104 protein-coding genes and 3 tRNA genes (2 of these 107 cut by a window edge) are annotated in these 113,424 nt (G+C 64.8%); 55 read left to right on the forward strand and 52 right to left on the reverse strand.

The genetic code is table 11. The features are described from left to right. The 4 genes in view from IB232_RS15700 to yacG are tightly spaced (at most 3 nt apart) and all read left to right on the forward strand, a layout consistent with a single transcriptional unit that may run on beyond the window. Positions 1-547, forward strand: the 3' portion of a protein-coding gene (locus IB232_RS15700) for a type II secretion system F family protein (RefSeq protein ID WP_192399547.1). It extends 677 nt beyond the left edge of the window; only the last 547 of its 1,224 coding nucleotides appear in the window; the start codon falls outside the window, past its left edge; its stop codon occupies positions 545-547. Between the two features lie 3 nt (positions 548-550). Continuing rightward, entirely contained in the window at positions 551-1,420 is an 870-nt protein-coding gene (locus IB232_RS15705; RefSeq protein WP_192399548.1) for a prepilin peptidase, read from the forward strand. Then, positions 1,417-2,028, forward strand: coding sequence for a dephospho-CoA kinase (gene coaE, locus IB232_RS15710; protein WP_192399549.1), 612 nt, complete (start codon positions 1,417-1,419; stop codon positions 2,026-2,028). Before IB232_RS15705 ends, coaE begins: the two co-directional genes overlap by 4 nt. Further along, the gene (gene yacG / locus IB232_RS15715; protein ID WP_137970913.1) at positions 2,025-2,219 is read left to right on the forward strand and encodes a DNA gyrase inhibitor YacG; all 195 of its coding nucleotides are present in this window, start codon (positions 2,025-2,027) and stop codon (positions 2,217-2,219) included. The genes coaE and yacG overlap by 4 nt, the downstream gene beginning before the upstream one ends. A gap of 15 nt (positions 2,220-2,234) precedes the next feature. Here yacG and IB232_RS15720 read toward each other — a convergent pair whose 3' ends face one another. The 3 genes from IB232_RS15720 to IB232_RS15730 all read right to left on the reverse strand — a co-directional run bounded on the left by IB232_RS15720 (position 2,235) and on the right by IB232_RS15730 (position 3,659). Beyond that, positions 2,235-2,450: a hypothetical protein gene (locus tag IB232_RS15720; protein ID WP_192399550.1), complete on the reverse strand. Its 216-nt coding sequence runs from the start codon at positions 2,448-2,450 to the stop codon at positions 2,235-2,237. Between the two features lie 94 nt (positions 2,451-2,544). Then, positions 2,545-3,240 carry an energy-coupling factor ABC transporter permease gene (locus IB232_RS15725; RefSeq protein WP_192399551.1) on the reverse strand — a complete coding sequence of 232 codons (696 nt, stop codon included), beginning with the start codon at positions 3,238-3,240 and terminating at the stop codon, positions 2,545-2,547. After that, positions 3,237-3,659 (reverse strand): GNAT family N-acetyltransferase, encoded by a 423-nt coding sequence (locus IB232_RS15730; protein ID WP_192399552.1) that lies wholly within the window; start codon positions 3,657-3,659, stop codon positions 3,237-3,239. The genes IB232_RS15725 and IB232_RS15730 overlap by 4 nt, the downstream gene beginning before the upstream one ends. Before the next feature lie 72 nt (positions 3,660-3,731). Between IB232_RS15730 and IB232_RS15735 the strand changes: the two genes are divergently transcribed. Genes IB232_RS15735 through IB232_RS15750 form a run of 4 tightly spaced genes read left to right on the forward strand, consistent with a single transcriptional unit; the run spans position 3,732 to position 6,411 of the window. Next, positions 3,732-4,358 (forward strand): DUF1780 domain-containing protein, encoded by a 627-nt coding sequence (locus IB232_RS15735; protein WP_192399553.1) that lies wholly within the window; start codon positions 3,732-3,734, stop codon positions 4,356-4,358. Beyond that, entirely contained in the window at positions 4,355-4,837 is a 483-nt protein-coding gene (locus tag IB232_RS15740; RefSeq protein ID WP_192399554.1) for an MOSC domain-containing protein, read from the forward strand. Before IB232_RS15735 ends, IB232_RS15740 begins: the two co-directional genes overlap by 4 nt. Before the next feature lie 41 nt (positions 4,838-4,878). Beyond that, positions 4,879-5,052 carry a DUF3094 domain-containing protein gene (locus tag IB232_RS15745; protein WP_192399555.1) on the forward strand — a complete coding sequence of 58 codons (174 nt, stop codon included), beginning with the start codon at positions 4,879-4,881 and terminating at the stop codon, positions 5,050-5,052. A gap of 60 nt (positions 5,053-5,112) precedes the next feature. Next, entirely contained in the window at positions 5,113-6,411 is a 1,299-nt protein-coding gene (locus IB232_RS15750; RefSeq protein ID WP_192399556.1) for an NAD(P)/FAD-dependent oxidoreductase, read from the forward strand. A 91-nt stretch (positions 6,412-6,502) separates the two neighbouring features. On the opposite strand, the gene IB232_RS15755 is transcribed toward IB232_RS15750, so the two are convergent. From IB232_RS15755 to IB232_RS15765, 3 genes are all read right to left on the reverse strand, one after another. After that, a tRNA-Lys gene (locus IB232_RS15755) sits at positions 6,503-6,578 on the reverse strand. Positions 6,579-6,583: 5 nt separating this feature from the next. Then, a tRNA-Pro gene (locus IB232_RS15760) sits at positions 6,584-6,660 on the reverse strand. Positions 6,661-6,669: 9 nt separating this feature from the next. After that, a tRNA-Asn gene (locus tag IB232_RS15765) sits at positions 6,670-6,745 on the reverse strand. A 210-nt stretch (positions 6,746-6,955) separates the two neighbouring features. Between IB232_RS15765 and IB232_RS15770 the strand changes: the two genes are divergently transcribed. Then, on the forward strand, positions 6,956-9,325 hold the full coding sequence (locus tag IB232_RS15770; protein WP_192399557.1) for a DUF1631 domain-containing protein: 2,370 nt from the start codon (positions 6,956-6,958) through the stop codon (positions 9,323-9,325). Beyond that, positions 9,326-9,664: a PilZ domain-containing protein gene (locus IB232_RS15775; protein WP_192399558.1), complete on the forward strand. Its 339-nt coding sequence runs from the start codon at positions 9,326-9,328 to the stop codon at positions 9,662-9,664. A 45-nt stretch (positions 9,665-9,709) separates the two neighbouring features. Here the strand turns inward: IB232_RS15775 and clpB are convergent, their stop codons facing one another. The 3 genes from clpB to rluD all read right to left on the reverse strand — a co-directional run bounded on the left by clpB (position 9,710) and on the right by rluD (position 14,085). Next, on the reverse strand, positions 9,710-12,274 hold the full coding sequence (gene clpB, locus IB232_RS15780) for an ATP-dependent chaperone ClpB (RefSeq protein ID WP_192399559.1): 2,565 nt from the start codon (positions 12,272-12,274) through the stop codon (positions 9,710-9,712). Between the two features lie 121 nt (positions 12,275-12,395). Continuing rightward, positions 12,396-13,130 (reverse strand): peptidoglycan editing factor PgeF, encoded by a 735-nt coding sequence (gene pgeF / locus IB232_RS15785; RefSeq protein WP_192399560.1) that lies wholly within the window; start codon positions 13,128-13,130, stop codon positions 12,396-12,398. Next, on the reverse strand, positions 13,114-14,085 hold the full coding sequence (gene rluD, locus IB232_RS15790) for a 23S rRNA pseudouridine(1911/1915/1917) synthase RluD (protein ID WP_192399561.1): 972 nt from the start codon (positions 14,083-14,085) through the stop codon (positions 13,114-13,116). The genes pgeF and rluD overlap by 17 nt, the downstream gene beginning before the upstream one ends. A 147-nt stretch (positions 14,086-14,232) precedes the next feature. Between rluD and IB232_RS15795 the strand changes: the two genes are divergently transcribed. The 4 genes from IB232_RS15795 to IB232_RS15810 all read left to right on the forward strand — a co-directional run bounded on the left by IB232_RS15795 (position 14,233) and on the right by IB232_RS15810 (position 18,563). Next, positions 14,233-15,258, forward strand: coding sequence for an outer membrane protein assembly factor BamD (locus IB232_RS15795; RefSeq protein ID WP_192399562.1), 1,026 nt, complete (start codon positions 14,233-14,235; stop codon positions 15,256-15,258). A gap of 145 nt (positions 15,259-15,403) precedes the next feature. Further along, complete coding sequence (locus IB232_RS15800) at positions 15,404-15,631, forward strand: PP0621 family protein (protein ID WP_192399563.1); 228 nt, start codon at positions 15,404-15,406, stop codon at positions 15,629-15,631. Continuing rightward, on the forward strand, positions 15,628-17,220 hold the full coding sequence (locus IB232_RS15805; RefSeq protein ID WP_192399564.1) for a sensor histidine kinase: 1,593 nt from the start codon (positions 15,628-15,630) through the stop codon (positions 17,218-17,220). Before IB232_RS15800 ends, IB232_RS15805 begins: the two co-directional genes overlap by 4 nt. A gap of 2 nt (positions 17,221-17,222) precedes the next feature. Beyond that, a complete protein-coding gene (locus IB232_RS15810) occupies positions 17,223-18,563 on the forward strand; it encodes a sigma-54-dependent transcriptional regulator (protein ID WP_192399565.1) in 1,341 nt (446 codons plus the stop codon). A 41-nt stretch (positions 18,564-18,604) separates the two neighbouring features. On the opposite strand, the gene thiO is transcribed toward IB232_RS15810, so the two are convergent. After that, complete coding sequence (gene thiO, locus IB232_RS15815) at positions 18,605-19,717, reverse strand: glycine oxidase ThiO (protein WP_318652275.1); 1,113 nt, start codon at positions 19,715-19,717, stop codon at positions 18,605-18,607. 61 nt (positions 19,718-19,778) lie between these two features. Here thiO and IB232_RS15820 point away from each other — a divergent pair, with 61 nt between their 5' ends. The 7 genes from IB232_RS15820 to IB232_RS23565 all read left to right on the forward strand — a co-directional run bounded on the left by IB232_RS15820 (position 19,779) and on the right by IB232_RS23565 (position 27,459). Beyond that, positions 19,779-20,294, forward strand: coding sequence for a GspH/FimT family pseudopilin (locus IB232_RS15820; RefSeq protein WP_192399567.1), 516 nt, complete (start codon positions 19,779-19,781; stop codon positions 20,292-20,294). A gap of 74 nt (positions 20,295-20,368) precedes the next feature. Then, a complete protein-coding gene (locus IB232_RS15825; protein WP_192399568.1) occupies positions 20,369-20,836 on the forward strand; it encodes a GspH/FimT family pseudopilin in 468 nt (155 codons plus the stop codon). A gap of 8 nt (positions 20,837-20,844) precedes the next feature. Next, entirely contained in the window at positions 20,845-21,336 is a 492-nt protein-coding gene (gene pilV / locus IB232_RS15830) for a type IV pilus modification protein PilV (protein ID WP_192399569.1), read from the forward strand. After that, on the forward strand, positions 21,333-21,920 hold the full coding sequence (locus IB232_RS15835; protein WP_192399570.1) for a PilW family protein: 588 nt from the start codon (positions 21,333-21,335) through the stop codon (positions 21,918-21,920). Before pilV ends, IB232_RS15835 begins: the two co-directional genes overlap by 4 nt. Continuing rightward, entirely contained in the window at positions 21,920-22,384 is a 465-nt protein-coding gene (locus tag IB232_RS15840) for a PilX N-terminal domain-containing pilus assembly protein (protein ID WP_192399571.1), read from the forward strand. Before IB232_RS15835 ends, IB232_RS15840 begins: the two co-directional genes overlap by 1 nt. A gap of 51 nt (positions 22,385-22,435) precedes the next feature. After that, a complete protein-coding gene (locus tag IB232_RS15845; RefSeq protein ID WP_192399572.1) occupies positions 22,436-27,070 on the forward strand; it encodes a pilus assembly protein in 4,635 nt (1,544 codons plus the stop codon). Between the two features lie 11 nt (positions 27,071-27,081). Next, entirely contained in the window at positions 27,082-27,459 is a 378-nt protein-coding gene (locus IB232_RS23565) for a type IV pilin protein (protein WP_192399573.1), read from the forward strand. Between the two features lie 50 nt (positions 27,460-27,509). Here IB232_RS23565 and ispH read toward each other — a convergent pair whose 3' ends face one another. From ispH to murJ, 6 genes are all read right to left on the reverse strand, one after another. Continuing rightward, entirely contained in the window at positions 27,510-28,454 is a 945-nt protein-coding gene (gene ispH, locus IB232_RS15855) for a 4-hydroxy-3-methylbut-2-enyl diphosphate reductase (protein WP_192399574.1), read from the reverse strand. Between the two features lie 62 nt (positions 28,455-28,516). Further along, positions 28,517-28,954 (reverse strand): FKBP-type peptidyl-prolyl cis-trans isomerase, encoded by a 438-nt coding sequence (gene fkpB, locus IB232_RS15860; protein WP_192399575.1) that lies wholly within the window; start codon positions 28,952-28,954, stop codon positions 28,517-28,519. Beyond that, entirely contained in the window at positions 28,947-29,456 is a 510-nt protein-coding gene (gene lspA, locus IB232_RS15865) for a signal peptidase II (protein WP_192399576.1), read from the reverse strand. Before lspA ends, fkpB begins: the two co-directional genes overlap by 8 nt. Further along, positions 29,449-32,280 (reverse strand): isoleucine--tRNA ligase, encoded by a 2,832-nt coding sequence (ileS, locus tag IB232_RS15870; protein ID WP_192399577.1) that lies wholly within the window; start codon positions 32,278-32,280, stop codon positions 29,449-29,451. Before ileS ends, lspA begins: the two co-directional genes overlap by 8 nt. A gap of 14 nt (positions 32,281-32,294) precedes the next feature. Further along, complete coding sequence (gene ribF / locus IB232_RS15875; RefSeq protein WP_192399578.1) at positions 32,295-33,233, reverse strand: bifunctional riboflavin kinase/FAD synthetase; 939 nt, start codon at positions 33,231-33,233, stop codon at positions 32,295-32,297. Between the two features lie 82 nt (positions 33,234-33,315). Then, positions 33,316-34,860 carry a murein biosynthesis integral membrane protein MurJ gene (gene murJ / locus IB232_RS15880; protein WP_192399579.1) on the reverse strand — a complete coding sequence of 515 codons (1,545 nt, stop codon included), beginning with the start codon at positions 34,858-34,860 and terminating at the stop codon, positions 33,316-33,318. A gap of 183 nt (positions 34,861-35,043) precedes the next feature. Here murJ and rpsT point away from each other — a divergent pair, with 183 nt between their 5' ends. Further along, positions 35,044-35,316: a 30S ribosomal protein S20 gene (gene rpsT, locus IB232_RS15885; RefSeq protein ID WP_068829169.1), complete on the forward strand. Its 273-nt coding sequence runs from the start codon at positions 35,044-35,046 to the stop codon at positions 35,314-35,316. Between the two features lie 98 nt (positions 35,317-35,414). Here the strand turns inward: rpsT and IB232_RS15890 are convergent, their stop codons facing one another. The 5 genes from IB232_RS15890 to rplU form a co-directional block, all read right to left on the reverse strand. Continuing rightward, positions 35,415-35,876 (reverse strand): CreA family protein, encoded by a 462-nt coding sequence (locus IB232_RS15890; RefSeq protein ID WP_192399580.1) that lies wholly within the window; start codon positions 35,874-35,876, stop codon positions 35,415-35,417. 12 nt (positions 35,877-35,888) lie between these two features. After that, entirely contained in the window at positions 35,889-37,007 is a 1,119-nt protein-coding gene (gene proB, locus IB232_RS15895) for a glutamate 5-kinase (protein WP_192399581.1), read from the reverse strand. A gap of 66 nt (positions 37,008-37,073) precedes the next feature. After that, entirely contained in the window at positions 37,074-38,297 is a 1,224-nt protein-coding gene (gene cgtA, locus IB232_RS15900) for an Obg family GTPase CgtA (protein ID WP_192399582.1), read from the reverse strand. 107 nt (positions 38,298-38,404) lie between these two features. Then, positions 38,405-38,662, reverse strand: coding sequence for a 50S ribosomal protein L27 (gene rpmA, locus IB232_RS15905; protein WP_043308927.1), 258 nt, complete (start codon positions 38,660-38,662; stop codon positions 38,405-38,407). A gap of 23 nt (positions 38,663-38,685) precedes the next feature. Beyond that, positions 38,686-38,997, reverse strand: coding sequence for a 50S ribosomal protein L21 (gene rplU / locus IB232_RS15910; protein WP_192318580.1), 312 nt, complete (start codon positions 38,995-38,997; stop codon positions 38,686-38,688). Between the two features lie 305 nt (positions 38,998-39,302). Between rplU and IB232_RS15915 the strand changes: the two genes are divergently transcribed. Further along, complete coding sequence (locus IB232_RS15915) at positions 39,303-40,271, forward strand: polyprenyl synthetase family protein (RefSeq protein ID WP_192399583.1); 969 nt, start codon at positions 39,303-39,305, stop codon at positions 40,269-40,271. Positions 40,272-40,406: 135 nt separating this feature from the next. Beyond that, positions 40,407-40,649, forward strand: a complete 243-nt coding sequence (locus IB232_RS15920) for a hypothetical protein (RefSeq protein ID WP_137970880.1) — start codon at positions 40,407-40,409, stop codon at positions 40,647-40,649. A gap of 140 nt (positions 40,650-40,789) precedes the next feature. Here IB232_RS15920 and IB232_RS15925 read toward each other — a convergent pair whose 3' ends face one another. The 6 genes from IB232_RS15925 to rtcR form a co-directional block, all read right to left on the reverse strand. Then, on the reverse strand, positions 40,790-41,407 hold the full coding sequence (locus IB232_RS15925) for an FKBP-type peptidyl-prolyl cis-trans isomerase (RefSeq protein ID WP_192399584.1): 618 nt from the start codon (positions 41,405-41,407) through the stop codon (positions 40,790-40,792). Positions 41,408-41,519: 112 nt separating this feature from the next. Beyond that, positions 41,520-42,014 (reverse strand): TIGR00645 family protein, encoded by a 495-nt coding sequence (locus IB232_RS15930; RefSeq protein WP_192399585.1) that lies wholly within the window; start codon positions 42,012-42,014, stop codon positions 41,520-41,522. Between the two features lie 192 nt (positions 42,015-42,206). Further along, entirely contained in the window at positions 42,207-42,548 is a 342-nt protein-coding gene (locus IB232_RS15935) for a hypothetical protein (protein ID WP_137970877.1), read from the reverse strand. Between the two features lie 189 nt (positions 42,549-42,737). Continuing rightward, entirely contained in the window at positions 42,738-45,188 is a 2,451-nt protein-coding gene (locus tag IB232_RS15940; RefSeq protein WP_192399586.1) for a Lon protease family protein, read from the reverse strand. A gap of 79 nt (positions 45,189-45,267) precedes the next feature. Next, complete coding sequence (locus tag IB232_RS15945; RefSeq protein ID WP_192399587.1) at positions 45,268-45,594, reverse strand: TraR/DksA family transcriptional regulator; 327 nt, start codon at positions 45,592-45,594, stop codon at positions 45,268-45,270. 64 nt (positions 45,595-45,658) lie between these two features. Then, a complete protein-coding gene (gene rtcR, locus IB232_RS15950) occupies positions 45,659-47,266 on the reverse strand; it encodes an RNA repair transcriptional activator RtcR (RefSeq protein WP_192399588.1) in 1,608 nt (535 codons plus the stop codon). 229 nt (positions 47,267-47,495) lie between these two features. Here rtcR and IB232_RS15955 point away from each other — a divergent pair, with 229 nt between their 5' ends. The 6 genes from IB232_RS15955 (at position 47,496) to IB232_RS15980 (ending at position 54,817) form a co-directional block, all read left to right on the forward strand. Further along, positions 47,496-49,046: a vWA domain-containing protein gene (locus tag IB232_RS15955; RefSeq protein ID WP_192399589.1), complete on the forward strand. Its 1,551-nt coding sequence runs from the start codon at positions 47,496-47,498 to the stop codon at positions 49,044-49,046. A 681-nt stretch (positions 49,047-49,727) separates the two neighbouring features. Then, positions 49,728-50,954: an RtcB family protein gene (locus tag IB232_RS15960; protein WP_192399590.1), complete on the forward strand. Its 1,227-nt coding sequence runs from the start codon at positions 49,728-49,730 to the stop codon at positions 50,952-50,954. Positions 50,955-50,958: 4 nt separating this feature from the next. After that, positions 50,959-52,311 (forward strand): PBS lyase, encoded by a 1,353-nt coding sequence (locus tag IB232_RS15965; protein WP_192399591.1) that lies wholly within the window; start codon positions 50,959-50,961, stop codon positions 52,309-52,311. Positions 52,312-52,346: 35 nt separating this feature from the next. Then, positions 52,347-53,234, forward strand: coding sequence for a hypothetical protein (locus IB232_RS15970; RefSeq protein ID WP_192399592.1), 888 nt, complete (start codon positions 52,347-52,349; stop codon positions 53,232-53,234). Next, positions 53,231-54,253, forward strand: coding sequence for an RNA 3'-terminal phosphate cyclase (gene rtcA, locus IB232_RS15975; RefSeq protein WP_192399593.1), 1,023 nt, complete (start codon positions 53,231-53,233; stop codon positions 54,251-54,253). Before IB232_RS15970 ends, rtcA begins: the two co-directional genes overlap by 4 nt. A gap of 252 nt (positions 54,254-54,505) precedes the next feature. Continuing rightward, positions 54,506-54,817, forward strand: coding sequence for a hypothetical protein (locus IB232_RS15980; protein WP_192399594.1), 312 nt, complete (start codon positions 54,506-54,508; stop codon positions 54,815-54,817). A 55-nt stretch (positions 54,818-54,872) separates the two neighbouring features. Here IB232_RS15980 and ettA read toward each other — a convergent pair whose 3' ends face one another. Next, complete coding sequence (gene ettA, locus IB232_RS15985) at positions 54,873-56,540, reverse strand: energy-dependent translational throttle protein EttA (RefSeq protein WP_192399595.1); 1,668 nt, start codon at positions 56,538-56,540, stop codon at positions 54,873-54,875. 370 nt (positions 56,541-56,910) lie between these two features. On the opposite strand from ettA, the gene IB232_RS15990 reads away from it, so the two are divergent. From IB232_RS15990 to IB232_RS16000, 3 genes are all read left to right on the forward strand, one after another. Continuing rightward, positions 56,911-60,987 carry an EAL domain-containing protein gene (locus tag IB232_RS15990; RefSeq protein WP_225592362.1) on the forward strand — a complete coding sequence of 1,359 codons (4,077 nt, stop codon included), beginning with the start codon at positions 56,911-56,913 and terminating at the stop codon, positions 60,985-60,987. A 182-nt stretch (positions 60,988-61,169) separates the two neighbouring features. After that, positions 61,170-62,420, forward strand: coding sequence for a serine hydroxymethyltransferase (gene glyA, locus IB232_RS15995; protein WP_192399596.1), 1,251 nt, complete (start codon positions 61,170-61,172; stop codon positions 62,418-62,420). A 254-nt stretch (positions 62,421-62,674) separates the two neighbouring features. After that, on the forward strand, positions 62,675-67,516 hold the full coding sequence (locus tag IB232_RS16000) for a M10 family metallopeptidase C-terminal domain-containing protein (protein ID WP_192399597.1): 4,842 nt from the start codon (positions 62,675-62,677) through the stop codon (positions 67,514-67,516). Between the two features lie 121 nt (positions 67,517-67,637). Here IB232_RS16000 and yjiA read toward each other — a convergent pair whose 3' ends face one another. The 3 genes from yjiA to IB232_RS16015 form a co-directional block, all read right to left on the reverse strand. Next, the gene (gene yjiA, locus IB232_RS16005; protein ID WP_192399598.1) at positions 67,638-68,612 is read right to left on the reverse strand and encodes a GTPase; all 975 of its coding nucleotides are present in this window, start codon (positions 68,610-68,612) and stop codon (positions 67,638-67,640) included. A 63-nt stretch (positions 68,613-68,675) separates the two neighbouring features. After that, a complete protein-coding gene (locus tag IB232_RS16010) occupies positions 68,676-68,879 on the reverse strand; it encodes a YbdD/YjiX family protein (protein WP_043308942.1) in 204 nt (67 codons plus the stop codon). 1 nt (position 68,880) lies between these two features. Beyond that, complete coding sequence (locus IB232_RS16015) at positions 68,881-70,947, reverse strand: carbon starvation CstA family protein (RefSeq protein WP_192399599.1); 2,067 nt, start codon at positions 70,945-70,947, stop codon at positions 68,881-68,883. A 153-nt stretch (positions 70,948-71,100) separates the two neighbouring features. Between IB232_RS16015 and IB232_RS16020 the strand changes: the two genes are divergently transcribed. From IB232_RS16020 to IB232_RS16030, 3 genes are read left to right on the forward strand one after another with little or no spacing between them, the layout of a single operon-like run. Then, positions 71,101-72,285: a DUF3142 domain-containing protein gene (locus IB232_RS16020; protein ID WP_192399600.1), complete on the forward strand. Its 1,185-nt coding sequence runs from the start codon at positions 71,101-71,103 to the stop codon at positions 72,283-72,285. Continuing rightward, positions 72,272-74,470: a hypothetical protein gene (locus tag IB232_RS16025; RefSeq protein WP_192399601.1), complete on the forward strand. Its 2,199-nt coding sequence runs from the start codon at positions 72,272-72,274 to the stop codon at positions 74,468-74,470. Before IB232_RS16020 ends, IB232_RS16025 begins: the two co-directional genes overlap by 14 nt. After that, complete coding sequence (locus tag IB232_RS16030; RefSeq protein WP_192399602.1) at positions 74,463-74,837, forward strand: PilZ domain-containing protein; 375 nt, start codon at positions 74,463-74,465, stop codon at positions 74,835-74,837. Before IB232_RS16025 ends, IB232_RS16030 begins: the two co-directional genes overlap by 8 nt. A 45-nt stretch (positions 74,838-74,882) precedes the next feature. On the opposite strand, the gene IB232_RS16035 is transcribed toward IB232_RS16030, so the two are convergent. Together IB232_RS16035 and radA are read right to left on the reverse strand one after the other, a co-directional pair. Then, positions 74,883-75,038, reverse strand: coding sequence for a hypothetical protein (locus IB232_RS16035; RefSeq protein ID WP_192399603.1), 156 nt, complete (start codon positions 75,036-75,038; stop codon positions 74,883-74,885). Between the two features lie 111 nt (positions 75,039-75,149). Continuing rightward, a complete protein-coding gene (gene radA / locus IB232_RS16040; RefSeq protein WP_192399604.1) occupies positions 75,150-76,517 on the reverse strand; it encodes a DNA repair protein RadA in 1,368 nt (455 codons plus the stop codon). Positions 76,518-76,579: 62 nt separating this feature from the next. Here radA and IB232_RS16045 point away from each other — a divergent pair, with 62 nt between their 5' ends. Continuing rightward, positions 76,580-76,999 carry a GNAT family N-acetyltransferase gene (locus IB232_RS16045; protein ID WP_192399605.1) on the forward strand — a complete coding sequence of 140 codons (420 nt, stop codon included), beginning with the start codon at positions 76,580-76,582 and terminating at the stop codon, positions 76,997-76,999. 1 nt (position 77,000) lies between these two features. Continuing rightward, positions 77,001-77,492, forward strand: a complete 492-nt coding sequence (locus tag IB232_RS16050) for a GNAT family N-acetyltransferase (RefSeq protein WP_192399606.1) — start codon at positions 77,001-77,003, stop codon at positions 77,490-77,492. A gap of 6 nt (positions 77,493-77,498) precedes the next feature. On the opposite strand, the gene IB232_RS16055 is transcribed toward IB232_RS16050, so the two are convergent. Next, positions 77,499-77,777 carry a YdcH family protein gene (locus IB232_RS16055; protein WP_192399607.1) on the reverse strand — a complete coding sequence of 93 codons (279 nt, stop codon included), beginning with the start codon at positions 77,775-77,777 and terminating at the stop codon, positions 77,499-77,501. Positions 77,778-77,934: 157 nt separating this feature from the next. On the opposite strand from IB232_RS16055, the gene IB232_RS16060 reads away from it, so the two are divergent. The 3 genes from IB232_RS16060 to mscL all read left to right on the forward strand — a co-directional run bounded on the left by IB232_RS16060 (position 77,935) and on the right by mscL (position 79,471). Further along, a complete protein-coding gene (locus IB232_RS16060; RefSeq protein ID WP_192399608.1) occupies positions 77,935-78,189 on the forward strand; it encodes a YdcH family protein in 255 nt (84 codons plus the stop codon). An 83-nt stretch (positions 78,190-78,272) separates the two neighbouring features. Continuing rightward, positions 78,273-79,019, forward strand: coding sequence for an EAL domain-containing protein (locus IB232_RS16065; RefSeq protein WP_192399609.1), 747 nt, complete (start codon positions 78,273-78,275; stop codon positions 79,017-79,019). A 41-nt stretch (positions 79,020-79,060) separates the two neighbouring features. Then, the gene (mscL, locus tag IB232_RS16070; RefSeq protein WP_192399610.1) at positions 79,061-79,471 is read left to right on the forward strand and encodes a large-conductance mechanosensitive channel protein MscL; all 411 of its coding nucleotides are present in this window, start codon (positions 79,061-79,063) and stop codon (positions 79,469-79,471) included. A 46-nt stretch (positions 79,472-79,517) separates the two neighbouring features. On the opposite strand, the gene IB232_RS16075 is transcribed toward mscL, so the two are convergent. The 3 genes from IB232_RS16075 to IB232_RS16085 form a co-directional block, all read right to left on the reverse strand. Further along, complete coding sequence (locus IB232_RS16075; RefSeq protein WP_192399611.1) at positions 79,518-81,077, reverse strand: TerC family protein; 1,560 nt, start codon at positions 81,075-81,077, stop codon at positions 79,518-79,520. Between the two features lie 248 nt (positions 81,078-81,325). Further along, complete coding sequence (locus tag IB232_RS16080; RefSeq protein WP_192399612.1) at positions 81,326-82,102, reverse strand: ferredoxin--NADP reductase; 777 nt, start codon at positions 82,100-82,102, stop codon at positions 81,326-81,328. Positions 82,103-82,189: 87 nt separating this feature from the next. Beyond that, positions 82,190-83,179: a DctP family TRAP transporter solute-binding subunit gene (locus IB232_RS16085; RefSeq protein WP_192399613.1), complete on the reverse strand. Its 990-nt coding sequence runs from the start codon at positions 83,177-83,179 to the stop codon at positions 82,190-82,192. A 293-nt stretch (positions 83,180-83,472) separates the two neighbouring features. On the opposite strand from IB232_RS16085, the gene IB232_RS16090 reads away from it, so the two are divergent. The 4 genes from IB232_RS16090 (at position 83,473) to IB232_RS16105 (ending at position 87,311) form a co-directional block, all read left to right on the forward strand. After that, the gene (locus tag IB232_RS16090; RefSeq protein ID WP_192399614.1) at positions 83,473-84,597 is read left to right on the forward strand and encodes a methyltransferase; all 1,125 of its coding nucleotides are present in this window, start codon (positions 83,473-83,475) and stop codon (positions 84,595-84,597) included. A 141-nt stretch (positions 84,598-84,738) separates the two neighbouring features. Beyond that, the gene (locus IB232_RS16095) at positions 84,739-86,187 is read left to right on the forward strand and encodes a cytochrome ubiquinol oxidase subunit I (RefSeq protein WP_192399615.1); all 1,449 of its coding nucleotides are present in this window, start codon (positions 84,739-84,741) and stop codon (positions 86,185-86,187) included. Then, positions 86,184-87,188, forward strand: coding sequence for a cytochrome d ubiquinol oxidase subunit II (gene cydB, locus IB232_RS16100; protein WP_192399616.1), 1,005 nt, complete (start codon positions 86,184-86,186; stop codon positions 87,186-87,188). Before IB232_RS16095 ends, cydB begins: the two co-directional genes overlap by 4 nt. Continuing rightward, positions 87,189-87,311, forward strand: a complete 123-nt coding sequence (locus IB232_RS16105; protein WP_192399617.1) for a DUF2474 domain-containing protein — start codon at positions 87,189-87,191, stop codon at positions 87,309-87,311. A 208-nt stretch (positions 87,312-87,519) separates the two neighbouring features. Here IB232_RS16105 and IB232_RS16110 read toward each other — a convergent pair whose 3' ends face one another. Next, the gene (locus IB232_RS16110) at positions 87,520-87,855 is read right to left on the reverse strand and encodes a DUF3703 domain-containing protein (RefSeq protein ID WP_192399618.1); all 336 of its coding nucleotides are present in this window, start codon (positions 87,853-87,855) and stop codon (positions 87,520-87,522) included. Next, entirely contained in the window at positions 87,845-88,477 is a 633-nt protein-coding gene (locus IB232_RS16115) for a cation transporter (RefSeq protein WP_192399619.1), read from the reverse strand. The genes IB232_RS16110 and IB232_RS16115 overlap by 11 nt, the downstream gene beginning before the upstream one ends. A 61-nt stretch (positions 88,478-88,538) precedes the next feature. On the opposite strand from IB232_RS16115, the gene IB232_RS16120 reads away from it, so the two are divergent. Continuing rightward, complete coding sequence (locus IB232_RS16120) at positions 88,539-88,964, forward strand: MerR family DNA-binding protein (RefSeq protein ID WP_192399620.1); 426 nt, start codon at positions 88,539-88,541, stop codon at positions 88,962-88,964. Positions 88,965-89,025: 61 nt separating this feature from the next. Here IB232_RS16120 and IB232_RS16125 read toward each other — a convergent pair whose 3' ends face one another. The 3 genes from IB232_RS16125 to IB232_RS16135 form a co-directional block, all read right to left on the reverse strand. Beyond that, a complete protein-coding gene (locus IB232_RS16125) occupies positions 89,026-90,309 on the reverse strand; it encodes a choice-of-anchor Q domain-containing protein (RefSeq protein ID WP_192399621.1) in 1,284 nt (427 codons plus the stop codon). 428 nt (positions 90,310-90,737) lie between these two features. Beyond that, a complete protein-coding gene (locus IB232_RS16130) occupies positions 90,738-91,205 on the reverse strand; it encodes a SecDF P1 head subdomain-containing protein (protein ID WP_192399622.1) in 468 nt (155 codons plus the stop codon). A gap of 32 nt (positions 91,206-91,237) precedes the next feature. Then, the gene (locus tag IB232_RS16135; protein WP_192399623.1) at positions 91,238-91,804 is read right to left on the reverse strand and encodes a DJ-1 family glyoxalase III; all 567 of its coding nucleotides are present in this window, start codon (positions 91,802-91,804) and stop codon (positions 91,238-91,240) included. 194 nt (positions 91,805-91,998) lie between these two features. Between IB232_RS16135 and IB232_RS16140 the strand changes: the two genes are divergently transcribed. Continuing rightward, positions 91,999-93,297, forward strand: a complete 1,299-nt coding sequence (locus IB232_RS16140; RefSeq protein WP_192399624.1) for an NCS2 family permease — start codon at positions 91,999-92,001, stop codon at positions 93,295-93,297. Further along, a complete protein-coding gene (trmA, locus tag IB232_RS16145; protein ID WP_192399625.1) occupies positions 93,294-94,379 on the forward strand; it encodes a tRNA (uridine(54)-C5)-methyltransferase TrmA in 1,086 nt (361 codons plus the stop codon). Before IB232_RS16140 ends, trmA begins: the two co-directional genes overlap by 4 nt. Positions 94,380-94,520: 141 nt before the next feature. Here trmA and IB232_RS16150 read toward each other — a convergent pair whose 3' ends face one another. Genes IB232_RS16150 through IB232_RS16160 form a run of 3 tightly spaced genes read right to left on the reverse strand, consistent with a single transcriptional unit; the run spans position 94,521 to position 100,255 of the window. Beyond that, positions 94,521-95,966: an AdeC/AdeK/OprM family multidrug efflux complex outer membrane factor gene (locus IB232_RS16150; RefSeq protein WP_192399626.1), complete on the reverse strand. Its 1,446-nt coding sequence runs from the start codon at positions 95,964-95,966 to the stop codon at positions 94,521-94,523. Continuing rightward, on the reverse strand, positions 95,963-99,100 hold the full coding sequence (locus IB232_RS16155) for an efflux RND transporter permease subunit (RefSeq protein WP_192399627.1): 3,138 nt from the start codon (positions 99,098-99,100) through the stop codon (positions 95,963-95,965). The genes IB232_RS16150 and IB232_RS16155 overlap by 4 nt, the downstream gene beginning before the upstream one ends. Before the next feature lie 12 nt (positions 99,101-99,112). Beyond that, positions 99,113-100,255 (reverse strand): efflux RND transporter periplasmic adaptor subunit, encoded by a 1,143-nt coding sequence (locus tag IB232_RS16160; RefSeq protein ID WP_192399628.1) that lies wholly within the window; start codon positions 100,253-100,255, stop codon positions 99,113-99,115. Positions 100,256-100,417: 162 nt separating this feature from the next. On the opposite strand from IB232_RS16160, the gene IB232_RS16165 reads away from it, so the two are divergent. After that, complete coding sequence (locus IB232_RS16165; protein ID WP_192399629.1) at positions 100,418-101,053, forward strand: TetR family transcriptional regulator; 636 nt, start codon at positions 100,418-100,420, stop codon at positions 101,051-101,053. Here the strand turns inward: IB232_RS16165 and IB232_RS16170 are convergent. Further along, entirely contained in the window at positions 101,039-101,428 is a 390-nt protein-coding gene (locus IB232_RS16170) for a DUF4345 domain-containing protein (protein WP_192399630.1), read from the reverse strand. The two genes, IB232_RS16165 and IB232_RS16170, sit on opposite strands and share 15 nt — an antisense overlap. Positions 101,429-101,556: 128 nt before the next feature. Between IB232_RS16170 and IB232_RS16175 the strand changes: the two genes are divergently transcribed. Beyond that, positions 101,557-101,988, forward strand: coding sequence for a DUF411 domain-containing protein (locus tag IB232_RS16175; protein ID WP_192399631.1), 432 nt, complete (start codon positions 101,557-101,559; stop codon positions 101,986-101,988). A gap of 68 nt (positions 101,989-102,056) precedes the next feature. Then, positions 102,057-102,929, forward strand: coding sequence for a neutral zinc metallopeptidase (locus IB232_RS16180; protein ID WP_192399632.1), 873 nt, complete (start codon positions 102,057-102,059; stop codon positions 102,927-102,929). On the opposite strand, the gene IB232_RS16185 is transcribed toward IB232_RS16180, so the two are convergent. Continuing rightward, positions 102,926-103,939, reverse strand: coding sequence for an AraC family transcriptional regulator (locus tag IB232_RS16185; RefSeq protein WP_192399633.1), 1,014 nt, complete (start codon positions 103,937-103,939; stop codon positions 102,926-102,928). The genes IB232_RS16180 and IB232_RS16185 overlap by 4 nt on opposite strands. Before the next feature lie 151 nt (positions 103,940-104,090). Here IB232_RS16185 and IB232_RS16190 point away from each other — a divergent pair, with 151 nt between their 5' ends. Then, a complete protein-coding gene (locus IB232_RS16190) occupies positions 104,091-105,920 on the forward strand; it encodes a long-chain-acyl-CoA synthetase (RefSeq protein ID WP_192399634.1) in 1,830 nt (609 codons plus the stop codon). Here the strand turns inward: IB232_RS16190 and IB232_RS16195 are convergent. The 4 genes from IB232_RS16195 to IB232_RS16210 are packed head-to-tail and all read right to left on the reverse strand — an operon-like array spanning position 105,914 to position 109,524. Further along, positions 105,914-106,504, reverse strand: coding sequence for an HAD family hydrolase (locus IB232_RS16195; RefSeq protein WP_192399635.1), 591 nt, complete (start codon positions 106,502-106,504; stop codon positions 105,914-105,916). The genes IB232_RS16190 and IB232_RS16195 overlap by 7 nt on opposite strands. Then, entirely contained in the window at positions 106,501-107,370 is an 870-nt protein-coding gene (gene tesB, locus IB232_RS16200; RefSeq protein ID WP_192399636.1) for an acyl-CoA thioesterase II, read from the reverse strand. The genes IB232_RS16195 and tesB overlap by 4 nt, the downstream gene beginning before the upstream one ends. After that, a complete protein-coding gene (locus tag IB232_RS16205; protein WP_192399637.1) occupies positions 107,367-108,980 on the reverse strand; it encodes a SagB/ThcOx family dehydrogenase in 1,614 nt (537 codons plus the stop codon). Before IB232_RS16205 ends, tesB begins: the two co-directional genes overlap by 4 nt. Further along, the gene (locus IB232_RS16210) at positions 108,970-109,524 is read right to left on the reverse strand and encodes a GNAT family N-acetyltransferase (protein WP_192399638.1); all 555 of its coding nucleotides are present in this window, start codon (positions 109,522-109,524) and stop codon (positions 108,970-108,972) included. The genes IB232_RS16205 and IB232_RS16210 overlap by 11 nt, the downstream gene beginning before the upstream one ends. 47 nt (positions 109,525-109,571) lie before the next feature. Here IB232_RS16210 and IB232_RS16215 point away from each other — a divergent pair, with 47 nt between their 5' ends. Together IB232_RS16215 and IB232_RS16220 are read left to right on the forward strand one after the other, a co-directional pair. Further along, a complete protein-coding gene (locus IB232_RS16215; protein ID WP_225592343.1) occupies positions 109,572-110,486 on the forward strand; it encodes a histone deacetylase in 915 nt (304 codons plus the stop codon). 53 nt (positions 110,487-110,539) lie between these two features. Then, entirely contained in the window at positions 110,540-110,992 is a 453-nt protein-coding gene (locus IB232_RS16220) for a TM2 domain-containing protein (RefSeq protein ID WP_192399639.1), read from the forward strand. 90 nt (positions 110,993-111,082) lie between these two features. On the opposite strand, the gene IB232_RS16225 is transcribed toward IB232_RS16220, so the two are convergent. Beyond that, positions 111,083-112,216, reverse strand: a complete 1,134-nt coding sequence (locus IB232_RS16225; RefSeq protein WP_192399640.1) for an aminotransferase class V-fold PLP-dependent enzyme — start codon at positions 112,214-112,216, stop codon at positions 111,083-111,085. Between the two features lie 119 nt (positions 112,217-112,335). Here IB232_RS16225 and IB232_RS16230 point away from each other — a divergent pair, with 119 nt between their 5' ends. Then, on the forward strand, positions 112,336-113,424 hold the 5' portion of the coding sequence (locus tag IB232_RS16230; RefSeq protein ID WP_192399641.1) for a TIGR03862 family flavoprotein. The gene runs 150 nt beyond the window's last position; the window shows 1,089 of its 1,239 coding nt (coding positions 1-1,089); its start codon is at positions 112,336-112,338; the stop codon falls past the right edge of the window.

A 113,424-nucleotide genomic window follows, 5' to 3' on the forward strand; every position in this document is an offset into this window, starting at 1 on the left:
CCTGCTCTTGGCCGGACTTGTCGGCGCGACATTCGCACTGAAAACTATCTACCAACGCTCGGAGAAGTTCCGCAACTGGCTGGATCGACTCACTCTGAAGCTCCCTATTGTCGGCAAAATCATCTACATGTCCTCTGTCGCACGCTACTCCAGGACCCTGGCCACGACCTTCGCCGCAGGCGTCCCTTTGGTCGATGCCTTGGATTCAGTAGCCGGCGCGACAGGCAACATCGTCTTCAAATCAGCAGTCGATAAAATCAAACAAGATGTATCCACCGGCATGCAGCTCAACTTCTCAATGCGTGGCACTGGCGTTTTTCCATCGTTAGCATTACAGATGACTGCAATTGGCGAAGAGTCTGGGGCGCTGGATGAAATGCTGGATAAGGTCGCAACATATTATGAGGACGAAGTAGACAATATGGTTGATGGCCTAACCGCACTTATGGAGCCCATGATCATGGCGGTCCTCGGCGTGCTGGTCGGCGGCTTGGTTATCGCCATGTACCTGCCAATCTTCCAACTAGGCCAAGTAGTAGGCGGCTAATCCATGCAGTTTGACTTTATGGCCGGCAACTTGCCGGCTTTTGTTTTGCTAGCAATCCTGCTTGGCCTATTAATCGGCAGTTTCCTCAATGTAGTGATCTACCGCCTGCCAGTCATAATGCAGCGCGACTGGCGTCAGCAGGCGCGGGAGATTCTTGAGCTTCCCGAGGAGCCCAAGCAGGACACTTTCAACCTGATCCTGCCGAACTCCTGCTGCCCCAACTGCGGTCGTCAAATTCGCCCTTGGGAGAACATCCCGGTGGTGAGCTATTTGTTCCTTAGCGGTAAGTGTGCAGGGTGTAAGGCGCCGATCAGCATGCGCTACCCGTTGATCGAACTGGCTTGCGGCATGCTGTCAGGCTATGTGGCGTTCCACTACGGCTTCGGCTGGCAGGCGGCCGGGGTATTGGTGCTGACCTGGGGCCTGCTGGCGATGAGCATGATCGACTGCGATCACCAGCTGCTGCCAGATGCCTTGGTGCTGCCGCTGCTGTGGCTGGGCCTGATCGCTAACCACTTCGGCGTTATTACCAACTTGGAGGATGCCCTGTGGGGCGCGATCGTCGGCTATCTCAGCCTGTGGTCGGTGTATTGGCTGTTCAAGCTGCTGACCGGCAAGGAAGGCATGGGTTATGGCGATTTCAAGCTGTTGGCCATGCTCGGCGCCTGGGGTGGCTGGCAGATTCTGCCGCTGACTATCCTGCTCTCCTCGCTGGTCGGTGCCGTGCTCGGGGTAATCATGCTGCGTCTGCGCAACCAGGAAACCAGCACGCCCATCCCCTTCGGCCCCTATCTGGCCATTGCCGGCTGGATCGCATTGCTCTGGGGTGATCAAATAACCGGGACCTATCTGCACTTCGCCGGTTTTAGATGAGCAAACCCTGGATTCTCGGCCTTACGGGCGGCATCGGTAGCGGCAAGAGCGCCGTCGCCCAGCACTTCATCGATCTCGGCGTCCACTTGGTGGACGCCGATCACGCCGCCCGCTGGGTAGTCGAGCCGGGGCGCCCTGCCCTGGCGACGATTATCGAGCGCTTTGGCGCGCAGGTACTGCAGGCCGACGGCACGCTGGATCGCGCAGCCCTGCGCCATCTGGTGTTCCAGGACGAGCAACAGCGCCGTTGGCTGGAAGGCTTGCTGCACCCGCTGATATTCCAGGAGATCAACCAGCACCTGGCCCGCGCCGAATCGCCTTACGCCATTCTGGTGTCGCCACTGCTGGTGGAGTCCGGCCAGCACCGCATGACCCAGCGCGTGCTGGTGGTCGACGCACCTGAGCACCTGCAGCTGCAACGCAGCATGCTGCGCGACAGCAGCTCCGAAGAGCAGATCCGCGCCATCCTCAAAGCGCAGACCAGCCGCGAGGAACGCCTGCGTCACGCTGACGACGTGCTGATCAACGACCGCGACCTGGCCTGGCTGCAGAGCGAGGTCGAACGCCTACACCATTTCTACCTGACCCTGCGCGGAGGCCAACCATGAGCACCACAGTGGAATGCCCGACCTGCGGAGCACCCGTGGAATGGGGGCCGCAGAGCCCCAATCGACCCTTCTGTAGCGAGCGCTGCAAGCTGATCGACCTCGGTGCCTGGGCGTCCGAGAGCCATGCCATTCCTGGTGACTCCCTGGAGGACTCGCCCTTCTCCGACGACCTACCACCGCGCGAGCACTGATCACGCCGCCGCCCATCACGGCCGCATAAAGGCGTAGTCGCGCTCCGGATCCAGATTGTCGGCGAGAAACTGCAGCTCCTGCGCCAGATCGGCCACCTCACGCTCCAGGCGATTCAGCTCCACCGCCTCGCTGAGCAGCGCCCGCAGACTCAGCAACGGGTCGAAGCCATGCCTCTGCGCCTGCTGCAGGCTGCTCTCCAGCTCCCGCCGCGCCCATGCGTGCACACCCATGATCCCGCCCTCCCGCGCCATTTCTCCCAGCATGTCGGCAGGGCAAGCCGCGAGCTTTGATCCAGATCAGCTGCGCTGGCGAGATAAACCGCGCTTATGGACGACGATCCGTATCGTCACCCTTCCACGGCGCCGCCAGGTAACGGGTGCGATTGAAGGTCTCCAGCCAGTCCGGATAGAACACCACCAGTCCGGTGACCAGCATGCCGTTGATGAAGGCCTCGGGGAACATCACCAGCCACAGGTAGCCGATGAAGTCTTCCAGCCAGGGCGGCATGACGTACAGGCCGTCATGCCAGAGCAGCCCCAACCCGCCCAGCAGACAGACCAGCGCTGTCAGCGCGGCGGGAAAGAAGCCGCAGCAGAAGATGTAGACGAACAGATTGCGCGGCTGACGCCGTTCCACTAGCACGGCAAAGGTTTCGGCGATGGCCACAGGCATGGCCACCAGCAGCAGGCCATTGACGCCCAAAGCCGCCCAGTCCAGGCGCCCCAGCGCCAGCAGGCCCAACTGCGCGGCAAAGCCACAGAGCAACGCCAGCGGCCAATCCAGCAGCAGGGTTACGGCGGTCATGCCAATGAAGTGAAAGGACAGCCCCGAGGCGAAGTCGCGACGCACCAGCCACAACAGAAACAGCGCCAGCATCGTGCCGAACAGCAGGTGTTGGCGGCGCTGGTCGCTGAACAGCTCAACCCAGGGCACGCGCCATAGCGCCCACAACAGCACCAGGGCATAGCTCAGCCAGCCCAGCCACAGACTGGCCGGCAGCAGCAGTTCGGCGGCGATCATGACGCGCCCCTGGTCGAGAACACCTGGATATCCGTGCGCGCACTCCAGCCTTGCTGCGCCCGCCAGAAATCCAGAGCCTCGGGCGCATCGCGCAGCACGAAGACGTGGGACTTGCCCACGCCGAGCGCTGCCAGCCTGGCCAGCGCCTCGTCCAGCAGCCCCCTGGCCAGGCCGCGACCACGCCAGGGAGCATCGACCACCAGGTGCTGCAGATAGCCGCGGCGACCGTCGTGGCCCACCAGCAGACAGGCGATGGGCGTGCCGTCGACCTCGATCAGCAGGCTCAGCTCGGGATTGCGCGCCAGATAGCGACAGAACGGCTCATAGGCATCCTCAGTGCGGATACATATGCCCGGCGTGCGCCGCCACAGCGCGAGCAATGCGGCGTGGTCGGCGGGAAGGATGGCGCGTATCTGCATGGCGGTTTCCGTGGCTGCTCGGTGCAGTCTACCGCGCCCGAACGCGACTGGCTTTTACGCTATTCTGCGGCCATGGACGACTCCGACTACCTGCGCCTGCTCACACGCCAGGCGGAACAGGCCAACGAATTTCTCTCCAATGCACGCAAATGGGAGCGCGAGCGCTGGGTCTGCCAGCGCCTGCTGACTGCGCTCAACCTGCGCCACCGGCAGGACGAGTTCGCAACCGGCCAGGAGCCGCCGGACGTGCTGTTCCGCGGCGCCAACTTCGAGGTGTTCTTCGTGCTTGATCGTGACCGCCGCCTCAATGACGAGTGGCGCGAGGAGCTGCAGCGTCGCCGCAGCGCCTTATCCCTCAGCCAGCTGCTGCGTCGCGAGGCGCGTCCACGGCGTATTCCAGCCAGCGAACTGCAAGCCCGCCTGGCGCCGACCCTGCGCAAGAAGGCGCACAACTATGGCGAGCGCGGTCTCGAACCGGGCGAGCTGGACCTGCTCGCCTACGTCAGCCTCAAGCGCGAGGTGCTGGACCTCAACAGCCCCTTCCCCCCACCCAGCGAATACCTGCGTCAGGGCTGGCGCTCGCTGTCGCTGGTCGGCCCCAACTACGCCCGGGTGCTGTTCGCCCACCGCGACGCGCCGGACTTCCTGCGCCACAACCTGGGCCGCACCGTGCTGTTCGACGTCGGTATCAGCCTGTGAGTGAGCTCCTGGAGCTGCTCGCCACCGTGCCCCAGTGCGGCCGCGTGCGCTGGCTCGGCGTACGCCCGCAGGCGCGCGGCGTGATGCTCGAACCGGAGGCCGTCGAGGCCAGGCGCGAAGCCGGCCTGACCGGCGATCACGCCCGCCCCGGGCCGCGCAATACGCGCCAGGTAACGCTGATCCAATGGGAACACCTGGCGGTGGTCGGCGCACTACTGAATCGCGAGATCACTCCGGCCGATCTGCGCCGCAACATCGCCGTCGCCGGCATCAACCTTTTCAGCCTCAAGGGCCGGCGCTTCCGCATCGGCCAGGCACTGCTGGAGACCACTGGCTGGTGCCAACCCTGCGCGCGCCTGGAGCAGCGCCTCGGTCCGGGCACCTTCCAGGCCATGCGCGGGCATGGTGGGATCACCGCGCGGGTGATCGAAGGCGGCATCATCCGCCTGGACGATCAAGTGCGCGTTGAGCCGGCATGAGGGACGTGCCTAGAATGGGCGCATTCTTCGAGAGGATCGCCATGAGCAGCCGTCTCAGCCCGGAAGACCAGAAACGCGTCGAGCAGTATCTCAGCGCTCCGCAGCATCAGGTGGAGCGCCAGCCGTTCCGCCCCTGGCGCCTTCTGTTGATCGTCATCGCCCTGACGATCGGCCTCGGCCTCCTCTCCCGCCTACTTGTCGGACTGGCGCTATGAGCCGCATCGCGCTCGCCCAGTCGGGCCTACCGCTTTCCTTAAGCCTTGTGAGATATCCCCATGACTCATCGTATCGTGATCGTCGGCGGCGGCGCCGGCGGCCTGGAGCTTGCTACCCGCCTGGGTAGAACCCTGGGCAAACGCAAACAGGCCAGCATCGTGCTGGTCGACGCCAACCTCACCCATATCTGGAAACCGCTGCTGCACGAGGTGGCCGCCGGCTCGCTGAACTCCTCGGAAGACGAGCTGAACTACGTGGCCCAGGGCAAATGGAACCACTTCGAGTTCCAACTCGGGCGCATGAGCGGTCTGGATCGTGCGCGAAAGACCATCAAGCTGGCTGCCACCCTGGACGAGGACGGTGGCGAGCTGCTAGCCGAACGCGAACTGGCTTACGACAGCCTGGTGATCGCCGTTGGCAGCACCACCAATGACTTCGGCACGCCCGGCGCCGCCGAGCACTGCATCTTCCTCGACACCCGCGAGCAGGCCGAGCGCTTCCACCGGCAGATGCTCAGCCACTACCTGCGCGCCCACGCCGGCAAGAGCGACGACGGTCGCATCAGCGTGGCCATCGTCGGCGCCGGCGCCACTGGGGTGGAGCTGGCCGCCGAACTGCACCACGCTGCCCATGAACTGGCCGCCTACGGCCTGGATCGCATCCAGCCACAGAACATGCGCATCACCCTGATCGAGGCGGGCCCGCGCGTACTGCCGGCGCTGCCGGAGCGCATCAGCGGCCCGGTACACAAGACCCTGGAGAAACTCGGCGTCACAGTGCTGACCGGCACCGCGGTGAGCCAGGTGACCGCCGAGGCGCTGCTTACCGCCCAGGGCATGGAGGTTCCTGCCAGCCTCAAGGTGTGGGCCGCCGGCATCCGCGCGCCGGCCTTCCTCAAGGATCTGGACGGCCTGGAGAGCAACCGCATCAACCAGCTGCTGGTGCGCCCGACCCTGCAGACCACCCTGGACGACAGCATCTTCGCCTTCGGCGACTGCGCCGCCTGCCCGCTCGGCGACGGCAGCGAACGCACCATCCCGCCGCGCGCCCAGGCCGCGCACCAGCAGGCCTCGCTGCTGGCCAAGGCACTCAAGCTGCGCCTGGACGGCCAGGCCCTGCCGGAATTCCGCTACCGCGATTACGGTTCGCTGATTTCGCTGTCGCGCTTCTCAGCGGTGGGCAACCTTATGGGCAATCTGATGGGCAGCGTCAAGCTGGAGGGCTGGCTGGCGCGGATGTTCTACGTGTCGCTGTACCGCATGCACCAGATGGCGCTGTATGGCGTGCTGCGCACCGCTCTGCTGATGCTCGGCGACCGCATCGGCCGCAGCACCGAGCCACGCCTGAAACTGCACTAAGCACATGAGGAGCGGCTCGCCGCCCCTTCTCACATCGCCAGCTTTCTTACAGGCAACAAAAAGCCCGCGCTAGGCGGGCTTCTTGTTTAAATGGTGGGTCGTGTAGGATTCGAACCTACGACCAATTGGTTAAAAGCCAACTGCTCTACCGACTGAGCTAACGACCCAAAAATGGTCGGGGTAGGGGGATTCGAACTCCCGACATCTTGCTCCCAAAGCAAGCGCGCTACCGGACTGCGCTATACCCCGATAGGAAGTTGGCTCCGCGACCTGGACTCGAACCAGGGACCCAATGATTAACAGTCATTTGCTCTACCGACTGAGCTATCGCGGAACTACGGTCTTCCCACCTCTTCCACTGGACCGGCCAGGCCGATTCCCGTATCAGAGGCGCGCCATTTTACGGCCCAGAATGCTTATGTCAACCCTGACAACGAGTTATTTCATCCGCACCGCCACCGGCGATAAAAGGCTACTCTATTGCTAGAAACATGTTTGAGATCACAGCGATAGCCTCGACCCGGCTATCGCCCCAGGACGCCGCATGAGCTCGCAGGACCTCCCACCACCCCAGATTCCCGGCGTAGCCAGCCGCGCCATCCAGCCCCGCTTCGGCGAACTGGTCCAGGATTGCCGCAAGCTGGTGATGAACAACCTGGCCGAACACCTGACCGAGTTGTTCGCACAGGTCGACGACACGCTCTTCGAAGGCGCCGAAAAGGCCGAGAACAACAAGGTACAGAGCCTGTTCTTCGATGCCATGCGCGACCTGCGCAAACTGCGCCCACAGATAGAACGCAGCTACCACCAGCGCATCGCGCAGAACTTCGCCGACTTTCTCGACGGCAAACTCAAGGCCAAGGCTCAAGGCGGGGAAGCGGATAGCGAAAACCTGAGCCTGATGCAGAACGAGGAGTACGAGGAAAGCCTGCAGGTGACCAACATGGTCAGCAAGGTCAAGGCGCGCAGCAGCCGCGCCCTGTTCGCCCTGGAGCAGCGCCTGGCCCTACTCAACAACGGCCAGAAGCTGGTCGAGGATGCCAACCCCTTCGGCCCTCAGGCCCTGGCCGAGGCCTTCCGCGAGGCGTTGACACCCCACCCGCTGCCGCTGCGGATCAAGGTCATCCTCTATATGCTGTTCGACCGGCATGTGATGCAGGGCCTGGATACGCTGTATGAGATGCTCAACCAGCGCCTGATCAACGCCGGCATCCTACCCAACCTCAAGTTCACTGCCCAGCGCTCGCCATCCGCCAGCCCGCCCAGCCGCCCGGCGGAGGGCGGCACAAGCGCGGCAGCGGCCCAGGCACCGGCCGGTACGGCGCTAGTTGTCGCTGCCAGCCATGCTGGTGCGCTGCAGAACATTCAGGCCGCCGCGCCGATCATTCAGGCACCGGCTGACCTCAGCGCGCCGCCACCACAGGACCCCGGCCAGCTGCTCGGCGGCCTGGCCGCCCTGCTCGGCGAGCGCCGCCAGCAGGACCTCGACGCACCGCTGCCGGGCGGCACCCGAAGCATCGCCAGTTTCGCCCCGCGCACGGCCACCAGCACCTACAGCGCCGGCGAGTTGCTCGAAGCGCTCACCCGCCTGCAGCAGCAGTCCGCCAGCACCCTGACCCAGCGCCTGCAGGGCCCGCAGCCGGTAGAGGACATCAAGGTCAACCTGCAGCAGCAGCTGGAGTCCCTCAGCAGCGTGCCGGGCCAGCAGAAACTGGCCGATCAGGAAGCCGACGTGATCGACCTGGTGGGCATGCTGTTCGACTTCATCCTCGATGACGACAACCTGCCACACAGCTGCAAGACCGCCCTCTCCCACCTGCATACGCCTTACCTGAAGGTGGCGCTGCAGGACAAGGCACTGTTCACCCAGCACCAGCACCCGGCCCGCCGCCTGCTCAACACCATGGCCCAGGCCGGCGTGCTGTATGGCGGCGAAGGTGACGAGCGCGGTCTGCTGGCGAAGATCCACTGGGTAGTGGAGCGGGTGATTCACGGTTTCACCGGCGATCTGCAGCTGTTCGACAACCTGCTGGAAGAGTTCAACGAGTTCGTTGCCACCCTCAAGCACAAGGTCGAGCTGCGCGAGAAACGTGCGGTGGAGGCTGCCAAGGGTCGCGACCGCCTGCTCGGCGCGCGCCAGCAGGCGGTCGCGGTAATCCACAACGTGCTGCGCGAGCGCCAGCTGCCGAGCGTGATCCACAACTTCCTGGAACTGACCTGGGCCGATGTGCTGGTCTTCGTCCTGCTGCGCCACGGCGAACGCAGTGCCGAATGGCAGCGCGCGGGCGACGTGGCCGAACAACTGGCCTGGAGCGGCACACCTCTGGATGCCGATGGCCGCAGCCGCCTGCAGAACGTGCGCGTCACCCTGCTGGACGAGCTGCGCAAGGGCCTGGAGCTGCTCGGCGGCTACCACGAGGACGGCATCCGCCGTCTGCTGCAGGACATAGTCGCCTGCCAGCACGCGGTGCAGGCGCAGCAGCCGCAGCTGGCCGCGCAGATCAAGAGCCAGCTGCAGGAAAGCCCGCTGGGCGCCATGCTCGGCGAGGACGCGGTCCTGGCCGAACCGGTCAAGCGCGAGGGCCAGCTGACGGCACGGGCCCAGGCGCTGATCAGGGAGCTGCAGCAAGTGGAGTTCGGCACCTGGTTCGAGTTCGTCCAGGGCAAGGACATCCTGACCCTCAAACTGTCCTGGTTCAGCCCGACCACGCACAACTACATGTTCGTCGATCACAGCGGCCAGCGGGTGGCAGTCAAGCCGATCCGCCAGCTGGCCAACGAAATGGAGCAGGGCCTGGCGCGCATCGTCGCACCGGAGCGCAGCGCACCCCTGGTGGACCGCGCCCTGGGTGCCATCTACCGTGTTCTGCAGCGTTTCACCGGGCGCGCCAACGAAGTCGGACAAGGAGCTTGAATGGACGATCGTCGCCAGCACAGCCGCCACACCACGCAACTGGGCATAGATGTTCTCGACCTGCACAGCGGCCGCCGCCTCGGCCGCATCGTCGACCTTTCCGAGGACGGCTTCATGCTGGCCAGCGAGGCTCCGCCGGAGGCCGACTCGGTCTGGGAGTGCCGCCTGGTGCTGGACCAGCCCCTGGACGGCATCCATGAAGTGCGTGTGGGCGCCGACTGCCTATGGAGCCGCGCCGGCGAGGCCGGACACAGCGGCTGGTGCGGCTTCCATATCATCGACCTGGCCGACGACCAGATCGGCCCACTGGCGCTGCTGTTGCGCCACCTGCAGGTCTGAACGAAAAAGCCCCGGTCTCCCGGGGCTTTTTCATCATCGCCGAACTCAGGCGAAGACGATCTCGTCACCCTCGACCCGTGCCTGGATCGACATGCCCGGCAGGAAGCTGCCGGCCAGGATCTGCTGCGCCAGCGGGTTCTCGATCCAGCGCTGGATGGCCCTCTTCAGCGGCCGCGCGCCGTAGACCGGGTCGAAACCGACCGACACCAGCTTGTCCAGCGCCTCGGCCGACAGCTCCAGGCTCAGCTCGCGCTCGGCCAGGCGCTGACGCAGGCGCGCCAGCTGGATCTCGGCAATGCCGGCGATCTGCTCGCGACCCAGCGGCTCGAACACCACCACCTCGTCGATGCGGTTGACGAACTCCGGGCGGAAGTGGCTGCTCACCGCATCCAGCACCGCAGCGCGTTGCGCCTCGCGGTCGCCGACCAGCTCCTGTATCTGCGCCGAGCCGAGGTTGGAGGTCATCACCACCACGGCGTTGCGGAAGTCCACGGTGCGACCCTGGCTGTCGGTCAGGCGGCCGTCCTCGAGCACCTGCAGCAGCACGTTGAACACATCCGGATGGGCCTTCTCCACCTCGTCCAGGAGGATCACTGAGTAAGGCTTGCGGCGCACCGCCTCGGTCAGGTAACCACCCTCCTCGTAGCCCACGTAGCCGGGCGGCGCGCCGATCAGGCGGGCCACCGAATGCTTTTCCATGAACTCGGACATGTCGATGCGCACCATGGCCTCCTCGGTGTCGAAGAGGAACTCGGCCAGCGCCTTGCACAGCTCGGTCTTGCCCACCCCGGTGGGACCGAGGAAGAGGAAGGAGCCACTGGGACGATTGGGATCGGCCAGGCCGGCGCGCGAACGACGCACGGCGTTGGCCACCGCCACCACCGCCTCGTGCTGGCCGATCACCCGCTTGTGCAGGTCATCTTCCATGCGCAGCAGCTTCTCGCGCTCGCCCTCGAGCATCTTGGCCACCGGGATGCCGGTCCACTTGGAGACCACCTCGGCAATCTCCTCGTCGGTGACCTTGTTGCGCAGCAGCTGGTTCTCGCTCTTGCCGTGCTGGTCGACCATCTGCAGGCTGCGCTCCAGATCCGGGATCACCCCGTACTGCAGCTCGGCCATGCGCTGCAGGTCGGACCGACGCCGCGCCGCCTCGAGGTCCGCCTTGGCCTGCTCGATCTTCTGCTGGATCTGTGCCGAACCTTGCACCTCGGCCTTTTCCGACTTCCAGATCTCTTCCAGGTCGGCATATTCCAGCTCCAGCTTGGCGATGTCGTCCTGCAGCTTCTCCAGGCGCTTCTTGGCCGCCTCGTCGTCTTCCTTCTTCAGCGCCTCGCGCTCGATCTTCAACTGGATCAGGCGACGCTCCAGGCGATCCAGGGCCTCGGGCTTGGAATCGATCTCCATGCGGATGCGGCTGGCGGCCTCATCGATCAGGTCGATGGCCTTGTCCGGCAGCTGGCGGTCGGTGATGTAGCGATGGCTGAGCTTCGCCGCGGCGATGATCGCGCCATCGGTGATGGTCACGCCGTGGTGCACCTCGTAACGCTCCTTCAGCCCGCGCAGGATGGCGATGGTGTCTTCCTCGCTCGGCTCATCCACCAGCACCTTCTGGAAACGACGCTCCAGGGCGGCATCCTTCTCGATGTACTGGCGGTATTCGTCCAGGGTGGTGGCGCCGACGCAGTGCAGCTCACCGCGGGCCAGAGCCGGCTTGAGCATGTTGCCGGCGTCCATCGCGCCCTCGGCCTTGCCGGCGCCGACCATGGTGTGCAGCTCGTCGATGAACAGGATGATGCGCCCTTCCTGCTTGCCCAGCTCATTGAGCACGGCCTTCAGGCGCTCCTCGAACTCGCCACGGAACTTGGCCCCGGCGATCAGCGAACCCATGTCCAGGGCCAGCAGGCGCTTGTCCTTCAGGCCATCCGGCACCTCGCCATTGATGATGCGCTGGGCCAGACCCTCGGCGATGGCAGTCTTGCCGACACCGGGCTCGCCGATCAGCACCGGGTTGTTCTTGGTACGGCGCTGCAGGACCTGGATGGTGCGGCGGATCTCGTCGTCTCGACCGATCACCGGGTCCAGCCGGCCCTCCTCGGCACGCTTGGTCAGGTCGACACAGTACTTGTCCAGGGCCTGGCGCGACTCCTCGACATTGGGGTCGTTGACCGCCTGGCCGCCGCGCAGGTTGGCGATGGCGTTCTCCAGGGCCTTCTTCGACACGCCCTGGGCCAGCAGCAGTTTGCCCAGTTTGGTGTTCTCGTCCATGGCGGCCAGTAGCACCAGCTCGCTGGAGATGAACTGGTCGCCCTTCTGCTGGGCCAGGCGATCGGCCTGGTTGAGCAGGCGCGCCAGGTCCTGTGACAGGTTCACGTCGCCGGTGGGGTTCTGGATCTTGGGCAGGCCGTCCAACTCCTTGGCCAGGGCCTTGCGCAGGGCGCCGACATCGAAGCCGACCTGCATCAGCAGCGGCTTGATCGAGCCGCCCTGCTGCTCCAGCAGGGCCTGCACCAGGTGCAGCGGTTCGATGGCGGAATGGTCGAGGCCGACGGCCGCGGACTGGGCGTCGGACAGGGCAAGTTGGAGCTTGCTGGTGAGACGATCGATACGCATGAATTGTCCTTCCTTCAGAAAGCGGGCCGGAGCGCTGAACTGCTCCTCTGAGTGAAGCCCGGTATTGCTCTGTAGATAGGGACAGTTTCGGCCGATTCAAGCGCCGACTATTTGCTGTGGATCAATCGACCAGCCACACCAGCGAAGCGAAGCGCCCGGTGCGGGCGGCGCGACGATAGGAGAAGAAGCGCTCGTCGTTGACGGTACAGAGGCCACCACCATATACGGCGGTGACGCCGCGAGCTGCCAGGCGGATGCGCGCCAGGGCATAGATGTCGGCCATGTACTTGCCGGCGTTGCGGCTGGGAAGAAAGACCTGCGCGGCCTCGGCGTGCTGCGCCAGGAAGGCTTCGCGCACCTCGGGGCCGACCTCGAAGGCCTGCGGGCCGATGGCCGGCCCTAGCCAGACCAGGATATCGGCTGGCTCGACCGCCATAGCATCCAGGGTATTTTCCAGCACCCCGTTTGCCAGGCCACGCCAACCTGCATGGACCGCCGCCACGCGAGTACCGGCACGGTCGCAGAACAGCGCCGGCAGGCAATCGGCGGTCAGCACGCAGCAGGCGATGCCCGGCGCGGAACTCCAGCTGGCGTCGGCGATGGGCACTTGAGCGGGATCGGCTGCGACTACGTCGGGGCTGTGCACCTGCTTCAGCCAGGCCGGCTGGCACCCCAGGCGCTCGACCAGCAGGCGGCGGTTGTCGGCTACGGCCTGCGCACCATCCTCGACGTGATCGCCGAGATTGAGACTGTCGAAGGGCGGCAGGCTGGTGCCACCGACTCTCGTGGTGACACAGGCGCGGACATTGGCCGGCGCCGGCCAGTCCGGCAACAGCCAGTCAGACGAAGGATTCATTGTCCTGACGCAGCAGCGAGAGCATCCACACCAGATCTTCCGGCAGCGGCGAAACCCACTTCATGCGCTGCCCAGTGGCCGGATGCTCCAGCTCGAGGAAACGCGCGTGCAGCGCCTGACGCGGGAACTCCTTGAGGGTCTGCACCAGTGTCGGGCTGGCCGCCGGCGGAATGCGGAAGCGCCCGGCATAAAGCGGGTCGCCGATCAACGGGTAGCCGACATGGGTCATGTGCACGCGAATCTGGTGGGTGCGCCCGGTCTCCAGCTTGACCCGCACATGGGTGTGCGAGCGGAAGCGCTCCAGCACGCGGTAGTGGGTCACGGCCGGCTTGCCGCCATCGATCACCGCCATGCGCTGGCGATTGGCCGAGCTGCGGCCGATCGGCGCGTCGACGGTGGCGCCGGAGGTGATCACGCCGATGCAGATGCATTCATAGATGCGGCTGACCGTGCGCCTCTGCAGCTGATCGACCAGTTTGGTCTGCGCCTGCAGGGTCTTGGCCACCACCATCAGGCCGGTGGTGTCCTTGTCCAAACGATGAACGATGCCGGCGCGCGGCACGTTGATGATGTCCGGCACATGGTGCAGCAAAGCGTTCAGCAGGGTGCCATCGGCATGCCCCGCCGCCGGGTGGACCACCAGGCCGGCCGGCTTGTCGATCACCAGGATGTGCTCGTCCTCGTAGACGATGTTCAGCGGAATATCCTGCGCCACCCACTCGCCCTGGGCCTCCTGTTCGGCTTCCAGGCTGAGCACGGAGCCGCTGTGGACGATGTCGCGCGGGCGAATGACGGCGCCATCGACGGTCAGGCGGCCGTCCTTGATCCAGGTCGACAGGCGTGAGCGCGAGTACTCGTCGAACAGCTGGGCGGCGACCTGGTCGAGGCGCTGACCACCGAGGTCGGACGGCACTTCGGCGGTGAGTTGGATGAGCTGATCGGAATCTTCGGACATGGGCTGCTGCGGAGGGCGGTGCGGCTTTTGGTTTCGGCGGCACGCTGTGGTTAAATACGGCGTCTTTGTCCCGGCGTTTTCCGGGGCGCTCATCATAACAGGACGGTCGAGGCCTAGACAGCCGCCGTCACAGGGACGCAAGCCACCATGCAAGTGAAACACCTGCTGCTGATCGCCACCCTCGCCTTCGTTGCCGCGTGCTCCTCCAACAAGCCGGAAGTGGATGAGAACCTGAGCGAGACCGAGCTCTACCAGCAGGCCCAGGAAGATCTCAGCAGCAACAGCTACAACAATGCCATCGCCAAGCTGAAGGCCCTGGAGTCCCGCTACCCGTTCGGCCGTTACGCCGAGCAGGCTCAGCTCGAGCTGATCTACGCCTACTACAAGAACGTCGAGCCGGAGGCCGCCAAGTCCGCCGCCGAGCGCTTCATCCGCCTGCACCCGCAGCACGCCAATGTCGACTACGCCTACTACCTCAAGGGCTTGGCCTCCTTCGACCAGGACCGCGGCCTGATCGCCCGCTTCATCCCGCTGGACCTGACCAAGCGCGACCCGGGCGCCGCCCGTGACTCGTACAACGAGTTCGCCCAGCTCACCAGCCGCTACCCCAACAGCCGCTACGCGCCGGACGCCAAGGCGCGCATGGTCTACCTGCGCAACCTGCTGGCCGCCTACGAGATCCACGCTGGCCGCTACTACCTGACCCGCCAGGCCTACGTCGCCGCCGCCAACCGTGGCCGCTACGTGGTGGAAAACTTCCAGGAAACCCCCGCCGTCGGCGATGGCCTGGCCCTGATGGTCGAGGCCTACCAGCGCCTGGAGCTGAACGACCTGGCCGCCACCAGCCTGGAAACCCTGAAGCTGAACTACCCGGACCACCCGACCTTGGTCGACGGCCAGTTCGTGCCCCTGGAAGAGGAAGCGGACAACCGCTCCTGGCTGGCCAAGGCCACTCTGGGTCTGATCGAATCCGATGCACCGCTGCCGCCGGGCGAAACCCGCGCCAGCCAGGACGTGATTCGCCAGTACGAGGAAGCCCAGGAAGATATCCCGGACGAACTGCAGCCAGAGAATCAGGACGAAGAAGCCCAGGAAGACTTGGAGAGCGAAGCGGAAGGCAACAGCGATGACCGGTCTTGGTTCAGCTACATGACCTTCGGCCTGTTCGACTAAGCCGTCAGTGCGACACGACAAGGGAGGCCTGGCCTCCCTTTTTCATGCCCGCATTCCACGCACAGTGCACGACAGCAATGTTTTCCTGCTGCGCCACAAGCGGCTCCTTGGCTAAACTGCCAGCCTGCCAACGAGAGAGCACACCATGTTCCGTCTGCTGTTCTGGGTCGCCGTGATCGCCGCCACCGTCTGGCTGTGGCGCCGCTTCAATCGCCCCGCCGCGCCATCAGCAAAGCCAGATGAAGATCAGCCGGCGCCCATGGTGCGCTGCGCCCAGTGCGGCGTGCATGTGCCACGCGACAAGGCGCTACCCCAAGAGCAGCTGTGGTATTGCAGCCAGGCCCACCTGGAGCAGGGGCAGCCACGGCAGTGAGCGCAGAGCATCTGACTCTCGATGGCATCCCCGGCCGACGGATACTGCGGCTGTACAACCTGTACCGGGTTGCCCTCGGCCTGGCGCTGGTCCTGCTGATCTCCAGCAACCTGGACAGCGAGCTGCTGCAGCTGGCGCATGTGCAGCTGTTCCGCTACGGCAGCTGGGCGTACCTGATAGTCAACGTCCTGATAACGGTGCTGATGCAGCGCCCCAAGCACCTGATACAGGTGTTTGGTCTGGCACTGCTGGACGTACTGCTGCTCTGCGCATTGTTCTATTCGGCAGGTGGCACTCCCAGCGGCATCGGCAACCTGCTGATCGTCGCGGTGGCGATTGCCAATATCCTGCTACGCGGACGAGTCGGCCTATTGATTGCCGCAGCTGCTGCCATCGGCATGCTCGCCCTCACCTTCTATCTAAGCCTGCATCGCCCCGCAGCCGGAACCCAGTTCGTCCAGGCTGGTGCGCTAGGTGCGCTGTGTTTTGCCGCGGCGATTTTCCTCCAGGGCCTCAGCCAGCGCCTGCAGCAGAGCGAAAGCCTGGCCGAACAACGGGCGGTCGATGTCGCCAGCCTGGAGGCGCTCAACTCGCTGATCCTGCAGCGCATGCGCACCGGCATCCTGGTGCTGGACAGGCAGCACAAGGTGCTGCTGGCCAATCAGGGCGCCCTCGGCATGCTTGGCCGCAGCAGGTTGGAAAACAAAGTGCTGGACCCGCATTGCCCGGATCTGGTCCAGCGCCTGCAACAATGGCAGCACAATCCGACCCTGCGCCCACAGAGCCTGCAGGCGATAGCAGACGGCCCCTTGCTGCAACCCAGCTTCATTCCCCTACACAGGGGCGATGAACTGCACACATTGATCTTCCTCGACGATATCTCGCAGGTCACCCAGCAGGCCCAGCAACTCAAGCTCGCCTCGCTTGGCCGGCTAACTGCCGGCATCGCCCATGAGATCCGCAACCCGCTGGGCGCCATCAGTCACGCCGCACAGCTGCTACAGGAGTCGGAAGACCTGGAGGAGCCAGATCGGCGCCTGGCCCAGATCATCCAGGATCATTCGCGGCGGATGAACATGGTGATCGAGAACGTATTGCAGCTCTCGCGCCGCCGCCAGGCCGAGCCACAACTGCTCGATCTGAAATACTGGCTGCATCGCTTCGCCAGCGAATTCCGCAACTCGGCGCGCCTGGATCAAACCCTGCACTTGGAAACCAGTAGTGGCAGCCTGCAGACCCGAATGGACCCGCACCAACTGACTCAGGTGCTGACCAACCTGGTACAGAACGGTCTGCGTTATAGCGCCCAAAGCCATCAATTGGGCCAGGTGTGGCTTAAGCTTTATCGCGACGCCGAGAGCGATCTACCCACCCTGGAAGTACTGGACGACGGACCCGGTGTGCCAGCCGAGCAGTTACAACACATCTTCGAGCCCTTCTACACCACGGACAACAAGGGCACCGGCCTGGGCCTGTATATTTCACGCGAGCTGTGCGAAAGCAACCAGGCTCGCCTCGACTACAAACCGCGCGAGGGTGGTGGCAGCTGCTTCCGCATTACCTTCGCCCACCCACGTAAGCTGAGCTGAACATGAGCACCCGGCAGAGAGCCCTGATCGTCGACGACGAGCCCGATATTCGTGAACTCCTGGAAATCACACTGGGCCGCATGAAGCTCGACACGCGCAGCGCACGCAACGTCAAAGAGGCCAGGGAGTGGCTAGCTCGCGAGCCGTTCGATCTGTGCCTGACCGATATGCGCCTGCCCGACGGCACCGGCCTGGAGCTGGTACAGCACATTCAGCAGCGCCACGCGCAAGTTCCGGTGGCGATGATCACCGCCTATGGCAGCCTGGATACTGCAATCAATGCCTTAAAGGCCGGCGCCTTCGACTTCCTGACCAAACCCGTCGATCTCGGCCGCCTGCGCGAACTGGTGGCTACCGCGCTGCGTCTGCGTAGCGGCGAGCACGAAGAGGGCCCGGTCGATACCCGACTGCTCGGCGATTCGCCACCGATGAAAGCCTTGCGCAACCAGATCCAGAAACTCGCGCGCAGCCAGGCGCCTGTCTATATCAGCGGCGAATCCGGCAGCGGCAAGGAACTGGTGGCCCGCCTGATCCACGAACAAGGCCCACGCAGCGAAAAGCCCTTCGTACCGGTCAACTGTGGCGCAATCCCATCGGAGCTGATGGAGAGCGAGTTCTTCGGCCACAAGAAGGGCAGCTTTACCGGAGCCATCGAAGATAAGCAGGGACTCTTCCAGGCTGCAGACGGCGGAACGCTGTTCCTCGACGAAGTTGCCGACCTGCCACTGGCCATGCAGGTCAAGCTGCTGCGCGCCATCCAGGAAAAAGCCGTGCGCGCGGTCGGCGGCCAGCAGGAAGCGGTGGTCGATGTACGCATCCTCTGTGCCACCCACAAGGATCTCGCTGCAGAGGTGGCCGCCGAGCGTTTTCGGCAGGACCTATTCTATCGACTGAACGTCATCGAGCTGCGCGTCCCCCCACTGCGCGAACGCCGCGAAGATATTCCCCTGCTGGCTGAAACCATGCTGCGCCGGCTATCCGAAGGCAGTGGCCTAGCAGCCGCGACCATCACCGGGGACGCTTTGGACAAGCTCAAGTGCTATCGCTTCCCCGGCAACGTGCGCGAACTGGAAAATATGCTGGAGCGCGCCTATACACTTTGCGAGAACGATCAGATCCAAGCTATCGACCTGCGCCTGGCAGATGCAACTCCGGTCTCAGAAGGCAGTGAAGCGTCGCTATCGCAGATAGACAATCTTGAAGACTATCTGGAAGAGATCGAGCGCAAGCTGATCATGCAGGCGCTGGAGGAGACCCGTTGGAACCGCACCGCCGCGGCTCAGCGGTTGGGTCTGACGTTCCGCTCGATGCGCTATCGCCTGAAGAAGTTGGGGATCGACTGATAGGTCGCGTCGACTGATTTACGAGCAGCTCCACCTTCGCCTCAACCCAGGCGCCAAGCTGGAGAGTATGGCGCCGGATCGATGATGGGCGCCTCACCAAGCATCAGATTCTTCAGCAACTCGCAGGATGCCGGAGCCAGTACCAGCCCGTTGCGATAATGGCCGCAATTAAGCCAGAGCCCCGGGTACTGCGGCAGCTCACCGATATAGGGAATGCCGTCCGGCGAGCCCGGCCGCAGTCCGGCCCAATGCCCGACCACCTCAGCATCAGCCAGTGCCGGCAGCAGCTCCTGGGCCGAGGCCTTGAGACCGGCCAACCCCTCGTCGGTGGGCGTTTTGTCAAAGCCTACATGCTCCAGCGTACTACCCACCAAAATGTGCCCATCCTTGCGTGGAATGGCGTAGCGACCTTTAGCCAAGACAATGGCCGTCAGAAAGTTTGACGCACACTTGTAGAGAATCATCTGACCCTTAACCGGCTCGACTGGAAGATCGAGCCCTAGTGGCGCCAAAAGCTCAGCACTCCAGGCGCCAGCCGCAAGCAGTGTCTGATCAGCAAGATAACACTCACCTTCAACCTTAACGCCAATAACTCTATTACCATCTATCAACGGGGTATCGACAGAACTGCTTTCGCAGATCGTGACCTCAGGCATCATGACTAGAGCACGGCGCAAAGACTTGAGCAGCCTGGGGTTACGCACATTAGCGACGCCCGGCATATGCAGCGCCTGCGTGAAGCTGGCCCCTAGAACAGGCATCTCGCTAAATAGTGCATCGCGATCCAGCTGCCGTAAGGGCTGCCCGGAACTACCCCCCCAGGAACATGCACAAGCCTCATCTTCCAGATCCAACCAATAAAGCCCAGTGGGATAAACCTCTGGATCTATACCGGTTTCATCAGCCAAGGCCCGCCCCAATTGCGGATAGAAGTCAGCAGACCAGTTCGCCAAGGCCTCAATCGCCGCACCATAGCGCCAGGGATAGAGAGGAGAAACTATCCCACCACCGGCCCATGAAGATTCTTGCCCCACTTCTTTTCTTTCGAAAAGCACGACCTTACGCCCGTGCCGCCCCAGAAGCAGCGCGCTCAACATACCGACTACACCACCGCCGATAACTGCCACATCAAAACGCTCACAACCCCCTTGCACTTCTAAAAATCTCTCTACACTTAGATTTCAAATCTCAACTTCAAGCAAGGATGCTGAAGTCATGAAAATACAAAAAGGCCAGAGTTTGGTCGAAATCTTAGTGGTCACGACTATCGTTCTGATCGTTGCCGGCATCAGCGCGCCCTTCATCGGGACCTCCCTCCACCGGATCAAAGATACTCAGATACTAAACCACATGCTGGGGCTGATTGCATTCGCACGCAGCGCTGCTGTTTTCACCCATCACACAACCCTACTCTGTTCAGGAGCCGAAGCCTGTTCAGGCTCACCTATCTGGACTGGCAATCTACTTGTTCTGCATGACTACAATGGAAATGGCCAAATAGACGCTGACGAACCCTTACTACGGCGCGAGCAGCTACCCGATGGCTACACATGGCACTGGCACAGCTTCCGCAAACTCACTCACATGCCCTACGAGCCAGACGGCACATCAAAGGCAGCGAATGGCCGATTAACTTTGTGCAGATCAGGCCAGCCAGTAGAACAGATAGTCATCAGCCTATCGGGACGGACTCGCCATCAGTCGCCTGACGGAAAAGCCAGGTGCGGGTAAGCATTTCATCGCGCTTTTTCTACGCCTGTCAGCGCCGAGTGGATTGGAAAAGAGCCAATACATAGGATCAGTTCGTGATCATCCAATCTGGATCCGCCATGCCCTGCCACCCAACCACCCGCCGCGCACAAGGTTTCTCTCTTGTAGAGCTAATGATCGTGCTGGCCATTATCGCGATTGTCGCGGCTATCGCCATTCCTGACTATCAATCATCAATGGCAGCCAACCGTGAAATTTCTGCCAGCAACAATCTATTAGGGGCGATGCAGTTCGCACGAAGCGAAGCCGTCACTCGTAGAACTGGAATTACTGTTTGCGCCAGCTCCGACGGTAGTAGCTGCGGGGCTAGCTGGAGCGCTGGAGGCATAGTAAGAACTAACGCTGGAGTTGTACTGCGGACCATCCCTGCAGCCAACGATGTCACGATCGCCGGCAACGCCATCACATTTCGCGGCAACGGCACCTCAGCAGGTGGCTCAATCACTGTAGGTAGCAGCAAGACTGTGTCGGTGAGCGCTATCGGTTACGCAAAAATTGAGTGAGAAGGTCAATGAAGAATCACTATAGCGGGTTCACTCTGGTCGAGGTCATGATCGCGGTTGTAATTCTGGCTGTCGGCCTTCTGGGCCTGGCCAGCCTGATGGTTCGTAGCCAGCAGTCCAACGAAAGCGCCTACGCCCGCAGCCAAGCTTCGCTCATGGCCTACGACATCATCGACCGCATGCGTGCCAACAAGGTCGCTTACTCCAGTACCGAATTGCGCAAGGTCAGCTATGCAACGCAAAACAATGCATATGCCCTCGATGAACTCCCAACACCTTGTGGGACCCCAGCAAGCGGCAATCAGGCAGCAGGCAGCGCCCAGGCAACCCAGGACATCCGCCAATGGTGCAATGGGTTGACCGCATCTCTGCCAGGACTTGTGCCCGGAGGCACAAGCATCGTGAGGAGCGGGAATCGCTATACCGTCCGCATCCAGTGGCAGGAGCCCAGCTCCGACGGATTGGGAACCCAACTGATCAATGTGGAGGCAGAGCTATGAACCGACAACACGGCCTGTCCCTAATTGAGCTGATGGTCGCGATTCTGGTCAGCTCAATTCTGATCCTTGGTGTCACCGATCTGTTCAACGGCTCACTGTTCTCCAGCCAGAGCAATAGCCAACTGGCACGCATGCAAGAGAGCGGACGCATTGCTCTGGAAGTCATTGGTGCCGATGCCAGGCGCGCCGGCTATCAGGGCTGCACTTCGGCAGACAACAGCTACACCCTCAGCGATGGCCACGTGCTACCGGATGATGCCGTCACCAGCACCGCCGCCACCGACGTGACATTCCGCTTCGCCTCGCCCGGCTCAGGCTGTTACGACAAGGACAACAATTACACCGCCGAAGACTTCAGCTCCCCGGCCGTAACCTATAGCACCGTGGGAAACAGCATCACCCGCAATGGCGATCCCATGCTCGACAACGCTAGCATGACGGTGAACTTCGTTCCCACCGGCACACCACTGACCGCGACGGCCATACGAGTGACCATTGTGGTCAGCGACGCCCGCACCACTACTCCCGAACCGCTGGCAAATCGGACGTTCAGCGCGACCTACGAGATGAGGAACCGCCTGTGATGAAGAACCGAGATCAAAAAGGCATGGTGCTTCTGGTCAGCCTGCTGCTGTTGCTAATGCTGACCCTGCTGGCAATTGCCGCAGCCAACCAATCCACCCTGCAACTGCGCATCGCCTCCAACAGTGAACTGCAGAATGCTTCCTTCCAGGTCTCGGAGAGCGGCATAGCACACTGGACTGAGGAATATTTTGCCTCTAAGAAATTCACCACAAGCGACGATGACACACTCATCTCTTCTGGCCGAACGGACCGAACGGAAGAGTTCACCGTGGCCGTGGTGTCCGCCCCCAGCGCTGAGAACTGTGGCAGCAGTAAAAACACTATCGGCCTACGCCCAGGCGGCATGCAGCTCTACTGCTTCGATATCGAGAGCACCGGCAAGGTGTGCGATGCATCCGGAACTATCTGCACGACGGCCGTACACCGGCAGGGCGGCCAGAAACGCGGCTCCGCCGCACAGTAACCCGGCCCCCACCATTCGACTTTTCTGGCCCGCCACCGCCAAGGATTTGCCATGAAAAACCACAGCTTTCTGCGCATGACTGCCCTTTCCTTCCTCACTGGAAGCCTGATCTTCAGCAGCGCTCTCAGCCACGCCGACGACACTGAAATCTTCTTTAGCAGCCCCGACACCAGTGTCGACACAGCCAAGCCCAACGTACTGTTCATCCTAGACAACTCCGGCTCGATGAACTGGGGCCTGACTGACAACAACAACGCTACAGGCGGCAACAAGTCACGCCTTACAGTACTCAAGGAGTCCTTCACCGACATCTTGGGCAACACCAGCGGTATTAATGCAGGGATCATGGTGCTCAACTCGCGCAGCGAGTATGGCAGCAGCCGCTTCATGTACCCGGTCACCGATATCGACCAGACCGTTCCCTCCAGCAATACAGTACAGGCCAACAACTCAGGAATCATGGTCTCCGGTGATGACGCCACACAGACCACAAGTCCTCTAGGAGGAGCTGTTATCGACGCACCATCTCTACTGATGGGACAGATAACTACCAGCACTACGGTAGCCGGCAGCGCTATCAGCACACTGGCGACCAATGGCATCTATTTCCGTAAGACCGTAAGCGGAAACGACTATGCCTGCCGCATGAGCGCCTCGGGCCTGACCCGTACAGCCTCCTCGGCCTGTTATGGTGAAGCTACTCGCAACTCTGACAACCTGAGAACCTCCGAACTTCTGTTCCATTTTCAGGGTTTGAGCATTCCGGCCAATGCCTCCATCACCAACGCTTACATTTCCATGACGGCAAGCAATGATCGGAGCAGCAATCGCAACCCCTCCGTCTCCGTGCGTATCCAGAACAGCAAATCGCCCGCCACTCTCAACGACAGCAACCTGATTGGCAGCCGCACCTACCTCAGTCCCGACCCATCCTCAATCACGACTTCTGGCGGCTGGTCCACTGGCTACCCCGTCCAAATCAACGTGACCTCGCAAGTAACCACCCTGCTCGGCACAAGTCCTACTGCGGACCCCGTGACAGGCCTGCTTGCCCGCCTTTATGTGGGAGGCACCCGGGACTACAGCATATGCACATCCGGCACCTGCATGCCGCAGCTGGTGGTGACCTACAACACCACCTCCAGCGCGAATGAAACTCGTATGACCGCCCTGCGCTTTCAAGATGTGGCCATTCCGGCCGGCGCCACCGTCACTTCGGCCAGCATCAGCTTCGTGCCCGCGGCCACCAGTACCGGCGGCAACGCAACTTTTGAGGTGCGCGCGGAAAACGCCAGCAACGCCAGCATCTTTACTTCAGGATCGAACCTCGATACCCGCGCAAAAACCTCGCCGGTGGACTGGATCGCCCCAGACTGGATCACCACCCCAACCCCCGCCCACATCGTTGGGCCGGATGTCACCAGCCTGGTACAGAACATCGTCAGTAGTAGTGGCTGGTGCGGCAACAACGCCATGGCCTTCTACATCACACCCAAGGCCGGTAATACCCACAACCGCTCAGCCTACAGCATCGATGGTGCCGGCGGACTGCAGCCCGTACTCAATATCAGCTACACCGGAGGCAGTAGCGGCTGCATCAACCCGGTCATTGAGTTGCGCGTCAACGCCGAGAAAAACGATGCCTACGAAGACCGCAATGGCAACGTCATTGTCGCTGGCACCACGCTGCCCCTGGATCGTAACTGGCTCGCAGCCCGCTTCGAGCAGGTACGGGTCAAACGCAATGCCACCATCATGGATGCCAAGCTGCTTGTGACCCCAGCCAACACAATCGCCTCACCCAGTTTTAGCTCCACTGTCAGCGTGGAAAATGCCGACAACTCTGCCGGCTTCATTTCCGCCGACTACAACATCAACAGCCGCAGCAAGACTGCGATCGGCACCTGTACCTATAGCGCCACCAATGGCGGCTGGACCACCGGACAGGCAGTTGTTTGCGCCCCGTCCAACCTAGTCAGTAATCTGAACTCAGTATTTGCACGCTCCGGTTGGGCTGCCAACAATGCCCTGACCGTCTTCCTTGGCCAGTCGAGCGACTCTAGCCTGAACGCCGTGGCCTACGAGCAGAATCCTTCGCAAAGCATCAAGCTGCGCCTCAAGATTCAGAGTGGAGGCCTGGCCGACCAGGGTACCGTGACAGTGCGCGACGACATGGTTGCGAGCGTTAATAACATGTTCGCCGAAAGCGGCACGCCGATTGTACCAACCCTCTACGATGCGGCTAGCTATCTGCGTGACGACACGAGCAGAGCCACACCGATTACCACCTCCTGTCAGCCCACCCACATGGTGCTGCTGACCGACGGCCAGGCTAACGGCAACACCACCGATGCCAAGAACGGTATTGGTGGCATTGTCGGCGGGGCCTGCACAGGTGACGCCACCGACGATGGCGAGCAATGCGCCCGCACCCTGTCCACCTATCTGGCCAACAACGACCAACTAAGCGATCTGGCCGGCGACAACAAGGTGGTCACCCATACAGTTGGCTTTGCCCTAGACGCCAGCGGAGCCACTGCCAGCGCCAATATCAGACGATTCCTTCAGGACGTTGCAACCAATGGCGGTGGTTCCTTCAACACTGCAGAGAGTGCAGGCGAACTTACCAAGGCGTTCAACAAGATCATCGGCGAAGTGCTGGCCACCGACACCACCTTCGTCAGCGCCTCCGCACCGGTCAACACCTTCAACCGCCAGGACAACAAGGACGAGCTGTACTTCTCCCTGTTCCGCCCGTCGGCCACCGACCGCTGGGTCGGCAATCTCAAGCGCTACCGCATGGATACAAGCAGCGGCCTGGCAGTCATTGTCGACCGCGACGGCAGCCCCGCCATCGACACCAACTCGGGCTACTTCAAAACCACAGCCCGCAGCTGGTGGACACCCACCAGCGTGGTGGATGGCAGCTTGGTAGCCGCCGGAGGAGCTGCCTCCAAGCTACCTACGCCGGACAGCCGCAATCTGCTAACCAATGTAACCACCGGCAGCAATACACTGAGCCCAATCTCCATCGACAATACCAATCTGACGCAGGCCAAACTGGGAGCCAGCAGTGCCACCGAGCGCGAGCAGCTGATTACCTACATTCGCGGCACCAGCAGCGGAGTGGAGCGCAAATCCGTAGGCGACCCCATCCACGCCACGCCCAGCCTGGTCACCTACAGCTGCCGAACCTTTACTAGCGGCGTCTGCACCGACGAAAACCAGAGCGCCATAATCGGCACCAACGAAGGCTTCGTGCAGATGTTCGATACCCGCACGGGAGAAGAGCAATTCGCCTTCATGCCCGAAGCGCTGTTACCCAACATCAAGCGCCTGATGTCCGATAAGCCCAGCTCTGAGCACAGCACCCAGAGCCACCCTTACGGCATGGATAACACCGTCTCCATCTGGAGCAACGATGTCGATCTGGACGGCACGATCGAGACCAGTGACGGTGACTTTGTCTACGCCTACGCTACCATGGGCCGCGGCGGGCGTGACATTTATGCCCTCAATATCACCAATCCGACCTCACCTACCCTGCTGTGGAAAATCTCCGGAGGTTCCACCAGCGGCTTCACTCGCCTAGGCCAAACCTGGTCAGCGCCAGTGAAAACCAAGATCAAGATAGGCACTGCCATCACCGACGTATTGGTCTTCGGCGGGGGGTATGACCCGGATCAGGACAACGCCACCGTGCGCACTATCGATGACCAGGGCAATGCCCTCTATATCGTCAACGCCCGTACCGGTACGCTGATCTGGTCGGCAACCCCGGAGAATGGCTTCTCCTCGATGCAATACAGCATCCCCAGCGGAGTCGCCGTGATCGGTCTACAAACCGATACCAACGGCAAGGCGTATGTCGATCCGGACGGCCTGGCCGGACAGATCTTTGTCGGCGATATGGGTGGCCAAATCTGGCGCTTCCATGTTCACAATGGTGTGTCCGGCAGCGGTCTGGTCACTGGCGGGATCTTTGCCAGTGTGGCCGGCAGTGATGCAGCTAATGCACGTCGCTTCTACCATGAGCCTGAAATTGCCTTGGCCACCGTGCGCAACCAGGCGAACCTGACCGTTAGCATTGGTTCCGGCTATCGTGGCCACCCGTTGAACAAGGTCATCCAGGACCGCTTCTATTCCTTCCGCACCGAGAATCTGAATAGTGTCGGCGGCATCCTGAACGAGGCAGACCTCTACGACGCCACTCCGCTGTCCACTGCCACGGACGATCAAATAGACGACCTGCTGGAGGAAAGCGGTTGGTATATCCGCCTGACCCGTAGCGGCGAGAAGGTCCTATCGCGTCCTCTGATCGTCGGGGGCGAGCTGTTCTACAACACCTACGAACCTGAAGTCGCCCAGAACGCTTGTAAGGCAGCCCCCGGCACCACCCGCGCTTATCGGGTCGACCTCCTGACTTCAGTCGCTATCAATACGACTCGTGACCTAGTCACTCAGGGTAGTAGCCTTCCATCCAACCCGCAGCTTTACTGCAAAGGCAATGCCTGCTGGGCCTACAACGACCCTTCTCAGCTGGTTGGCGATGGTGGCGGCTCCATCAGCGAGTGCGATAGCGCTGCAAACCCGGAGAAATGTCGCTGCGAAAAAGCCGCGCAGGGCCTCTGTTTCTGGATGCCTAGCACCCCCCGTACCTACTGGACTGACGAGCCGGAAAATTGAGAACCGCCAATATGAAGAAACAGACAGGCTTTACTCTGGTCGAGCTAATGATCACCATTACGATCATCGCCATCCTCAGTGCAATAGCTCTGCCGGCTTATCAAGACTACATAGAGAGGGCTGAGTGCGAGGACGGAAAATCCATACTGACCGGGGCGGCCAACTTCATGGAACGTTACCGGGCACAGAACAGTGGCAGCTACAGCAATGCCGACATTGATGATTTTGGCAGCAGCAGCACCAACTTTTCGATAGCTATTGATAACCTGAGCGCCACCAGCTACAGCATCACCGCCAGTACCACAGGGGCCAGCCGCATCAGCGGAAACCTGACACTGAATGAAGCGAACGCGCGTGGCGGATCACTGGCTGGGACATGCTCTTGGTAGAAGCAGAAAAGCCGCCCCAGGGCGGCTTTTTGATGCGCACTCTGGCTCCACTAGAGCGCTTTTACACGCAGCTCCTTCGGCATTGAGAAAGTCACATTCTCCGGTCGCCCCTCCAGTTCCTCAGCTCCTACCGCGCCCCACTCACGAAGCTGTGCAACTACGCCGAGCACCAACACTTCTGGTGCAGAAGCCCCGGCAGTGATCCCAATACGCGACTTACCCTCAAACCACTCCTGCCGGAGATCCTCTGCTCCATCAATTAAATAAGCCGGCGTATTCATGCGTTCGGCTAGCTCGCGCAAGCGGTTGGAGTTGGAGCTATTGGGGCTGCCGACCACCAGTACCACGTCACACTCGCCAGCCAGCTGCTTCACCGCATCCTGGCGGTTCTGAGTGGCGTAGCAGATATCGTCCTTACGCGGCCCACCAATGGCAGGGAATTTGATACGCAAAGCGTCAATGACCTTGCTGGTATCGTCCATCGACAGAGTAGTCTGGGTGACGAATGCCAGATTCTCGGGATTGTGCACCACAAGGGCCGCCACATCTGCTTCGTCTTCTACCAGATAGATAGCGCCGCCATTGCGGGCGTCGTACTGGCCCATGGTGCCTTCGACTTCCGGATGGCCCTCGTGGCCGATGAGGATGCACTCTCGGCCGTCGCGGCTGTAGCGCGCGACTTCCATATGGACCTTGGTCACCAGCGGGCAGGTTGCGTCGAAGACCTTGAGGCCGCGGCGCTCGGCTTCCTGGCGCACGGCCTGGGAGACACCGTGGGCGCTGAAGATGACGATTGTGTTGTCCGGCACCTGGTCCAGCTCTTCGACGAACGCGGCGCCACGGGCGCGCAGATCCTCGACCACGAACTTGTTATGTACCACTTCGTGACGCACGTAGATCGGTGCTCCGAACACTTCCAGGGCGCGATTGACGATCTCGATGGCGCGATCGACACCGGCGCAGAAGCCGCGGGGGTTGGCGAGTTTGATTTGCATGCTGGGGATCTCGGCGCGCGCTGAAAGCGATGGGGAGAGTGTACGCCTCTCCCCGAGAGGGGTCAGGCCTGGCGAACTTCGACGATTTCCACGTCGAAGCTCAGGGTCTTGCCGGCCAGGGGATGATTGAAGTCGACGGTCACCTGCGCGTCGTCGAACGCCTTGACCACGCCCGGCAGCTCGGCATTGGCGGCATCGTTGAAGATCACCAGCAGGCCCTCGGACAGCTCCATGTCGGCGAACTGGCTGCGCGGCATGACCTGCACATTCTGCGGGTTGGGCTGACCGAAGGCGTTCTCCGGCTCGATCTGCAGGCTGCGCTTGTCGCCAGCCTTGAAGCCATAGAGCGCGACCTCGAAGCCCGGCAACAGGTTGCCATCACCGACCTTGAAGGTGGCCGGCTGCTTGTCGAAGGTGCTATCGACCACATCGCCGTTGGCCAGCTTGAGGGCGAAATGCAGGGTGACTTCCTTGTCCGGGCCAATGCGTTGCTCAGTCATGGGCGGGCTCTCCGGACTTCTTGCTCTTGAACATATCCAGCGCCAGCATCACGGCGCCGACGGTGATGCCACTGTCGGCCAGGTTGAAGGCCGGGAAATGGTGGCGGTCCTGCCAGTGCACCAGGATGAAGTCGACCACGTGGCCGAGCACGATGCGGTCGTACAGGTTGCCCAGCGCGCCGCCGAGGACCATGGCCAGGGCAATGGCCAGCCAGGTCTCGTCACTCTTGAGGCGCTTCATCCACACCACCAGCACGGCGCTGACGCCCAGTGCGATGGCGGCGAAGAACCAGCGTTGCCAGCCGGACTCGCCGGCCAGGAAGCTGAAAGCGGCGCCACGGTTATAGACGTGGACCCAGTCGAAATAGCCATCGATCACCGTGACCCGCTGTCCGTATTCCAGCACCTGCAACACGATCTGCTTGCTGCCCTGATCGAGGACGAACACCAGCACGGCGAGCCATAGCCAGGCCAGACGACCGAAACGCGAGGCATCAGACATGCTTGCGTACCTCGCCTGCACCCTCGATGTTGCTCACGCAGCGCTGGCACAGCTCAGGATGGGCCGCATTGCTGCCCACGTCGGCGCGGAAGTGCCAGCAGCGACCGCACTTGGCGTGGGCCGACTTGACGATCTTCAGCTTCAGGCCAGGAACCTCGGTGGCCACGGCATCGGCTGGCGCATCGGCAAGCGGCGCGACGGCGGCGGCAGAGGTGATCAGGGCGAAGCGCAGTTCGTCGTCGAGCTTGGCCAGGGACTGCAGCAGGGACTCGTCGCCGTACAGAGTGACCTCGGCCTGCAGGTTGCCGCCGATGGCCTTGCTGTTGCGCAGGTTCTCTAGCTCCTTGTTCACCGCGGCGCGCACGGCGGTGAGCTGATCCCAGTAGGCACGATCCAGCTCGAAGCCTTCCGGCAGGCGGTCGAGGCCTGTGTACCAGGTATTGAGCATGACCGACTCGTTGCGCTCGCCCGGCAGGAACGACCAGATCTCGTCGGCGGTGAAGGCCAGGATCGGTGCGACCCAGCGCACCAGAGCCTCGGCGATGTGGTACTGCGCGCTCTGGCAGGAGCGGCGCGCAGCGCTGTCGGCAGCGGTGGTGTACTGACGGTCCTTGATCACGTCCAGATAGAAGCCACCCAGCTCCTGCACGCAGAAGTTGTGCACCTTCGAGTAGACGTTCCAGAAGCGATATTCGCCGTAGGCCTCGATGACTTCGGCCTGCAGTCGCGCGGTGGCGTCGACCGCCCAGCGATCCAGGTCGAGCAGTTGCTCCGCCGGCAACAGGTGCTTGGCCGGGTCGAAATCGCCCAGGTTGGCCAGCAAGAAGCGCATGGTATTGCGGATACGCCGGTAGGCATCGGCGCTGCGCTGCAGGATGACCTTGGACACGGCCATCTCGCCCGAGTAATCGGTGGAGGCGACCCACAGGCGCATAATGTCGGCGCCCAGGCTGTCGTTGACCTCCTGTGGGGCGACGACGTTGCCGAGGGACTTGGACATCTTGCGACCGTTCTCGTCGACCACGAAACCGTGGGTCAGCAAGGCCTTGTACGGCGCGTGACCGTCGATGGCGCTACCGGTCAGCAAGGAGGAATGGAACCAGCCGCGGTGCTGGTCGGAACCTTCCAGGTACAGGTCGGCGCGCGGTCCCTGTTCGTGGCCCATGGGGTGCGAGCCACGCATCACGTGCCAGTGGGTGGTGCCGGAATCGAACCAGACATCCAGGGTGTCGCTGATCTTGTCGTACTGATCGGCTTCATCACCGAGCAGCTCGGCGGCGTCCAGCTTGAACCAGGCCTCGATGCCTTGTTGTTCGACGCGCTTGGCGACCTCCTCCATCAGCTCGACGGTGCGCGGGTGCAACTCACCGCTGGCCTTGTCGAGGAAGAACGGGATAGGCACGCCCCAGTTGCGCTGACGCGAGATGCACCAGTCCGGGCGCCCGGCGATCATGCTGTGCAGGCGCGCCTGGCCCCAGGCCGGGACGAACTCGGTCTGTTCGATGGCCGCCAGGGCACGCTCGCGCAGCGTAGCACCTTCGCTCGGCGCCTTATCCATGCCGACGAACCACTGCGCGGTGGCGCGGTAGATCAGCGGAGTCTTGTGCCGCCAGCAGTGCATGTAGCTGTGCTGAATGGCTTCGTGCTTGAGCAGTGCACCGACTTCGCCGAGCTTGGCGACGATGGCCGGGTTGGCCTTCCAGATGAACTGGCCGCCGAAGAACGGCAGGTCGCTGACGTACACACCGTTGCTCTGCACCGGGCTGAGGATGTCGTCGTTGTGCATGCCGTACTGCTTGCACGAACGGAAGTCGTCCTCGCCATAGGCCGGGGCGGAGTGGACGATACCGGTACCGGCGCCCAGCTCGACGTACTCGGCCAGGTAGACCGGGGCGAAACGCTCATAGAACGGATGGCGGAAGCGGATGTTTTCCAGCGCGGCACCGACAGCGGTGGCAACCACTTCGCCCTGCAGGCCGTAGCGAACCAAGCAGCTCTCGACCAGCTCCTCGGCCAGCAGCAGCAACTTGTCGCCGACGTCGACCAGGGCGTAGGTGAACTCCGGGTGCACGTTGAGCGCCTGGTTGGCCGGAATGGTCCAGGGCGTGGTGGTCCAGATGACGATGCTGGCCGGCTTGGCCAGCTCACTGAGGCCGAAGGCGGCGGCCAGCTTGGCGGCGTCCTCTACGGCGAAGGCCACGTCAATGGCATCGGACTTTTTGTCCTGGTACTCGACCTCGGCTTCGGCCAGGGCCGAGCCACAGTCGAAGCACCAGTTGACCGGCTTCAGGCCCTTGAACACGAAGCCCTGCTTAACCATCTCGGCCAATGCGCGGATCTCGCCGGCCTCGTTGGCGAAGTCCATGGTCTTGTACGGATTGTTCCACTCACCCAGTACACCGAGGCGGATGAAGTCGGCCTTCTGCCCTTCGATCTGCTCGCCGGCATAGGCCCGGCAGCGCTCGCGGGTCAGGTCGGACGGCTGGTTCTTGCCGAAGGTGGTCTCGACCTTGTGCTCGATCGGCAGGCCGTGGCAGTCCCAGCCCGGCACGTAGGGGGCGTCGAAGCCGGCCAGGGTCTTGGAACGGGTGATCATGTCCTTGAGGATCTTGTTGACCGCGTGACCGATGTGGATGCTGCCGTTGGCATAGGGCGGGCCGTCGTGCAGGACGAACTTCGGCCGGGTCTCGCCAAGCTTCCGCAGCTTCTGGTACAGGCCAATGCTGTCCCAGCGTGCCAGTGTCTCCGGCTCGCGCTGCGGCAGGCCGGCTTTCATCGGGAAGGCAGTATCCGGAAGGTTCAGCGTGGCTTTGTAGTCGGTCATCTCAGGCTCTTTGATCAATCAAGCGGTTGGCCAAGCCAGTAGGCCCGGGCGGCGGAGACATCCGCGTCTATCGCCGTCTTCAGCGCCTCCAGGGAGGCAAAACGCTGCTCATCACGCAGCTTGTGGTGGAACTCCACCGTCAGACGCTGGCCGTAGAGATCGCCAGCGTATTCCAGCAAATGCACTTCCAGATGCGGGCTGCCATCGCCGGCCACGGTCGGCCGCTGACCGATGTTGGCCACGCCGTGGAAACGGTGCCCCTCGTGCAGCGCGGTCACCAGAAACACCCCGCGCAGCGGCGGCTTGCGCCGTTTCAGCTGCACATTGGCGGTGGGCGTGCCGAGCTGGCGGGCCAGCTTCTGACCATGCAGCACGCGGCCGGCCAGGGCATAGGGACGCCCCAGCAGGCGTTCGGCCAGCTCCAGCTCACCGGCCTGCAGGGCCTCACGCACACGGGTACTGCTGACGCGCTCGCCATCCAGCTCCACGGTCAGCGCCGCCTCGACGCTGAAGCCATGCCGCTCGCCGGCCTGGACCAGGAAGGCGAAATCGCCAGTGCGGCCGGAACCGAAGCGGAAGTCGTCACCGACCTCCAGATGCTTCACATGCAGCCCATCCACCAACACCTGACGCACGAACTCGTCAGCCGACAGCTCGCGCAGGCGGCGGTTGAAAGCCAGGCACAGCACCCGGTCGACACCCTGGGCGGCCAGCAGCTCGAGCTTCTCGCGCAGCCGAGTGAGACGGGCCGGCGCAGTGTCCGGGGCGAAGAATTCCCGCGGCTGCGGCTCGAAGATCACCACGCAGCTCGGCACGCCCAGCTCGATGGCGCGCTCACGCAGGCGCGCCAGGATGGCCTGGTGACCACGGTGCACGCCATCGAAATTGCCGATGGTGGCAACGCATCCCTGGGTCAGGGGTAGCAGATTGTGGAGGCCTCGGACCAGCTGCATAGCGCACTTCTTGCTTACAAAGTGGTCGATTATACGCACAGGCGACTGGCGGCGACAGGCAGTGTGTCAGCCGCCTGGCGCGTCAGTGAATGGCGCGGCGGGCGAAGTCGCGCGGACGAAAGCCGAGCAACAGCAATAGGCCGAAATAGGTCACCGCACCTGCCGCCACCAGCACGCCCAGACGCAGCAGCCGCGGCAGCATGCCACCCTCCCCCCAGGCCGGCATATGGTGCATCACCAGCAACAGCACGGCCGTCATCGCCAGCACCGCCAGCACCAGCTTGACCAGGAACTTCGGCCACCCCGGCTGCGGCTGATACATGCGCTTGCTGCGCAACTGCCAGTAGAGCAACCCGGCATTGAGGCAGGCGGCAAGACTGATGGACAGGGCCAGACCGGCATGCTGCAGCTCGAAAACGAAGACGAACAGGGCGTTCATCACCTGGGTCGCCAGCAGGCTGACGATGGCTATGCGCACCGGCGTCTTGATGTTCTGCTGGGCGTAAAAGCCCGGCGCAAGGATCTTCACCAGGATCAGCGGTAGCAGGCCGACCGAATAGGCGACCAGCGCCCGCTCGGCCATCTGCGAGTCGAAAGCGGTGAACTTGCCATACTGGAACAGCGAGACCACCAGCGGCTCGGCGATGATGGCCAGCGCCAGGGTGCATGGCAGCGCCAGCAGCAGGCACAGGCGCAGCCCCCAGTCGAGCAGCTTGGAGTACTCCTCGCGATCGGCGCTGGCGTAGGTCTTGGCCAGTGCCGGCAGCAGGATGGTGCCCAGCGCCACACCGAGCACGCCGGAGGGCAGCTCCATCAGGCGATCCGCGTAATACATCCAGGAAACCGAGCCGGCGACCAGGAACGACGCGAAGATGGTGTTGATGATCAGCGAGACCTGCCCCACCGACACCCCGAAGATCGCCGGCCCCATCTGCTTCAGCACCCGCCATACGCCGGTATCGCGCAGGCTCAAGCGCGGCAGCACCAGCATGCCGGTCTTCTTCAGTGCCGGCAGCTGCCAGAGAAACTGCGCCAGGCCACCGACCAGCACCGCCCAGCCCAAGGCCATGATCGGCGGATCGAAATACGGCGCGAGCCAGACGGTGAAGACGATCATGCTGACATTCAGCAGGGTCGGCACGAAGGCCGGCACCGAGAAGCGGTTCCAGGTGTTGAGTACCGCACCGACCAGCGACGACAGCGAGATCAGCAAGATATAGGGGAAGGTCACCCGCAGCAGGTCGACGGTCAGGGCGAAACGCTCCGGCTCATCGGCGAAGCCTGGTGCACTGACCCAGACGATCCAGGGTGCGGCAAGAATGCCGAGCAAGGTCACCAGCGCCAGCACCAGGCTTAGCAGGCCGGCGATATAGGCCAGGAACGTACGGGTCGCCTCCTCGCCCTGCTGGGTCTTGTACTCCGCCAGGATCGGCACGAAGGCCTGGGAGAACGCGCCTTCGGCGAAGATACGGCGCAGCAGGTTCGGCAACTTGAAGGCCACGACGAATGCGTCCGATGCCACGCCGGCACCGAAGATGCGCGCGATGAGAGTGTCGCGAACGAAACCCAGCACGCGGGAAACCATGGTCAGGGAGCTGACGGCGGCCAGGGACTTGAGCAGATTCATGAAGTCTCGACGATCCGAAAGGCCGGGCACGGGCAGCCGGCACATGAAGGCGAGGAGTGTAACCAGCCACCGCTGGTCAGACCAGCCAATCAAGGCACTTCCGCACTTGACAGGCGCGCGACGCATCGGCATGATTCGCGGCCTTATTTGTTGCTATCCCCCTAGTTTTCGAGGAGCTTGACGGTGGCCAATACACCTTCTGCCAAAAAACGCGCCAAACAGGCTGAGAAGCGTCGTAGCCATAACGCCAGCCTGCGCTCCATGGTCCGTACCTACATCAAGAACGTGGTCAAGGCTATCGACGCCAAAGACCTCGAAAAGGCTCAGACCGCCTACACCCTGGCTGTTCCGGTCATCGACCGCATGGCCGACAAGGGCATCATCCACAAGAACAAGGCCGCTCGCCACAAGAGCCGCCTGAACGGTCACATCAAGGCCCTGGCTACCGCCGCCTGATTGATCTGTTCTTGAAAAGACCGGCCTCAGGGCCGGTTTTTTATTGCCCGCGATTCGACCAGGCATGAAAAAGCCGGAGCAAGCTCCGGCTTTTTTGCTTACTGCGCCGCCCAGGGCAGGATCGGAATGGCCGTCACCGCATTCTGCGGACTGCCCTCGATCACCCGATCGCTGTACACCAGGTAAACCAGGGTATTGCGCCCTTCATCGAAGAAGCGCACCACCTGCATGGTCTTGAATACCAGCGAGGTGCGCTCTTTGAACACCTCCTCGCCATCCTTCAGCTTGTCGGTAAAGCGAATCGGCCCGACCTGGCGACAGGCGATCGACGCCTCGGCACGATCCTCGGCCAGACCCAGGCCACCCTTGACCCCACCGGTCTTGGCCCGCGACAGGTAGCAGGTCACACCCTCCACCTTCGGATCATCGAAGGCCTCGACCACGATCTTGTCGTTCGGACCGACCCACTTGAACACCGTGGAGACCTCACCGATCTCTTCCGCCCGCGCCACCAGCGGCAGCACCAGGCACGCAGCCAGCAATCCCTTCGCAATGCGCATAGCGCGATCTCCTCAGACCAGAATCAGATTATCCCGATGCACCAGTTCCGGCTCGTCGACATAGCCCAGCAGCTTCTCGATGGCATCGGAAGGCTGACCGACGATCTTCTGCGCCTCCAGGGCGCTGTAGTTGGCCAGTCCGCGCGCGATCTCGCGCCCGTCCGGACCAACACAGACCACCATCTCGCCACGCCGGAAACTGCCCTGCACTTCGCGCACGCCAACCGGCAGCAGACTCTTGTGATCGACAGCCAAGGCTTTTACCGCCCCCGCATCCAGCACCAGCGTGCCACGGGTCTGTAGATGCCCGGCCAACCACTGCTTGCGCGCAGCCAGCATGCCGCGCTCAGGCGCCAGCAGGGTACCCAGGCGCTCGCCCGCCTTGAGGCGATCCAGCACGCGCTCGATACGCCCACCGACGATCACCGTATGCGCACCGGAACGCGCCGCCAGGCGCGCCGCACGCAGCTTGGTCTGCATGCCACCACGCCCCAGCGCACCGCCGGTACCGCCCGCCACCGCATCCAGCGACGGATCATCGGCGCGCGCTTCGAAAATCAGCTGCGCATCGGGATTGTGCCGCGGGTCGGCATCGAACATGCCGTCGCGGTCGGTGAGGATCACCAGCAGATCGGCCTCCACCAGGTTGGCCACCAGCGCCGCCAAGGTGTCGTTGTCACCGAAACGGATCTCGTCGGTGACCACCGTGTCGTTCTCGTTGATCACCGGCACGACACCAAGATCGACCAGCGTGCGCAGGGTGCTACGCGCATTCAGGTAGCGCTTGCGATCAGACAGATCGTCGTGAGTCAGCAGCACCTGAGCGGTGTGCTTGCCATGCTCGGCAAAGCTGGACTCCCAGGCCTGCACCAGCACCATCTGGCCAATGGCCGCCGCCGCCTGCAGCTCATGCATCGCGCTCGGTCGCGCCGACCAACCCAGCCGACTCATGCCCGCCGCCACCGCGCCGGACGACACCAGCACCAGCTCCACGCCCGCCTCGCGCAGGGCGACCATCTGCTCGACCCATACCGCCATGGCGGAACGATCCAGACCACGCCCATCGGCGGTCAGCAGCGCACTACCGATCTTCACCACCCAGCGCTGCGCGCCGGTCACCTTGTCCCGCATGATGCCCTCTACCCCAAGCCAGTCAGCACAACGCCGCTATAAAGCGGCGCTGCACGATACCTATTGTCAGTCCCGAACGTAAATGATCTCGGGACCGTCTTCGTCATCCTCGAAGTCATCCCAGTCATCGTCGTCACCGACATCATCGACGCTCTTCAGACCAGCCTTACGCAGCGCACGCTTGTCGTCCAGCGCCTGCAGGCGAGCACGCGCCTCATCCTCGATGCGGCGATCCAGCTCCGCCAGCTCTGCGGCAAACGCCGGCTCTTCGGCAATGCGAATGGCACGCTCATCCATGTAGCGCATGATCGCCTGACTCAGCGCCTCGGTACCCTCACTCTCCAGCGCGGAGATGACGAATACCGGACCCTTCCAGTCGAGGCGCTCGACCACCGCACGCATGCGCTCTTCTCGCTCGTCGTCGAGCAGCTGATCGCACTTGTTCAGCACCAGCCAGCGCTCGCGCTCGGCCAGCGCCGGACTGAATTTCTCCAGCTCGCTGATGATGACCTCGGCAGCATCGGCCGGGTCGCTCTGATCCAGCGGCGCCATGTCCACCAGATGCAGCAGCAGACGAGTGCGCGCCAGGTGCTTGAGGAAGCGAATACCCAGGCCAGCACCCTCGGACGCCCCCTCGATCAGACCCGGAATGTCGGCGATCACGAAGCTCTTGTAGCGACCGACACTGACCACGCCCAGATTCGGCACCAGGGTGGTGAAGGGGTAATCGGCAACCTTCGGCTTGGCCGCGGAGACCGAGCGAATGAAGGTACTCTTGCCGGCATTCGGCAGACCCAGCAGACCGACATCGGCCAGCACCTTCAGCTCCAGCTTGAGGTCACGCTGCTCACCCGGCTTGCCCGGCGTGGTCTGGCGCGGCGCCCGGTTGGTGCTGGACTTGAAACGGGTGTTACCCAGGCCATGCCAGCCACCCTGAGCCACCATCAGGCGCTGACCAGGCTTGGTCAGATCGCCAATGACCTCCTGGGTCGTCGCATCGATGATCGTGGTACCAACCGGCACCGGCAGGATCAGATCCTCACCCTTGGCGCCCGTGCACTCGGTACTGCCACCCTTCTCGCCATTACGCGCATTGAAGCGGCGGGTATAGCGGTAGTCGACCAGGGTATTGAGATTCTCGTCGGCCTCCATGAACACGGAGCCGCCGTCACCGCCGTCGCCGCCGTTGGGACCACCCTTCTCGATGAACTTCTCGCGACGGAAGCTCATCATGCCGTTGCCGCCGTCGCCGGCTTTTACAAATATCGAAACTTCGTCGACGAATTTCATTAGGGTTGCCTCCCACCGCAGCGGCGGGCCAGTGAACTCAGGAATACAGGATACACAGAAACAAAAAAGCCCCGTCGCGAGACAGGGCTTTTTCAGCAAACGCGACCTTAGGCGGTCACGATGCTCACGTAACGGCGGTTGAACTCGCCCTTCACGTCGAACTTGATCACGCCGTCGACTTTCGCGAACAGGGTGTGATCCTTGCCCATGCCAACGCCGTAGCCAGCGTGGAACTGGGTGCCGCGCTGACGCACGATGATGTTGCCGGCCTTGATGACCTGACCACCGTACATTTTCACGCCAAGGCGTTTACTTTCTGAGTCGCGGCCGTTACGAGTACTACCGCCAGCTTTTTTGTGTGCCATGAGTCATAGCTCCTAAAAAGGGATCAGGCCTGAATGCCGGTGATCTTGATTTCGGTGAACCACTGACGGTGGCCCTGACGCTTCATGTGGTGCTTACGACGGCGGAACTTGATGATGGTCACTTTGTCGTGACGGCCTTGGGAGACCACTTCAGCAACAACCTTGGCACCATCGACCACCGGAGCGCCGATTTTCACGTCGTCACCGTTGCCAACCAGCAGAACGCGGTCGAAAGTCACGGATTCGCCGGTAGCGATTTCCAGCTTCTCGACCTTGAGGAATTCACCTTCGGCGACTTTGTACTGCTTGCCACCGGTAACAATTACTGCGTACATGGATTTTTCTCCGTTAAACCTGCTCACCCGACTCTTTATAGGAAGAGTTATTGGCCGGCATGGCTGCATGGGGCCGGAACTGACGCCCGTGCAATTGCGTAAGGCAGGGAGTGCCCATAGAAGTTTGGGGCCGCGATTGTACGGAAAGCCAAGAGCAGAGGCAAGCCCCGCCAGGCCTTGCCTTGACAGCCCATAACCCGCCCCATAGCATGCCGCGCAGCCCGGTCCGGCCCTGTCCGACCCGCCATTTCGCCGCCCTCCGCCCTGCGAGGCAGCCGGCCCCGTTCCAGGAGCTCCCCTCACCGATGCAAGCCCAGGCCTTCCACAGCGTGGTCGCGGACGATTTCACCGCCGTCGACGGCATTATCCGCCAACAGCTGAAGTCCCACGTGCCTCTGGTGGAGAAGATCGGCGACTACATCATCTCGGCCGGCGGCAAGCGTCTGCGCCCGTTGCTGGTACTGCTCAGCGGCAAGGCCCTGGGCTATCAGGCCGACGATCTGCGCCTGCTGGCTGCCACCATCGAGTTCCTGCACACCGCCACCCTGCTGCATGACGACGTGGTCGACATGTCCGGCATGCGCCGTGGCCGCGCCACCGCCAACGCCCAGTGGGGCAACGCGCCGAGCGTGCTGGTCGGCGACTTCCTCTATTCACGCTCGTTCGAGATGATGGTCGAACTCGGCTCCATGCCGGTGATGCGCATCCTCTCGCGCGCCACCCGGGTGATCGCCGAGGGCGAAGTCCTGCAGTTGTCCAAGGTACGCGACGCCAGCACCACGGAAGAGACCTATATGGAGGTCATCCGAGGCAAGACCGCCATGCTGTTCGAGGCCTCAACCCACAGCGCTGCGGCCCTGGCCGGCAGCGGCGAAGCGCAGAGCGAGGCGCTGCGCCACTTCGGCGACCACCTGGGTATCGCCTTCCAGCTGGTGGACGACCTGCTCGACTACCAGGGCGATGCAGCCACCCTCGGCAAGAACGTCGGTGACGACCTGGCCGAAGGCAAGCCGACCCTGCCACTGATCTATACCATGCGCGAAGGCAGCGCCGAACAGGCCGCTTTGGTGCGCACCGCGATCCAGAAAGGCGGCATCGAGGACCTGGAAAGCATACGCGCCGCCGTGCAGGCCTCGGGCTCGCTGGACTACACCGCCAACCTGGCCCGCGAGCATGCCGAGAAAGCCATCGCCTGCCTCGACGCCCTGCCGGACAATGCCTACCGCGACGCCCTGATCGAACTGAGCCGCTTCGCCGTCGCCCGCACTCACTGAGTCAGTGCACCATCCAAAAGAGCTCGTCCCTGCGACGGGCTTTTTATTGCCCGACAAAAGGTGCGATTGAGGCTTGCTATTTCGATAATAGGAATTATTCTCATATCCACCAAATGGACGACAAGGAGATGAGCCATGACCTATCTGATCGACGCCTGGCTGGATCGCCCGCACCCCTACCTGCGCATTCTCAATCGCGAGACGGGCGAGGTATGCGCCGTGCTGGAAGAGGAAGCCATTGGCGAGCTTCGAGATCAGGGTGATCTCGACCTGGCCAGCCTCAACTCATGCGAGCCCGGGGCCTTAAAGGAGCTGGTACGCGGCCTGTTCCTGTTCTGCTATGCGCGGGCACTGCGACCGCAGGGCGAGCTGCACTGAGCGACGCTCGACGAGGACGACCAACGCAGGTCGGCCTCGCCGGCAAGCCCGGCACCAGGGAGGATGCCGGGAGACACGCGGAGCAATGATGCTCTCGCAGGTGCCCGGACCGGTCAGGACGACCAGCCGGGCATCGCCTCTTACAGGATGTCGAGCAGCTCGACGTCGAACACCAGCACGCTGTGCGGCGGAATGCTGCCGGCAGCCTGGCCACCATAGGCCAGCTCGCTCGGTACATGCAGGCGCCATTTGCTGCCGGTATTCATCAGCTGCAGGGCTTCGACCCAGCCGGCGATCACACCACCCACCGGGAATTCGGCCGGCTGGCCACGCTCGTAGGAGCTGTCGAACACGGTGCCGTCGATCAGCGTGCCATGGTAGTGGGTACGGACGTGATCCTCGCGGGACGGCTTGGCGCCCTCGCCAGCCACCAGCACTTCGTACTGCAGGCCGGACGGCAGCACGGTCACGCCTTCACGCTTGGCGTTCTCGACCAGATACTCGCGACCGGCACCGGCAGCGGCTTCAGCCTTGGCGGCGGCCTCGGCCTGCATCACTTCGCGGATCACCCGGAAGCTGGCGTTCAGCGCTTCGGGGGAAACCTGGCTGGGCTGGCCATTGAAGGCGTCACGCAGACCGGCCACGATGGCCTCCAGGCTGGCACCGGGCGGCGGGTTGTCACGCAGCTGGTCGCCCAGTTGGCGGCCGATGCCATAGCTCACACGGGTTTCGTCGGTAGACAGGTTGAGTTCGGACATCGCCGGGCTCCAGATGGGGGTCGAAAAAGGCCGGCCAGACTAGCACAGCCATCCACAAACGAAACCGCCCGGACGTCTCGCAACAACCGGGCGGCTGGTACGGCTCGACGACTCAGTGATCGTGCTTGGTCAGCTTGTCCAGATAGCCCATGGCAAAGGCCGAGACCACGAACGCCATGTGAATGATCACGTACCACTTCAGATAGATCGGCTCAATGTTCTGCGCATTCATAAAGACCTTGAGCAGGTGAATGGAAGAGATGGCCACGATGGAGGCGGCCACCTTCATCTTCAGCGAGCCGGAATCCATCTTGCCCAGCCAGTTGAGCTTCTCCTTGCCCTCATCGATATCCAGCTGGGACACGAAGTTCTCGTAGCCGGAAATCATCACCATCACCAGCAAACCGCCGACCAGGGCCATGTCGATCAGCGACAGCAGCACCAGAATCAGGTCAGCCTCCGCCTTCTCAAACACATGCGGAAGGATATGAAAGATCTCCTGGAAGAACTTCAACGCCAACGCCAGTAGGGCCAACGAAAGACCGAAATAGATTGGCGCCAGCAACCAGCGCGAGGCGTACATCGCGTTCTCGATAAAGCGTTCCATGTTGTCTCGCCGAGTAGAAAAACTGGTCGCGAGTATACCCAGCCAGCCCTTGCGGGCAAGGCGACAAACGTTGCTGATTTTTTATCCCCGCTTACTGTGGATAACCTTGTGGGCAGGCGCGGGAAAGATGGCTGCACTCCACTTGTCGCGGGAGGTCGTAACGGGTTGGGCAAAAAGCGTTCAGTCGAACGCTCAGCTTTCCGGGCGGAACTGATAGTCGCCCAGATGACGGCAGCGCTCGCCGTTGAGCTTGCGCAGCTCGGCGCGCAGATGCAGGCACCAGATCATCGGCTCGGTGCAAGGCTCATAGCCTTGCACCGCCAGGCACTGAGCGATCGAATCGAGCACCGCTTCGGCCACCAAAGGCCCGTGGAATGGGCCTTGCGCCTTGATCGCCGAAGGTTGCGCGGCGGACATACCAGCCGCGCACAACAGCGTCCACAGACCTCGCCCGCCGGCCAGCGGACGAATCTCGCATTCGATGCGGGTAGTCAGGCCGAGGCACTGACGGGTGAGACAGAGGCTGCGCGGCATGACGGCGGTCCTCGCAAGGTCTGGCTTTCAGCCTACACCCCGGCGCGCCGATTCGGGAAGGTAAAAGTTATCCCCGCGCTTTGTGGATAACTCTGTGGATGGAGCGGGGGAAAACCGGCTGCGACGACGCCCGCTGCGGGCGTCGTCGGAATGCGCAGTGACTGACCAGTTGTCGCGCGACTGTCGGCGTCACTCCTTGGACGTTTTGGCCGCCGGCTTGGCCCGAGTCTTCACTTCCTTGATCTTCGGCTCCTTGTCCTTCTCGTCCTCCTCCAGGCCCATCTCGGCGATGCTGCGCAGACGCTCCACCACCCGCGCGTTGACGCTGCCCTTGGGGAACTGGCCCTTGGCATCCGGCGCGCCAGCCGGCTCGCCCAGCAGCAGGCCGAGCGCCTCGTCGACATGGCGCACGGCATAGACATGGAACTGGCCATTGCGCACCGCCTGCAGCACCCGCTCGTCGAGCATCAGGTTGCTGACGTTGGAGTGCGGGATGATCACCCCCTGCTCGCCGGTCAGGCCGCGGGCCTCGCACAGGCGGAAGAAGCCTTCGATCTTCTCGTTGACCCCACCGACCGCCTGCACCTCGCCGAACTGGTTGATCGAGCCGGTGATGGCGAAGCACTGCCTGAGCGGCGTGCGCGACAGGGCGGAGATCAGTGTGCAGACCTCGCCCAGCGAAGCACTGTCGCCATCCACGTAACCGTAGGACTGCTCCAGAGCGATGCTGGCGGAAATCTCCAGGGGGAATTCCTGGGCATAGCGACTGCCGAGGAAGCCGGTGACGATCATCACCCCCTTGGAGTGGATCGACTGGCCCAGGCTGACCTCGCGCTCGATATCGACGATTCCCGAGCCGCCCGGATAGACGGTGGCGGAAATGCGCGCCGGCACGCCGAAGGCCGAGTCGCCGACCTGCAGCACGGTCAGACCGTTGCACTTGCCCACCGCCGAGCCGCTGGTATCGATCAGGATGATGCCGGCCAGCATGTCGTCGATGATCCGCGCCGAGACCCGCCCGGTACGGTCGGACTTGGCCTTCAGCGCCCGCTCGATATGGCCGACGTCGGTGGTCGCATCATTGGCCAGCTGGCGCACGAAGTCGGCCTCGCTGACCAGCTGGAACAGGTCGCCGATGCGCGCCGACAGGCGCCCCTGGTGCTCGGCCAGGCGCGCACTGTAGGTCGCCAGGCGCGCCACCGCGGCAGCCGTCAGCGGCGCCATGCCCTCCTCCGAGGTGCGGGTCTTGAGCAGTTGGGCGAACTGTTCGAGGCTGTCGTCGGCGACCGGGATCTCCTCGTCGAAGTCAACCAGCACGCGGAACATCTCCTGGAAGTCGGAATCCAGGTCCTGCAGCGTGTAATACAGCTGGCGCGAGCCGATGATGATGACCTTGAGCTGCAGCGGGATCAGCTGCGGGGTCAGGGTCACGGTGGCGATGCGGCCGAGGTCGCCCAGCGGCGACTCCATCTTCAGCTGGCGCGAGTGCAGGGCGCGCTTGAGCGCGTCCCAGACGAAGGGTTCGCTGAGCAGCTTCTCCGCCTCGACGATCAGGTAGCCACCGTTGGCCCGGTGCAGCGCGCCCGGGCGCAGCTGGCGGTAGCTGGTGTAGAGCGCACCCTGGTCGGTGTTGTATTCGATGCGGCCAAACAGGTTGTCGTAGGTCGGGTGCGACTCGAACACCACCGGCGCGCCGCCATCGGCGTGATGGCCGACCACCAGGCTGGGGCTGTACTGCTCCTCGAGCATCTCGCGGCGCTGGGCATCCGGCTTGTCGTCCAGCAACTGGTCGACCACCGTCTTCAGCAGGTTGACCTGCACCGCCTGCAGATAGGCGCAGACCCCGGCATTCTCCGCGTACTGCTCGCACAGCGGCGCCAGCAACGGCTGCAGGGCCAGGGTGATGGTTTCCTCATTGAGCTGGCGCAGCTGGTTGCTGGTCTCGCGCTTCCATTGCGGCAGGCTGGCCAGGCCCTCGTTGAGGCGTTCCTCCAGCTCGGAGATGTCCTCGTGGAAACGCTCGCGCTCGGCCTCCGGCAGCTGGGCGAAGTCCGCCTCGTCCAGGGCCTTGCCATCCTTCATCGGGGTGAAGGCGATGTTGCTGCTGTCGCGATACAGGGCGACATCCTTCTCCAGCGCCAGCTTCTCGATCAGATCCAGGGCCTTGTCGTAGCGCTGGTTGAAGACGCGATCGATAGCGCTCTTCTTCTGCTGGTAGGTGGGCGTCTCGAACACTGCCGGGAAGGTCGCCAGCAGGTTGTCGATCAGGTGGCCGATATCGGCGATGAAGGCCGCCGCGGTGCCGGCCGGCAATTCCAACGCGCGAGGCTCGCGCGGCTCATCGAAATGGTTGACGTAAACGCGGTCCACCGGCGTGGCCTGGCGCTTGGCCTCGGCCTTGAGATAACGCTGCACGAACGAGAAGCGACCGGTGCCCGGCTCGCCCATGACATACACGTTGTAGCCCGGCCGCGGCATCGCCACGCCGAACTGCAATGCCTCCACCGCGCGCTCCTGGCCGAGCACGCCGCGGAAAGGTTCGAGATCATCGGTGGTGGTGAAGTTGAACTGGTCGGGGGCGCAGGGGCGGGTCAGGGCATCGGGCGCCAGACGCAGGCTGGCAGCGAAGGATTCGGGCATCGGAAGTCCTTGTCGAAGCGGGCTAGCCGCGAGATGGAGCCATTCTGGCGCCGCCTCGGCGCCGCTGGCAAGGCGCGCGTCAGACGCCGACGCGGGCGGCGCAGGCCAGGCAGAACTCCGCCGCCGGCAGGGCCTGCAAGCGCGCCTGCTCGATCTGCTCGCCACAGCGCTGGCACTGCCCGTAACTGCCATCAGCTAGGTGCAACCGGGCCAGCCCGACCAGGCGCAAACCCGCCTGCGCCTCGGCCAGCAGGGCATGCAACACCTCGTCGTTCTGCCGCTCGGCCGCCTGTTCGGCGAAATCCGCGCTGCGCTGCAGGCCGAGATCGTGTTGAATGGCATTGGCGCGACGGCTGTACTCGTCGTACAGCCTGTCCAGCGCGGCGTGGGGGTCGAAACTGGTCATGGCGACGCTCCAGATTACCTCACCCTTCAGTGTGGCCCGTCACCAGCGCCCTGCACTGCCCGACTCAAGCTTTTCCGCGCACCTGAGCCCAGTCCAGGCCGAAGCGCGCCAGGTACTTGCGCAGACGATCAGCGTCGTTGGCCTTGGCCTTGGCCTGGCGAGACACCTGAAACAGGCGCCGCCCGGCTTCGGACAGGCTGGCACTTTCGCGACATAACGCGATCACCGCCTGCAGCTGAAGACGATCAAACAGGTCGATATCAACCACCTGCTCACCCAGCACGCCCTGCAGGTAGTCCTGCCGCGTCTGCCCCCCCCAGGCGAGGCGCAAACGCACAATCTCCTCCTCGACCTGGGCCTCGTCGATCCGTCCACTGTCGGCCAGGGTGGCCATGCGCGTGATAGATGCAGACAGCTCGCGGAAGTTGCCCTGCCAAGCCGCCTCGGAGGAGCCGGCAAAGGCGAGGTAACGGCGCCTTGCCTCCAGATTGAAGCGCACCAGACGGCCCTGCTCGCGCGCATGCCGCTCCAGCTCGAAGTCTATGTTCGGCTCGATGTCTTCGCGGCGCCCGGCCAGCCCCGGCAACGCGAAAGTCCAAAGGTTGATCCGGGCGTAAAGATCCTCGCGAAACAGTCCTTCCGCCACGCGCTCGCGCAGGTCGCGATGAGTACCGGCAATCAACTGGAAGGCGCTCTCTACCTCCTTGTCCGAACCCAACGGAAAGAAGCGTTTTTCCTCGATGGCCTTGAGCAACATGGCCTGCTCATCCAGACCGAGCTCGCCTATTTCGTCGAGGAACAGCATGCCGCCGTCGGCAGCCCGCAGTAGCCCCTCTCGCGCATTCTGCGCACCGGTGAAGGCGCCCTTACTGTGACCGAACAAGGCCGACATGGCGCCATCGCCGCGCAGGGTCGCGCAGTTGACCTCGACGAAACGGCCATCGACCTGATGCCGGCTGCGCTTGAGCTCGTACACCCGACGCGCGAGGAAGGACTTGCCGGCACCGGTCGGGCCGATCAGCAGCATCGGTGCGGTCGAGCGCACCGCCACCCGCTCGATCTGCTCGATGGAGCGATTGAAGGCCGCGTTGCGCGTAGCTATGCCGGATTTGAGAAAGGCCAGCCCCTCCAGACGCTCGCGCTGGAAGCGGCTGGCGATACGGTCGTAGCGCGACAGATCGAGATCGATCAGCGCATGGGTACCGGTGACCTCCTGCTGCGGATCGCGGCGCCGCGCCGGCGAGGTCTGCACCAGGCGCGCCGGCAGATAGCGCGCCTCGGCCAGCAGGAACCAGCAGATCTGCGCCACGTGAGTCCCGGTGGTGATATGCACCAGGTAGTCCTCCCGCTCGGTATCGAAGGGGTAGGCGGCGACGAAGTCATGCAGCGCCGCGTAGACCTCCTCGAAATCCCAGGGGTCGAGCAACGTCATCGGACGCAGGCATACCTCCGTCTCCGGCGAGACCTGGCCAATATCGGCGGCTATACGTTCGGCCAGCCCGACGTCGCGCGCATCCGGGCCGTGAATCAGTTCCAGCCGGTCGATCAGCAGGTCCGGCTGCTGGCACAGACCGACACTGGGCCGCCACTTGCTCCAGCGATTGGCCCCCTTGCCGACTCGGTCGAGGGTGGAGCCGAGAAAGCCAATGGCAACGGTTTGCTTGCGGGACATGTTCATTTCCCAGATCACACTGAAATCACTATCCTAAAAGATAAATAGATATCCATGAATCTATAAAATCAAAATTCATATAGCTAAAAATGAGGCGGCAAAAATCATAGGAATAGATTTATCCCCTTTAATTTCAATAGCTTGAAAGAACTCAAAGCCGCTAAAAACAAACCTGGCACAGCCACTGCAATAGTCCTGGCAAGAACGGACAACAGAGCGAGATGCCACGATGGCCAACATAAAATTGTTCAACACCCGCGATGCCCTCCTGCCGGCCAGCGACACGCTGAACCATGAGCAGGCTCCGGCTTACGCTTACCACCCCAAGCACAAGCTGGCCCAACTCGCGGCAACCGGTTGCCTGAACCAGACCTTCTACGCCGACGCCGAAACCCAACTGGGCGAGGTACTGAAACTGGTCGCCGAACTGGACGCTCGTTACGTGGCCAAGGCCGCTCTGTATGCCCGCAAGAAGGGTCATATGAAAGACATGCCAGCCCTCTTGCTGGCGGCCCTGGTTGCACAGCGCTCGAGCCTGGTGCCGGCACTGTTCGAGCAAGTGATTGATAACGGCAAGATGCTGCGCACCTTCGTGCAAATCCTGCGCAGCGGCGTGACCGGACGCAAATCGCTCGGCTCGCAACCCAAGCGCCTGGTACAGACCTGGCTGAACAGCGCCAGCGAACGCCAGCTGCTGCAGGCCGCGGTCGGCAACCAGCCGTCGCTGGCGGACGTGGTGAAGATGGTTCACCCCAAGCCGGCCGAGGCCTGGCGTGAGGCCTTCTTCGCCTGGCTGATCGGTAAGCCCGCCGATGCCGCGACCCTGCCGCCGCTGACCCGTAACCTGCTGGCGTTTCGCAGCGGTGCGAGCAGTGAGCTACCGGAGGTGCCGTTCCAGCTGCTCGGCAACGAGACGCTGAGCGCGCCGCAATGGGCCGAGCTGGCCGGACGGATGGGCTGGCAGGCACTGCGCATGAACCTCAACACCCTGGTGCGCCATGGCGCGTTCGCGGTCGAGGGCTGCGCCGAGATGGTGGCGAAGCGTCTGGCCGATGGCGAGGCGGTGGCCAAGGCGCGGGTCTACCCGTACCAGCTGCTGGCGGCCTACCGGATGACCGGCGACGGCGTGCCGATGGTGGTGCGTGAGGCTCTGCAGGATGCCCTCGAAATGTCGCTGGCCAATGTGCCGGCGCTGGGCGGCAACGTGGTGGTATGCCCGGACGTGTCCGGCTCGATGGCGAGCCCGGTGACCGGCTATCGCCAGGGTGCAACCACGGCGGTGCGCTGTATCGATGTGGCGGCGCTGGTGGCGGCGGCAATCCTGCGCAAGCAACCGCAGGCCCAGGTACTGCCGTTCGAAAACGGCGTGGTGAAAGTGGCGCTCAACCCACGCGACAGCGTGATGAGCAACGCGCAGAAGCTGGCAGCCATCGGTGGTGGTGGAACCAACTGTTCCGCCCCGCTGAAGCAGCTGGCGGACGCCAAGGCCAAGGTGGATACGCTGATCCTGGTTTCCGACAACGAATCCTGGATCGACGCCCGCCGCCGTGGCGCCACGGAAACGCTGCGCCAGTGGGAACGGATCAAGCAGCTCAACCCGCAGGCGCGGCTGATCTGCATAGACCTGCAGCCTCACGGCACTACACAGGCGCCGGACCGCGCGGACATTCTGAATGTCGGAGGTTTCAGCGACGCGGTATTCGATGTACTGGCACAGTTCGCCGCCGGAACCTTTGGCTCCGATCACTGGGTCGATGCGATCGAGAAGATGGAGATATGAGAACGCGCCCGGCCAATCGGGGCCGGGCGCACAAGATCAACGATTCGAGCGTATGCGAATGCCGATGGGACTACATCCAAGACGTCTCATCACACTCTTGTCGGATACGAGCGAAGGCGCGAATGCATGTGGCTGTACAGGACCATGCCGGTTTCGAGACCGGCCCGTGGCAACACGGAACAGCCACAGCCTTTGTCGCGCCACCTGATTAACCGTTTTTTGCGACGAATGCCGGTGGAACTACACCCTTCCACGGTCGAGGTTGCGGGTTCGAGTCCCGTCGGCTCCATTACTGGGGGGCCGTAGTTCAATGGCAGAACACGAAAATACGTTTCACCACCCTTGTCGTCGCATCTTTTTCAGGCCCGCCACGGCGGGCCGGCAGCGAATGCCACAGGTACTACATTGGGTCGCGGGTTCGAATCCCGCCCCGGCAACGGGTAGCTCAGCTGGTAGAGCAAATGTGCCTGTCACCTCGTCGCTGCACGGAGGCCCCGCCTCCACCCTTTTGATTGACCCGGCGAATACCGGTGGAACTACAGAACGCAAAGGTCGTGGGTTCGACTCCCGCCAGCCACAAGGCTGTAGCTCAGCGGATAGAGCACTGCGCATGTTTCACCACAAATTGTCGCCGCATCGAGAACAGGCTGGCACGACCAGCACGAATACGAGCGAATAACGATGCAAACCAAGACCTACAACCTGCTGGAAGTCGCCAGCGGCAAGCCGATCAAGCTGTGGACGCAAGGCGTCCCGGTAGAGGAGGACGCCAAGCAGCAGCTGATGAACACCGCGAAGATGCCGTTCATCTTCAAGCACCTGGCCGTGATGCCGGACGTGCACCTGGGCAAGGGCTCGACCATCGGCAGCGTGATCCCCACCGTCGGCGCCATTATCCCTGCCGCGGTCGGCGTGGATATCGGCTGCGGGATGATCGCCGCACGCACCTCAATGATGGCCTCCGACCTGCCGGACAACCTGCACGGCCTGCGCAGTGCCATCGAGCGTGCCGTACCCCACGGCCGAACCTCTGGCCGCGGCGCACGCGATAAAGGCGCTTGGGAAAACGTGCCGGAGATGACCGACCACGCCTGGTCGGCCCTGAGCGACCGCTTCAAGGTGATCACCGACAAGTACCCGCGGCTGAGCAACACCAACAACCGCAAGCATCTGGGAACCCTGGGAACCGGCAACCACTTCATCGAGGTATGCCTGGACGAGGCCAATCGCGTCTGGTTCATGTTGCACAGCGGGTCGCGCGGTGTGGGTAACGCCATCGGCAACCTGTTCATCGAACTGGCCCAGGCCGATATGCGCCAGCATATCGCCAACCTGCCGGACCGCGACCTGGCCTACTTCGAAGAGGGCAGCCAGCACTTCGACGATTATGTGGAAGCGGTGGGCTGGGCCCAGGACTTCGCCAAGCAGAACCGCGCACTGATGATGCACGCGGTGATCGCAGCGGCACGTGGCGTGATCCGCAAGCCGTTCGAGGTCGCACTGGAGGCGGTGAACTGCCACCACAACTACGTACAGAAGGAGCGTCACTTCGGTGAAGAAGTACTGGTGACACGCAAGGGTGCGGTGTCGGCGAAGAAAGGTGAACTGGGGATCATCCCCGGATCGATGGGTGCCAAGAGCTTTATCGTCCGCGGCCTGGGTAACGAGGAAGCGTTCTGCTCCTGCAGCCACGGCGCCGGACGGACCATGAGCCGGACCAAGGCCAAGAAGCTGTTCACCGTGGAGGACCAGATCAAGGCCACCGCCCACGTCGAATGCCGCAAGGATGCCGACGTGATCGACGAAATCCCGATGGCCTACAAGGACATCGACCAGGTGATGGACGCCCAGCGCGAGCTGGTGGAAGTGGTGCATACCCTGCATCAGGTGGTGTGCGTTAAGGGATAGAGACATGAAGCACCTGAAAGAGTGGCTGGAGCGGCTTAAGAGCCGCCCGGTCTCCGGAGACTACTGGGAAGACCGACGTCGCCATGAGGCCCTTGAGGCACTCGCCGCCTGCACCGGATACGGGGATTGGCTGACCCTCAGCACGCATGGCAACGGCTTCGCCCGCGAAGCAGCAGTGCGTGAACTGAGTGAGCAGCCTTCACCCGAAACGCTAGTCGCGCTGCTCGAACGCCTGAATGACTGGGTACCCCAGATACGTCAACTGGCTTACGAGGCAGTGCAGCGCTACCTGGCTCCGGAACATGTGCGAGCCCTGCTCCATGCGCTGCCGGCGCTAATGGCCCTGGCCGAACGCCAACGTGCCGATCATGGCCCGACGCTGGCGGTGGCGCGCGCGGTGCTGCAGGTGCCCGAATTGCGCATGGATGTGGAAGTGGCGTTTGCCACACGTCACGGCAAGGCTGCACGCTTTCTCTTCACCCTGCTGCAGGAAGTCAGCGTGGAGCCTGTTGCCTTGCTGCGCATGGCTTTGGCTCACCGAGAAATGACCGTACGGCAGATGGCGGTTAAGGCATGTAAGGTATTGCCCGCCGAGCAGGCTCGCCCCCTATTGCTGGAAGCTTTCGACAAGCCCGGAGCCAGCGTGCGGGTTGTTGTACTTCACGCCCTACTGCCATTGCTCGACGATACCCGACCAGTGTTGAGGGCAGCATTGCTGGACGCCTCCCCTTCGATACGAGCATTAGCGCGATGGGCAGCCCCACGCGAGCAACTGGACGCTCACTCGGTGCTCATGGCTCGCCTGCATCAACCTCACCCTGTGAACAAGCGTGACTGGATGGGGCTACTAGGCCTGAGCCACGAACTGGCAGTGGAACTGGACGAATCCTGGATATCCGCAGCAATGCTTTCTGGCATAAGCAGCGTTCGACTAGCGGCTGTTCCGTGCCTTAGCAAGAACCGGCTGGCACATCGGCTGATGGCGCTTTCCGACTCCGCCGACAAGGTCTTTGCCAAAGCTGTCGAGCATCTTCGGGAAGAGCCTTGGGCGGTGCTGCAGGCAGACCTGGACATGAGACTGGATAGAGACTGGTACGTGCTGCCCCCTGAGCGTCGTGAGGCCCTGATGCATTTGCGGCCGCGATGGCAGCAACTGGCCTACTGGCTACGCCGACTAGATGCAGCACCACAAGAAAGACAGCACTGGCTAATGCATCTGAAAAACTGGCTCAGTCAGCAATACCTGATGGTTGATCCAGTCACTCATCCGGTCGAGCGTACCGCTCTAATAGAGAGGGTCCAGCAACTGGAGAGTGCGGGTCTTCTACCCGAAGGCAGCACAAAGCGCCTGCGCTGAGCCCAGGATTGAAGTATTCGAAGGAAAGAACACGCATGCAGAAGCAAGGAGCTTCACAAATACGCGCCAAATGCAGCCTTGCGCTGATGCTTGCCAGTAAGGCCCCGGTCGCAGTGGTGCTGCGCCGCGGACCTACCAACTGGGTGCAGATGATCCGCTGGGATTTGCGTAACGACAGTTTCGAGGCCGGCCAGTGGTTCAAGGGGCGCATCTATCCCGAGCTCAGTGAGTTATCTGAAGACGGCGAGCTGTTGCTTTACTCAGCCAGGAAAACTACTGGCTGGACGCTGAACCGGCGTAATGACATAGGCGATACCTGGACAGCCATTAGTCGGCCGCCCTATTTCACTGCTCTGGCGCTCTGGGCAAATGGCTGCTGGACCGGTGGCGGCATATTCACCGACACGCGTGGCGTGAAGATCGATTTGCCCTATCCGAAACCCCATGCACAGCTACCCACACCCCAGTTGGAGGTTCAGGGAACCCCGGAGCTAGGCCTCCTGCCGCTTTCGCTGCGGATTGCCCTGCGGGCCCATTGGGCTCCGCTGGACCAACCTGTGGAGGCACTTCACGACATCCACTGGCAGTTGAAGACCCGCCAGAGCAAGGAGATCGGCCAAGGAGCCGTGCGCATCATCAAGAGCACGCATAAAGGCAAGCACTGGATGCTGCGTACAAGCTTCTCGGTCAGCAACGTGCATGGAGAAACCGATCTGGGAGAAGCCGACCTGGTCGACTTCGATTCACGGGGACGGCTGATACAGAGCAGAGATGGGCGTCTGTTGGTCTGCGATAGGCCTAGCGAAGCCGATCTCCAGTGGCGCGAGCTGGCCGATTTCTCCGCCAGCAGGCCAGCCCCTCTACCACCCAAGGAGTGGGCCATCGAGTGGCCGCCAACAGCCGTAGAAGATGTAGAACGATGAACAAGGACATTCTCGAACTGGACGGCGCCATCGGTGGTGGACAGGTTCTGCGCAGCGCGCTGAGCCTGTCGACGCTCAGCGGACGGCCATTCAGCATCCACAACATCCGCGCCAAGCGCAGCCGGCCTGGCCTGTTGCGCCAGCATCTGACCGCCGTGCAGGCAGCTGCGCAGATCTGCTCGGCTGAAGTACAGGGTGTCGAGCTCGGCTCGCAGCAGCTGAGCTTCAAGCCTGGCGCCATTCGTGGCGGCGACTATCACTTCGCCATCGGCAGTGCCGGCAGCTGCACCCTGGTACTGCAGACTCTGCTGCCTGCATTGCTACGGGCTGATGCCCCAAGCAGGCTGCAGATCAGCGGTGGCACCCACAACCCGCTGGCACCGCCGGCGGACTTCCTGCAGCTCGCCTGGCTGCCGCTGCTGCGGCGCATGGGCGCACAGGTGGACATGCAGCTGTTGCGCCATGGCTTCGCACCGGCCGGGGGTGGGGCGATCCAGGCACAGATCACGCCTTCACCCCTGCAGCCCCTGCATCTGGGCGAACCCGGAGCAGTGTTACGGCAACAGGCCAGGGCCCTGCTCGCTGGCGTGCCGGGGCACGTTGGCGAGCGCGAGCTGGCCCGGGTCGCTCGGCGACTAAGGTGGCCTCAGGAAGACCTACAGTTCGCCTGGCTGGGGCAGGATGAGGGGCCAGGCAACGCATTGCTGCTGGAGATCGTCTGCGAGCGGGTGACCGAAGTGTTCAGCGCCTTCGGCCAGAGCGGGGTTCGCGCCGAGCGAGTAGCCGATAGCGCCATCGACCAGGCACGCGAATGGCTGCAGAGCGGTGCGGCGGTGGCCGAGCATCTGGCCGATCAGTTGCTGCTGCCGATGGCGCTAGCCGGCGGTGGCAGCCTGACCACTCCGCGGATGACCGAGCACCTGGAAAGCAGTATCCAGGTGCTGCGGAAATTTCTGCCCGTCGATATCCGCGCCAGCATAACCGACAAGGGAGCGCTGCTCATCGAACTGGAGGCCTGATCCGGCCGTGCCGTGGCGGCAGGTGCACGTGACGAACAGAGAAGGTTTCAAGGCGTTTCCACGAGGGAACGCCTGCCATCAGGGCAAGATCATAGCGATGTGCCATGTGGCACGACCTCGGGAACCTTCATGGACGCATCGCTGCTCAAGCTCTGCAAACTTACCTTTCTGATCATCACGCTCGGCGTCACCGGCATCGCATAGGCGGAAATCAACTTCACGGAACGAGGCTCCAGCAGCACCGATGTGCTGGTGACAGCGGATCCCCATGACCGAGAGCCCGACCTCCGACGATCGAGCGTCAACTTCAGCGACCTGCAGGCAGCGCTCGACCAGCAGGACGATGACCACCGCAAGCTTGCCGAGCTACAGCGCAAACTCGAGGAGCAGCAGCGCACCATCCAGAATCTGAGCGGAAGCTCCAGCGGCAGCAGCCGCGAGCTGGACGATCTGGAGAGAAAGGTGGAAAAGGTGTCGCAGCTGGAACGCCAGCTGGATAGCCAGGAGCGCGAGATCGACTCGTTGAAGCGAGAGCTGGAACAGCTCAGTCGTCGCATCAAATGATGTCCATATAAACAAAACGGGGCCCGCGGGCCCCGTTTTGTTTTGCAGCGAGCGCTTACTGCGCCAGCTTCTTGTAACGCACCCGGTGCGGCTGCGCGGCAGCATCGCCCAGGCGTTTCTTGCGGTCGGCTTCGTACTCGGTGTAGTTGCCTTCGAAGAACTCGATGTGCGAGTCGTCCTCGTACGCCAGGATGTGGGTGGCCACGCGGTCCAGGAACCAGCGATCGTGAGAAATCACGATCGCGGCGCCGGGGAAGTCGAGCAGCGCCTCTTCCAGGGAACGCAGGGTTTCCACGTCGAGGTCGTTGGACGGTTCGTCGAGCAGCAGCACGTTGGCGCCCTGCTTCAAGGTCAGGGCCAGGTGCAGACGGCCGCGCTCACCACCGGAGAGGTCCTTGACGAACTTCTGCTGGTCGCCGCCCTTGAAGTTGAAGCGCCCGACGTAGCCGCGCGACGGGACTTCGTAGTTGCCGATCTTGATCATGTCGAAACCGTCGGACACGGCTTCCCACACGGTCTTGCTGCCGTCCAGGTCGTCGCGGCTCTGGTCGACGCAGGCCAGCTGCACGGTATCGCCCAGCTCGATGCGGCCGGAGTCCGGGGTTTCCTTGCCCATCAGCATGCGGAACAGGGTCGATTTACCGGCACCGTTACCGCCGATCACGCCGACGATGGCGCCTTTGGGGATGCTGAACGACAGGTTGTCGATCAGTACGCGGTCGCCGTAGCCCTTGGTGACGTTGACGAAGTCGATGACCTTGTCGCCCAGGCGCGGACCGGCCGGGATGTAGATCTCGTTGGTCTCGGCGCGTTTCTGGAATTCCTGCGACTGCATCTCCTCGAAGCGCTGCAGACGGGCCTTGGACTTGGACTGGCGGGCCTTGGCGCCTTTGCGCACCCACTCCAGTTCGTCCTTCATGGCCTTCTCGTGGGCCGACTGCTGCTTGGATTCCTGGGCCAGACGCTCGGACTTGGCTTCCAGCCAGCCGGAGTAATTGCCTTCGTACGGGATGCCGGCGCCGCGGTCGAGCTCGAGGATCCAGCCGGCGACGTTGTCGAGGAAGTAACGGTCGTGGGTGATCGCCACCACAGTGCCCGGGAAGTCGTGCAGGAAGTGCTCCAGCCAGGCCACCGAGTCGGCGTCCAGGTGGTTGGTCGGTTCGTCCAGCAGCAGCATGTCGGGGGCCGACAGCAACAGGCGGCACAGGGCCACGCGGCGCTTCTCGCCACCGGACAGGTGCTCGATGCGCGCGTCCCAGGCCGGCAGGCGCAGGGCGTCGGCAGCGACTTCCAGCTGGCGCTCGAGGTTATGGCCGTCGCTGGCCTGCAGGATGGCTTCCAGCTTGGCCTGCTCGGCGGCCAGGGCGTCGAAGTCGGCGTCCGGCTCGGCGTAGGCGGCGTACACCTCGTCCAGGCGGGCCTGGGCCTGCTTGATCTGGCCTACGGCCTCCTCGACGATCTCGCGCACGCTCTTGCTCGGGTCGAGCTGCGGCTCCTGCGGCAGGTAGCCGACGTTGATGCCGGGCATGGCGCGGGCTTCGCCGTCGAACTCGGTGTCGACGCCGGCCATGATGCGCAGCAGGGTCGACTTACCGGCACCGTTGAGGCCGAGTACGCCGATCTTGGCGCCCGGGAAGAACGACAGGGAAATGTTCTTGAGGATTTCCCGCTTCGGCGGCACGACCTTGCCGAGCCGATGCATGGTGTAGACGTATTGAGCCATGGATGACCTTGGTTCTGTGTAGCTGAGGGATTGAAGAGGCAACTGCGCCAGCGGCCGACCGGCTGCTGAGCAATACTCTGGGGCAAGGGAGCATCATAGCTCCGCGCGCCCACGCGCGTGCGGCAAAGCTACCGGAATGCTCCCGGAGGGGCAAACCGTACCCGATGGACAGTGATAGCACTTGGCCGCTTTTCCGGGCATGCTACGCGGTTCCGATTGCCAGGCAAGGCCCCGATCCGGCAGCTGTATCAGCAGGGTTATACGCGTGTCACGATCCCGCCCCCGTTCTTCCTCCCGCTCCTCTGGCGACCCGCTCGCCCGGCCTCACCGTGGCTCGCTGAAGGGCGCCCTGGCGTTGCTGGTCGCGCTGATGCTCGGCCTGCTGCTGTGGCAGCTGCAGCAAGAGGCCAGCAATCAGGAGCAGAGCGAGCGGCGCCATCATCTGGACCACGCCGAGCAGCAGCGCAACCACCTGGGCCTGACCATGCGCCTCAAGGCCGAGGCTGGCCTGGCCTTCCTCGCCAGCGCGGCGGACCAGCCGCTCACGGCGGACGACCAGAGCGCATTGCTGCAGCGGCTGCGCGGCATCTTCCCGGCCCTGCACAGCCTGGCGTGGTTCGATGCCAGCGGCAAACGACTGGAAGACAGCCAGCCAACCCTTGGTGATCAGACGCCCTTCGTCGACGACCAGCCCTATCACTTCGCCCAGGACAGCGGCCTGCTGCTGCTCGACCTGCCGCGCGCGGATCACCAGGGCGGCTGGCGCGTGCGCCTGCGGGACCAGGCCCTGCGCAACTGGTTGCCGGCACAGACCGGCGAGACGCCCTGGCTGCTGCTGGACACCCGCAGTGGCCAGGTGATGCTGCGCCAGCCCGTGAACGAGGGAGCCGCCCAGCTCAGCGCCAGCGAGAGGGGGCAGATCATCGCCGAGCTGCCGGTGACGGGCAGCGACTGGAAACTGGTGCCCCTGTTCGACGCCGACACCCTGCGCGCCGAGCTGCTGCCGCGCCAGGCCAGCAAGCTGCTGCTGTTCATCCTCTGCGGCGCCCTGGCCCTGCTCGCCCTGTTCGGCCTGCTGCGCGAGCAGAACCGCCTGCGCGCCTACCACGCGCTGTCGCGTCGCTCGATGGAAGACGCCATCGGCGCCCTTGGCGCCATCGATGAGCGCGTGCTGGTGACCCAGCCCGACGGCCATATCAGCTACCTCAATCCGCGCGCCGAGCGGATGTTTGGCCTGGATCTGGCCACCGCCAGCGAGATGCACGTGCTGCAGCTGCTGCCGGCGCTGGCGCCCTGGCTGGAGAGCGCCTTCCACGAGCAGGCCGAGCCCATCGAGGTGCTGCTCGACGGCGAGCGGCGCCTGTTCGACGTGACCTGTCACGCCCTCTACACCGACAACCCCGAACCGGGCCGCGCCTGGGTCCTGCGCGACGTGACCGAGGAGCGCCAGGCCCTGCACGTGTTGGAAGACACGCGCCGGCGCTACCAGGACATCTTCGAGGGCAGCGGCGTGGCCCTCTGCGTGCTCGACCTGCTCGACCTGCGCCTCTTCCTCGACGCCCAGGGCCTGGAGCACAGCGGCCAGCTGCAGACCTGGCTGAGCGTGGACCCGCAGCGCCATGTCGAGCTGCTGCAGCGCATCCACATCAGTGAAGTGAACAAGGTGGCCCTGCAACTGCTTGGAGTGGACAGCCCAGAGCAGGTCTGGGAACACCTGATCGGCTACGCCCCGCTGCGCCAGGGCGGCGCCCGCCATGCGCTGATCACCACCCTGCTCGACGGCGAGCGCGACATGATGGTCGAGAGCCGCATGCACACGCCGCAGGGCCACGAGCGCTACGTGTGGCTCAACCTGCAGCTGCCCGAGAGCCGCGACGAGCTGCGTGCGGTGACCCTCAGCGTGCACGACATCACCAGCCGCAAGCGCGTGGAGCTGTCGCTGGTGGAGCGCGAGCGCTTCTGGTCCGACGTGCTGCGTTCGGTGCCGGACACCCTCTACGTGCACGACATGAGCACCATGCGGGTGATGTTCAGCAACAACCGCCTGGGCCCGGACCTGGGCTACAGCAAGGAAGAGATGCGCCGCTTCGGCGACAAGCTGTGGGAAAAGATCCTGCACCCCGACGACGTCGAGCTGTACCAGCGCCTGCGCAACCTGCAGAAGGTGGTCGGCCAGGGTCAGCAGCTGCACTTCCAGCTGCGCTGGCGCCACCGTGACGGCAGCTGGCACTGGTTCGACATCCGCGAGCACGCCCTCAGCCGCGACCGCCACGGCCGGGTCAGCCGGCTGATCGGCGTGGCCAAGGACATCACCGGCGAGATAGCCGCCCGGGCCAGCCTGAGTGACAGCGAACGGCGCTACCGTCTGCTGGCGGAGAGCATCAGCGACGTGATCCTGTCCACCGACAACACGCTGCAGCTCAACTACGTCAGCCCGTCGGCCGAGAGCTTCTTCGGCTACAGCCCGGAATGGCTGCTGGACAACGGCCTGCTCGGCACCGTGACCAATCCGCGCCAGTTGGCCAGCCTACTGCAGCTGATCGAACAGTTGCGCGGCTCCCTCAACGAGGCGGACAAGCTGGCCCGCCTGCAGGCCAGCCTGGCCGGGCGTACCTTCATCTTCGACTGCCTGCGCGCCGACGACCGCAAGATCACCGTGGAGATGCGCCTGTCGCTGATGTGGGACGAACAGGACCGCTTCGAGGGCGTGCTCGGCATCGGCCGCGACATCACCCAGCAGCGCCGCGCCGAGCGCGACCTGCGCATGGCCGCCACCGTATTCGAGCACTCCACGGCGGCGATTCTGGTCACCGACCCGGCCGGCTACATCGTGCGCATCAACGAGACCTTCCAGCGCCTCACCGGCTATGCCGGCGCCGAGGTGCTCGACCAACTGCCGGGCATGCTCACCGCCGACCGCCAGCAGGCCGCCCAGTTCGCCTACATCCTCACCCAGCTCAATCAGCACGGCAGCTGGGAGGGTGAGCTGTGGCTCAAGCGCAAGAACAGCGAGCAGTTCCCGGCCTGGGTCGGCATCACCGCGGTGCACGACGAGGACGGCGACCTGGCCAGCTACGTGTGCTTCTTCAACGACATCAGCGAGCGCAAGGCCAGCGAACAGCGCATCCACCGCCTGGCCTACTACGACGCCCTGACCCTGCTGCCCAACCGCACGCTGTTCCAGGACCGCCTGCACACCGCCCTGCAGCATGCCGAACGGCATGACGAGTGGGTGGTGCTGATGTTCCTCGACCTGGACCGCTTCAAGCCGATCAACGACTCCCTCGGCCATGCCGCCGGCGACCGCATGCTCAAGGACGTGGCCGTGCGCCTGGCCGCCTGCGTCGCCGAGGACGACACGGTGGCGCGCATGGGCGGCGACGAATTCACCCTGCTGCTGCAGGCGCGCAACACCCGCGCCGGCGCGCTCAACCGCGCCATCCACGTGGCCGAGCAGATCCTCGCCAGCCTGGCCCAGCCGTTCGTCCTGCAGGGCCGCGAGTTCTTCGTCACCGCCAGTATCGGAATCGCTCTGGCACCGCAGGACGGCGACGAGCTTAGCCAGCTGATGAAGAACGCCGACACGGCGATGTACCACGCCAAGGAACGCGGCAAGAACAACTTCCAGTTCTACCAGGCCGAGATGAACGCCACCGCGCTGCAGCGCCTGGAGCTGGAGAGCGACTTGCGCCATGCCCTGGAGCAGAACCAGTTCCTCCTTTATTACCAGCCGCAGCTGTCCAGCGACGGCAAGCGCCTGACCGGCGTCGAGGCCCTACTGCGCTGGCAGCATCCGCGCCGCGGCCTGGTGGCGCCCAACGAGTTCATCCCGGTGCTGGAAGAGCTGGGCCTGATCGCCCAGGTCGGCGACTGGGTGCTCGCCCAGGCTTGCCGCCAGCTCAAAGCCTGGCACGACGCGAAAGTGCGAGTGCCCAAGGTCTCGGTCAACCTCTCCGCCCGCCAGTTCGGCGACGGCCAGCTGGGCATGCGCATCTCGCGCATCCTCGGCGCCAGCGGCCTGCCGCCGGCCTGCCTGGAACTGGAGCTGACCGAGAGCATCCTGATGAACGACGTCGGCGAGACCATGCAGGTGCTGGCCAGCCTGAAGAAGCTTGGCCTGTGCATCGCGGTGGACGACTTCGGCACCGGCTACAGCTCGCTCAACTACCTCAAGCAGTTCCCCATCGACGTGCTGAAGATCGACCGCAGCTTCGTCGACGGCCTGCCCGAGGGCGAGCAGGATGGCCAGATCGCCCGCGCCATCATCGCCATGGCCCACAGCCTGGGACTGGCGGTGATCGCCGAAGGCGTAGAGACCCAGGCGCAGCTGGACTTCCTGCGCGACCACGACTGCGACGAGGTGCAAGGCTACCTGTTCGGCAAGCCGATGGCGGCCGCCCAGTTCGAGGCCCAGTTCGGCGGCAACGCCCTGTTCATGCTGACGTGAGTGGCGGCAGCGGGCCGCGTGAGGCCCGCTTGTCCGGCACTTGACCGCCATTCATGTGCCAGCGCGCGACACATCGGGTAGAATGCGCGCCTTCCTTAGAACCTGTTGATGATCGCTGCGCCTCGCGCCATGCGTCGTTTACAGACTCTTACTACCGCCCGCTGATTGATCAGGTGACCACCATGTTCAGCCGTGATTTGACCATTGCCCGCTACGATGCAGAACTCTTTGCCGCCATGGAGCAGGAAGCCCAGCGCCAGGAGCATCACATCGAACTGATCGCCTCCGAGAACTACACCAGCCCGGCGGTAATGGAAGCCCAGGGCAGCGTGCTGACCAACAAGTACGCCGAAGGCTACCCGGGCAAGCGCTACTACGGTGGTTGCGAGTACGTCGACGTGGTCGAGCAGCTGGCCATCGACCGCGCCAAGGAATTGTTCGGCGCCGACTACGCCAACGTCCAGCCGCATGCCGGCTCCCAGGCCAACGCCGCCGTCTACCTGGCCCTGCTGTCGGCCGGTGACACCATCCTCGGCATGAGCCTGGCCCACGGCGGCCACCTGACCCACGGCGCCTCCGTTTCCTCCTCCGGCAAGCTGTACAACGCTGTGCAGTACGGCATCACCGACGCCGGCCTGATCGACTACGACGAAGTCGAGCGCCTGGCCATCGAGCACAAGCCGAAGATGATCGTTGCCGGCTTCTCTGCCTATTCCCAGGTGCTGGACTTCGCCCGCTTCCGCGCCATCGCCGACAAGGTCGGTGCCTACCTGTTCGTCGACATGGCCCACGTGGCCGGTCTGGTCGCCGCCGGCGTGTACCCGAATCCGGTACCCTTCGCCGACGTGGTCACCACCACCACCCACAAGACCCTGCGCGGCCCGCGCGGCGGCCTGATCCTCGCTCGCAAGAACGAAGAGATCGAGAAGAAGCTCAACTCCGCCGTCTTCCCGGGCGCCCAGGGTGGCCCGCTGGAGCACGTGATCGCCGCCAAGGCCATCTGCTTCAAGGAAGCCCTGCAGCCCGAGTTCAAGGCCTACCAGCAGCAAGTGGTGAAGAACGCCCAGGCCATGGCCAGCGTGTTCATCGAGCGCGGTTTCGATGTGGTCTCCGGCGGCACCCAGAACCACCTGTTCCTGCTGTCCCTGATCAAGCAGGACATCACCGGTAAGGACGCCGACGCCGCCCTGGGTCGTGCCTTCATCACCGTGAACAAGAACAGCGTGCCGAATGACCCGCGTTCGCCCTTCGTCACCTCCGGCCTGCGCATCGGTACCCCGGCCGTCACCACCCGCGGCTTCAAGGAAGCCGAGTGCAAGGAACTGGCCGGCTGGATCTGCGACATCCTGCAGAACATGGGCGACGAGTCCGTGGTCGACGCGGTACGCGAGAAGGTCAAGGCCGTCTGCGCCAAGCTGCCGGTATACGGATAACTGGCGTCAAAGTCGTGACAAGGAGCCCGGCAATTGCCGGGCTTTTTTGTGCCCGTGCCGTTTTCCTGACAAGCCGGTTAGGAAGAATAAATAAGCATATCTATCAAAACGTTGGATCGGTAAATCGACACAACCAAGCTTTCTGGCCAATTCTCTGACGGAAGGTCGTCGCCAGGCTGTGGGAAAGGCCTTAAACCATGTTCCTTCAATCCGAACCGTTATTACAAAGCGGCGGACAACCGGGGGACTGAACCATGGTTTTCGACGTGAGGGATTACGGGGCACTGGGTGATGGTTTAACCGATGACAGCGCGGCAATCCAGGCTGCTATCGATGCCGCTTTCACCGCTGGAGGCGGTGTGGTCTATCTGCCGGAAGGGGTCTACCGGGTCAGCGGCGACGGCGCGGGGTCCGGCAACTGCCTGACCATGCACAGCCAGGTCGACCTGATCGGCGATGGCATGGGCAGCACCGTGATCAAATTGGTGGACGGCTCCGCCGTGCCCATCATGGGCATGATTGGCTCACCCGCCGGCGAAGTGCTGCAGGGCGTCGGCATCAGCGACCTGAGCCTGGACGGCAACCGCGACCACAGCAGCGGCGAAGTCAACGGCTGGCACCTCGCCGCCAACCCGGCGGGCGTCAGCAGCAACATGAGCCTGGAGCGGGTGGAAGTCCGCGACGTTTCGGGAAGCGGCTTTCGCATCGACGGCCAGACCAGCAACCTGCTGATAAAGGAGAGCGTGGCCCAGGGCAATGGCCTGGATGGCTTCGCCAGCACCGACGCGGACCACAGCCGCTTCACCGACAATCAGGCCTATGGCAACGAGGGCAATGGCTTTGCCCTCGACACCAGCCATTCGGCCCTGACCTTCACCAACAACGATGCCTTCGCCAATGGCGGCAACGGTGTGCTGGTCGAGGGCGACCTGGCCACGCTACCGAACTCCCCCCTGCTCATTCTTGGCGGCGAGCTGCACGACAACGGGCAGGCCGGCATTGCCCTGCAGCAAACCAGCGAGGTGCGCCTGGAAGGCGCGCTGATTGCCGGCAACGACGGTCCGGGCATCCTCCTCTCTGGCGCCAGCTACAGCCAGATCATCGCCAACCAGCTGCAGGGCAACGCCCAGGCGAGCCCCGGGCCGGAAATCCTGATCCAGGCCGATGACAGCGACGGCACTGCGGTTGTCTCCAGCGACAACCTCATCGAACAGAACCTGATCAGCGGCGGCCCCGGCTCCACCTACGGCGTGTTGGAGGCAGACGATGGCAGCCACGCCACCGGCGTCTACGCCAACCAGATCGAAGCGATGCTCAGCGGCCAGGCCCTGCTGCATGCGGCAGACAGCCGGCTGTCCAGCGATCCCAGCAACCAGCTGCTGGCTCAGGTCGTGGGCAGCGAGGACAAGGACAGACTGATCGGCGGCGAAGCCGACGAGCGCCTGCTCGGCCTGGGCGGCGACGACTCGCTGGCCGGCGGCGCAGGCGACGATGTACTGGTCGGCGGCAGCGGACGCGACACGCTCACCGGTGGCAGCGGCGCGGACATCTTCCGCTACGATGCACCGACGGACAGCTACCGCACCGGCAGCGGCGCGTTCAGTGACCACATCATCGATTTCGATGCCGCCGTGGATCGCATCGACCTCTCCGAACTGGGCTTCAGCGCGCTCGGCAACGGCCTCAACGGCACCCTGCGCCTGAGCTACAGCAGTGCCAGCGACCGCACCTACATGAGCTCGCTGGAAGGCGGCGCCGACGGCCGCCATTTCGAGCTGGCCATCCAGGGCAACCATCTGAGCACCCTCAGTTCCGCCAACATCCTGTTCAATGGCAACGTGGCCACCAACGCGGCGCCGGTTCTCCACCAGGCCGTGGCGGACCAGGCCATCAGCGAAAACCAGGTGTTCAGCTTCGGCCTCTCACCCACCAGCTTCTCCGATCCCGACGGCGACACGCTGAGCTACCAGGCCACCCTAGGCAACGGCACGGCCCTGCCGTCCTGGCTGACATTCAACGCCGCCACCCTGACGTTCAATGGCCTGTCCGGGCTCGGCAACGCCGGCCTCTACGAGATCAGGGTGAGCGCCAGCGATGGCCGCGGCGGCAGCCTCGCCGACACCTTCCAGTTGCTGGTCAACGAGGCGCCAGCAGGCGCTCCGACCCTGCACGGCAGCACAGGCAACGACCGGCTGATCGGCACCGCCGCCAATGAAACCCTGCTCGGCCTGGACGGCGCCGATACCCTGGTGGGCGGCACGGGGCACGACACGCTGGTCGGTGGGCTGGGGCGCGACACCCTGACCGGCGGCGAGGGTGTGGACACCTTCCGCTTCGACACGCTGCACGACAGCTACCGCAACGGCAGCCCGAGCAACGACCTGATCACCGACTTCGACCCCACCACCGACCGCATCGACCTCAGCGCCCTCGGCTTCAGCAGCCTGGGCAACGGGCTCAACGGCACCCTGGCGCTCAGCTACAGCGCCGCCAGCGACCGCACCTACCTGCGCTCGCTGGAAACCGACGCCAACGGCGACCGTTTCGAGCTGGCCCTCAACGGCAACCACCTCGATACCCTCAACGGCAGCAACCTGTTCCTGGTTACCCCACCACCGCCAGCGCCGGATACCACGCCTGGGGAGCCGCAGACACCGGTCGGCACTCCCGGCGATGACGTTCTGACCGGCACCGATGCCAGCGAGGTGCTCCTCGGCCATGCCGGTGCGGACAAGATCATTGGCGGCGGCGGCGCCGACCTGATCGATGGCGGTGCCGGCAAGGATGTCCTCAGCGGTGGCGAGGGCGCCGATATCTTCCGCTTCACCGAGCTGCTCGACAGCTTCCGCAACTACGGCCCCGCGGACATCGGCGCTGCCGACACCATCACCGACTTCACGGTGGGCGTGGACAAGATCGACCTGTCCGCCCTGGGCATCACCGGGTTGGGCAACGGCTACGGCAACAGCATCTACCTTACGCTCAACGACACCGGCACCAAGACCTCGATCAAGTCCCGCGAGCCAGACGCCGACGGCAACACCTTCGAACTCGCCCTCAACGGCAACCACATCGGCACCCTCAGCGAAGCCGACTTCATCTTTGCCGATCCCACCCCGCAGACCACCCTGTTCATTCCCACCCTGGGCCAGTCCAACTCCCGTGCGCTGCGCATGCAGGGCGAGGACGATGACTCTGGCATCACCGAGATGATCAAGCAGCTGGAGCTCTACACCGACTTTGACCGGGTGGAGAGCCTGTTCTCCGACGCGGAGGGAGAGCCGATCGACATTGCGGTCGGCGGCAGTACGGTCACCGGGCGCTCGACGGCCAGCGAGGCGGAACGGGCCAAGTCGTGGTGGTACAGCGACACCGATGCGCCCGGGCAGGCGCTGCTGAATGCCGTGGCCAACCTCAGCAACCAGCTGGCATCGCTGCAGGCCTTGGGCCCGGTCACCTTCGCCATGGTCTGGGGCCAGGGTGAAGACGATGCCATGACCTACGCCGACGCCACGGACAAGGCCGCGGCAATCGAACTGTACAAGGCCAATACGCTGAAAGTCTTCGACTACCTCAAGGCCCAGCTGGGAACCCCGGACGCGGTGTTCTACGTGATGCTCACCGGTGACTACCAGCAACAGGGCGCCGACCTGCGCGGCTTTACCCCCGAGGAAATCGCCAGGGTGGTCGAGGGTACCCAGGCCATCCGCCAGGCACAGATGGAAATGGCTGCCGAGCGCAGCGACATCAAGATCGCCGTCGACTACACCGACCTGCCGATGCGCTACGAAGTGGACCCGCTGAACTACTACTACGACGTCTGGCACATGCACGACGACGCCAGCGAAATCATCGGGCAACGCCTGGCCGACTTCATCGCCAACGACCTGGGCTTCACGAGCGACCCCGACGACAACAACGACCCCGACGCGATCCGCATGTACCCGTCCCACAACCTCATCGGCGACGCAACAGACGACGTGCTGATAGGCAGCCCCTATGCCGACACGCTCGACGGCGGCAAGGGCGCCGACTACATGGAAGGCTATGACGGCAGCGACATATACGTGGTCGACAACCCCGGCGACGCCGTGATCGAGAACGGCACGGGCGCCGAGGATTGCGACACCGTCGTGTCGTCCATCGACTGGGCGCTCGGCGCCAACCTGGAGAACCTGATGCTGACCGGTCAGGCACTCAACGGCACCGGCAACAGCCTCGCCAACATCATCAGCGGCACCGACGCGAACAACGTGCTCGACGGCGGCGCTGGGGTGGACGTTCTCCTCGGCGGCAAGGGCTCGGACACCTACTACGTCGACGATGCGGCCGATCGGGTCATGGAGGGCAGCAACGCCGGTTTCGACCGGGTGTTCAGCAGCGCCTCCACCTACACCCTGTCGTACAACCTCGAGGAGCTCTATCTTATGGCGCCGGGCAACTCCAATGGCACCGGCAATGCCCAGGACAACACCCTCTACGCCAGCAGCGGCGACAACGTGATCAACGGCGCCGGCGGCAACGACACGCTGTCCTACGCCTTCGCCGAAGCCGGCGTGACGGTCAGGCTGACCACCTCCGCGGCACAGAACACCGGCGGCTCTGGCTTCGACTCGCTACGCAGCCTGGAGAACCTGATCGGCAGTGACTATGCCGACAACCTGACCGGCGATGCCAACGACAACATCCTGCGCGGCGGGGCGGGTAACGATGTGCTCAACGGCGGGGACGGCAATGACGTGCTCCACGGCGGCAGCGGGGCCGACGGCCTGAATGGCGGCGCCGGGGCGGATCGCTACGTGTTTACCTCACTGAGCGATCTCGGCCTGGGCGACCTGGCAGACCTGATCAGCGGCTTCAATGGCGGCGAGGGGGATCGCATCGACTTCTCGGCACTGGACGCCAACCCGCTGACCGCTGCGCGGGAGGCCTTCGAGTTCATCGGCAACCAGGACTTCAGTGCTACGGATGCCACCGGCCAGCTGCGCTTCGCCGACGGCGCGCTGTACGGCAGCATCAATGCAGACAGCGCGGCGGAGTTCACCATCCGGCTGCTCGGGGTAACGGAGTTCTCGCAGAACGACCTGCTCGGCTGAGCGGCCCAGGCCACCGGCAACTTATGGCGACCGGGGCGGTGGCGGGCACGCGGTATCGCTCCACCGTCGGCTCCGCTGGTGGATGTACAAGGCGACATCCACCCTACGAAACCGATGCGCCCTAGGCCATCACCTCGGCAAAGCCCGCGCGGATCTGCTCTTCGGGCAGGTTATCGCCGATGAACAACAGCACGCTTTCGCGGACTTCACCCTCGGCCCAGGGCTCGTCCCAGTCGAAGCCGTACAGGCCCAGCACGCCCTGGAACACCAGGCGGCGTTCATCGCCGGCCACCGCCAGCACGCCCTTGTAGCGCAGCAGTGCGTTGCCGTGCTGCTCCAACAGGCGCTCCATGAAGGCGCTGAGCTTGTCGAGATCCAGCGCCCGTTCGCTCTTCAGCACCAGGGTGGCGATGCGGTCCGCCGTCTGGCCCGCCGGCACCAGGGGCCGCAGGGTCAGCGCCGGAGCGATATCGGCGTTTAGATTGAAACCGCGGATGTCCAGCAGCTCGGCTAGGTCGATGCGGCCATGCTCGACCACGCGAATCGGCGCACGGCGATTGATCCGCTGCAGGCGTTGGCTCAATGCCTCGACCTGCTGCGCGTCGGCCAGGTCGGTCTTGCTCAGCAGGATGCGGTCGGCAAAACCGACTTGGGCCTGGGCGATGGTTTCCTGCAGGTGGCGCTCGGCGTTCACCGCGTCGACCAGGGTGACGATGCCGTCCAGCACATAGCGCTGGGCCAGCTCCTCGTCGGCGAAGAAGGTCTGCGCCACCGGCGCCGGGTCGGCCAGGCCGGTGCACTCGATTACCAGGCGGTCGAAGGCCAGCTCGCCGGCGTCCAGCTTGTCCAGCAGCAGGTACAGGGCCTTCTCCAGCTCGACGTGGATCGAGCAGCACACGCAGCCGTTGGCCAGGGTCAGCAGCTCGACCGGCTTGCTGCCGAGCAGCTGGCCATCGATCGGCGTGTCGCTGAATTCGTTCTCGATCACCGCCAGCTTGAGGCCGTGCTCGGCCTGCAGCATATGGCGCAGCAGGGTGGTCTTGCCGGCACCGAGGAAGCCGGTGAGTACGGTGACGGGAATGGGTTCGGGATACATCGCGATCTCCAAAATGACACGCGCCACGACTAGGCGTGGCGCGTGGAGGTACGGGGGAGTCTATCAACAACAGCGAATAGGTCTGCCTTTGCCTCCGCCATAGCGAGCTTCCTGGCGTTCGCGGAAGAACGCCTCGTAGCTCATCACCGGCTTATCCGGATGCTTCTTGGCCATATGTTCCACGTAGTTGTCGTAGTCGGGCATGCCCACCAGCATGCGGGCGGCCTGCCCGAGGTACTTACCCATGCGACTCAGGTCATTGAACATATCAGGCGTCCGGAATCGGCTGGAACGGGGTTTCCTTGTCCGTGCGCTCTGGTTTGACCCAGGCGGCGCGGCCGACCTTGATCGCGTAGAACAGCACGCTGAGCACCACGAACAGGAACAGCACGGTCAGCACCGAGTTGGTGTAGGCGTTGAAGATCACATGCTGCATCTGGCCGATGTCCTTGGCCGGGGCCAGGACCTGACCGGCGTCCAGCGCATCGCTGTACTTCTTGGCCAGGGCCAGGAAGCCGACGGCCGGGTTCGGGTCGAGCAGCTTGATCAGGCCGGCGGTGGTGGTGCAGATCAGCAGCCAGCAGGCCGGCACCAGGGTGACCCAGACGTAGCGCTGACGCTTCATCTTGATCAGCACCACGCTGCCGAGCATCAGGGCGATACCGGCGAGCATCTGGTTGGAGATGCCGAACAGCGGCCACAGGGTGTTGATGCCGCCCAGCGGATCGACCACGCCCTGATACAGCAGCCAGCCCCACATCGCCACGCAGCCGGCGGTGGCGATCACGTTGGCGCCCCAGGATTCGGTCTTCTTCAGGGCCGGCACGAAGTTGCCGAGCAGGTCCTGCAGCATGAAGCGACCCGCGCGCGTCCCTGCATCCACCGCCGTCAGAATGAACAGCGCCTCGAACAGAATGGCGAAGTGATACCAGAACGCCATGGTGTTCTCGCCCGGCAGAACGCTGTGGAGGATCTGCGCAATCCCCACGGCCAGGGTCGGCGCACCACCGGCACGGGCCAGGATGGTGTGCTCGCCGATGTCCTTGGCCACGGCTTCCAACGCGTCAGGCGTGATGGCGAAGCCCCAGCTGCTGACGGTGGCAGCCACGGCGGCAGCATCGGAGCCGACCACGGCGGCCGGGCTGTTCATGGCGAAGTACACGCCCGGCTCGATCACCGAGGCGGCGACCATGGCCATGATGGCGACGAACGACTCCATCAGCATGCCGCCGTAGCCGATGTAGCGGGCGTGCGACTCGTTGGCCAGCAGCTTGGGCGTGGTGCCGGAGCTGATCAGCGCATGGAAACCCGAGACGGCCCCACAAGCGATGGTGATAAACAGGAAGGGGAACAGAGTGCCCTTCCACACCGGGCCGGTGCCGTCGGTGAACTGGGTCAGTGCCGGCATCTTCAGCTCGGGCATGACCACCAGAATGCCGATGGCCAAGGCGATGATGGTGCCGATCTTGAGGAAGGTCGACAGGTAGTCACGCGGGGCGAGGATCAGCCACACCGGCAGCACGGCGGCGACGAAGCCATAGCCGATCAGCATCCAGGTGATCTGCACACCGGTGAAGGTGAAGGCCGGGCCCCAGGTCGGGTCCGCGGCTACTTGGCCGCCCGCCCAGATCGAGGCCAGCAGCAGGATCACGCCGATCACCGAGATCTCACCGATGCGGCCCGGACGGATGTAGCGCATGTACACGCCCATGAACACCGCAATGGGGATGGTCGCCATTACCGTGAACATGCCCCATGGGCTTTCGGCCAGGGCCTTGACCACGATCAGCGAGAGCACCGCGAGGATGATGATCATGATCAGGAAGGCGCCGAACAGGGCGATGGTGCCCGGTATCTGGCCCATCTCCTCGCGCACCAGCTCGCCCAGCGAGCGGCCGTTACGCCGTGTGGAGATGAACAGGACCATGAAGTCCTGCACCGCACCGGCCAGCACCACGCCGGCGATCAGCCACAGCGTGCCGGGCAGGTAACCCATCTGCGCGGCGAGCACCGGACCGACCAGCGGGCCGGCACCGGCGATGGCGGCGAAGTGGTGACCGAAGAGGATGTGCTTGTTGGTCGGCACATAGTCCAGACCATCATTGTTGAGCAGCGCCGGAGTGGCGCGAGTCGGGTCCAGCTGCATCACCTTGCTGGCGATGAACAGGCTGTAGTAGCGGTAGGCAACGAGATAGAGGGAGACGGCCGCCACCACTATCCACAACGCGTTGATGGCTTCGCCGCGGCGCAGCGCCACGACACCCAAGGCACAGGCACCTACCACTGCCAGCACTGCCCAGGGCAGGTGGCGCAGCAGGCTATTGTTATTGTTCATGATTACTCCTAACCAATGGACAGACAGGCTGCCGCTGAAGCTTAGACGCTGGATCGCACCTGCATTATTCGACCTTGGTCTAGTGCGCATCTCGGCGCCGACAACGGGGGTAAACTAGCGCCCTTTTCGGCGACCGCCAGGATGCTACGCCGCATGCTTCATCACCTTTACCGCCCCGTTATCGCCCTGCTCCTTACCGGCCTGCTCGGCTGCGCCGAGGAAAGCGCCGCGCCGCTGCATCAGCAGCTGTATATCTGGCAACGCCAGTGGCGCCCGGCCCACGCCGAGGCACTCGCGCAGAGCCGCGCCGACTTCTCCAGCCTGCGCGTGCTGGCCTTGCAGGCCCACCCGCAGGCCGGCTGGAGCCGCGCCCGCGTCGACCTGCCACTGCTCAAGCGCGACGACCGCCCGCTGATCGCCGTGGTGCGCCTGGACGGCCAGCTGGCGCAGCTCGACTCCACCGAGATCGGCCGGCAGATCGCCAGGCTGCTGCACGACTGGCGCGGCGCCGGCCTGCGCCTGCAGGGCCTGGAGATCGATCACGACTGCGCCACCGCGCGCCTGCCGGCCTACGCAGCGCTGCTGCGCGAGCTGCGCCGGCAGCTGCCGGCCGAACTCGGACTGAGCATCACCGCCCTGCCCGCCTGGCTCGACAGCCCGGCCCTGGACGAGGTGCTAGCCGCCGTCGACAGCTCGGTGCTGCAGGTGCATGCCGTGCGCGACCCGCAGGATGGCCTGTTCGATCCCGAGCAGGCGCTGGACTGGGCGGAGAGCTACGGCGAGCGCAGCGACAAGCCCTTCCACCTGGCCCTGCCCGCCTACGGAGTGGCCCTCACCGCAGATGGCCAGGTGGAGAGCGAGACACCGCTGCGCCAGGGTGGCCCGCGCCGCGAGCTGCGCGCCGATCCACAGGAGGTCAGCGAGCTGCTGGCCGACCTGCGCAAGGAACCGCCGTCACATCTGGCCGGCATCATCTGGTTCCGCCTGCCGCTGGCCGGCGACCGCCGCGCCTGGCCGCTGCCCACCCTGCTGGCGGTGGTGCGCGGCCAGCCCCTGGTGCCGGCCCTGGCGCTGCAGCGCCAGCAGCACAACGGTTTCAGCCAACTGCAACTATTCAACAATGGCACCCTGGCCAGCCCGCTGCCCGACCGCATCGAGCTGCCGGCCCGGGCCTGCGCGGCGGCCGACGCCGTGGGCGATTACCGCCTGGAACGCAGCGCCGAGGGCCTGGCCTTCGTGCGCCAGCGCGACGGCCGGCTGGATGCCGGCGAACACCGCGCCCTGGGTTGGGCGCGCTGCGAACGGATCGATCAAGGAGGCATGCATGTGCAGTTCTAAAACCCTGCTGGCCCTGGCCATAGGCGCGCTGCTGCCGCTCGGTGCCGCCCAGGCCTGCGGTCCGGATTTCCCCTACCGCCTGCTCTCCGACCGGGCCGGCGCCCTGAGCGAGATGCCGGAAGGCAACTTCGCCTTCGAGGTCACTCGCCTCGGGCAGGATATCCCCGGCCTCGGCCAGGCTGGCGAGGCGACCCTGGAGCCGTACTGGGACGACGACAACCAGCGCTACATCGACAGCCGCGAGGTTGTCGAACAGAAACAGCTCGGTGCCGAGCAGTTCGCCCTGGTCAGCCGCCTGCGCAGCCTGACCGATGCACGGCAGGCCGAAGACGAAGGCGCCGCTCTGCCACCCGAGCTGCGCCTGTATGTCGCCGGCGCCGTGGCCTTCTCCGAGGACGACATGGCCCTGGCCAGCGACTACTTCAAGCGCGTGCTGGCACTGCCCGCCGCCGAACGGGCACGACGCAGCACCTGGGCCGCCTATTCCCTCGGCCGCGCCCTGGCGGTGCAGGCAGTCAGCGCGCCGGATACGGTGCTCGACGAAGCTGCCGCCCTGCAGCGCCAGCGCGAGCTGCGTCAGCAGGCGCGCCAGGCCTTCCAGCAGGCCCGGGCGATGAGCGCCGCCGGCCTCGATGACCCGTTGGAACTGGGGGTCGCCAGCCTCGGCGAGGAAGCTCGCGTGGCCCTGGACGAGGGTGACTGGGCCACCGCCATTCGCCTCTATGCCACCCAGAGCAAGCAGGGCTCGAGCACCGGTTACAGCTCGCTGCGCCAGCTGACCGGGCAGCTCGGCCAGATGAGCGACGAGGAGCTGCGCCCGCTATTGGGCCAGCTGGAAGTCCAGCATTTGCTGGTGGCGCAGCTGTTCAGCCGACTGGGCGATTACGAGAACCAGGGCTCACAGGGCCAGCGCATTCTGCAGCTGCTGCAGGGCGCGTCGATTCAGCCACAGATCGCCGATCGCCTGGCCGCCCTGAGCTACCAGCAGGGCGACTACGCCAGCGCCCGCCGCTTCGTCGAGCAGGCGGGCGACGGCGGTCTGGCCTGGTGGTTGCGCGCCAAGCTGGCTCTACAGGCCGGTGACAAGCCCGCCGCCGTGCATGCCTACGCCCAGGCGGCCAAGGCTTTCCCGGTCGAAGAGGACTGGGGCTGGCGGCGCACGCAGAACTGGGACTACGAAACGCTCAAGCCACGTTGCCGGGTGGAGGGCGAGATGGCCATCCTCGCGCTGGAGCGCGGCGACTATCTGGAGGCATTCGAGCAGCTCTACCGCAGCGGCGATATCTATTGGCAGGACGCCGCCCAGGTCGCCGAGCGGGTGCTGAGCACCAATGAGCTGAAAGGCTTCGTCGATGCCCAGGTGGCCGCCGCGCCGCCACTGCAGCCTGACCAGGTGCAGTACCTGTGGGAGCGCCCCATGGCCACCCGCATCCGCGAACTGCTCGGCCGCCGCCTGCTGCGCGAAGGTCGCTACGCCGAGGCCGTGCCCTACTTCTTCGCCGCCGAGCTGCAGCAGGCAGCGCGCGAATATGGCGCGGCGCGCGAGCAGGCCGACGATGCCTGGACCGCCATCGGTCGGGCCGAGGGCTACTACCAGGCAGCCAGGCTGGCCCGCACACAGGGTATGGAGCTGCTCGGCTACGAGATGTCGCCGGACGAGGCCTGGGCCGGTGGCAACTACGGTATCTACGGCAACGAGTTGGCCAAGCCGGTGCAGGCCGGCGGTCTGCTGACCAGCGCCGAGGCCCAACTGCAGAACGCCAGCGCCGCCCAGCCGAACCGGCGCTACCACTACCGCTGGGTTGCCGCCGACCTGGCCAACCGCGCCGCCGACCATCTGCCGCCACGCAGCCAGGCGTTCGCCGCCGTGCTGTGCAAGGCCAGCGGCTGGATCAACTACCGCGACCTGGCCGGTGCCCAGGGCTACTACCAGCGCTATGTAAAACAGGGCCCCTATGTGGAATGGGCGAGCAACTTCGGTTTCGAATGTCAGGAACCGGACTTCGACAGCGCCCGTCAACGCCTATGGGCGGATCGCGAACAGGCCGTGCGCCAGACGCTTCGCCCATTCAAATACTGGCTGTTTGGTCTGCCGCTGCTGCTCGCCTCAGGTATCTACTGGCAGCGCCGGCGACGCGCCTTGGCTATAGTGGATAAAACCGCAGAGGAAACCCGTCATGAGTGATACAACCACCGAGCGTCGGCGCTTCCAGCGCATCGCCTTCGACGCCGCCACCGAGCTCACCCAGGGCGAGCGGCGCTGGACGGTTGCGCTGCACGATGTGTCGCTCAAGGGCCTGCTGGTGAAGCGCCCGCGCGACTGGAACGGTGATCCCGACCAGCCCTTCATCGCCAGCATCAACCTGGATGCCGACACCCGCCTGCAGATGGAAGTGGTGCTGACCCGCACGCGCGACGAGCTGCTCGGCTTCGTCTGCCGGCACATCGACCTGGACTCCATCAGCCACCTGCGCCGCCTGGTCGAGCTCAACCTGGGCGACGAGAGCCTGCTGGAACGCGAACTGGCCGCCTTGGGCGAAGAGGACGACTGACCTCCGGCGTGGCATGAAAAAGGGCGCCCATGGTCGCCCTTTGGTTTATCCGTCCCGGCGCAACGTACCGGGTTTCTGCCGCCGTCGCGCCTGCACCCGCCGCACCCCGATGCTCGCCTCGCGGCGCTCCTCGACGCTATCCCTGGGGCGCCCCGACTCGTAGTTGAGGGTTCTGGCGAAGAAATCGAAGAACAGGAACATGGGCCATCTCCGTTATGAACACGGGTCCATCCTCCTCCGCGACCGTTACGCAAAGATTGATCTGCGACAAGCACGCCCCGCCGCCGCCAGCGGCAGAGCGCCGCAGGTGCATCACTCGAACAGCGCGTCCAGCGCGTGCTCCAGGCGCGTCACGGCGATGATCTGCAAGCCGGGCGGTGCTTCCTTGGGCGCATTGCCCTTGGGCACGATGGCGCGCTTGAAGCCATGCTTGGCCGCTTCCTTCAAACGCTCCTGGCCGCTCGGCACCGGGCGGATCTCGCCGGACAGGCCGATCTCGCCGAACACCAGCAGGTCGTGCGGCAGCGGCTTGTTGCGCAGGCTGGAAATCACCGCCGCCATTAGCGCCAGGTCGGAGGCCGTCTCCAGCACCTTCACGCCGCCGACCACGTTGAGGAACACGTCCTGGTCGTAGGTGGGAATGCCGCCGTGGCGGTGCAGCACGGCCAGCAACATGGCCAGGCGGTTCTGGTCCAGGCCCAGGGTCACCCGTTTCGGGTTGGCCATGTGGCTGGTGTCGACCAGCGCCTGCACTTCCACCAGCATCGGCCGGGTGCCTTCCCAGGTGGCCATCACCACGCTGCCGGGCACCGCCTCCTGGGCGCGGGTGAGGAAGATCGCCGAGGGGTTGGTGACTTCCTTGAGGCCCTTGTCGGTCATGCCGAACACGCCCAGCTCGTTGACCGCGCCGAAACGGTTCTTCACCGCGCGCAGCAGGCGCAGGCGGCCGTCGGACTCGCCCTCGAAATACAGCACCGTATCGACCATGTGCTCGAGCACGCGCGGGCCGGCCAGGGCGCCCTCCTTGGTCACGTGGCCGACCAGGAAGATCGCCGTGCCGCTCTGCTTGGCATAGCGCACCAGCAGCGCCGCGCTCTCGCGCACCTGGGCCACGCCGCCGGGGGCGGATTGCAGCTGCTCGGTGAAGATGGTCTGGATCGAGTCGATCACCATCACCTTGGGCTGCTCGCGGCGCGCCACGTCGATGATCGACTCGATGCAGGTCTCGGTCATCACCTTGAGCTTGTCCTGCGGCAGTTCCAGACGCCGTGCGCGCATGGCCACCTGCTGCTGGGATTCCTCGCCGGTGACGTACAGGGCCGGCAGGCGCTGGGCGATGTTGCACAGGGTCTGCAGCAGGATGGTGGACTTGCCGATGCCGGGGTCGCCACCGATCAGCACCACCGAGCCGTCCACCAGGCCGCCGCCGAGCACCCGGTCCAGCTCGCCGGAGACGGTGGAGAAGCGCGGCACCTCCTCGACGCTGACCTCGGCCAGGGTCTTGATCTGTGCCTGCTGCCCGGCCCAGCCACCACGCCCGGACGGCGCGGCTGCGCCGCCGCTCTCGATCATCGTCTCGGTCAGGGTGTTCCAGGCCCCGCACTCGCCGCACTGCCCGGCCCACTTGGGAAAGGTGGCGCCGCACTCGGTGCAGCCGTACATGCGCTTGGCCTTGGCCATGGAAATCTCCGCCTGCTGAAAAATGGCGATAATAGCGTTCTAGCCACCACGAATCGCCCACCATGCACGAGGAATTCATCGAACACCCCAGCGCGGCCCAGAGCGCCGAACTGCTGCAGCGCTTCCAGGAGTTCGTCCAGCAGCGTCTGCAACTACCAGACGAGTCGGCCGACCGGCCTCTGCTGATCAACCTGCGCGACGAGGCCGGTGAGTTGATTGCCGGTATTCTGGCCAATGCCTACTGGGATGGCCTGGAGATCGATACCCTGTGGGTGGCCGAACAGCATCGCGGCCGCGGCCTGGGGGCAGACCTGCTGCAACGTGCCGAAGCCCATGGCCGCCGCCAGGGCGCCCTGGTGGCCTACCTGAAAACGGTGGAAGCCCGAGCCTTCTATGAGAAGCAGGGCTATGCGCTGTTTGGCATTCTCGAAGACCGCCCACGTGGCACCCTGCTCCACCACATGAAGAAGCGCCTGGACTGACATGCAGATAGAATTAGTGCCCGCCACTCTCGACCAGCTGCCGCTGATAGCCAATCTCTACCAGTACTACGCCTACGAGTCGTCGGACTGGGAGGAGGAAGAGGTGGAGGTCGATGGGCGCTTCTATATCCACGAGCCGCACCTGCAACGCTACTGGCAGGACGCGGACTGGAGCGCCAGCCTGATCCTGGCGGATGGCTTCATCGCCGGCTTCCTGCTGATCGAACGCAGCGAACTGGCGGGCATCGACGCTCTGGAGCTGGCCGACCTGTTCATCCTCAAGAAATACCGCCGCCTGGGCATCGGTCGCGCCCTGGCGCAGCAGGTGCTGAGCCGGGGCGGTACCTGGCTGGTGCGCTTCTACGGTCAGGACGAGCTGGCCGCGGCCTTCTGGCGCAAGATCCTTGCCGAGCTGCCGCTGGGCTCGCGGCAGGTCTGGCCGGAGGACGATCCGGAGCTGATCAGCTATCTGGTCAACCCGCCGCTGCACTGAGTCGAGCTAGCCGCCGCAGGCGTTGCCGCAACCACAGCATTGCCCGGCGGCACGCTTGAGCTGGCGCGCCAGATCGTCCTTGAGCGCCACGCGGGCCTGCTTGAGGCGGCCGAGGGAGGCGTCATCGAGCAGCTCGATACCTTCCTCGACGCGACAGATGCGCTTGTCCAGCACCTCGTACTCTTCGGCCTGCTGGGCGAAACGCTGATCGTCACGGCGCAGTCGCTGCAGTTCCGCGCGCAACTCGGGAAAGTCCTGGATCAACGGGTGGTGTTCGACATGCATGGGCTGGGCTCCTGAAACAGATGACCCAGCCTAGCCGGGCCGCCTCGCCCGGCCATTGATCCGGATCAAGCCACGGCGACCGTCCGCCGCCTGAACGGCGCCGGCACTTACCACTGAGCTAGGCTGAACAGACACGTCACCACTGGGAGTGCCCCCTATGCCGCTCGAACACCACCCACTGGCCCGCGAATTCCCCGAATACCGCCAGCAGCTGCAGGCCCTGCACGCCACCGATGCGCACTTCGCCCAGCTGGCGCAGCACTACGAGACCCTCGACAAACGTATCTACGAAGTGGAAGACGGTCGCCAGGCCATGGACGACCTGGCCCTGCACGCCCTGAAGAACGAACGGGTACAGCTCAAGGACCAGATCGCCGCGCGCCTGCGCAAGGCCAACGGCACCGGAACCTGATCGCTATCTGTCGAGCGCGCTGCGCAAGACAGCCTCGGCTTTTTTTGCTTAGCTTGGGCAAAAACGCGCGAGAGCCGCTTTTCATGACCACGAATACAGGTTGTTCCGCTTGCCGTGACGGCAATGGACTGGACTTCCCCATCAGCATGGCCTTCCAGCCGATAGTGGATATGAACACCCGCCAGGTGTTCGCCCACGAGGCATTGGTCCGCGGCATTGCAGGCGAGTCGGCAGGCAGCCTGATAGCCCGGGTCGATGCCCACAACCGCTATGCCTTCGACCAGAGCTGCCGCATCAAGGCGGTGGAATGGGCAGCAGGCTTGCAGCTGCCGGCCAGGCTGTCGATCAACTTCATGCCTAACGCGGTGTACCGCGCTGAGACCTGCATCCAGGCCACCCTGGAGGCGGCCCGGCGCTGCAATTTTCCGCTCGAAAGGATCATCTTCGAGGTCACCGAGCAGGAACAGGTCTTGGACATTCCGCACCTCACCAACATCCTGCGCGCTTATCGGCAACAGGGTTTCATGACTGCCATCGACGACTTCGGTGCAGGTTATGCAGGCCTGAACCTGCTCGCCGATTTCCAGCCGGATCTGATCAAGCTGGACATGGACCTGATTCGTGGCGTGGATGGCGACCGAGTGCGCCAGATACTGGTCGAAACGACGCTGGACATGTGCCGTAAGCTCGGCATTCGGGTGATTGCCGAAGGCATCGAGACCCGCGCTGAGCTGGACTGTCTGCGGCAGATGGGGGTGGAGCTGTTTCAGGGCTACCTGATAGCTAGACCCGGCTTCGAGACATTGCCAGACGTGCATTACGCGGACTAGCAGTACACTCGCCGCATAACTAGAAACCCCAGGAGTAACACATGAGTATCCTCAACGAATTCAAAGCCTTCGCGGTCAAGGGCAATGTGGTCGACATGGCCGTCGGTATCATCATCGGCGCCGCCTTCGGCAAGATCGTCAGCTCCTTCGTCGGCGACGTGGTCATGCCGCCGATCGGCCTGCTGATCGGCGGGGTCGACTTCTCCGACCTGGCCATCACCCTCAAGGCCGCCGAGGGCGATATCCCGGCGGTGATGCTGAGCTACGGCAAGTTCATCCAGACGGTGCTCGACTTCGTCATCGTCGCCTTCGCCATCTTCATGGGGGTCAAGGTGATCAATCGGCTCAAGCGCGAAGAAGCCGTGGCGCCGAGCGTGCCGCCGGCGCCGAGCCCCGAGGAAGTGCTGCTGACGGAGATCCGCGATCTGCTGAAGAACCAGCAGAAGCAGTAAGCACCCGGGACAAAGAAAAACGGCGCCCGCAGCGCCGTTTTCATTTTCACTGCGGCTCGGGAGTGAGCAGCAGGCGGCTGACCCGCCGTTCATGCACCTCTTCCACGCGCATGCACCAGCCGGCGAACTGCACCTCGTCGCCCACCACCGGCAGGCGGTCGAGCAGGCTCATCACCAGGCCGGCGAGGGTCTGGTAGTCCTCGGTGGCCTGGGCCTGCAGGCCGATGCGCGAGCGCAGCTGCACCAGGTTGAGCGCACCGCTGACGCGGAAGCCGGCGCCGGCTGGCTCGATATCCGGGCCGTCCACCTCGCTGGCGTCCGGCAGCTCGCCGGCGATGGCCTCGAGAATGTCGGTCAGGGTCAGCAGGCCGACGAAGCCACCGAACTCGTTGACCACGAAGGCCACGTGGGTCGAGGCCTGGCGCATCTGTTCCAGGGCGCCGAGCACCGCACAGCTGTCCGGCAGGTTGAGCGGCTGGCGCAGCAGGCCCTCGATATCCGGCTCGCGCTGCTCAAGCAGCTCCTTGAGCATCTCCTTCTTGTGTACGAAGCCCAGCGGCTCGTCCACCTGGCCGTCACGAATCACCAGCAGGCGCGAGTGCGGCGACTCCAGCAGGGCCTGGCGAATCTGCTCGGGGGCATGGCCCAGGTCGATATGGTCAACCGCCATGCGCCCGGTCATCACCTGGGTGATCGGCTGCTCGGCCAGACCCAGCACGCCGCGGATCATCACCCGCTCGCGGCGGTCGAACGGCACCAGGTCACCGGCGCCGCCCTCCAGCATGTCGGCGATCTCCTCGCCCACCTCGTCGGCCTCGACCTTGCCGCCGAGCAGGCGCAGCACCGCGTGGGCGGTCCGTTCGCGGCGGCCGCGGCCATCCTGCAGCTGGCGCTTGCGCTTGTGCCGCACCAGCTGATTGGCCACCTCGATGAGGATGGAGAAGCCGATGGCCGCGTACAGGTAGCCCTTGGGAATGTGGAAGCCCAGGCCCTCGGCGGTCAGGCTGAAGCCGATCATCATCAAAAAGCCCAGGCACAGCATGATCACCGTCGGATGGGCGTTGACGAAGGCGGTCAGCGGCTTGCTGGCGACGATCATCAGGCCGATGGAGATGATCACGGCGATCATCATCACTTCCAGGTGCTCGACCATGCCCACGGCGGTGATCACCGCGTCTAGGGAGAACACCGCATCGAGCACCACGATCTGCGCCACCACCGGCCAGAACAGCGCGTAGGTGCGGCTGCCGCCCGGCTGATGGGTGCGACCCTCGAGACGCTCGTGCAGCTCCATGGTGGCCTTGAACAGCAGGAACACACCACCGAACAGCATGATCAGGTCACGCCCGGAGAAGCTGTGGCCGAACACCTCTATCAGCGGTTCGGTCAGGGTCACCAGCCAGGAAATACTCGCCAGCAGACCCAGGCGCATCAGCAGCGCCAGGCTCAGGCCGATCAGCCGCGCGCGGTCACGCAGGTGCGGCGGCAGCTTGTCGGCGAGAATCGCGATGAACACCAGGTTGTCGATGCCGAGCACGATCTCCAGCACGATCAGGGTCAGCAGGCCGAGCCAGGCCGTGGGATCGGCCATCCATTCGAAGATCATGCTTTTCTCCGGGCAGGCGTCGACGCAGCGCGGGCACGGTAGACGTGGCGCAGGGCGTATCGTTCAGGTGAACTCGGCAGCGGACGCGCGCAGGCGTCGAGGGAAGGGTGGCCACTCGGAGGTGGCTGGCAACAGTCGCTATCCATGGGTTCCGTGGGTGAAAAATGGGAAGGCCATGCTAACGGCATGACCGCCCATTCCTAAGCGGCAAAGCGTTACCAATTCTTAACGCAGCGGTGCGAAACGCTCTACCAATAGTTCTCCACCGCGACCTGGCCGGGGCGACGGGTCAGCGCCAGGTTGAGATTGCGCGCCTTGAGCACGGCACGGGTGTCTTCGATCATCTGCGGGTTGCCGCAGAGCATGATGCGCGAATGCTCGGGTTCCAGCGCCAGGCCGGCGGCGCGTTCCAGCTCGCCGTTCTCGATCAGCGTGGTGATCCGCGCATTGAGCGCACCGGGCATCCGCTCGCGGGTCACCACCGGCACGTAGGTCAGCTTGTGCCCGGCCCCCTCCAGCCACTCGCGCTGCGGCAGCTCGGCGATCAGCTCCTGATAGGCCAGCTCGCCACGGTCGCGGGCGCTGTAGACCAGGACGATGCGCTCGAAGCGCTGCCAGGCCTCCAGGTCCTGCAGGATCGACAGGAAGGGTGCGAGGCCCGTGCCGGTGCCGATCAACCAGAGGTCGCGGCCATCGGGAAAGCGGTCGAGGGTGAGATAACCGGTGGCCTGTCTCTCCACCAGCAGCTCGTCGCCGGCCGCAAGACGGCTCAGCTCGGAGGTGAACTCGCCGCCGGGCACCACGATGGAGAAGAACTCCAGGTACTCGTCGTGCGGCGCCGAGACCACCGAGTAGGCACGCCACACCACCGAGCCGTCGGCCTTGCGTACGCCGAGGCGCACGAACTGCCCGGCGCGAAAGCGGAAGCCGGCGTCACGGGTGCAGACCAGGCTGAACAGGCTGGGCGACCAGACCCGCACGTCGGTGAGGGTCTGGCGGGTGAACTTCTCTTCGCTGGCGGTCATGGCGTTACCTTACTTCCACATAGGCGCAGTCTCGCGCAAAGAGCGCCGGACAAACACCGCCATTTTGCAAGGAATAGGACGCAGGGATTAGCGGCGGTTGACGGTCTGCGCGGCGCGCAACATGTCGGCGCCGATCTCCGTCTCGTACTGTTTCCACAGCGGCTGCATGGCGCTGCGCCATGCGGCGCGCTCGTCCTTGCTGAGGGCGATGACTCGGGCGCGGCCGGCGCCGACCAGTTGCTCGCGGCCCTGGCGATTGAGCTGCTCGGCGTCCTTGTTCACCTGGGTGGTGACCTCCTCGACTATCGCCTCCAGCTCACTGCGGGTGGCGTAGGGAATGCTCTGCCAGAACGACGAACTGCTGATCAGCATGTAGTTGAGCGAGCCATGGTTGGTCTCGGTGATGAACGGCTGGGCACTGTCGAAGCCCGCGGCGGCCATGTTCGACCAAGCGTTCTCGGTGCCCTGTACGGTGCCGGCCTGCAGCGCCTTGAGCGACTCGCCGAAGGGAATGCGCTTGGCCTGGGCGCCGAGGGCAGCGAACTGGGCCTCCAGCACGCTGGACGACTGGATGCGGAAGGCCAGGCCCTTGGCATCGGCCGGCGCGCGCAGCTCGCGGGTGGCGGAGAGCTGCTTCATGCCGTTGTTCCAGAAGGCCAGACCGTAGATGTTCTGCCCAGCCATGGAGCGCAGCAGCTCGCGGCTCTTCTCGCGGCGCTGGAAGCGCTTGACCGCCTCCAGGTCATCGAACAGGAACGGCAGGTCGAACACCTGCAGCTGCTTGGTATAGGCCTCGAACTTGGACACCGAGGGCGCCAGCATCTGCACCTCGCCGCGCTGCAGGGCGGCCATCTCGTCGGCGTCGCCGAACAGCGTGGAGTCAGGGTAGACCTCGACCTTCACCGCGCCACCCAGGCGCTCCGCCACCAGGCGCTGGAACAGCAGCGCGCCGCGGCCCTTGGGTGTGTCGTTGGCGACCACGTGGGAGAACTTGATCAGGATCGGTTGGCCTTCGGCGCGCAGCGGCGCGGAGAACAGCAGGGAGAGGGATAGACAGGCAGCGAACAGGTACTTCATGAACTTCCTTGCGGCAATGCAATAGCGGCACCCCGCAAGACTTGCGGGGCGAATGATGGTTTAGGTTTGTGCGGCCACTGGGGCCGGGGGTTCGGACGGTGCCTGCGCTCAGGTCGCGCGGCCATCCGATTTGTTGTTGGACATGCCACCCATTGCGGAACTTCGGCGGCGGCAAGTGACTGCATATTCTCCGGATTGCACCTCGTGGTCACAAGCCGCCTGTTTCTCACTTCGAGACATTTCCCTATGCATCTAGGACAATGCCGCCTGCCCCGCCTACCGATCCCGCTGCCATGCCGACTCTCGCCACGCCCTTCGCCCAGCTCGACCTGATCCGCCAGCCGGAGATGGCTAACGAACCGCTGCAAGCCTTCGACGCCGCCGACGAGTACCTGCTCACCCATGTCCACGAACTGGGCCTGAGCCCGGACAGCCGAGTACTGCTGCTCAACGACGGCTTCGGCGCCCTGGCCTGCTCGCTGGCCGCGCACTGCCGGGTGACCAGCAGCGGCGACTCGCACCTGGGCTACCTGGCCCTGCAGAAGAACCTGGCGCGCAACGGCCTGGCTGCCGACAGCGTGCGCTTCGTGCCGGCCAGCGACAGGGTGGAAGGACCATTCGACCTGGTGCTGCTGCGCGCACCCAAGACCCTGGCCCTGCTGGAAGAGCAACTGATCCGCCTGCACGGCCAGCTGGCGCCCGGTGCCAGGGTGATCGCCGGCGCCATGCTCAAGCACCTGCCGCGCAGCGCCGGCGAGTTGATGGAGCAATACATCGGCCCGCTGCAGGCTTCGCTGGCGGTGAAGAAGGCGCGCCTGCTGACGGCCACGGTCGAAGCCAGGCCGGCGCCGACTTCGCCCTACCCGACCCGCTACCGGCTCGACAAGCCGGCGCTGGAGCTGGTCAATCATGCCAACGTGTTCTGCCGCGAGGGCCTGGACATAGGCACCCGCGCCTTCCTGCCGCATCTGCCGAAGCGACTGACAGCACAGCGGGTGGCCGACCTCGGCTGCGGCAATGGCGTGCTGGCCATCGCCTATGCCCTGGCCAACCCCGAGGCCGAACTGACCCTGGTGGACGAGTCCTATATGGCCGTGCAGTCCGCCGAGCAGAACTGGCGCGCGGCGCTGGGCCAGCGCCCGGCCTCCTTCCGCGCCGCCGATGGCCTGGCCGATCAGCCCGCCGACTCGCTCGACCTGGTGCTGTGCAACCCGCCCTTCCACCAGCAGCAGGTGGTCGGCGACTTCCTCGCCTGGCGCATGTTCCAGCAGGCCCGCGCGGCGCTGGTCACCGGCGGCGAGCTGTGGATAGTCGGCAACCGCCACCTGGGCTACCACGCCAAGCTCAAGCGCCTGTTCCGCGGCGTCGAGCAGGTCGCGGCCAATCCCAAGTTCGTGGTGCTCAAAGCCACCAAGTAGCCGCCCGAGTGGTGCTGCAGACCTGCAGAGAGAGGCCGCCGAGTCACTGCGACAAATTGCCCAATGCGACAATCCGCCGGCTACGACCGCAGCGGCAGAGCGCGGATGATTGACCCAGATCAATCTCCGGAGTGGCCATTCATGCTCGGCCTCGATGCACTGGAACTGGCGCGAATCCAGTTCGCCTTCACCGTGTCCTTCCACATCATCTTCCCCGCCATCTCCATCGGCCTGGCCAGTTACCTAGCCGTGCTCGAAGGCCTGTGGCTGAAGACCAGCAAGGAGGTCTACTACGACCTCTACCGCTTCTGGCTGCAGATCTTCGCCGTGACCTTCGGCATGGGCGTGGTCTCCGGGGTGGTGATGAGCTACCAGTTCGGCACCAACTGGAGCCAGCTGTCCACGGCGGCCGGCAGCATCATGGGGCCGTTGCTGACGTACGAGGTGCTCACCGCGTTCTTCCTCGAAGCCGGCTTCCTGGGGATCATGTTGTTCGGCCTGAACAAGGTCGGCCGCGGCCTGCACTTCTTCGCCACCCTGATGGTGGCCATCGGCACGCTGATCTCGACCTTCTGGATCCTCTCCTCGAACAGCTGGATGCACACCCCGCAGGGCTTCACACTGGTGGACGGCGTGTTCACCCCGGATTCCTGGTGGGACATCGTGTTCAACCCGTCCTTCCCCTATCGCCTGGCGCACATGGCGGTGGCAGCGTTCCTCAGCACCGCCTTCGTGGTCGGCGGCACCGCGGCCTGGCACCTGCTCAAGGGCAAGCGCGACCCGGCCACCCGCATGATGTTCTCCATGGCCCTGTGGATGGCGCTGATCGTCGCGCCGATCCAGGCCGTGATCGGCGACTTCCACGGCCTCAACACCCTCAAGTACCAGCCGGCCAAGGTGGCTGCGATGGAGGGCCACTGGGAAACCGAGAAGGGCGTGCCGCTGCTGCTGTTCGGCATTCCCGACATGCAGGAAGAGACCACCAAATACGCCATCGGCGTGCCGCGCCTGGCCAGCCTGATCCTCACCCACGAGCTCGACGGCGAGATCAAGGGCCTCAAGGAGTGGGCGCCGGAAGACCGGCCGAATGCGCTGATCGTGTTCTGGAGCCTCCGCGTGATGGTCGGCCTGGGCCTGCTAATGATCCTCTGCGGCGTGCTCGGCCTGTGGCTGCGCCGCGGCGGCAAGGTCTACGAGGCCAAGGGCTTCCAGCGCCTGATGCTGCTGATGGGGCCGAGCGGGATCATCGCCCTGCTGGCCGGCTGGGTGACTACCGAAGTGGGCCGCCAGCCCTGGGTGATCTACGGCCTGCTGCGCACCAGCGACGCCGCCTCCAACCACAGCGCCACGCAGATGGGCGTGTCGCTGGTGCTGTTCGTGGTGGTGTATTTCGCCGTGTTCGGCGTCGGCATCACCTACCTGCTGCGCATGATGCGCAAGGGTCCGGTGCTGGGCCTGATCAGCGCGCAGATCGCCGAGCACGGTGGCCCCGGCCATAGCCGCACGCCGGCACGCCCGCTGTCCGCCTCGGCGGAAAGCGTGGACGACGAAGGGGTCGACAATCTGAGCAACGAGGAGAAACGCCCATGAGCATCGACCTGCCGCTGATCTGGGCCGGGGTGATCGCCTTCGGCATCTTCATGTACGTGGTGATGGATGGCTTCGACCTGGGGATCGGCATCCTCTACCCGTTCTTCCGCGACAAGGACGAGCGCGACGCCATGATGAACACCGTGGCGCCGATCTGGGACGGTAACGAGACCTGGCTGGTGCTGGGCGGCGCCGGGTTGTTCGCCGCCTTCCCGCTGGCTTACTCGGTGGTGCTCACGGCGCTGTACCTGCCGCTGGTGATCATGCTGATCGCGTTGATCTTCCGCGGCGTGGCCTTCGAGTTCCGCTTCAAGGCCAAGCGCACCCGCCATGTGTGGGACGCCGCCTTCATCTGGGGCTCCATCGTCGCCACCTTCGCCCAGGGCGTGGTGCTGGGCGCCTTTATCGAGGGCATCAAGGTGGAGAACCGCGCCTTCGCCGGCGGCCCGTTCGACTGGCTGGCGCCCTTCCCGCTGTTCTGCGGCGCCGGCCTGGTGGTCGGCTACGCCATGCTCGGCTGCGCCTGGCTGCTGATGAAGACCGAGGGCAAGCTGCGCCACAAGATGTACAAGCTGATGCTGCCGCTGACCTGCCTGCAGCTGGTGTTCATCGCCGCCGTGAGCATCTGGACACCGCTGGCCCACGAGAGCATCGCCCAGCGCTGGTTCACCCTGCCCAACCTGTTCTACTTCATGCCGGTGCCAACCCTGGTGGCGGTGACCATCCTTGGCATCGTCCGCGCCGTGCACCTGAAAATCGACTGGCAGCCGTTCGTGCTGACTCTGGCGCTGATCGCCCTGGCCTACACCGGCCTGGCCATCAGCCTGTGGCCGAACATCATCCCGCCGTCGGTGAGTATCTGGGAGGCCTCGGCGCCCGCCAGCAGCCAGGCCTTCGCCCTGGTCGGCGTGGTCATGATGGTGCCGATCATCCTGATCTACACCGCCTACAGCTACTGGGTGTTCCGCGGCAAGGTGGTGGTCGGCGAGGGGTATCACTAGATGAACCAGAGCAAACCACCACTGGCCCAGCGCCTGGCCTGGTTCGCCGCCCTGTGGCTGGGCGGCGTGCTGGCCGTGGGCATCCTCGCTTACGCCATCAAGTGGGGCATGGGCCTGGCCTGAACCTGCTGGTGGATAAGCAGTGCGTTATCCACCCTACAGAAGCTGGCCCCATGCGGAGCCGCCACCAATTCGGCATCGGCCTGAACGCTCGAATTCGTGACCACCTCACGTAGGGTGGCCTCGCCCGCGCAGCGGGCAGCCCACCACCGGCGCGGCTGGTGTACTGCCGGCGGCGAGTATCCTCCCCCACCGCCAGATCGCCCGAGTCTCACTCCAGCAGACGCCGCAGCTCCTCACTGATCGGCATCGGCCTGAACGCGCTGACCCGCGCTCGCCCGCTATTGCCCAGCGGCACCCAGATCCGCGAAAACAACAGCGCGGCGAGGATGCGCGGCAGCTGCCCCACCACCTCGCGCCAATCACCTAGCTGCCAGCCGGCACGCAGCATCAGCCAGTGCGCGCGGGCATGCGGCAGCGACAGGCGCTGGCCGAGGATATGCGCCCGTTCCAGCCAGACCAGGGCTACGCTCGGCTCGCCCCTTCCCAGCGCCATCTCGGCCTCATCAAAGGCCTGGCGCAGCGCCGACTCCAGCTCAGTGCGCATGGCCGTGACCATCCTTAAGCTCACCATCGGCCTGACGCAGCACCTGCACCGCGGCAGTAATGGCCAAGGTAGCCATGATGGCGGCGACTATCAGGTCCGGCCAGGCGCTGCCGGTGCCGAACACCCCCAGCGCCGCGGCCAGCACGGCCAGGTTGCCCAGAGCATCGTTACGGGTGCACAACCAGACGCTGCGCATATTGCTGTCGCCCTCGCGGTAGGCGTACAGCAGCGCCGCCACGCCGACGTTGGCCAGCAACGCCAGACCACCCACCACGCCCATGGTCGGTGCGCTCGGCACCTCGCCCTGCCACCAGTGCCACAACGCCGCTCCCAGCACGCCGAGGCCGAACAGCAGCATGCTCGCCGCCTTGAACTGCGCCGCGCGGGCGCGCAGGGCCAGGCTCATGCCGAGTACCCAGAGACTGATGGCGTAGTTGGCGGAGTCGCCGAGAAAGTCCAGCGAGTCGGCCAGCAGCGAAACCGAACCGGCCTTGAGGCCAGCGCCGATTTCCACCGCGAACATCAGCAGGTTGATCGCCAGGGCGATCCACAGGATGCGCCGGTAGCGCTTGGAGCGCAGCGCGGCCTCAGGCGAATCGTGATTGCAGCAGTGAGCACCCATTTGGCATCTCCTCTATCCAGGTGCAGACTAGGCTAAACCCTGTAGTCACTACGGAGTCAACATGGGCAAACCCATCACCATCGGCGTGCTGGCTCGCGACAGCGGCGTCAACCTGGAAACCATCCGCTTCTACGAGCGCAGCGGCCTGCTACCGGCGCCGCAGCGCAGCGCCTCGGGCTATCGCCATTACCAGGATATGGATATCAGAAGGCTGCGCTTTATCCGCCGCGGCCGCGAGTTGGGCTTCAGCCTGGAAGAAATCCGCAGCCTGCTGGACCTCGCCGCCCACCCGGAAAGCCCCTGCGCCAGCGCCGATCAGATGGTCAGCGAACACCTCGACACCATCGCCGCGCGCATCCGCGACCTACAGAACATGCAGGCCGAACTGAACAAGCTGTCCGGTTGCGAGAGTGGGCATGCCGAGCACTGCCGGCTGCTGGAGGCGCTGGATGATCGCGACTGCTGCATCCCGGCCAAGAAGCATTAACCGAAGGCCGCTAGCGGAGAACCCTTGCCGGAACCCTCTCGACTCCCCGCGCCGGCCAAGGTCAGGGCCGGGTACGCTCGTAGGCACCCAGATCGCAGACGGCGGTGCCATCACCATCGCCGTCGTGCGGACGGCTAACGGCACGCTGATCGGTGGACGTACAACTGCCAACCCCGACATCGATGGCCGGACTACCGCGCCGCAACGCGTGAGTCCAGGTCGCGCCGCTGTTGTCGGCCAGCGGGTAGAGCACCGTGCTCCAGGTCAGCGCATCATCCGTGGGCAGGTCGCTGCTGCAGTTGCCCTGGTCGGTACCCAGCAACAGCCCGCGCGCCAGGTAACTGCCGCTGTTGGCACAGTTGGCCGGCACGCCCTCGAGGCGATTGCCGGCAACCAGGCTGTTGCGCAGCACCAGATGGCCGACGTTGCTCAGGGCCAGGCCTTCGTTGCCGGCGATGGTGACGTTGACCAGCTTGGCCTGGGCCTGGGCATCCTCCGGATAGCCACTGATGCCGTTGGCCAGCACGCCGTTGGTGTCGGTGCCGGTGTTGCCGCTGAGGGTGCTGTTGGTCAGGATCAAGACGCCGCCCTTGCGATTGGCGATGGCTGCGCCACCGCCGTTATCAATCGAAAGACCCGCGGCGTTGCCCACGAAGGTGCTCCGTGCGACATCCGCATGGCCCTGGTTGTACAGCGCACCGCCCTGGGCGAGATCGGTGTCGTCGTAGTCGGCAGCGGTGTTGTCGCGGAAGGTGGTATCGCGGACCTGGACAGTCCCCAGGTTGAAGATGGCCCCACCCAGGCCGTAGAAGCCCTGCTTGCCAATGGACAGGTTGTCTTCGAATAGCGACTGGCTGACGGTCAGGGTGCCGTAGTTGGCAATCGCCCCGCCCTCGCCTTCGATACCGGCACTGGAACGGTTGCTGACAAAACTGACCTGCTGCACCAGCGCCCGGCCACGGTTGCGCATGGCACCGCCCTGGGTATCGGAAAGGCCGTCGCGCAGCGTGAGGCGGCGCAGGCTCAACGAGGCACCCTCGACCACCTCGATCAGCCTGTCACCGGTGAGCGGCTCGCCGCTACTGCGGATGATGGTTTCAGCCTGGCCGGCGCCGACGATCGTTAGCTCACCGCGGACATCCAGATCCCCCCGGAAACACTCGTTCTCATCGGGGTCGGGGTCGGTTTCCTGGTTCCAGATCGGGTCGCTCAGGGTCAGGGTGTAGGTCCCGCCACGCAGCACGATGCGCGTGGGCCCGGGCGTATGGTTGGCCCGGTAGATGGCCTCGCGCAGCGAGCAGTCACTGACACAGGCGGGATCGAAGCGGTCAGCCGTTCGGCTCACGGTAATGACGTTCTCTGCCATGACCAATGGCGAACACAGACCCAGGACAAGCACGGCACCAGCGGATTTGGACGCAAACATACGAGACTGCCTCTGAGACATGAAGCCTTGTTGGAGACAACTGGTTGCCGGAATGTCTGGACAACAATGCAGGCCCCGGACGTGCCCGCGAACGCAGGTTAGGTCACCCGCCAAGCACAGCAGGCGGCAGGCTGATCAGTGACCCGCGCGCGGGACCGCTGATCGAGGCCACCGTGCCTTCCGCAAGCGCCTGCGCGCTCAACCGACTCGCTGGGATGCACGACGACAGCGGTAGCTGCTGCCTGAACCTTGATGATTAGACAGAACACTGACTCGTAAAACTGCAGGATGTTCACCTGAAACATCGCCACAGAGCCAGTGATAGGCTCACTGGCCTGTCCGTCGACTTACCTACTCCAGTCGCGCACCAGTTCCTCGGCTTCCTGCAGCGAGTCGAAGCCGGTCAGGGCCACGCGACCGTCGAGCACCGGCTCCTCGATGATGGGTGCCAGGCGCAGTTCGCCGTCGACCACGAAGGCCAGGGGCTGGCCGAGGTACTGACGGGTAATCTCGGCCAGGGTGGCGCGACCTTTTTCATTCAGGGTCAGCACCACGGCCGGCTCGCCGGCGGGGGTGAAGGCCATTTCCGCCTGCTGCACATCCGCCTCGGCCAGCACCGGCTGCGGCCCCACCCACAGGCGCACGCCGCTGTGGCGGTCGGTCATGGCCTGCAGGCCATCGGCGCTGGCGGTGCGGGCCGGATGGATGCCGAGACGATGCTCAGTGGACGGCAGGCGCGCCTCGCTGGCGCAGCCGCTCAGCAGCATCAGGGCACAAAACAGTGTGGGAGCGGCCTTGGCCGCGATACGGGCCAAAAGAGAGCCTTCGCGGCCAAGGCCGCTCCCACTCACGAGCTCCACGCCGGCACCAACATGGCGTCGGCCACCGTCTTGCGCTTGGCCTTGCCCACCAGTTGCTCGACCAGGGTCAGGGCGAACTCCTGCGCGGTGGCCGGGCCCTGGCTGGTGATGCAGTTGCCGTCGACCACCACGGACTGGTCGACGAAGGTGCAGCCGGACAGGCGGTCGCTGAACGCGGGGTAGCAGGTCATCCGGCGCTGCTTGAGCACGCCGTAGCCCTGCAGGGCCAGGGCCGGGGCGGCGCAGATGGCGGCGAACAGCTTGCCGGCCTGGGCCTGCTCGCGGACCTTGTCGGCCAGCGGCTGGTGGTCGGCCAGGTGCTGGGCACCAGGCATGCCGCCGGGCAGCACGATCAGGTCGAAGTCCTGGGCCAGCACATCGACCAGCATGGTATCGGCTGTCACCCGCGTGCCGCGGGCGCAGGTGAACATGCGGCGGTTCTCGATGCTGGCCACCACCACCTCCACTTCGGCGCGGCGCAGCACGTCGATCAGGGTTATGGTCTCAATGTCTTCCACGCCGTCGGCGACGGCGATCAGGGCACGCTGGGTCATCTGCTGGCTCCTCGGACGGAAACCGATACTGTCCGTCCGGTCATAAATTCACCGCTCGGGGGTGAGCTGGTATAGTGCGCGGCTTTTCCGGACCAGGCCGAATCTGCGCTCGTATTTCGTCGAGTTGGCAGCCTTTGTGCTTTGCTTTCGCGCAGTCCACAACCCTTGCCGCACCTGCCCCACGGGAGTTCACCATGCTGGAAAAGCTGTTCCAACTCAAGGCGCACAACACCACCCTGCGCACCGAGATCCTGGCAGGTATCACCACCTTCCTGACGATGGCCTATATCCTCTTCGTCAACCCGGCGATCCTCGGTGAGACCGGCATGGACAAGGGCGCGATCTTCGTCGCCACCTGCCTGGCTGCGGCCATCGGCTCGGCGCTGATGGGCCTGATCGCCAACTACCCGATCGCCCTCGCCCCCGGCATGGGCCTCAACGCCTTCTTTACCTACACCGTGGTGCTGCACATGGGCCACAGCTGGCAGGTAGCGCTGGGCGCGGTATTCATCTCCGCCACCCTGTTCTTCTTGCTGTCGATCTTCCGCATCCGCGAGTGGATCGTGAACAGCATCCCGCTGCCGCTGCGCTCGGCGATTGCCGCCGGCATCGGCCTGTTCCTCGCCCTGATCGCGCTGAAGGAAGCCGGCCTGGTGGTGGACAACCCGGCCACCCTGGTCGGCCTCGGCGACCTGCACACCCCCGGCCCGCTGCTGGCGATTCTCGGTTTCTTCCTGATCGTCGCCCTGGAGGCGCGTCGCGTCACCGGCGCGGTAATGATCGGCATTCTGGTCGTGACCGCCATCGCCATCGGCCTGGGCGTCACCCCGTTCGGTGGCGTGGTGTCGATGCCGCCGTCGCTGGCGCCGACCTTCCTGCAGCTGGACATCATGGGCGCGCTGGACGTGGGCATGGTCAGCGTGATCTTCGCCTTCCTGTTCGTCGACCTGTTCGACAACACCGGCACCCTGATCGGCGTGGCCAAGCGCGCCGGCCTGATGAGCAAGGACGGCAACCTGCCGAAGATGGGCCGCGCCCTGATCGCCGATAGTGCTGCTGCCATGGGTGGTTCGCTGCTCGGTACCTCCACGACTACCAGCTATATCGAATCCGCCTCGGGCGTGGCCGCTGGCGGTCGCACCGGCCTGACCGCCATAGTGGTTGCGATCCTGTTCCTGCTGGCTCTGTTCTTCGCCCCGCTGGCTGGCACAGTCCCCGCTTTTGCTACCGCGCCGGCGCTGCTGTTCGTCGCCGTGCTGATGACCTCCGGCCTGGCCGAAATCGACTGGGACGACATCACCGTCGCCGCGCCGGTGGTGATCACCGCCCTGGCCATGCCGCTGACCTTCTCCATCGCCAACGGCATCGCCTTCGGCTTCATCGCCTGGGTGGTGATCAAGGCCCTGGCCGGCCGCTTCAAGGAGCTCAATCCGGCGCTGGTGGTACTGGCTGCGATCTTCGTCGCCAAGTTCGCTTTCGGCGTCAACGCATGAGTCAGGTGCGTGACGCTGCGGCCTACGCCGCCCAGCTGGACGAGAAGGTCGCCCGCCTGCGCGAGCTGCTGGCGCCCTTCGCCGCACCGGAACCGGCGGTGTTCGACTCGCCGGGCGAGCACTACCGCCTGCGCGCCGAGTTCCGCCTGTGGCGCGAGCAAGAGGAGCGGCACTACGCGATGTTCGCCGCTGGCGACAAGCACACGCCGATTCTGATCGACGAGTTCCCCATCGCCAGCCTGCGCATCAATGAGTTGATGCCCAAGCTGAAAGCAGCCTGGCAGGCCAGCCGGGTGTTGTCGTTCAAGCTGTTCCAGGTCGAGTTCCTCACCACCCTGGCCGGCGATGCGCTGATCACCCTGTGCTACCACCGTCCGCTGGACGCCGCCTGGCAGGCCGAGGCGGAGCAACTGGCGGCCAAACTGGGCGTCAGCCTGGTCGGTCGCTCGCGTGGCCAGCGCCTGGTGATTGGTCGTGACTACGTGCAGGAAGAGATGACCGTAGCCGGACGTACTTTCCGCTATCGCCAGCCGGAAGGTGCCTTCACCCAGCCCAACGGCCTGGTCTGCCAGAAGATGCTGCAGTGGGCTTATGACGCCCTCGGCCAGCGCGATGACGACCTGCTGGAGCTGTATTGCGGCAACGGCAACTTCACCCTGCCGCTGTCGACCCGGGTGCGCAAGGTACTGGCTACCGAGATCAGCAAGAGCTCGGTGAATGCCGCACTGGCCAACCTGGCCGACAACGGCATCGACAATATCGAGCTGGTGCGCCTGAGTGCCGAGGAGCTGACACAGGCCCTCAACGAGGTGCGCCCGTTCCGCCGCCTGGCCGACATCGACCTGAAGTCCTACGACTTCGGCGCCGTGTTCGTCGACCCGCCGCGCGCCGGCATGGACCCGGACACCTGCGAGCTGACCCGGCGTTTCGACAATATCCTGTACATCTCCTGCAACCCGGAGACCCTGGCCGCCAACATCGCCCAGCTCAACGATACCCACCGTATCGAGCGTTGCGCGCTGTTCGACCAGTTCCCGTGGACGCACCATATGGAAAGCGGCGTACTCCTCGTCAGACGCTGAGTCCATGCCTGTAGGGGCCAGCTTGCTGGCGATCAGGCCCCGCACAGTGGTCGATCGCCAGCGAGCTGGCTCCTACAAAAGCGCAACCGCGCCCACAAAAAAGCCCCGGCATACCGGGGCTTTTTCATTCCAGGCCGACCGTCAGTCCGCCGCCGGTGCGGCCGCCAACGTGGTCTGCTCGTTCCAACCGCCACCGAGGGCCTTGTACAGGTTGACCTCGCTGGTGAGCTGGTTGAGGCGGTCGCCGATCAGTTGCTGCTGGGCGCTGAACAGCTGGCGCTGGGCGTCGAGCAGGGTCAGGTAGCTGTCCACCCCGGTGCGGAAGCGGCGCTCGGCGAGGCGGTAGTACTCCTCGCTGGTACCGACCAGCGCACGCTGGGCGCTGAGCTGCTGCTCGTAGGTGGTGCGGGCGGCCAGGCCGTCGGCGACTTCCTGGAAGGCGGTCTGGATCGCCTTCTCGTAGCTCGCCACCTGGATATTCTTCTGCACCTCGGCGTAGTCCAGGTTGGCCTTGAGCCGGCCGGCCGTGAAGATCGGCAGGTTGATAGACGGCTGGAACAGCCAGTTGCCCGAGCCGCCATCGAACAGGCCGGACAGCTCGCTGCTGGCGCTGCCGGCATTGGCGGTCAGGCTGATGCTGGGGAAGAACGCCGCGCGCGCCGCACCGATGCTGGCATTGGCCGCCTTGAGCTGGTGCTCGGCCTGGAGCAGGTCCGGACGCCGTTGCAGCAGCTCGGACGGCAGCCCGGCCGGTACTTCGGCGAGCAGGTCGCTGCCCAGCACTTCGCCTTGCGGCAGGTCAGCCGGCACACCGCCACCCAGCAGTAAGGCCAGGGCGTTACGGTCCTGGGCGACCAGGCGGCTGTACTGCGCCAGGCTGGCTTCGGCGCTCTGCACCGAGGTGCGCGCCTGGCTCAGCGCCAGCGCATCGGCCACGCCAACGTTGAAGCTGCGCTCGGTCAGGGCGTAGCTCTTGCGGTAGGTCTCCAGGGTGTCGCGGGTCAGCTGCAGCAGTTGCTGGTCGGCCTGCAGGGTCAGGTAAGCGTTGGCCACGCTGGCCACCAGGCTGATCTGCGTGCTGCGCTGCGCCTCTTCGCTGGCGAAGTACTGCTCCAGGGCCTGCTCGTCGAGGCTGCGCAGACGGCCGAAGAAGTCGATTTCCCAGGCGCTGGTGCCGACCGTGGCGCTGTACTGGCCACTGGTGGTGGTCTCGCCACTGGACGACAGGTCGCCCGGCAGGCGCTGGCGGGTACCGCTGCCGGCGGCGGAGATGCTGGGGAACAGCTCCGAGCGCTGGATGCGGTGCTGGGCGCGGTAGGCATCGACGTTGAGCGCGGCGATGCGCAGGTCGCGGTTGTTGGCCAGGGCGGTCTCCACCAGGCCCTGCAGCGCCGGGTCCTTGAAGAACTCGCGCCAGCCCAGGGCGGCGGCCGCCACATCGGTCTGCGCGGCGCCGTTGCCGGTGTAGGCCGCGCCTTGCGGCCAGGCGCCGTCGACCGGAGCCTCCGGGCGCTGGTAATCGGGAATCAGGCTGCAGCCGCCGAGCAGGACGCTGGCGACGGCAAGGGACAACAGGGACTGCCTCACTGGACGGCCTCCTCTCTGATGGCATCTTTGCTGCGCTTGTCCTTGAACAGCGAGCAGACCAGAACGTAGAACAGCGGCACCCAGAAGATCGCCAGCACGGTCGCGGTGAGCATGCCGCCGATCACGCCGGTACCGATGGCATGCTGGCTGCCGGAACCGGCGCCGGTGGAGATCGCCATCGGCACCACGCCGAGGATGAACGCCAGCGAGGTCATGATGATCGGGCGCAGGCGCATGCGGCAGGCCTCGATGGCCGCGTCGAACAGGCTGCGGCCCTGCTCGTGCAGCTCCTTGGCGAACTCTACGATGAGGATCGCGTTCTTCGCCGAAAGGCCAATGGTGGTGAGCAGGCCGACCTGGAAGAACACGTCGTTGCTCAGGCCGCGCATGCTGGTGAACAGCAGCGCACCGATGATCCCCAGCGGCACCACCAGCATCACCGAGAACGGGATCGACCAGCTTTCGTACAGCGCCGCCAGGCAGAGGAACACCACCAGCAGCGACAGCGCGTACAGCGCCGGAGCCTGGGCGCCGGACAGGCGCTCCTCGTAGGACAGCCCGCTCCAGGAATAGCCGATACCGGCCGGCAGCTGGGCGATGATCTGCTCGACCGCGGCCATGGCCTCGCCCGAGCTGTGCCCCGGCGCCGGTTCACCGAGGATCTCGATGGCCGGCACGCCGTTGTAGCGGGACAGCTTCGGCGCGCCGTAGATCCACTCGCCGGAGGCGAAGGCACTGAACGGCACCATCTCGCCCTGGTCGTTGCGCACGTACCACTTGCCGAGGTCGTCCGGATTCATCCGCGCCTCGGGCACGCCCTGCAGGTAGACCTTCTTCACCCGGCCGCGGTCGATGAAGTCGTTGACGTAGCTGGCGCCCCAGGCGATGGACACGGTGTTGTTGATGTCCGCCAGCGACACGCCGTGGGCGCGGGCCTTCTCGTCGTCGATCTGCAGCTGGTACTGCGGCTCGTCGTACAGGCCGTTGGCGCGCACGCGGGCCAGCACCGGGTTGCTCTTCGCCAGCTCGAGGAACTTGTCCCGCGCGGCGTTGAGCTGCTCGTGGCCGACGCCGGCGCGGTCCTGCAGGAAGAAGTTGAAGCCGGTGGCATTTCCCAGCTCCAGCACCGCCGGCGGGGCGAAGGCGAACACCATGGCATCGCGGAAGCTGAAGAAGTGCTGCTGGGCGCGCTGGGCCAGGCTGAACACGCTGTGCTCGGCGCCCGGACGCTCTTCCCAGGGTTTGAGCATGATGAAGGCCATGCCCGAGCTCTGCCCGCGCCCGGCGAAGTTGAAGCCGGTGACGGTGAACACCGACTTCACCGTGTCCTTCTCCGCGTCCAGCAGGTATTCGCGCATCTGGTCGACCACCGCCTGGGTGCGCTCGGCACTGGCGCCTGCCGGGGTCTGCACCTGGGCGAACAGCACGCCCTGGTCTTCCTCGGGCAGGAAGGCGGTGGGGATGCGGGTGAACATCCAGGCCATGATCGCGACGATGACCAGGTACAGCACGATGTACGGCGCCTTGCGCTTGAGGATGGCACGCACGCCACGCTCGTAGCCGTTGACGCTACGGTCGAAGGTGCGGTTGAACCAGCCGAAGAAGCCGCGCTTGGGCGCGTGGTGGCCCTTGGCGATGGGCTTGAGCATGGTGGCGCAGAGCGCCGGGGTGAACACCAGGGCGACCAGCACAGACAGCGCCATGGCCGAGACGATGGTGATCGAGAACTGCTTGTAGATCACCCCGGTGGAGCCGCCGAAGAAGGCCATCGGCAGGAACACCGCCGACAGCACCAGGGCGATACCGACCAGCGCGCCCTGGATCTGGCCCATGGACTTGCGCGTGGCCTCCAGCGGCGACAGGCCTTCCTCGGCCATCACCCGCTCGACGTTCTCCACCACCACGATGGCATCGTCCACCAGCAGGCCGATGGCCAGGACCATGGCGAACATGGTCAGGGTGTTGATGGTGAAACCGAACATCGCCAGCACGCCGAAGGTGCCGAGCAGCACCACCGGCACCGCCAGGGTGGGGATGATGGTGGCGCGCAAGTTCTGCAGGAACAGGAACATCACCAGGAACACCAGCACGATGGCCTCGCCCAGGGTGTGCAGCACACCCTCGATGGAGGCCGATACCACCGGCGTGGTGTCGTAGGGGAACACCACTTCCATGCCCGCCGGGAAGAACGGCTTGAGCTGGTCGATGGTGGTGCGGATCGCCTTGGCGGTGTCCAGCGCGTTGGCGCCGGTGGCCAGCTTGATCGCCATGCCCGAAGCCGGCTTGCCGTTGAACTGCGCACTGATGGCGTAGTTCTCGCCACCCAGCTCGACCCTGGCGACATCGCGCAGGCGCACCTGGGAGCCGTCGCGGTTGACCTTGAGCAGGATCGCGCCGAACTGCTCGGGCGTCTGCAGGCGCGTCTTGCCGATGATGGTGGCGTTCAGCTGGGTGCCCGGCGAGGCCGGCAGGCCGCCGAGCTGGCCGGAGGAGACCTGGACGTTCTGCGCCTGGATCGCGCCCTTTACGTCCACCGGGGTCAGCTGGTAGTTGTTCAGCCTGGCCGGATCGAGCCAGATGCGCATGGCGTACTGCGAGCCGAACACCTGGAAGTCGCCGACGCCCTTGGTCCGCGAGATCGGGTCCTGCATGTTGGAGACGATGTAGTTGGACAGGTCGTTCTTGTCCATGGAGCCGTCGGCCGAGACCACGCCGATCACCAGCAGGAAGTTCTTCACTGCCTTGGTCACGCGGATGCCCTGCTGCTGCACTTCCTGCGGCAGCAACGGGGTGGCCAGCTGCAGCTTGTTCTGCACCTGCACCTGGGCGATGTCCGGGTTGGTGCCCTGCTCGAAGGTAGCGGTGATGGCCATGCTGCCGTCGGAGTTGCTCTCCGAGCTGATGTAGCGCAGGCCGTCGATACCGTTGAGCTGTTGCTCGATCACCTGCACCACGGTGTCCTGCACCGTCTGCGCCGAGGCGCCGGGGTAGCTGACCTGGATGCCGACGGCGGGCGCGGCGATGCTCGGGTACTGGTTGATCGGCAGTTTGAGGATGGCCAGGCCGCCGGCCAGCATGATCACCAGGGCAATCACCCAGGCGAAGATCGGTCGGTCGATGAAGAACTTCGACATGCGCGGCGCTCCTTAGTGACGCTGGGCCAGGTCGGGGTCAACCGACTGGGTTGCGGCGACATTGGTCGCGGGCGCGGTCTGCACTTCGGCACCGGGGCGAACGAACTGCAGGCCTTCGGTGATCAGCCTGTCACCCGGGTTGAGGCCCTTGGTCACCAGCCACAGGTTGCCGACGGTGCGGTCGGCCTCCAGCTGGCGCAGCTCGACCTTGTTCTCGGCATTCACCACCAGCGCGGTGGCCTGGCCCTTGAGGTCGCGGGTGATGCCCTGCTGCGGCGCGAGGATGGCCTGCTGGCGCACGCCGGAGCTGAGTTGGGCATGCACGAACATGCCCGGCAGCAGGTCGTGCTCGGGGTTGGGGAACACGGCGCGCAGGATCACCGAACCGGTGCCTTCATCCACCGACACCTCGGAGAATTCCAGGGTGCCCTCGTGGGCATACTCGCTGCCGTCTTCCAGCTTCAGCTTGACCTTGGCGGCATTGGCGCCGGCCTTTTCCAGCTGCCCGCTGGCCAGCTCACGACGCAGGCGCAACAGGTCCTTGGTCGGTTGGGTGACGTCGACGTAGATCGGGTCGAGCTGCTGGATGGTGGCCAGCGCAGCGGCCTGGCCGTTGTTGACCAGCGCGCCCTCGGTGACGGCGGAACGGCCGACACGACCGGAGATCGGCGCCAGCACCTTGGTGTAGCGCAGGTCGATGCGCGCCTTCTCCAGTGCGGCCTCGGCTTGCAGGCGGGCGGCTTCGGCCTCGTCGTAGGCCTGCTTGCTCACGGCCTGGTCGCTGATCAGGTCCTTGTAGCGCTCGGCCAGCGAGCCGGTCGAGGCCAGGGTGGCCTGGGCGCTCTTGTAGCTGGCCTGGTACACGGCCGGATCGATCTGATACAGCTGCTGCCCGGCCTTGACCTCCGAGCCTTCTTTGAACAGGCGCTTCTGCAGAATGCCGTCGACCTGCGGGCGTACCTCGGCGATGCGGTAGGCGCTGGTGCGCCCCGGCAGTTCGGCGGTGAGGGTGAAAGGCTGTGGCTGCAGGGTGACGATGCCTACCTGAGGCGTTTGCGCGGCGGGAGGCGCGGCGCCCTCCTGGCAACCGGCGAGCACCAACGTCGCCAGAGCGACGGCGGAAACCATGGCTGCGAGGGCTGGTTTCTTCTGCATCTGAATCGACCTCATGTCATAGACGGCCCGGTCAGAAGAGACCGGGCGCGGGGAAGGGAATCTGTTTGGCTGGTGCGGAAATATACTTACGTACTAGAATGTTTGTAAACGCGAAAGCTAACCGCTGATACAACTTTTCCCAACCTTTACACACTGCCCAGCATGGTCCGACGCACCAAAGAAGAAGCCGAAGAAACCCGTCAGAGCATCCTCGACGCCGCCGAGCACCTGTTCCATGAGCGTGGGGTTTCGCGCACCTCGCTGGCCGATATCGCCAGCGGCGCGGGGGTGACCCGCGGCGCCATCTATTGGCACTTCCAGAACAAGGTCGACCTGTTCCAGGCCATGCTAGAGCGCCTGCACCTGCCGCTGGAGGAGCTGGCCCAGGCCAGCGAACGCGAGGACGAGCCGAACCCGCTGGGACATACCCGCGAGCTGCTGGTGCGCCTGCTGCGCAACATCGAACTGGACCCGCAGACCCGGCGCATCCAGGAGATCCTGCAGCACAAGTGCGAGTACACCGACGACCTCGGCGACCTGCGCCAGAAGATGCAGGCGCTGCACCTGGAGTGCGACGAGCGGATCGAGAAGTCGCTACGCAACGCGGTCAGCAAGGGCCAGCTGCCGGCCGACCTCGACTGTCGCCGCGCCACCCTGTGCCTGCATGGTTATATCCATGGCCTGCAGGCCAACTGGCTATTGGCGCCGGGGGCAGACTCGCTGGCAGAACAGGCCGAGCGATTCGTCGATGCCCTGCTCGACATGCTGCGCTGCAGCCACGCCCTACGCCGTCGCTGAACTCCGGCGCAACAGCCAGAACGCCAGTCCGGCCGACACGCCTTCGAACAGCATGGCGTAGAGGTTGAAGGTCTGCTGCGCGCCGCCGTCCAGCCACAGGCCGCCCAGGCGCGCGACGAACAGGCTGGCGTAGAGCAGCACCAGCAGCATCAGCGCCGGGCGCAGCAGATCGGAACGCAGCAGCGCCAGGCCCAGCCACACCGCCAGGCCCAGTTGCAGGCCGCCGTAGTAGGCGCGCACGTCGGTGACCGAGGCCGGCGCCATCAGCAGCATGCCGCTGAGATTGGCCATCTCCTGGGGGCGGATGAAGTAGGCCAGGCCGAAGCCGGCGAGTAGCAGGGCCTGGATGGCCAACAGGATGCGGGCGGGCAGCATCGGCGATCTCTCCTGGTAGGGACACCGAGCATAGGCCTCGGCGTCGCAGACGGAAACAGTCCGGTGCTGGGACGCCTCGGGCCGTGGCGCTATCCTGCGACGAATCCATCCTGCCCGAGGAACCCGCCATGCGCCTCCTGCCTCTCGCCGCCCTGCTGTTCGCCAGCGCCACCCAGGCCGCCGAGCCCGTCACCATGGACGTCCATCGCGACGCCAATTGCGGCTGCTGCAAGGCCTGGATCAGCCATCTGCAAGACAACGGCATCCAGGTCAACGACCATGTCGAGAGTGACATGAGCGCAGTCAAACAACGCCTCGGCGTGCCGCCGCGCCTGGCCTCGTGCCACACCGGCGTGATCGACGGCAAATTCGTCGAGGGCCACGTGCCGGCCCGCGACATCCTCGCCCTGCAGGGCCGCCCCGACCTGCTCGGCGCCGCCGTACCCGGCATGCCGCATGGCTCGCCAGGCATGGAAACTGGCCGCGTGGACGCCTACCAGGTGATTGGCCTGGGCAAGAACGGCAAGGAGAGCGTGCTCGCCGACTATCCGGCCAAGTAACCACGGGCTGGCGCGCTCCCGCCGAGGCGACGACACTGTCAGCCTCGACGGACTGAAGGAGCGCGGCCATGCGCTGGGAACGAGGTAGACGCAGCGACAACGTGGTGGACGCCCGCGGCGGCGGTGGCGGCATGCGCTTCGGCGGTGGCAAGGGCCTGAGCCTGGGCGGCATCGCCATCGTCGTGGTGGTCGGCGTGCTGATGGGCCAGGACCCGCTGACCATCCTTGGCAACGTGGTCAACCAGGGCATGCAGCAGGGCGCTCCGGTGCAGGAACAACGCGCACCGGCGGCCAACGACCCGCAGAGCGAATTCGTCCGCGCCGTGCTGGGCGACACCGAGGACACCTGGCGCGCCATCTTCCAGGCCTCAGGCAAGCAGTACCAGGACCCCAAACTCATCCTCTTCAGTGGCGGCGTGCGCTCGGCCTGCGGCTTCGCTGACGCCGCCGTCGGCCCCTTCTATTGCCCCGGTGATCGCCAGGTGTATCTCGACCTGTCGTTCTTCCGCGAAATGGAAACCCGCTTCTCTGCCGCCGGCGACTTCGCCCAGGCCTACGTGATCGCCCACGAGGTCGGCCACCATGTGCAGACCCTGCTCGGCGTCTCGGCCAAGGTCAACGCGGCGCGCCAGCGTGGAGAGCGGGTGGAAGGCGACAATGGCCTGGTGGTGCGCCAGGAGCTGCAGGCCGACTGCCTGGCCGGCGTCTGGGCGCACCACGCCCAGCAGCGCCTGAACTGGCTGGAACCGGGCGATCTGGAAGAGGCGCTGAACGCTGCCAACGCCATCGGCGACGACCGCCTGCAGAAGCAATCGCGCGGCACCGTGGTGCCAGACTCCTTCACCCATGGCACCTCGGCCCAGCGCATGCGCTGGTTCCGCACCGGCTTCGACCATGGCGAACCGGGGCGCTGCGATACCTTCAAGGCCGCCCGCCTCTAGGCCTGGGCTTTTTCCTGATAGGCCTTGGGCGATACGCCGAACCAGCCCTTGAACGCCTTGTAGAAGGCGCTCGGTTCGGCGAAGCCCAGCTCGCGGCTGAGCTGCTCGATACGGCAGTCCGCCTGGCGCAGACGCCGCAGCGCATGCTCGCGGCGCACCTCGGCGAGCAGCTCGGAAAAGCTGCAACCTTCCTCGCGCAGGTGGCGGTGCAGGGTCTGCCGGCTGGTGCGTAACCGCCGCGCCACCGCCTGCACCGAGAAGGCGCCATCCACCAAACCCAGTTCGATCAGGTGCAGCACCTGCTGGCGCAGGCTGTGGTGGCTCGGCAGCTGCGCCTGCATGTCGCTGACCCGCTGCAGCAGCAGGCCCTTGAGGTAGTCGTTGCCGCTGTGCAGCGGCAGCTGCATGTCCTCCGCCGCCATCTCGATATAGTCCAGCGGCTCGCCGAAACGCACCGGGCAACCGAGTATCTGCCGGTAGCTGGCAGAGCCGGCCAGCGGCATGTGGCGGAAGCCCACCAGCAACGGCAGCAGGCGTACGCCACTCATCTGCCGGCCCCAGCACAGGGCCGAGCTCAGGCTGTATTCGCAGGCCGGCGGATGGTTGACCAGCGGCGCGGTGAACAGGAAGCAGATGCGCACCCGCTCGCCGAGCAGCTCCACGCGCAGGTTCTCGCACTCGCTCATCACCGGGCTGTGCTGGCTGAACAGCTGCAGCGCCTCGCCGATGGTCGCGCTCATCGCCGCCAGGCTGGCCACCGGGCCGCGGGTGCGCAGGCCGCGCTGCTGACCGAGGAGTAGACCGATGTCGGCCGGCGCTCCGCGTTCCGCCGCCAACTGCCACAGGCGCAGCAACCAGGCCACCGGGATGCGCGCCTCCAGGTCCAGGCGCGGCTCCGGCGCCAAGCCCAGCTCGACGAGGTCGTCCGGCCCCACCAGCTGCAACTGGCGCAGGCTTTGGTAGAGGTCCAGCAGCAGCGATGCGGTGGCACTCGGGGCGGAGTCCAGCATGGTCGGCAAATCCTTTCACCTGTGGCGGGGTCGCTCGATTGTGCGCCGCCCATGAGACGAATTGCCAGTCCCTTGCGACCGCAGGCTATCAACAGCCCGACGCGGCCTTGCGTAGATTGCGGGGAATAACAACAACACCTCAGGATCTGCCATGAGCCATCCCGCCGTTATCACCCTGCCGCGCCTGCTGTCGCGCGTGCCCTACCTGCTCGCCGGCCTGCCCGGCATCATCCGCGGCCTGCGCCTCGCCAGTCGCGCACGCGGTAGTGCCGTCGGCGGCCTGGCCGATTGCGTGGAGCGCGCCACTCGCGGCAACCCCGACGGCCTCGCGCTGATCCAGGGTGACGAGCAGCTGACCTACGCCGAGTTCGACCAGTGGACCAATCGCCTGGCCCACCGCCTACGCGCCGGCGGCCTGCAACAGGGCGACTGCGTCGTGCTGCTGATGGACAACCGCCTGGAGCTGCTGGCCTGCGTCACCGCCTGCGCCAAGCTCGGCATGGTGGTGGCGCTGCTCAACAACAGCCAGCGCGGCCAGGTGCTGGCCCACAGCATCAACCTGGTGAAGCCACGCGTCGCCCTGGTCGGCGAAGAGCTGCTGGGTGCCTTCGAAGAGGTGCAGGAACAGCTGCAGCTGCCGGCCGACGGCCGCTACTACTTCGCCGACCGCCCGACCTGGCGCGACCCCGGCCAAGCCCCGAGTGGCTGGCAGCACCCGGCCGCCGATCTGGCCGCGCACACAGACAGCAAGCCGCTGCTGACGCGCCCCGTGCAGGCCGAGGATCCCTGCTTCTACATCTACACCTCCGGCACCACCGGGCTGCCCAAAGCCGTGGTGTTCAACCACGGCCGCTTCCTCAAGGGCTACGGCATCTTCGGTTTCGGCGCCGTGCGCCTGAGCCGCTACGACCGCCTGTACTGCAGCCTGCCCTTCTACCACGCCACCGCCATGGTGGTGTGCTGGGGCTCGGTGCTGTCAGCCGGGGCCGCGCTGATCATGGTGCGGCGCTTCAGCGCCAGCCGCTTCCTCGACGAAGTGCGCCGCCACGGCGCCACCGCCTTCGGCTATGTCGGCGAGCTGTGCCGCTACCTGCTGGACCGCCCGGCCAGCCCGGACGATTCCGACAACCCGCTGCGCATCATGGTCGGCAACGGCATGCGCCCGGCCATCTGGGGCACCTTCAAGCAGCGCTTCGGCATTGAGCGGGTGGTCGAGTTCTACGCCTCCAGCGAGAGCAACATCGGCTTCACCAACCTGCTCAACCTGGACAACACGGTGGGCTTCACCCCCTATCCCTACGCCATCGTCCGCTACGACCGCGACAGCGAGGCGCCGCTGCGTGACGAACAAGGCCGCCTGCAACGGGTGAAGCCCGGCGAGCCCGGCCTGCTGATCGGCGAGATCACCGCGAAGACGCCGTTCCACGGCTACACCGACCCGGCCAAGACCGAGAGCTGCATCCTGCGCGACGTGTTCAAGTCGGGCGACGCCTGGTTCAACACCGGCGACCTGATGCTGCACCAGGGCTGGCGCCACGCCCAGTTCGTCGACCGCCTCGGTGACACCTTCCGCTGGAAGGGCGAGAACGTCTCCACCACCGAGGTGGAAACGGTGCTGGACAGCATCGAAGGCGTCGGCGAGGCGGTGGTCTACGGCGTGGAAATCGCCGGCACCAACGGCCGCGCCGGCATGGCCTGCATCCGCCTGGATCGCGCGCCGGCCGAGTTCGACTTCCAGGGCCTGCTCACTGAGCTGCGCCGCGAGCTGCCGCACTACGCCGTGCCGCTGTTCCTGCGCCTGAGCGAGAAGATGGAGACCACCGGCACCTTCAAGCACAAGAAGGCACCACTCAAGGACCAGGGCTTCGACCCGGCACGCTGCACCGACCCGCTGTATGCCTGGCTACCAGGCACGGAGAACTACGTGGCGGTCAGCACCGAGCTGCATAGGGCGATTCAGGGCGGCGAGTATCGCTACTGAAGGGCGGCCAGCAGCGCCTGGCAATCCAAGGCATGGTGATCCGTCAGCTCCGGCCAGGGATTGTCCGGCAGGTTGACCAGCACGCCCTGTGCACCGGCGGCTCGGGCGCAGTCGAGGTCGAAACGGTAGTCGCCGACCATGACCATCTCGCCCGGCTGCACACCCCAGCGCGCTGCCAGTTGCAACAGGCCGTCCGGGTCGGGCTTGGGAATAGCCTCGCCGCGACCGATCACATCGGCCGTGTCGAAGCAATCGCCGAGGCCGATGGCGGCCAGGGTCAGCAGCGCCAGTTCGTGGGCGTTGCGGGTGAGAATGCCGAGGCGGCAGCCACGCTGGTGCAGCGCGCGCACCAGATCCACGGCGCCGACAGCAGCCACCGAGCCGATAGCCAGCTCGCGCTCATGCTCCAGCAGCCAGGCGTGCTTGGCAGCGGCCTCGTCCGCCGGCAGCGCGGCCAGGTGGTGGAGGATGTCCTGGTCCTGGGGAATGCCCAGCGCGCGCTTGATCGCCGGGAAGTCATGCACGGCCACCGTCAGGGTGCCGTCCATGTCGAATACCCAATGGCGCGCTGCTCTTAACCTCACTTCCAGTCCTCGCGCAGGCGGGTCAGCCCCTCCTGGCAGGACGAGGCGACCAGTTGGCCGGCGCGATTGAAGATGCTGGCGCGGGCGAAGCCGCGGGCGTTGCCGGCCCAGGGGCTGTCCATGGCGTACAGCAGCCAGTCGTCCATGCGCAGGTCGCCGTGGAACCACAGGGCATGGTCGAGGCTGGCCACCTGCATGAACTTCTGGAACACCGACACCCCATGCGGCTGCATCGAGGTGGTCAGCAGGTTGAAGTCGCTGGCGTAGGCCAGCAGCAGCTTGTGCAGCTGCGGCTCGGCCGGAAGCGGACCGGCGGCGCGGAACCACACGTACTTCACCGGATCGCAGGGCTGCGGGGCGAAGGGGTTGATGCGGGTCACCGGGCGGATCTCGATCGGCTTGTCGCTGGTCATCCGCTCGCGCATGCGCTCGGGGATCAGGTGCGCCACCTGGCGCGCCAGGTCGGTCTCCGAGGGCAGGCCCTCGGGGCCGGGCACGTCGGGCATCGGCAGCTGGTGATGGAAGCCGTTCTCCTCGGCCTGGAACGAGGCGCTGCAGGTAAAGATCGGCTGACCCTTCTGGATCGCCGTGACCCGCCGGGTGCTGAAGCTGCCGCCGTCGCGCACGCGGTCGACGCTGTACACCACCGGCAATGCGGCATCGCCGGGGCGCAGGAAGTAGCCGTGCAGCGAGTGCACGTGGCGCGCCTCTTCTACCGTCTGGTTGGCCGCCGACACGCACTGGCCGAGCACCTGGCCGCCGAACAGTTGACGGAAGCCCAGGTCCTGACTACGCCCACGGAACAGGTTTTCCTCGATCTGCTCCATGCTCAGCAGGGACACCAGATCATCCAGCACTTGGCTCATACATCGCTCCTCGGCGGCACACGCAATTCAGAATAGGCTGGCGCGCTGCTCAGGCGTTCGTCCCACACCGCGCGGCCAATGGTGAAATGGTAAAGGCTTTGCCAGCGGCTGTCGGCCAGTTCCAGCAATTCGTGCACCTGATCGTCGAAGAAGCAGCCGATGCCGGTACCGGACAGCCCCGCCGCCTCGGCCTCCAGATACAGCAGTTGGCCGATCTGCCCGCACTCCCAGTACAAGCGCGGATAACGCCAGATGCTCTCGGCCAGCGCCTCATCGAAACGCGCCAGCATGGCCAGGGCCACGCAGCCATCGCTGGCGATGTCCTGGCCGCAGGAGAGGAAGCCGGCCAGGCCACGGGCATCACCTTCGAGCAGGCGGTACAGCGGGAGCTCCTCATGCACGCGCTGCCAGACGAAATCCGCTCGCAGCCCCTCCGGCTGGGGCTGGCCGTCGCAACGGGCCAGCCAGTACAACCCCGGCTCCAGGCCCTGCACGCGATGGACGAACAGCAGCAGATCGACCTGTGCCGGCTCACAGCTCAGCGCGAAAGGCACAGGCGAGTTCGCTGGCAACAGGCGCCGCAGCCAGGCGAACAGCAGCTCGGCCTGGATGCCGCTGCGACCGTCGAACGCCTGGGCGCTGCGCCGCCGATGCAGGATCGGCCGCAACGGCAGGCCGGGATTGTCGCTGCCGTCGTGGCCACTCGGCGCTTGCCAGCTCAGCCCTGTCAGGGCAGGTGCGCGACATAGCGCATGCACCCGCACCAGCTCCGGCCATTCGCGGTACTGGCGCGACAGGCGATTGGGTGCGCCAGTCACCTCCAGCGCTGCCAGCCCGCGCAGCAGCGTCTCGGGCAAGGTGAATTCCCTATCCTGGGCGGGCCCGATCCACAGCAGGCAGTCGCCATGCTCGGTCTCGTGGAAGCCCTCACGATCCAGCCCCAGCAGGCCATCCAGCCGCGCTTCGGCGACACCGCGCAGCAGCCGCACCTGCCAGCCCTGGATGGCGGCGGCAATGCTCAGGCAGGCCAGCGCGTGGCCGAGGTCGTGCTGGCAGTAGCGATAGGCCCGCTCGCCGTATTTCCAGGCCTCGCGCCAGGGGATGCTGGCCAGCCCCAACAGGAAGCCGCCGGTCGGCAATGCGGCCTGCAACTGCTCGCCCAACGGCGGCGGCAGCTCGGCGCGAATCTCCAGGCCGTGCGCATCAGGCGCGTAATGCGCCAGCAGTCCCGGCTTCTCGACACTGCCCGGCGGCAGCAGAAGATAGGCCTCGGTCGGATGCAGGTTGCCGGACGACGGATTGACCCGCAGCGCCCAGCGATTACCGCCGGCCTCCTTCCAGGCGGACAGGGCCAGGCTGTCATACAGCAGCTGCGAGAGGCTGGTGCGGTTCAGCAGAGCCGGCGCGCCAATCGGCCCGGCGAACGGCGTGTCGTAACCCGGCGTCTCCTCCAGCGGGCGCTGCCACAGCTCGATCAGACGAGCCCCGGCATAGCGACGAAAGGGGGCCGGCTGAGTCGCCCAATCCAGCTGACCAGGCCCCGGCGCATAGGCATTCGGCGCATGCTTGCTCAGCGCGTGATAGGCGCGCACCTGCTGCTCAGCGTCCACGCCAGTCCTCCCGATCGATGCGATAGAGCCAGTGCGCGCGCAGCGGATGGCCGACCGGAAGGCCGGGATGCTCAAAGTCGTCAGCCAGATCGCGGCGCATACCCAGGCGCTCCATCAGCCCCCAGGAGCGCACATTGCCCGGCACGGTGAAGGCCACCACCTCGCTCAACTCCAGCTCCTCGAAAGCGAACTGCAACGAACGCCGCGCCGCCTCCAGCGCATAGCCCTGGTCCCAGAACGGCCGAGCCAGACGCCATCCGGTTTCCACCGCCGGCACGAAGGGTGCTGCAAAGCCAACTCGCGCCAGCCCGGTGAAACCGATCACCGCGCCATCCTCGCGGCGCTCCAGACACCAGAAGGTGAAGCCATGCTCGGCCTGGTGCGCCATCAGCTTGCCGAGCAGCTCGGCGCTGCCGGCGTGGTCCAGCACGGCGGGAAAATGCGCCATCACTTCGGGATCGGCGCACAGCTGCGCCAGGGCGTCGAGATCGTCTTCGCGCCAGGGCCGCAGGATCAGGCGCTCGCTGGTCAGGGTCGTGGTCATATACTGGGCTCGCCTAGTTTTTCAAATGGCTGCGAGAGTTGCTCATTATGCTGCCGCTGGTTTACCACGACGACTACAGCCCGCCCTTCCCGGCCAACCACCGCTTCCCCATGGAAAAGTTTCGCCTGCTGCGCGACCACCTGGTGGACAGCGGCCTGGTGCGCGACGAAGAGCTGCATCGCCCCGAGATCTGCCCACCGGACATCCTCGCCCTGGCCCACTGCCCGGACTATATCGAGCGCTTCGCCAGCGGCGCGCTCACCCATCAGGAACAGCGCCGCCTGGGCCTGCCCTGGAGTGAAGCGCTGGCCCGGCGCACCGTGCGCGCGGTGGGCGGCTCACTGCTGGCCGCCGAACTGGCGCTCGAACACGGCATCGCCTGCCACCTGGCCGGCGGCACTCACCATGCGCACTTCGCCGAGGGTTCCGGCTTCTGCATCTTCAACGACCTGGCAGTGATGGCCCGCTACCTGCTGGAAAGCGGCCGCGTCGGCCGGGTGCTGATCTACGACTGCGACGTGCACCAGGGTGACGGCACAGCGCGCCTGCTGGAGAACGTGCCCGACGCCATCACCGTATCGCTGCACTGCGAGAAGAATTTCCCGACGCGCAAGGCCAGGAGCGACTGGGACATCGGCCTGCCAATCGGCATGGGCGACGCCGACTACCTCAAGGTGGTGCACGACAGCCTGGGCTACCTGCTGGCCCTGTACCAGCCGGATATCGTGCTGTACGACGGCGGCGTCGATGTGCACAAGGACGACCGTCTCGGTTACCTGCAACTGACCGACGCCGGCATCGCCGCCCGCGACGAAGCGGTGTTCCGCCATTGTCTGGAGCGCGATATCCCGGTGGTCGGGGTGATCGGCGGCGGCTACGACCAGGACCGCGCCCTGCTTGCACGCCGCCACGGCATCCTGCATCACAGCGCCGCGCGGGTACTCCAGGCGCTACGCGGCTAGCCGCACGAATAGCGCGTTGCTAGGATCGCCGCCTCACCGACAGGAAGTTGCCCATGCCAAGCCAGCCCACCGATGCCACACAGGTCTACTGCCGCTATTGCGGTACGAGCATCGGACACCTGGACAACCTGTGCCCGGCCTGCAACGCCGAGCAGAATCTCAAGCCGCGCAGCCAGTTGGTCGCTGGCCTGCTCGCCCTGTTTCTCGGCGGTCTGGGCGTGCACCGCTTCTACCTGGGCCAGTGGTGGGGCATCTTCTACTTTCTGCTGTGCTGGAGCGGCGTGCCCATGCTGATCGCCCTTGTGGAGGCGGTCGCCTTCCTGACAGCCGACAAGCAACACTGGAAATCCCGTTACGGCCATACCGATGGCAGCAGCTGGTTTATCGCCATCGTCAGCCTTGGCCTGCTGTTCATATTCATCGTGTTGATCGCCGCCGCGCTGATCGGGGATACGCCGGCAACGCCAACCGACTTCAGCGAACTTTTGCTGGAGCGGCCGGACTGAAAGCCTGTCCGCAGTCCTGAGTGCCGCATCGCGGAGGCAAAGGCCGTACCCGCACAGCGCCTCGCGGGTGATGCGCGCGGCGGGCTTGGGTTAACCAGCTAGAACTTTATCCAGCGCCTGTTCGAGAGTGGCCACCGTGCGCTCGACATTGCTCAGCTTGTCCAGGCCGAACAGGCCGAGGCGGAAGGTCTGGAAGTCTGCCGGTTCGTCGCACTGCAGCGGTACGCCAGCGGCGATCTGCAGGCCCTGGGCGGCGAACTTGCTGCCGTTCTTGATCTGCGCATCGTCGGTGTAGCAGACCACCACACCGGGCGCCTCGAAGCCTGGCGCGGCGACACTCTTGAAGCCCCTGCCGGCGAGCAGAGCGCGCACGCGCTGGCCGAGCTCGCGCTGCTGCTGGCAGACCTCGGCGAAGCCATTGGCCTCGGCCTCCTTCATCGCATCGCGGAAACGCGCCAGGGCGTCGCTGGGCATGGTCGCGTGGTAGGCATGGCCGCCCTGCTCGTAGGCCTGCATGATCTGCAGCCACTTCTTCAGGTCGCAGGCGAAGCTGCTGCTCTGGGTCGCCTCGACTCGGGCCTGGGCCGCCGCGCTGAGCATCACCAGGGCGCAGCAGGGCGAGGCACTCCAGCCCTTCTGCGGCGCGCTGATCAGCACGTCGACACCGCAGGCCTGCATGTCTACCCACAGCGTGCCGGAAGCGATGCAGTCGAGCACGAACAGGCCGCCCACCGCGTGCACGGCATCGGCCACGGCGCGAAGGTAGTCGTCGGGCAGGATCATCCCCGAGGAAGTCTCCACATGCGGCGCGAACACCACCTGCGGCTTCTCCTTGGCGATGGTCGCCAGCACCTCGGCCAGCGGTGCCGGGGCATAGGCCGCCTGAGCACCAGCAGCTACCGGACGGGCCTTGAGCACGGTGGAGGCAGCGGGGATCTGGCCCATCTCGAAGATCTGCGTCCAGCGATAGCTGAACCAGCCATTGCGGATCACCAGGGTCTTCTGCCCGGTCGCCAACTGGCGCGCCACCGCCTCCATGCCGAAGGTGCCGCTGCCGGGCACCACGGCCACGGCGTGGGCGTTGTAGACGCGCTTCAGGGTGCTGGAAATATCGCGCATCACGCCCTGGAAGGTCTGCGACATATGGTTGAGGGAGCGGTCGGTGTAGACCACCGAATATTCGAGCAGACCTTCAGGATCGACACTGGGATAGAGGCCGGACATGACACTCACTCTGGCTGGGATTGATGCCCAGACCCTGCCCGAAGCCCGCGCAGATGACAAGGCTGGCGACCGATGCGTCGGGTAGAATGCCGCTTTGCCATCGCCTGCCTCGCCCCGCCATGACCGACACCACTACCCTTTCCAAGCCTCTGGTTGCCATTATCGGCGGCGGCCCCGCCGGCCTGATGGCCGCCGAAGTGCTGGCGGCCGGTGGTGCGCGGGTCGAGCTGTTCGATGCCATGCCATCGGTCGGACGCAAGTTCCTGCTGGCCGGGGTCGGCGGCATGAACATCACCCATTCCGAGGCCAAGGCGCCCTTCCTCGCCCGCTACCGCGAGCGTGAGCAGGAGATCGCCGCGCTACTGGCGGACTTCGATGCCGAGGCCCTGCGCGCCTGGATTCACGGCCTGGGCATCGACACCTTTGTCGGCACCTCTGGCCGCGTGTTTCCCACCGATATGAAGGCCGCGCCGCTGCTGCGCGCCTGGCTCAAGCGCCTGCGCGAGGCCGGGGTGGTCATCCATACACGCAGCCGCTGGCTGGGCTGGAATGACCAGGGCGAGCTGCGTATTGCCGGTGTCGATGGCGAACGCCTGCTGCTAGCAGACGCCTGCGTATTGGCCCTCGGCGGCGGCAGCTGGGCACGACTCGGCTCGGACGGCGCCTGGGTAGCGCTGCTGGAACAGCGCGGGGTCGAGGTCTCGCCACTGCGTCCGGCCAATAGCGGTTTCGAGGTGGCTGTCTGGAGCGAACACCTGCGCGGCAAGTTCGCCGGTGCGCCGCTGAAGAATGTGACCCTGGCATTGGATGGCGAGTCGCCGCGGCGTGGCGAGTTCGTGCTCACCGAGCACGGCATCGAGGGCAGCCTGGTCTATGCACTGTCCGCCGCCATCCGCCAGCGCATCGAGCGGGATGGCCGCGCGCTGGTGCGCCTGGATCTGCAGCCGGATCGCGATCTGGAGAAAGTCACTGCGCTGCTATGTAAGCCACGCGGCTCGGCGTCGATGGCCAAGCACCTGCATCGCCAGCTCGGCCTGGACGGCGCCAAGGCCGCACTGCTGCGCGAGCTGACCAACGCCGAGGACTTCGCCGACATGAGCCGCCTGGCGCGGGCGATCAAGGCACTGCCCATCGAACTGCTGCGTACCCGTCCACTGGACGAGGCCATATCCAGCGCCGGGGGCGTGACCTTCGCTGCCATGAACGAG

The sequence above is a fragment of the Pseudomonas sp. PDM15 genome, assembly GCF_014851565.1.
Lineage (GTDB): Bacteria > Pseudomonadota > Gammaproteobacteria > Pseudomonadales > Pseudomonadaceae > Aquipseudomonas.

Excerpts from the sequence above, each read along its gene's own strand:
- IB232_RS15810 (WP_192399565.1), top strand. The coding sequence starts at position 17,223 with ATGAGCACCCGGCAGAGAGCCCTGATCGTCGACGACGAGCCCGATATT.
- cgtA (WP_192399582.1), bottom strand. The coding sequence starts at position 38,297 with ATGAAATTCGTCGACGAAGTTTCGATATTTGTAAAAGCCGGCGACGGC.
- IB232_RS15845 (WP_192399572.1), top strand. The coding sequence starts at position 22,436 with ATGAAAAACCACAGCTTTCTGCGCATGACTGCCCTTTCCTTCCTCACT.
- IB232_RS16180 (WP_192399632.1), top strand. The coding sequence starts at position 102,057 with ATGCGCTGGGAACGAGGTAGACGCAGCGACAACGTGGTGGACGCCCGC.
- IB232_RS16190 (WP_192399634.1), top strand. The coding sequence starts at position 104,091 with ATGAGCCATCCCGCCGTTATCACCCTGCCGCGCCTGCTGTCGCGCGTG.
- IB232_RS15890 (WP_192399580.1), bottom strand. The coding sequence starts at position 35,876 with ATGCGCATTGCGAAGGGATTGCTGGCTGCGTGCCTGGTGCTGCCGCTG.
- IB232_RS16055 (WP_192399607.1), bottom strand. The coding sequence starts at position 77,777 with ATGCATGTCGAACACCACCCGTTGATCCAGGACTTTCCCGAGTTGCGC.
- IB232_RS15735 (WP_192399553.1), top strand. The coding sequence starts at position 3,732 with ATGGACGACTCCGACTACCTGCGCCTGCTCACACGCCAGGCGGAACAG.
- trmA (WP_192399625.1), top strand. The coding sequence starts at position 93,294 with ATGAGTCAGGTGCGTGACGCTGCGGCCTACGCCGCCCAGCTGGACGAG.
- IB232_RS16225 (WP_192399640.1), bottom strand. The coding sequence starts at position 112,216 with ATGTCCGGCCTCTATCCCAGTGTCGATCCTGAAGGTCTGCTCGAATAT.
- IB232_RS16090 (WP_192399614.1), top strand. The coding sequence starts at position 83,473 with ATGCCGACTCTCGCCACGCCCTTCGCCCAGCTCGACCTGATCCGCCAG.
- IB232_RS16000 (WP_192399597.1), top strand. The coding sequence starts at position 62,675 with ATGGTTTTCGACGTGAGGGATTACGGGGCACTGGGTGATGGTTTAACC.
- IB232_RS15745 (WP_192399555.1), top strand. The coding sequence starts at position 4,879 with ATGAGCAGCCGTCTCAGCCCGGAAGACCAGAAACGCGTCGAGCAGTAT.
- IB232_RS15730 (WP_192399552.1), bottom strand. The coding sequence starts at position 3,659 with ATGCAGATACGCGCCATCCTTCCCGCCGACCACGCCGCATTGCTCGCG.
- pilV (WP_192399569.1), top strand. The coding sequence starts at position 20,845 with ATGAAGAATCACTATAGCGGGTTCACTCTGGTCGAGGTCATGATCGCG.
- coaE (WP_192399549.1), top strand. The coding sequence starts at position 1,417 with ATGAGCAAACCCTGGATTCTCGGCCTTACGGGCGGCATCGGTAGCGGC.
- IB232_RS15915 (WP_192399583.1), top strand. The coding sequence starts at position 39,303 with ATGCAAGCCCAGGCCTTCCACAGCGTGGTCGCGGACGATTTCACCGCC.
- IB232_RS15960 (WP_192399590.1), top strand. The coding sequence starts at position 49,728 with ATGCAAACCAAGACCTACAACCTGCTGGAAGTCGCCAGCGGCAAGCCG.
- IB232_RS16050 (WP_192399606.1), top strand. The coding sequence starts at position 77,001 with ATGCAGATAGAATTAGTGCCCGCCACTCTCGACCAGCTGCCGCTGATA.
- lspA (WP_192399576.1), bottom strand. The coding sequence starts at position 29,456 with ATGTCTGATGCCTCGCGTTTCGGTCGTCTGGCCTGGCTATGGCTCGCC.
- IB232_RS16170 (WP_192399630.1), bottom strand. The coding sequence starts at position 101,428 with ATGCTGCCCGCCCGCATCCTGTTGGCCATCCAGGCCCTGCTACTCGCC.
- IB232_RS16120 (WP_192399620.1), top strand. The coding sequence starts at position 88,539 with ATGGGCAAACCCATCACCATCGGCGTGCTGGCTCGCGACAGCGGCGTC.
- IB232_RS16160 (WP_192399628.1), bottom strand. The coding sequence starts at position 100,255 with ATGCAGAAGAAACCAGCCCTCGCAGCCATGGTTTCCGCCGTCGCTCTG.
- IB232_RS16115 (WP_192399619.1), bottom strand. The coding sequence starts at position 88,477 with ATGGGTGCTCACTGCTGCAATCACGATTCGCCTGAGGCCGCGCTGCGC.
- IB232_RS15970 (WP_192399592.1), top strand. The coding sequence starts at position 52,347 with ATGCAGAAGCAAGGAGCTTCACAAATACGCGCCAAATGCAGCCTTGCG.
- IB232_RS15945 (WP_192399587.1), bottom strand. The coding sequence starts at position 45,594 with ATGACCAGTTTCGACCCCCACGCCGCGCTGGACAGGCTGTACGACGAG.
- IB232_RS16075 (WP_192399611.1), bottom strand. The coding sequence starts at position 81,077 with ATGATCTTCGAATGGATGGCCGATCCCACGGCCTGGCTCGGCCTGCTG.
- IB232_RS16105 (WP_192399617.1), top strand. The coding sequence starts at position 87,189 with ATGAACCAGAGCAAACCACCACTGGCCCAGCGCCTGGCCTGGTTCGCC.
- ispH (WP_192399574.1), bottom strand. The coding sequence starts at position 28,454 with ATGCAAATCAAACTCGCCAACCCCCGCGGCTTCTGCGCCGGTGTCGAT.
- rtcR (WP_192399588.1), bottom strand. The coding sequence starts at position 47,266 with ATGTCCCGCAAGCAAACCGTTGCCATTGGCTTTCTCGGCTCCACCCTC.
- yjiA (WP_192399598.1), bottom strand. The coding sequence starts at position 68,612 with ATGTATCCCGAACCCATTCCCGTCACCGTACTCACCGGCTTCCTCGGT.
- IB232_RS16220 (WP_192399639.1), top strand. The coding sequence starts at position 110,540 with ATGCCAAGCCAGCCCACCGATGCCACACAGGTCTACTGCCGCTATTGC.
- IB232_RS16175 (WP_192399631.1), top strand. The coding sequence starts at position 101,557 with ATGCGCCTCCTGCCTCTCGCCGCCCTGCTGTTCGCCAGCGCCACCCAG.
- IB232_RS16060 (WP_192399608.1), top strand. The coding sequence starts at position 77,935 with ATGCCGCTCGAACACCACCCACTGGCCCGCGAATTCCCCGAATACCGC.
- tesB (WP_192399636.1), bottom strand. The coding sequence starts at position 107,370 with ATGAGCCAAGTGCTGGATGATCTGGTGTCCCTGCTGAGCATGGAGCAG.
- IB232_RS16155 (WP_192399627.1), bottom strand. The coding sequence starts at position 99,100 with ATGTCGAAGTTCTTCATCGACCGACCGATCTTCGCCTGGGTGATTGCC.
- IB232_RS15720 (WP_192399550.1), bottom strand. The coding sequence starts at position 2,450 with ATGGGTGTGCACGCATGGGCGCGGCGGGAGCTGGAGAGCAGCCTGCAG.
- IB232_RS15835 (WP_192399570.1), top strand. The coding sequence starts at position 21,333 with ATGAACCGACAACACGGCCTGTCCCTAATTGAGCTGATGGTCGCGATT.
- IB232_RS23565 (WP_192399573.1), top strand. The coding sequence starts at position 27,082 with ATGAAGAAACAGACAGGCTTTACTCTGGTCGAGCTAATGATCACCATT.
- IB232_RS16025 (WP_192399601.1), top strand. The coding sequence starts at position 72,272 with ATGTGCAGTTCTAAAACCCTGCTGGCCCTGGCCATAGGCGCGCTGCTG.
- IB232_RS16020 (WP_192399600.1), top strand. The coding sequence starts at position 71,101 with ATGCTTCATCACCTTTACCGCCCCGTTATCGCCCTGCTCCTTACCGGC.
- IB232_RS15775 (WP_192399558.1), top strand. The coding sequence starts at position 9,326 with ATGGACGATCGTCGCCAGCACAGCCGCCACACCACGCAACTGGGCATA.
- IB232_RS16110 (WP_192399618.1), bottom strand. The coding sequence starts at position 87,855 with ATGCGCACTGAGCTGGAGTCGGCGCTGCGCCAGGCCTTTGATGAGGCC.
- rluD (WP_192399561.1), bottom strand. The coding sequence starts at position 14,085 with ATGTCCGAAGATTCCGATCAGCTCATCCAACTCACCGCCGAAGTGCCG.
- IB232_RS15920 (WP_137970880.1), top strand. The coding sequence starts at position 40,407 with ATGACCTATCTGATCGACGCCTGGCTGGATCGCCCGCACCCCTACCTG.
- proB (WP_192399581.1), bottom strand. The coding sequence starts at position 37,007 with ATGCGGGACAAGGTGACCGGCGCGCAGCGCTGGGTGGTGAAGATCGGT.
- IB232_RS15770 (WP_192399557.1), top strand. The coding sequence starts at position 6,956 with ATGAGCTCGCAGGACCTCCCACCACCCCAGATTCCCGGCGTAGCCAGC.
- IB232_RS15820 (WP_192399567.1), top strand. The coding sequence starts at position 19,779 with ATGAAAATACAAAAAGGCCAGAGTTTGGTCGAAATCTTAGTGGTCACG.
- ileS (WP_192399577.1), bottom strand. The coding sequence starts at position 32,280 with ATGACCGACTACAAAGCCACGCTGAACCTTCCGGATACTGCCTTCCCG.
- IB232_RS15965 (WP_192399591.1), top strand. The coding sequence starts at position 50,959 with ATGAAGCACCTGAAAGAGTGGCTGGAGCGGCTTAAGAGCCGCCCGGTC.
- IB232_RS16065 (WP_192399609.1), top strand. The coding sequence starts at position 78,273 with ATGACCACGAATACAGGTTGTTCCGCTTGCCGTGACGGCAATGGACTG.
- rtcA (WP_192399593.1), top strand. The coding sequence starts at position 53,231 with ATGAACAAGGACATTCTCGAACTGGACGGCGCCATCGGTGGTGGACAG.
- IB232_RS16030 (WP_192399602.1), top strand. The coding sequence starts at position 74,463 with ATGAGTGATACAACCACCGAGCGTCGGCGCTTCCAGCGCATCGCCTTC.
- cydB (WP_192399616.1), top strand. The coding sequence starts at position 86,184 with ATGAGCATCGACCTGCCGCTGATCTGGGCCGGGGTGATCGCCTTCGGC.
- pgeF (WP_192399560.1), bottom strand. The coding sequence starts at position 13,130 with ATGAATCCTTCGTCTGACTGGCTGTTGCCGGACTGGCCGGCGCCGGCC.
- IB232_RS16215 (WP_225592343.1), top strand. The coding sequence starts at position 109,572 with ATGCTGCCGCTGGTTTACCACGACGACTACAGCCCGCCCTTCCCGGCC.
- IB232_RS16210 (WP_192399638.1), bottom strand. The coding sequence starts at position 109,524 with ATGACCACGACCCTGACCAGCGAGCGCCTGATCCTGCGGCCCTGGCGC.
- IB232_RS15940 (WP_192399586.1), bottom strand. The coding sequence starts at position 45,188 with ATGCCCGAATCCTTCGCTGCCAGCCTGCGTCTGGCGCCCGATGCCCTG.
- IB232_RS16010 (WP_043308942.1), bottom strand. The coding sequence starts at position 68,879 with ATGTTCAATGACCTGAGTCGCATGGGTAAGTACCTCGGGCAGGCCGCC.
- IB232_RS15795 (WP_192399562.1), top strand. The coding sequence starts at position 14,233 with ATGCAAGTGAAACACCTGCTGCTGATCGCCACCCTCGCCTTCGTTGCC.
- IB232_RS16080 (WP_192399612.1), bottom strand. The coding sequence starts at position 82,102 with ATGACCGCCAGCGAAGAGAAGTTCACCCGCCAGACCCTCACCGACGTG.
- rplU (WP_192318580.1), bottom strand. The coding sequence starts at position 38,997 with ATGTACGCAGTAATTGTTACCGGTGGCAAGCAGTACAAAGTCGCCGAA.
- ettA (WP_192399595.1), bottom strand. The coding sequence starts at position 56,540 with ATGGCTCAATACGTCTACACCATGCATCGGCTCGGCAAGGTCGTGCCG.
- IB232_RS15750 (WP_192399556.1), top strand. The coding sequence starts at position 5,113 with ATGACTCATCGTATCGTGATCGTCGGCGGCGGCGCCGGCGGCCTGGAG.
- IB232_RS15935 (WP_137970877.1), bottom strand. The coding sequence starts at position 42,548 with ATGCCGCGCAGCCTCTGTCTCACCCGTCAGTGCCTCGGCCTGACTACC.
- IB232_RS15725 (WP_192399551.1), bottom strand. The coding sequence starts at position 3,240 with ATGATCGCCGCCGAACTGCTGCTGCCGGCCAGTCTGTGGCTGGGCTGG.
- IB232_RS15990 (WP_225592362.1), top strand. The coding sequence starts at position 56,911 with ATGCTCGGCCTGCTGCTGTGGCAGCTGCAGCAAGAGGCCAGCAATCAG.
- rpmA (WP_043308927.1), bottom strand. The coding sequence starts at position 38,662 with ATGGCACACAAAAAAGCTGGCGGTAGTACTCGTAACGGCCGCGACTCA.
- radA (WP_192399604.1), bottom strand. The coding sequence starts at position 76,517 with ATGGCCAAGGCCAAGCGCATGTACGGCTGCACCGAGTGCGGCGCCACC.
- IB232_RS15930 (WP_192399585.1), bottom strand. The coding sequence starts at position 42,014 with ATGGAACGCTTTATCGAGAACGCGATGTACGCCTCGCGCTGGTTGCTG.
- IB232_RS15705 (WP_192399548.1), top strand. The coding sequence starts at position 551 with ATGCAGTTTGACTTTATGGCCGGCAACTTGCCGGCTTTTGTTTTGCTA.
- IB232_RS16085 (WP_192399613.1), bottom strand. The coding sequence starts at position 83,179 with ATGAAGTACCTGTTCGCTGCCTGTCTATCCCTCTCCCTGCTGTTCTCC.
- IB232_RS15925 (WP_192399584.1), bottom strand. The coding sequence starts at position 41,407 with ATGTCCGAACTCAACCTGTCTACCGACGAAACCCGTGTGAGCTATGGC.
- IB232_RS16165 (WP_192399629.1), top strand. The coding sequence starts at position 100,418 with ATGGTCCGACGCACCAAAGAAGAAGCCGAAGAAACCCGTCAGAGCATC.
- IB232_RS15840 (WP_192399571.1), top strand. The coding sequence starts at position 21,920 with ATGAAGAACCGAGATCAAAAAGGCATGGTGCTTCTGGTCAGCCTGCTG.
- IB232_RS16095 (WP_192399615.1), top strand. The coding sequence starts at position 84,739 with ATGCTCGGCCTCGATGCACTGGAACTGGCGCGAATCCAGTTCGCCTTC.
- IB232_RS16140 (WP_192399624.1), top strand. The coding sequence starts at position 91,999 with ATGCTGGAAAAGCTGTTCCAACTCAAGGCGCACAACACCACCCTGCGC.
- fkpB (WP_192399575.1), bottom strand. The coding sequence starts at position 28,954 with ATGACTGAGCAACGCATTGGCCCGGACAAGGAAGTCACCCTGCATTTC.
- IB232_RS16035 (WP_192399603.1), bottom strand. The coding sequence starts at position 75,038 with ATGTTCCTGTTCTTCGATTTCTTCGCCAGAACCCTCAACTACGAGTCG.
- IB232_RS16185 (WP_192399633.1), bottom strand. The coding sequence starts at position 103,939 with ATGCTGGACTCCGCCCCGAGTGCCACCGCATCGCTGCTGCTGGACCTC.
- yacG (WP_137970913.1), top strand. The coding sequence starts at position 2,025 with ATGAGCACCACAGTGGAATGCCCGACCTGCGGAGCACCCGTGGAATGG.
- IB232_RS16135 (WP_192399623.1), bottom strand. The coding sequence starts at position 91,804 with ATGACCCAGCGTGCCCTGATCGCCGTCGCCGACGGCGTGGAAGACATT.
- IB232_RS16045 (WP_192399605.1), top strand. The coding sequence starts at position 76,580 with ATGCACGAGGAATTCATCGAACACCCCAGCGCGGCCCAGAGCGCCGAA.
- ribF (WP_192399578.1), bottom strand. The coding sequence starts at position 33,233 with ATGCAGCTGGTCCGAGGCCTCCACAATCTGCTACCCCTGACCCAGGGA.
- IB232_RS15800 (WP_192399563.1), top strand. The coding sequence starts at position 15,404 with ATGTTCCGTCTGCTGTTCTGGGTCGCCGTGATCGCCGCCACCGTCTGG.
- mscL (WP_192399610.1), top strand. The coding sequence starts at position 79,061 with ATGAGTATCCTCAACGAATTCAAAGCCTTCGCGGTCAAGGGCAATGTG.
- glyA (WP_192399596.1), top strand. The coding sequence starts at position 61,170 with ATGTTCAGCCGTGATTTGACCATTGCCCGCTACGATGCAGAACTCTTT.
- IB232_RS16015 (WP_192399599.1), bottom strand. The coding sequence starts at position 70,947 with ATGAACAATAACAATAGCCTGCTGCGCCACCTGCCCTGGGCAGTGCTG.
- murJ (WP_192399579.1), bottom strand. The coding sequence starts at position 34,860 with ATGAATCTGCTCAAGTCCCTGGCCGCCGTCAGCTCCCTGACCATGGTT.
- IB232_RS15955 (WP_192399589.1), top strand. The coding sequence starts at position 47,496 with ATGGCCAACATAAAATTGTTCAACACCCGCGATGCCCTCCTGCCGGCC.
- clpB (WP_192399559.1), bottom strand. The coding sequence starts at position 12,274 with ATGCGTATCGATCGTCTCACCAGCAAGCTCCAACTTGCCCTGTCCGAC.